103 protein-coding genes and 4 pseudogenes (2 of these 107 cut by a window edge) are annotated in these 112,071 nt (G+C 72.2%); 46 read left to right on the forward strand and 61 right to left on the reverse strand.

The genetic code is table 11. From position 1 onward, the window contains the following. The 3 genes from RV983_RS33450 to RV983_RS33460 all read left to right on the forward strand — a co-directional run. Positions 1–462, forward strand: partial view of a polysaccharide deacetylase family protein gene (locus RV983_RS33450; RefSeq protein ID WP_475989449.1) — the 3' portion only. The gene continues 375 nt to the left of window position 1, outside the view; only the last 462 of its 837 coding nucleotides appear in the window; its start codon lies beyond the left edge, outside the window; the stop codon is at positions 460–462. 129 nt (positions 463–591) lie between these two features. Continuing rightward, a complete protein-coding gene (locus RV983_RS33455) occupies positions 592–921 on the forward strand; it encodes a hypothetical protein (protein WP_475989450.1) in 330 nt (109 codons plus the stop codon). Positions 922–1,021: 100 nt separating this feature from the next. Then, on the forward strand, positions 1,022–2,005 hold the full coding sequence (locus tag RV983_RS33460; RefSeq protein ID WP_475989451.1) for an alpha/beta fold hydrolase: 984 nt from the start codon (positions 1,022–1,024) through the stop codon (positions 2,003–2,005). On the opposite strand, the gene RV983_RS33465 is transcribed toward RV983_RS33460, so the two are convergent. Further along, positions 1,914–2,522: a GAF domain-containing protein gene (locus RV983_RS33465; protein WP_475989452.1), complete on the reverse strand. Its 609-nt coding sequence runs from the start codon at positions 2,520–2,522 to the stop codon at positions 1,914–1,916. The genes RV983_RS33460 and RV983_RS33465 overlap by 92 nt on opposite strands. A 153-nt stretch (positions 2,523–2,675) precedes the next feature. After that, on the reverse strand, positions 2,676–4,046 hold the full coding sequence (locus tag RV983_RS33470; protein WP_475989453.1) for a dihydrolipoyl dehydrogenase family protein: 1,371 nt from the start codon (positions 4,044–4,046) through the stop codon (positions 2,676–2,678). 71 nt (positions 4,047–4,117) lie between these two features. On the opposite strand from RV983_RS33470, the gene RV983_RS33475 reads away from it, so the two are divergent. Then, positions 4,118–5,032, forward strand: coding sequence for a cupin domain-containing protein (locus tag RV983_RS33475; protein WP_475989454.1), 915 nt, complete (start codon positions 4,118–4,120; stop codon positions 5,030–5,032). A 259-nt stretch (positions 5,033–5,291) separates the two neighbouring features. Here the strand turns inward: RV983_RS33475 and RV983_RS33480 are convergent, their stop codons facing one another. Both RV983_RS33480 and RV983_RS33485 read right to left on the reverse strand, forming a co-directional pair. Further along, a complete protein-coding gene (locus RV983_RS33480) occupies positions 5,292–5,537 on the reverse strand; it encodes a DUF2180 family protein (RefSeq protein WP_475989455.1) in 246 nt (81 codons plus the stop codon). Between the two features lie 90 nt (positions 5,538–5,627). Continuing rightward, positions 5,628–6,848, reverse strand: coding sequence for a PucR family transcriptional regulator (locus RV983_RS33485; RefSeq protein ID WP_475989456.1), 1,221 nt, complete (start codon positions 6,846–6,848; stop codon positions 5,628–5,630). Positions 6,849–7,231: 383 nt separating this feature from the next. Between RV983_RS33485 and RV983_RS33490 the strand changes: the two genes are divergently transcribed. Both RV983_RS33490 and RV983_RS33495 read left to right on the forward strand, forming a co-directional pair. After that, complete coding sequence (locus tag RV983_RS33490) at positions 7,232–7,624, forward strand: hypothetical protein (RefSeq protein ID WP_475989457.1); 393 nt, start codon at positions 7,232–7,234, stop codon at positions 7,622–7,624. 26 nt (positions 7,625–7,650) lie between these two features. Next, the gene (locus tag RV983_RS33495) at positions 7,651–8,520 is read left to right on the forward strand and encodes an alpha/beta fold hydrolase (RefSeq protein ID WP_475989458.1); all 870 of its coding nucleotides are present in this window, start codon (positions 7,651–7,653) and stop codon (positions 8,518–8,520) included. Between the two features lie 289 nt (positions 8,521–8,809). On the opposite strand, the gene RV983_RS33500 is transcribed toward RV983_RS33495, so the two are convergent. Together RV983_RS33500 and RV983_RS33505 are read right to left on the reverse strand one after the other, a co-directional pair. Further along, positions 8,810–9,097: a hypothetical protein gene (locus RV983_RS33500; RefSeq protein ID WP_475989459.1), complete on the reverse strand. Its 288-nt coding sequence runs from the start codon at positions 9,095–9,097 to the stop codon at positions 8,810–8,812. 125 nt (positions 9,098–9,222) lie between these two features. After that, positions 9,223–9,861 (reverse strand): SCO6745 family protein, encoded by a 639-nt coding sequence (locus RV983_RS33505; protein ID WP_475989460.1) that lies wholly within the window; start codon positions 9,859–9,861, stop codon positions 9,223–9,225. A gap of 7 nt (positions 9,862–9,868) precedes the next feature. Between RV983_RS33505 and RV983_RS33510 the strand changes: the two genes are divergently transcribed. The 4 genes and pseudogenes from RV983_RS33510 to RV983_RS33525 all read left to right on the forward strand — a co-directional run bounded on the left by RV983_RS33510 (position 9,869) and on the right by RV983_RS33525 (position 16,611). Further along, on the forward strand, positions 9,869–10,027 hold the full coding sequence (locus RV983_RS33510; RefSeq protein WP_475989461.1) for a hypothetical protein: 159 nt from the start codon (positions 9,869–9,871) through the stop codon (positions 10,025–10,027). 247 nt (positions 10,028–10,274) lie between these two features. After that, positions 10,275–13,580 (forward strand): GH92 family glycosyl hydrolase, encoded by a 3,306-nt coding sequence (locus RV983_RS33515; protein WP_475989462.1) that lies wholly within the window; start codon positions 10,275–10,277, stop codon positions 13,578–13,580. A gap of 231 nt (positions 13,581–13,811) precedes the next feature. After that, positions 13,812–14,078, forward strand: a pseudogene (locus RV983_RS33520) (LmrA/YxaF family transcription factor); the annotation flags it as partial. A gap of 589 nt (positions 14,079–14,667) precedes the next feature. Beyond that, complete coding sequence (locus tag RV983_RS33525; protein WP_475989463.1) at positions 14,668–16,611, forward strand: FHA domain-containing protein; 1,944 nt, start codon at positions 14,668–14,670, stop codon at positions 16,609–16,611. Positions 16,612–16,665: 54 nt separating this feature from the next. Here the strand turns inward: RV983_RS33525 and RV983_RS33530 are convergent, their stop codons facing one another. The 8 genes from RV983_RS33530 to RV983_RS33565 all read right to left on the reverse strand — a co-directional run bounded on the left by RV983_RS33530 (position 16,666) and on the right by RV983_RS33565 (position 24,025). Beyond that, the gene (locus RV983_RS33530) at positions 16,666–17,439 is read right to left on the reverse strand and encodes an SDR family NAD(P)-dependent oxidoreductase (RefSeq protein WP_475989464.1); all 774 of its coding nucleotides are present in this window, start codon (positions 17,437–17,439) and stop codon (positions 16,666–16,668) included. Then, positions 17,436–17,981, reverse strand: coding sequence for a cupin domain-containing protein (locus RV983_RS33535; RefSeq protein ID WP_475989465.1), 546 nt, complete (start codon positions 17,979–17,981; stop codon positions 17,436–17,438). The genes RV983_RS33530 and RV983_RS33535 overlap by 4 nt, the downstream gene beginning before the upstream one ends. A 109-nt stretch (positions 17,982–18,090) precedes the next feature. Then, positions 18,091–18,969 (reverse strand): helix-turn-helix domain-containing protein, encoded by an 879-nt coding sequence (locus tag RV983_RS33540; RefSeq protein ID WP_475989466.1) that lies wholly within the window; start codon positions 18,967–18,969, stop codon positions 18,091–18,093. Positions 18,970–19,060: 91 nt separating this feature from the next. Further along, positions 19,061–19,939, reverse strand: coding sequence for an alpha/beta fold hydrolase (locus tag RV983_RS33545; RefSeq protein ID WP_475989467.1), 879 nt, complete (start codon positions 19,937–19,939; stop codon positions 19,061–19,063). A gap of 166 nt (positions 19,940–20,105) precedes the next feature. After that, entirely contained in the window at positions 20,106–20,783 is a 678-nt protein-coding gene (locus RV983_RS33550) for a response regulator (RefSeq protein WP_475989468.1), read from the reverse strand. Then, positions 20,780–22,105, reverse strand: a complete 1,326-nt coding sequence (locus RV983_RS33555; protein ID WP_475989469.1) for a sensor histidine kinase — start codon at positions 22,103–22,105, stop codon at positions 20,780–20,782. The genes RV983_RS33550 and RV983_RS33555 overlap by 4 nt, the downstream gene beginning before the upstream one ends. A gap of 82 nt (positions 22,106–22,187) precedes the next feature. Next, positions 22,188–23,042: an ABC transporter permease gene (locus RV983_RS33560; RefSeq protein ID WP_475989470.1), complete on the reverse strand. Its 855-nt coding sequence runs from the start codon at positions 23,040–23,042 to the stop codon at positions 22,188–22,190. Beyond that, positions 23,039–24,025, reverse strand: a complete 987-nt coding sequence (locus RV983_RS33565; protein WP_475989471.1) for an ABC transporter ATP-binding protein — start codon at positions 24,023–24,025, stop codon at positions 23,039–23,041. Before RV983_RS33565 ends, RV983_RS33560 begins: the two co-directional genes overlap by 4 nt. A 647-nt stretch (positions 24,026–24,672) precedes the next feature. Here RV983_RS33565 and RV983_RS33570 point away from each other — a divergent pair. Beyond that, complete coding sequence (locus RV983_RS33570; RefSeq protein WP_475989472.1) at positions 24,673–25,446, forward strand: hypothetical protein; 774 nt, start codon at positions 24,673–24,675, stop codon at positions 25,444–25,446. A gap of 8 nt (positions 25,447–25,454) precedes the next feature. After that, positions 25,455–26,246, forward strand: coding sequence for an NUDIX hydrolase (locus RV983_RS33575; protein WP_475989473.1), 792 nt, complete (start codon positions 25,455–25,457; stop codon positions 26,244–26,246). Here RV983_RS33575 and RV983_RS33580 read toward each other — a convergent pair. Further along, positions 26,209–26,619 carry an ATP-binding protein gene (locus RV983_RS33580; RefSeq protein ID WP_475990539.1) on the reverse strand — a complete coding sequence of 137 codons (411 nt, stop codon included), beginning with the start codon at positions 26,617–26,619 and terminating at the stop codon, positions 26,209–26,211. The genes RV983_RS33575 and RV983_RS33580 overlap by 38 nt on opposite strands. 221 nt (positions 26,620–26,840) lie before the next feature. Here RV983_RS33580 and RV983_RS33585 point away from each other — a divergent pair, with 221 nt between their 5' ends. Next, the gene (locus RV983_RS33585; protein ID WP_475989474.1) at positions 26,841–27,722 is read left to right on the forward strand and encodes an SDR family oxidoreductase; all 882 of its coding nucleotides are present in this window, start codon (positions 26,841–26,843) and stop codon (positions 27,720–27,722) included. Between the two features lie 67 nt (positions 27,723–27,789). Here RV983_RS33585 and RV983_RS33590 read toward each other — a convergent pair whose 3' ends face one another. Beyond that, positions 27,790–28,251, reverse strand: coding sequence for a DUF5709 domain-containing protein (locus RV983_RS33590; RefSeq protein ID WP_475989475.1), 462 nt, complete (start codon positions 28,249–28,251; stop codon positions 27,790–27,792). Positions 28,252–28,446: 195 nt separating this feature from the next. On the opposite strand from RV983_RS33590, the gene RV983_RS33595 reads away from it, so the two are divergent. Next, positions 28,447–28,857, forward strand: coding sequence for an SsgA family sporulation/cell division regulator (locus RV983_RS33595; RefSeq protein ID WP_475989476.1), 411 nt, complete (start codon positions 28,447–28,449; stop codon positions 28,855–28,857). Here the strand turns inward: RV983_RS33595 and RV983_RS33600 are convergent. Continuing rightward, positions 28,854–29,426 carry a CGNR zinc finger domain-containing protein gene (locus RV983_RS33600; RefSeq protein WP_475989477.1) on the reverse strand — a complete coding sequence of 191 codons (573 nt, stop codon included), beginning with the start codon at positions 29,424–29,426 and terminating at the stop codon, positions 28,854–28,856. The genes RV983_RS33595 and RV983_RS33600 overlap by 4 nt on opposite strands. A 406-nt stretch (positions 29,427–29,832) precedes the next feature. On the opposite strand from RV983_RS33600, the gene RV983_RS33605 reads away from it, so the two are divergent. Then, positions 29,833–31,500, forward strand: a complete 1,668-nt coding sequence (locus RV983_RS33605) for a dolichyl-phosphate-mannose--protein mannosyltransferase (RefSeq protein WP_475989478.1) — start codon at positions 29,833–29,835, stop codon at positions 31,498–31,500. A gap of 271 nt (positions 31,501–31,771) precedes the next feature. On the opposite strand, the gene RV983_RS33610 is transcribed toward RV983_RS33605, so the two are convergent. Next, positions 31,772–31,918 (reverse strand): hypothetical protein, encoded by a 147-nt coding sequence (locus tag RV983_RS33610; RefSeq protein WP_475989479.1) that lies wholly within the window; start codon positions 31,916–31,918, stop codon positions 31,772–31,774. A gap of 331 nt (positions 31,919–32,249) precedes the next feature. Continuing rightward, positions 32,250–32,537 (reverse strand): CPCC family cysteine-rich protein, encoded by a 288-nt coding sequence (locus RV983_RS33615; protein WP_475989480.1) that lies wholly within the window; start codon positions 32,535–32,537, stop codon positions 32,250–32,252. Positions 32,538–33,373: 836 nt separating this feature from the next. Between RV983_RS33615 and RV983_RS33620 the strand changes: the two genes are divergently transcribed. Continuing rightward, complete coding sequence (locus RV983_RS33620; RefSeq protein WP_475989481.1) at positions 33,374–34,177, forward strand: class I SAM-dependent methyltransferase; 804 nt, start codon at positions 33,374–33,376, stop codon at positions 34,175–34,177. Between the two features lie 366 nt (positions 34,178–34,543). Here RV983_RS33620 and RV983_RS33625 read toward each other — a convergent pair. From RV983_RS33625 to RV983_RS33670, 10 genes and pseudogenes are all read right to left on the reverse strand, one after another. Further along, positions 34,544–34,654: pseudogene (locus RV983_RS33625) on the reverse strand (transposase); the annotation flags it as partial. 982 nt (positions 34,655–35,636) lie between these two features. Beyond that, the gene (locus RV983_RS33630; RefSeq protein ID WP_475989482.1) at positions 35,637–36,401 is read right to left on the reverse strand and encodes a hypothetical protein; all 765 of its coding nucleotides are present in this window, start codon (positions 36,399–36,401) and stop codon (positions 35,637–35,639) included. A gap of 155 nt (positions 36,402–36,556) precedes the next feature. Next, the gene (locus tag RV983_RS33635; RefSeq protein WP_475989483.1) at positions 36,557–37,483 is read right to left on the reverse strand and encodes a hypothetical protein; all 927 of its coding nucleotides are present in this window, start codon (positions 37,481–37,483) and stop codon (positions 36,557–36,559) included. 306 nt (positions 37,484–37,789) lie between these two features. Further along, complete coding sequence (locus tag RV983_RS33640) at positions 37,790–38,767, reverse strand: NAD-dependent epimerase/dehydratase family protein (RefSeq protein WP_475989484.1); 978 nt, start codon at positions 38,765–38,767, stop codon at positions 37,790–37,792. After that, positions 38,764–39,201 carry a MerR family transcriptional regulator gene (locus RV983_RS33645; protein ID WP_475989485.1) on the reverse strand — a complete coding sequence of 146 codons (438 nt, stop codon included), beginning with the start codon at positions 39,199–39,201 and terminating at the stop codon, positions 38,764–38,766. The genes RV983_RS33640 and RV983_RS33645 overlap by 4 nt, the downstream gene beginning before the upstream one ends. A 102-nt stretch (positions 39,202–39,303) precedes the next feature. Then, on the reverse strand, positions 39,304–40,587 hold the full coding sequence (locus tag RV983_RS33650; RefSeq protein WP_475989486.1) for a PP2C family protein-serine/threonine phosphatase: 1,284 nt from the start codon (positions 40,585–40,587) through the stop codon (positions 39,304–39,306). A gap of 74 nt (positions 40,588–40,661) precedes the next feature. Beyond that, a complete protein-coding gene (locus RV983_RS33655) occupies positions 40,662–41,939 on the reverse strand; it encodes an FUSC family protein (RefSeq protein WP_475989487.1) in 1,278 nt (425 codons plus the stop codon). 274 nt (positions 41,940–42,213) lie between these two features. Then, positions 42,214–44,052, reverse strand: a complete 1,839-nt coding sequence (locus RV983_RS33660; protein WP_475989488.1) for a S8 family serine peptidase — start codon at positions 44,050–44,052, stop codon at positions 42,214–42,216. 140 nt (positions 44,053–44,192) lie between these two features. Continuing rightward, a complete protein-coding gene (locus tag RV983_RS33665; protein ID WP_475989489.1) occupies positions 44,193–44,729 on the reverse strand; it encodes a hypothetical protein in 537 nt (178 codons plus the stop codon). Positions 44,730–44,892: 163 nt separating this feature from the next. Further along, positions 44,893–45,579, reverse strand: coding sequence for an SDR family oxidoreductase (locus RV983_RS33670; protein ID WP_475989490.1), 687 nt, complete (start codon positions 45,577–45,579; stop codon positions 44,893–44,895). Between the two features lie 171 nt (positions 45,580–45,750). Here RV983_RS33670 and RV983_RS33675 point away from each other — a divergent pair, with 171 nt between their 5' ends. After that, complete coding sequence (locus tag RV983_RS33675) at positions 45,751–46,671, forward strand: ADP-ribosylglycohydrolase family protein (RefSeq protein WP_475989491.1); 921 nt, start codon at positions 45,751–45,753, stop codon at positions 46,669–46,671. A gap of 221 nt (positions 46,672–46,892) precedes the next feature. Here RV983_RS33675 and RV983_RS33680 read toward each other — a convergent pair whose 3' ends face one another. Then, complete coding sequence (locus RV983_RS33680; protein WP_475989492.1) at positions 46,893–50,588, reverse strand: S8 family serine peptidase; 3,696 nt, start codon at positions 50,586–50,588, stop codon at positions 46,893–46,895. 451 nt (positions 50,589–51,039) lie between these two features. Here RV983_RS33680 and RV983_RS33685 point away from each other — a divergent pair, with 451 nt between their 5' ends. Both RV983_RS33685 and RV983_RS33690 read left to right on the forward strand, forming a co-directional pair. Further along, positions 51,040–51,282, forward strand: coding sequence for a hypothetical protein (locus tag RV983_RS33685; protein WP_475989493.1), 243 nt, complete (start codon positions 51,040–51,042; stop codon positions 51,280–51,282). An 81-nt stretch (positions 51,283–51,363) separates the two neighbouring features. Continuing rightward, positions 51,364–52,728 carry a glycoside hydrolase family 26 protein gene (locus RV983_RS33690; RefSeq protein WP_475989494.1) on the forward strand — a complete coding sequence of 455 codons (1,365 nt, stop codon included), beginning with the start codon at positions 51,364–51,366 and terminating at the stop codon, positions 52,726–52,728. Positions 52,729–52,795: 67 nt separating this feature from the next. On the opposite strand, the pseudogene RV983_RS33695 reads toward RV983_RS33690, so the two are convergent. The 3 genes and pseudogenes from RV983_RS33695 to RV983_RS33705 form a co-directional block, all read right to left on the reverse strand. After that, a pseudogene (locus tag RV983_RS33695) lies at positions 52,796–53,089 on the reverse strand (alpha/beta hydrolase); the annotation flags it as partial. A gap of 91 nt (positions 53,090–53,180) precedes the next feature. After that, positions 53,181–54,920 (reverse strand): ubiquinone-dependent pyruvate dehydrogenase, encoded by a 1,740-nt coding sequence (gene poxB, locus RV983_RS33700; RefSeq protein ID WP_475989495.1) that lies wholly within the window; start codon positions 54,918–54,920, stop codon positions 53,181–53,183. Between the two features lie 138 nt (positions 54,921–55,058). Further along, complete coding sequence (locus RV983_RS33705) at positions 55,059–57,551, reverse strand: excinuclease ABC subunit UvrA (protein WP_475989496.1); 2,493 nt, start codon at positions 57,549–57,551, stop codon at positions 55,059–55,061. A gap of 237 nt (positions 57,552–57,788) precedes the next feature. Between RV983_RS33705 and tkt the strand changes: the two genes are divergently transcribed. Further along, entirely contained in the window at positions 57,789–60,020 is a 2,232-nt protein-coding gene (tkt, locus tag RV983_RS33710; RefSeq protein ID WP_475989497.1) for a transketolase, read from the forward strand. 145 nt (positions 60,021–60,165) lie between these two features. Here the strand turns inward: tkt and RV983_RS33715 are convergent, their stop codons facing one another. Both RV983_RS33715 and RV983_RS33720 read right to left on the reverse strand, forming a co-directional pair. Beyond that, positions 60,166–60,552, reverse strand: coding sequence for a TraR/DksA family transcriptional regulator (locus RV983_RS33715; RefSeq protein ID WP_475989498.1), 387 nt, complete (start codon positions 60,550–60,552; stop codon positions 60,166–60,168). A gap of 81 nt (positions 60,553–60,633) precedes the next feature. After that, on the reverse strand, positions 60,634–61,509 hold the full coding sequence (locus tag RV983_RS33720) for a LysR family transcriptional regulator (RefSeq protein ID WP_475989499.1): 876 nt from the start codon (positions 61,507–61,509) through the stop codon (positions 60,634–60,636). Positions 61,510–61,679: 170 nt separating this feature from the next. Between RV983_RS33720 and RV983_RS33725 the strand changes: the two genes are divergently transcribed. Next, complete coding sequence (locus RV983_RS33725; protein ID WP_475989500.1) at positions 61,680–62,537, forward strand: aldo/keto reductase; 858 nt, start codon at positions 61,680–61,682, stop codon at positions 62,535–62,537. A gap of 70 nt (positions 62,538–62,607) precedes the next feature. On the opposite strand, the gene RV983_RS33730 is transcribed toward RV983_RS33725, so the two are convergent. Then, the gene (locus RV983_RS33730; protein ID WP_475989501.1) at positions 62,608–63,375 is read right to left on the reverse strand and encodes an NPP1 family protein; all 768 of its coding nucleotides are present in this window, start codon (positions 63,373–63,375) and stop codon (positions 62,608–62,610) included. A 412-nt stretch (positions 63,376–63,787) separates the two neighbouring features. Between RV983_RS33730 and RV983_RS33735 the strand changes: the two genes are divergently transcribed. After that, positions 63,788–64,066, forward strand: a complete 279-nt coding sequence (locus RV983_RS33735) for a hypothetical protein (protein ID WP_475989502.1) — start codon at positions 63,788–63,790, stop codon at positions 64,064–64,066. 80 nt (positions 64,067–64,146) lie between these two features. Here the strand turns inward: RV983_RS33735 and RV983_RS33740 are convergent, their stop codons facing one another. The 4 genes from RV983_RS33740 to RV983_RS33755 all read right to left on the reverse strand — a co-directional run bounded on the left by RV983_RS33740 (position 64,147) and on the right by RV983_RS33755 (position 68,408). Further along, positions 64,147–65,091: a lactate/malate family dehydrogenase gene (locus RV983_RS33740; protein ID WP_475989503.1), complete on the reverse strand. Its 945-nt coding sequence runs from the start codon at positions 65,089–65,091 to the stop codon at positions 64,147–64,149. Positions 65,092–65,213: 122 nt separating this feature from the next. After that, positions 65,214–66,233: an alcohol dehydrogenase catalytic domain-containing protein gene (locus tag RV983_RS33745; protein ID WP_475989504.1), complete on the reverse strand. Its 1,020-nt coding sequence runs from the start codon at positions 66,231–66,233 to the stop codon at positions 65,214–65,216. A gap of 337 nt (positions 66,234–66,570) precedes the next feature. Next, positions 66,571–67,155: a CGNR zinc finger domain-containing protein gene (locus RV983_RS33750; RefSeq protein ID WP_475989505.1), complete on the reverse strand. Its 585-nt coding sequence runs from the start codon at positions 67,153–67,155 to the stop codon at positions 66,571–66,573. Positions 67,156–67,307: 152 nt separating this feature from the next. Further along, a complete protein-coding gene (locus RV983_RS33755) occupies positions 67,308–68,408 on the reverse strand; it encodes a right-handed parallel beta-helix repeat-containing protein (protein WP_475989506.1) in 1,101 nt (366 codons plus the stop codon). Between the two features lie 338 nt (positions 68,409–68,746). Here RV983_RS33755 and RV983_RS33760 point away from each other — a divergent pair, with 338 nt between their 5' ends. Together RV983_RS33760 and RV983_RS33765 are read left to right on the forward strand one after the other, a co-directional pair. Beyond that, a complete protein-coding gene (locus RV983_RS33760; RefSeq protein ID WP_475989507.1) occupies positions 68,747–69,313 on the forward strand; it encodes a cysteine hydrolase family protein in 567 nt (188 codons plus the stop codon). 211 nt (positions 69,314–69,524) lie between these two features. After that, positions 69,525–70,172: a hypothetical protein gene (locus tag RV983_RS33765; protein ID WP_475989508.1), complete on the forward strand. Its 648-nt coding sequence runs from the start codon at positions 69,525–69,527 to the stop codon at positions 70,170–70,172. Positions 70,173–70,184: 12 nt separating this feature from the next. Here the strand turns inward: RV983_RS33765 and mug are convergent, their stop codons facing one another. Together mug and msrA are read right to left on the reverse strand one after the other, a co-directional pair. After that, on the reverse strand, positions 70,185–70,781 hold the full coding sequence (gene mug, locus RV983_RS33770) for a G/U mismatch-specific DNA glycosylase (protein ID WP_475989509.1): 597 nt from the start codon (positions 70,779–70,781) through the stop codon (positions 70,185–70,187). A 118-nt stretch (positions 70,782–70,899) separates the two neighbouring features. Next, positions 70,900–71,415, reverse strand: coding sequence for a peptide-methionine (S)-S-oxide reductase MsrA (gene msrA, locus RV983_RS33775; protein ID WP_475989510.1), 516 nt, complete (start codon positions 71,413–71,415; stop codon positions 70,900–70,902). 477 nt (positions 71,416–71,892) lie between these two features. Between msrA and RV983_RS33780 the strand changes: the two genes are divergently transcribed. Together RV983_RS33780 and RV983_RS33785 are read left to right on the forward strand one after the other, a co-directional pair. Next, positions 71,893–72,855 (forward strand): RNA polymerase sigma factor, encoded by a 963-nt coding sequence (locus tag RV983_RS33780; protein ID WP_475989511.1) that lies wholly within the window; start codon positions 71,893–71,895, stop codon positions 72,853–72,855. Positions 72,856–72,939: 84 nt separating this feature from the next. Beyond that, positions 72,940–73,830 carry an alpha/beta fold hydrolase gene (locus RV983_RS33785; protein WP_475989512.1) on the forward strand — a complete coding sequence of 297 codons (891 nt, stop codon included), beginning with the start codon at positions 72,940–72,942 and terminating at the stop codon, positions 73,828–73,830. A 49-nt stretch (positions 73,831–73,879) separates the two neighbouring features. Here the strand turns inward: RV983_RS33785 and RV983_RS33790 are convergent, their stop codons facing one another. Further along, on the reverse strand, positions 73,880–74,281 hold the full coding sequence (locus RV983_RS33790) for a VOC family protein (protein ID WP_475989513.1): 402 nt from the start codon (positions 74,279–74,281) through the stop codon (positions 73,880–73,882). A gap of 259 nt (positions 74,282–74,540) precedes the next feature. Here RV983_RS33790 and RV983_RS33795 point away from each other — a divergent pair, with 259 nt between their 5' ends. Next, positions 74,541–75,095 (forward strand): TetR/AcrR family transcriptional regulator, encoded by a 555-nt coding sequence (locus tag RV983_RS33795; RefSeq protein ID WP_475989514.1) that lies wholly within the window; start codon positions 74,541–74,543, stop codon positions 75,093–75,095. A gap of 14 nt (positions 75,096–75,109) precedes the next feature. Here the strand turns inward: RV983_RS33795 and RV983_RS33800 are convergent, their stop codons facing one another. Then, entirely contained in the window at positions 75,110–75,538 is a 429-nt protein-coding gene (locus tag RV983_RS33800; protein WP_475989515.1) for a prolyl oligopeptidase family serine peptidase, read from the reverse strand. Between the two features lie 251 nt (positions 75,539–75,789). Here RV983_RS33800 and RV983_RS33805 point away from each other — a divergent pair, with 251 nt between their 5' ends. Next, positions 75,790–76,632: a prephenate dehydratase gene (locus RV983_RS33805; protein ID WP_475989516.1), complete on the forward strand. Its 843-nt coding sequence runs from the start codon at positions 75,790–75,792 to the stop codon at positions 76,630–76,632. Positions 76,633–76,664: 32 nt separating this feature from the next. On the opposite strand, the gene RV983_RS33810 is transcribed toward RV983_RS33805, so the two are convergent. Next, complete coding sequence (locus RV983_RS33810) at positions 76,665–77,150, reverse strand: SDR family NAD(P)-dependent oxidoreductase (RefSeq protein ID WP_475989517.1); 486 nt, start codon at positions 77,148–77,150, stop codon at positions 76,665–76,667. Between the two features lie 134 nt (positions 77,151–77,284). After that, positions 77,285–77,806: a hypothetical protein gene (locus tag RV983_RS33815; protein ID WP_475989518.1), complete on the reverse strand. Its 522-nt coding sequence runs from the start codon at positions 77,804–77,806 to the stop codon at positions 77,285–77,287. Positions 77,807–78,911: 1,105 nt separating this feature from the next. On the opposite strand from RV983_RS33815, the gene RV983_RS33820 reads away from it, so the two are divergent. Further along, positions 78,912–79,571 (forward strand): hemerythrin domain-containing protein, encoded by a 660-nt coding sequence (locus tag RV983_RS33820; RefSeq protein WP_475989519.1) that lies wholly within the window; start codon positions 78,912–78,914, stop codon positions 79,569–79,571. 55 nt (positions 79,572–79,626) lie between these two features. Here the strand turns inward: RV983_RS33820 and RV983_RS33825 are convergent, their stop codons facing one another. After that, positions 79,627–80,595 carry an amidohydrolase family protein gene (locus RV983_RS33825; protein WP_475989520.1) on the reverse strand — a complete coding sequence of 323 codons (969 nt, stop codon included), beginning with the start codon at positions 80,593–80,595 and terminating at the stop codon, positions 79,627–79,629. Between the two features lie 240 nt (positions 80,596–80,835). On the opposite strand from RV983_RS33825, the gene RV983_RS33830 reads away from it, so the two are divergent. From RV983_RS33830 to RV983_RS33845, 4 genes are all read left to right on the forward strand, one after another. Next, positions 80,836–81,099, forward strand: a complete 264-nt coding sequence (locus RV983_RS33830) for a GlsB/YeaQ/YmgE family stress response membrane protein (protein ID WP_475989521.1) — start codon at positions 80,836–80,838, stop codon at positions 81,097–81,099. A 352-nt stretch (positions 81,100–81,451) separates the two neighbouring features. After that, positions 81,452–82,753 carry a hemolysin family protein gene (locus RV983_RS33835; RefSeq protein WP_475989522.1) on the forward strand — a complete coding sequence of 434 codons (1,302 nt, stop codon included), beginning with the start codon at positions 81,452–81,454 and terminating at the stop codon, positions 82,751–82,753. Beyond that, on the forward strand, positions 82,750–83,778 hold the full coding sequence (locus RV983_RS33840; protein ID WP_475989523.1) for a hemolysin family protein: 1,029 nt from the start codon (positions 82,750–82,752) through the stop codon (positions 83,776–83,778). Before RV983_RS33835 ends, RV983_RS33840 begins: the two co-directional genes overlap by 4 nt. A 183-nt stretch (positions 83,779–83,961) precedes the next feature. Further along, positions 83,962–84,408 (forward strand): nitroreductase family deazaflavin-dependent oxidoreductase, encoded by a 447-nt coding sequence (locus tag RV983_RS33845; protein ID WP_475989524.1) that lies wholly within the window; start codon positions 83,962–83,964, stop codon positions 84,406–84,408. A 758-nt stretch (positions 84,409–85,166) separates the two neighbouring features. On the opposite strand, the gene RV983_RS33850 is transcribed toward RV983_RS33845, so the two are convergent. From RV983_RS33850 to RV983_RS33865, 4 genes are all read right to left on the reverse strand, one after another. Next, a complete protein-coding gene (locus RV983_RS33850) occupies positions 85,167–85,661 on the reverse strand; it encodes an NUDIX domain-containing protein (protein ID WP_475989525.1) in 495 nt (164 codons plus the stop codon). A 48-nt stretch (positions 85,662–85,709) separates the two neighbouring features. Continuing rightward, entirely contained in the window at positions 85,710–86,846 is a 1,137-nt protein-coding gene (locus RV983_RS33855) for a bifunctional class I SAM-dependent methyltransferase/NUDIX hydrolase (protein ID WP_475989526.1), read from the reverse strand. 219 nt (positions 86,847–87,065) lie between these two features. Further along, the gene (locus RV983_RS33860; protein WP_475990540.1) at positions 87,066–87,524 is read right to left on the reverse strand and encodes an ATP-binding cassette domain-containing protein; all 459 of its coding nucleotides are present in this window, start codon (positions 87,522–87,524) and stop codon (positions 87,066–87,068) included. A gap of 781 nt (positions 87,525–88,305) precedes the next feature. Continuing rightward, positions 88,306–89,400, reverse strand: coding sequence for a hypothetical protein (locus tag RV983_RS33865; protein WP_475989527.1), 1,095 nt, complete (start codon positions 89,398–89,400; stop codon positions 88,306–88,308). 264 nt (positions 89,401–89,664) lie between these two features. Between RV983_RS33865 and RV983_RS33870 the strand changes: the two genes are divergently transcribed. The 3 genes from RV983_RS33870 to RV983_RS33880 all read left to right on the forward strand — a co-directional run bounded on the left by RV983_RS33870 (position 89,665) and on the right by RV983_RS33880 (position 92,251). Then, positions 89,665–90,447 carry a DUF899 family protein gene (locus RV983_RS33870; RefSeq protein ID WP_475989528.1) on the forward strand — a complete coding sequence of 261 codons (783 nt, stop codon included), beginning with the start codon at positions 89,665–89,667 and terminating at the stop codon, positions 90,445–90,447. A 156-nt stretch (positions 90,448–90,603) separates the two neighbouring features. Then, positions 90,604–91,683, forward strand: coding sequence for a hypothetical protein (locus RV983_RS33875; RefSeq protein ID WP_475989529.1), 1,080 nt, complete (start codon positions 90,604–90,606; stop codon positions 91,681–91,683). A 121-nt stretch (positions 91,684–91,804) separates the two neighbouring features. After that, positions 91,805–92,251: an MFS transporter gene (locus RV983_RS33880; protein WP_475989530.1), complete on the forward strand. Its 447-nt coding sequence runs from the start codon at positions 91,805–91,807 to the stop codon at positions 92,249–92,251. 266 nt (positions 92,252–92,517) lie between these two features. Here RV983_RS33880 and RV983_RS33885 read toward each other — a convergent pair whose 3' ends face one another. Both RV983_RS33885 and RV983_RS33890 read right to left on the reverse strand, forming a co-directional pair. Next, positions 92,518–93,675: a CapA family protein gene (locus tag RV983_RS33885; RefSeq protein WP_475989531.1), complete on the reverse strand. Its 1,158-nt coding sequence runs from the start codon at positions 93,673–93,675 to the stop codon at positions 92,518–92,520. A gap of 240 nt (positions 93,676–93,915) precedes the next feature. Beyond that, entirely contained in the window at positions 93,916–94,578 is a 663-nt protein-coding gene (locus RV983_RS33890) for a class I SAM-dependent methyltransferase (protein ID WP_475989532.1), read from the reverse strand. Between the two features lie 320 nt (positions 94,579–94,898). Here RV983_RS33890 and RV983_RS33895 point away from each other — a divergent pair, with 320 nt between their 5' ends. Beyond that, positions 94,899–95,108 carry a hypothetical protein gene (locus RV983_RS33895; protein WP_475989533.1) on the forward strand — a complete coding sequence of 70 codons (210 nt, stop codon included), beginning with the start codon at positions 94,899–94,901 and terminating at the stop codon, positions 95,106–95,108. 12 nt (positions 95,109–95,120) lie between these two features. Here the strand turns inward: RV983_RS33895 and RV983_RS33900 are convergent, their stop codons facing one another. After that, a complete protein-coding gene (locus RV983_RS33900) occupies positions 95,121–96,083 on the reverse strand; it encodes a LysR family transcriptional regulator (protein WP_475989534.1) in 963 nt (320 codons plus the stop codon). 134 nt (positions 96,084–96,217) lie between these two features. On the opposite strand from RV983_RS33900, the gene RV983_RS33905 reads away from it, so the two are divergent. From RV983_RS33905 to RV983_RS33915, 3 genes are read left to right on the forward strand one after another with little or no spacing between them, the layout of a single operon-like run. Next, positions 96,218–97,462: an MFS transporter gene (locus tag RV983_RS33905; RefSeq protein WP_475989535.1), complete on the forward strand. Its 1,245-nt coding sequence runs from the start codon at positions 96,218–96,220 to the stop codon at positions 97,460–97,462. 56 nt (positions 97,463–97,518) lie between these two features. Beyond that, on the forward strand, positions 97,519–98,061 hold the full coding sequence (locus RV983_RS33910) for a GNAT family N-acetyltransferase (RefSeq protein WP_475989536.1): 543 nt from the start codon (positions 97,519–97,521) through the stop codon (positions 98,059–98,061). After that, positions 98,048–98,242, forward strand: coding sequence for a hypothetical protein (locus tag RV983_RS33915; protein ID WP_475989537.1), 195 nt, complete (start codon positions 98,048–98,050; stop codon positions 98,240–98,242). Before RV983_RS33910 ends, RV983_RS33915 begins: the two co-directional genes overlap by 14 nt. A gap of 7 nt (positions 98,243–98,249) precedes the next feature. Here the strand turns inward: RV983_RS33915 and RV983_RS33920 are convergent, their stop codons facing one another. Continuing rightward, complete coding sequence (locus tag RV983_RS33920; protein ID WP_475989538.1) at positions 98,250–99,308, reverse strand: helix-turn-helix domain-containing protein; 1,059 nt, start codon at positions 99,306–99,308, stop codon at positions 98,250–98,252. A gap of 757 nt (positions 99,309–100,065) precedes the next feature. Between RV983_RS33920 and RV983_RS33925 the strand changes: the two genes are divergently transcribed. After that, positions 100,066–102,507: an ATP-binding SpoIIE family protein phosphatase gene (locus tag RV983_RS33925; RefSeq protein WP_475989539.1), complete on the forward strand. Its 2,442-nt coding sequence runs from the start codon at positions 100,066–100,068 to the stop codon at positions 102,505–102,507. Between the two features lie 21 nt (positions 102,508–102,528). Here the strand turns inward: RV983_RS33925 and lepB are convergent, their stop codons facing one another. Genes lepB through RV983_RS33940 form a run of 3 tightly spaced genes read right to left on the reverse strand, consistent with a single transcriptional unit; the run spans position 102,529 to position 106,840 of the window. Then, complete coding sequence (gene lepB, locus RV983_RS33930) at positions 102,529–103,281, reverse strand: signal peptidase I (RefSeq protein ID WP_475989540.1); 753 nt, start codon at positions 103,279–103,281, stop codon at positions 102,529–102,531. Between the two features lie 50 nt (positions 103,282–103,331). Beyond that, a complete protein-coding gene (locus tag RV983_RS33935) occupies positions 103,332–106,136 on the reverse strand; it encodes an FtsX-like permease family protein (protein WP_475990541.1) in 2,805 nt (934 codons plus the stop codon). Between the two features lie 5 nt (positions 106,137–106,141). After that, complete coding sequence (locus RV983_RS33940; RefSeq protein WP_475989541.1) at positions 106,142–106,840, reverse strand: ABC transporter ATP-binding protein; 699 nt, start codon at positions 106,838–106,840, stop codon at positions 106,142–106,144. Between the two features lie 69 nt (positions 106,841–106,909). Between RV983_RS33940 and RV983_RS33945 the strand changes: the two genes are divergently transcribed. The 3 genes from RV983_RS33945 (at position 106,910) to RV983_RS33955 (ending at position 109,204) form a co-directional block, all read left to right on the forward strand. Further along, positions 106,910–107,521 (forward strand): PadR family transcriptional regulator, encoded by a 612-nt coding sequence (locus RV983_RS33945; protein ID WP_475989542.1) that lies wholly within the window; start codon positions 106,910–106,912, stop codon positions 107,519–107,521. Between the two features lie 193 nt (positions 107,522–107,714). Continuing rightward, positions 107,715–108,062, forward strand: coding sequence for a helix-turn-helix domain-containing protein (locus RV983_RS33950; RefSeq protein WP_475989543.1), 348 nt, complete (start codon positions 107,715–107,717; stop codon positions 108,060–108,062). Positions 108,063–108,127: 65 nt separating this feature from the next. Further along, positions 108,128–109,204 (forward strand): PP2C family protein-serine/threonine phosphatase, encoded by a 1,077-nt coding sequence (locus RV983_RS33955; protein WP_475989544.1) that lies wholly within the window; start codon positions 108,128–108,130, stop codon positions 109,202–109,204. A gap of 117 nt (positions 109,205–109,321) precedes the next feature. Here the strand turns inward: RV983_RS33955 and RV983_RS33960 are convergent, their stop codons facing one another. Continuing rightward, positions 109,322–110,104, reverse strand: a complete 783-nt coding sequence (locus RV983_RS33960; RefSeq protein ID WP_475989545.1) for an IclR family transcriptional regulator — start codon at positions 110,102–110,104, stop codon at positions 109,322–109,324. A gap of 438 nt (positions 110,105–110,542) precedes the next feature. Between RV983_RS33960 and RV983_RS33965 the strand changes: the two genes are divergently transcribed. Together RV983_RS33965 and RV983_RS33970 are read left to right on the forward strand one after the other, a co-directional pair. Next, entirely contained in the window at positions 110,543–110,776 is a 234-nt protein-coding gene (locus tag RV983_RS33965; RefSeq protein ID WP_475989546.1) for a hypothetical protein, read from the forward strand. Next, positions 110,761–111,111, forward strand: a pseudogene (locus tag RV983_RS33970) (transposase); the annotation flags it as partial. The gene RV983_RS33965 and the pseudogene RV983_RS33970, both read left to right, overlap by 16 nt. Before the next feature lie 81 nt (positions 111,112–111,192). Here RV983_RS33970 and RV983_RS33975 read toward each other — a convergent pair. Together RV983_RS33975 and RV983_RS33980 are read right to left on the reverse strand one after the other, a co-directional pair. Beyond that, positions 111,193–111,315 (reverse strand): hypothetical protein, encoded by a 123-nt coding sequence (locus tag RV983_RS33975; protein ID WP_475989547.1) that lies wholly within the window; start codon positions 111,313–111,315, stop codon positions 111,193–111,195. Between the two features lie 277 nt (positions 111,316–111,592). After that, positions 111,593–112,071: the 3' portion of a maleylpyruvate isomerase family mycothiol-dependent enzyme gene (locus tag RV983_RS33980; RefSeq protein WP_475989548.1), read on the reverse strand. The gene runs 322 nt beyond the window's last position; 479 of the gene's 801 nt are visible here — the last part of the coding sequence; the start codon falls outside the window, past its right edge; its stop codon occupies positions 111,593–111,595.

Here is a 112,071-nt window from a genome sequence, read left to right on the forward strand (position 1 = left end):
GGCCACGAGGTGGCCAGCCACACGTGGGACCACAAGATCCTCACGGACCTCGACGCCGACGGGATACGCGAGGAGTTCAGCCGCCCCGACGACGCCATCGAGCGGCTCACCGGTCACCGTCCCACCCTGGTGCGCCCGCCGCAGGGCCGCACCAACGACACCGTCCAGGGGGTCGCCCGCGAGATGGGGCTCTCCGAGGTGCTGTGGAGCGTCACCGCCAAGGACTTCGCGACCAGCGATTCCGCCCTGATCACCAAGCGCGTCCTGGAGCAGTCCGGCCGCGACGGCATCATCCTGCTCCACGACATGGTCCCCGCCGCCGGTTCCCCCGGCTACCGGGGCACCGTGCCCGCCGTGCCCGGCATCATCGACGAGCTCAAGCGCCGCGGTTACACCTTCGTCACCGTCCCGCAGCTGCTCGCCCCCGGCACCCCGGCTCCCGGCGCCGTCTACCGGCCCTGACCCGCCGGCGAGGCTCCGGATCCGGTGACCGGATCCGAGGGGACCTCGGCCCGATACGGAGGACCGCCGCGGACCGTGCGGAGGCACCGTGGTTCCTTCGGGTGGGATCCCCGTCGGGGAGTGAGGTGGATGGCCGGCAGTGAGGCCGCACCGTACGCCGCCTGTCCGCCCCCGCGGCCCGGGGAGCACGGCGCGCCGTGGCTCGTCGGGCTCCTTCTGCGGCGCCCCCACGACCGGCTGATCCGGGTCTCCTTCCTCGTCACCGGTGACGTCACCGCCGTGCAGGCGGTGTTCCGGGCCCGGCTGCGGGCGTCCCGGCTCGTGGAGTTCGAGCGGTGGCGCGACGCGCTGGTCGACGCCTCCTGGACCGAGGTACGGCGCCTGCGGCGGGATCTCCTCGGGCACGTCGAGCTCACCGGCCCCTTCCCCGGGCCTCCCGACGCGCCGCAATCACCCTGATGCCGCACCGTTTTCACCCGGTCGGACAGCGCGGGCGGGCCCGGCCACGCCACTGCCTGAACGCTGGTGTGCCATAGGCCTCAAGGGAAGCGAGAACGGTATGACGGCATCTCCGGTCCTCGGCTCGCGGCGGCGTGCACGGCGCCCCCACCTCACCGCGGCGGCATGCGCCGCCGTTTTGTGCGCCCTGGCCGCGGCCCCGGCCGCCGCCGACGGCGACACGAGCGGCACCAGGCCCACCGTGGTCCTCATCCACGGGGCGTTCGCCGACGCCTCCAGCTGGAACGGGGTAGCGGAGCGGCTCGAACGCCGCGGCTACACGGTCATGGCGCCCGCCAACCCGCTGCGCGGCCTGTACAACGACGCCACCTACATCTCGTCGGTGCTGGACTCGATCAAGGGTCCCGTCGTGCTGGCCGGCCACTCCTACGGCGGCGCCGTGATCAGCTCGGCCGCTGCCGGTCATTCCCAGGTGAAGGCCCTGGTCTACATCGACGCCCTGATGCCGGACGTGGGCGAGAGCGGCGCGTCGCTGTCCGCCAGGTTCCCCAGCGCCCTCTCCACCGCGACCAGGTCCGTCCCGTACCGGGAGGGCGACGGCCGGAGCGGCACCGACCTCTACCTCAAGCGCGACAAGGTGTACCCGGTCTTCGCCGCCTGCCTGCCGCAGAGCCAGGCCGACCTGCTGGGCGTCACCCAACGGCCCGCGGCCACCACGGCGTTCTCCGAGACGGCCAAGGTCGCGGCCTGGAAGACCATCCCGTCCTGGGCCATGGTCGGCCGCCAGGACATGGCCATCAACCCCGAGCAGGAGCGCTTCCAGGCCCGTCGTGCCCACTCGCACACGGTGGAGATCAACTCCTGCCATGTCTCGCTGATCGCCCACCCCGACGCCGTGACCGACCTGATCCTGCGGGCCGCGACCGCCGCCGCGTCCGGGTCCGCCGGCCCCTCGCTGGCCGCCACCGGTGCCGTCACGCCCCGGCGTGAGCTCACCGGCCTCGGAGGCATCGCCGGCGTGTCCCTGGTGGCCGGTGCGGGTGCCGTCCTCGTCGGCCGCCGCCTGCGCCGCCGCCCCCGCTGAGGAGTGCCCCGGGGGCACGCCCGGCCGGACCCGTCACCGGCCCCTGTCCTCGGGGCCGACCAGCAGGAGGGCGATGTCGTCCCGGCCCTGGTCGGTGCTCCGCGCCTGTGAGGCGCTCGGCCCGGGTGCCGGGCCAGAGCATCTGCAGAGCGCCCCACTTCGTGCCGTCCGTCGCCAGCGGCATGACGATCATGGCTATCTCGTAGGGCAGGGCGTACGCCGTGCGCGCGAACCGCCGCGCGAGTTCGGCGTGGCCGAGCACCCACACCGGGCGCCCCTCCCGGACCGCCGTGGCCACCGGCACGGGGGCGGCCAGCGCGAGGCGGGTCCACGGTCCGACCACGCGGGACGACAGACCGGTCACCACTTCCATGCGCAGCGCCTGCTCCTCGCGGACCAGCAGGAACACGGCGGCCGCGTGCGACCCCGTGGTCCGCACCACCTCGGTGAGTGCCCGGTCCAGCTCGGCAGCGGCGCGTGCGCCGCCGGTCCCGCGGCGCGCCCGCCCATCATCCACCCGCCCCTGGCGGCGAGGCCACGGGCGCTCGTCGTCGGGGAGCGCCGGACCGGCGCGGCCGGGGGTCTCCCATACCGGGACGATATCCCCGCCACCCGCCCGTGGGCATCCGGGGCAGCGGGCCCGGGCGGCCCGGCGCGGGGGTGGGGCCGGTCAGCGGGCGGCGAGGACCTCGTTGAACGCCTCGGTGGAGCTGGGGTGGGTGTAGACGGCGTCGCGCAGTTCGCCTGCGGTGACGCCGTGGCGGATCGCCAGGGCGACGGTGTTGATCAGCTCCTGCGAGTCGACACTGAGCAGTGCCGCGCCGAGGACCTGGTCGGTGGCCGCGTCGATCACGAACTTCATGAGGCCGCGGATCTCGCCGACGATCTTCGCCCGGGGCATCGAGGCGATCTGCGCCACGGGCTTCGCCGCGACGCGCACATCGTGGCCGCGGTCGCGGGCCTCGCGTTCGCCGAGGCCGACCCGGGACAGCGCGGGGGTCGTGAAGACGGTGTACGGGACGGCGACGCGGTCGGCCGTGGTGCGTTCTCCGGAGCCGAGGAGGTGGTCGGCGACGATCCGGCTGTCGTCCAGGGAGATGTAGGTGAACTGCGGGCCGCCGTTGACGTCCCCGACGGCGTAGATGTGCGGGCGGCTCGTGCGCAGGTGCTCGTCGACCTCGATGGCGCCGGAGGGGGTGGTGCGGATCCCCGCGGCTTCGAGTCCGAGCCCTTCGGTGGCGGGCCTGCGCCCGGTGGCGACGAGCACGGCGTCCGCGGCGACGGTGCGTTCCTCGCCGCCGGCCCGGTAGTGCACCGTGGCGTGGCCCGGCCCGTCGGCGACCCGGGTGACCTGGGCCCCCGTGACGAAGGTGACGCCGTCGTCCTGGAGGATCCGCACGACCGCCTCGGCCACGTCGGCGTCCTCACGGGGCATGACCCGCGGTCCGGCTTCGAGCACGGTCACCTCGGAACCGAAGCCCCGGTACATGCCCGCGAATTCCAGCCCCAGGTATCCGGCGCCGAGCACGACCAGGCGGGAGGGGAGAACCGTGCCGCGGACGAGGTCGGTGCTGGTCCGGGTGTACGCGCTGTCGCGCAGGCCGGGGACGTCAGGGAACACCGGTTCCGCGCCGGTGTTGACGACGATCGTCGGAGCGGTGACGACCATGCGGTCGGTGCCCGCGCTCACCTCCACCGACTCCGCGTCGAGGAAGCGTGCGTGGCCCGTGATCACCGTGACCGTGTCGAGGGTGTCGAGCATCTCGAAGTTCTTCGCCCTGAGCAGGGTGGTCAGCGACTCCGTGCCGGCCACGGCCTCGCGGAAGGTGTCCTCGGGCCGGTCGCCGGGGCGGCGCTGCTCCGCCCGGTGGATCAGCGACTTCGTCGGTACGCAGCCGACGTTGATGCAGGTGCCGCCGAACATCTGCGACGACTGCTCGACGACGGCGACGCGCTGCCCGAGGGCGCCCAGCCGTGCGGCGAGGGTCTTGCCGCCCTTACCGAATCCGATGACCAGGAGATCGACGTGCATGGTGTCCATGGCTGCGACCTTGCCGCCTGCGGGGCGAGATGCCAAGCTGAAGAAGTCGCATTTCCTGTCGAGAAAGTCTCATGGACGCTCTGAGCCGCCTGATCCGGCTGGCCCGGTTGCGGGGCAGCGTCGACATCCGCTGTCTGATCGCGGGCCGGTACACGCTGGACAACCCCGTGGAAGGGACCGGCCGGTCGCCGTTCCACCTGCTGCTGAACGGGGAGTGCACCCTGGAACTGCCGGACCGGCGGGTCGAGCTGCGCGCCGGCGACATGGTGCTGCTCCCGCACGGGACGGCGCACCGCATGCGGGTGCGCGGTGCCCGGGACGCCACGGACGTCGAGCGCCGGGACGCCGGCCCGTACGAGCTGCTGGGCAACGAGCCCCCGGGCGAGGACGGGACGGTGGACCTGTTCTGCGGCCACTACGTGTGGGGACCCGGCCCGGGACAGATCCTGATGGGCATGCTGCCGGAGGTCGTCCACGTACCCCTGGGCGCCGCGCCCGGCGGGCCCCTCGGGCCGCTGAGCGCGTTCATGCGGGGCGAGGCGGGCGCGGCGGGGCCGGGAACCGAGGCCATTCTGGACGGGCTGTGCGACGTGCTGCTGACGATGGCGCTGCGCGGGACCCCGGGTCTCGGCGCCGCGGTGTGGCTCGCATCGGCCCATGACGTCGTGCGGACGGTCACCGAGGCGGTGCTCGGCGACCCCGCGGACGACTGGGGCATCGAGCGGCTTGCCGCACTCAACGCGATGTCCCGTGCGACCTTCATCCGGCACTTCGCCCGCGAAACGGGCATGAACGCCGGGGAGTTCGTCACGCGACTGCGCATGCTGCTCGCGGCCGACCTGCTCACCGGCACCGACCGCCCGGTCGGCGCGGTCGCCGCGGACGTCGGATACGGCTCGGTGTCGGCCTTCGGCCGGGCCTTCCGGGTGGCGACCGGCATCACCCCCGCCAAGCTGCGCAGGTCGGCGCGTGAGCGGGAGCACTGAGGCCTGAAGGGAAGCGTCGGGGATCGGTGGTGATCGTCCGCCGGCACGCTGCGCAAGGGCCCCGCCGGACGATCCCGGCCCCGTCGGCGACAGAGCTCTCGACCTCCACGCGCAGTGCGTACCGCGCGGGCGAGCCGGCAGGCTCGATGCGGCGGGTCAGCCGCTCCCGCGTCGGATCGTCGGACACGCTGCAGAGGCCCGGCCCTGGCAGAGGGTTCCCGAGCCGGACCGGGCGGGACCCGTGCGGGCCTGGAGGACGTCAGCTTGGACGCGTCCCGGCGAAGTCGCCGCTGGTGGCGGACGTCTCGGCCGCGCGGCAGGTGATGCAGACGAGCCTGCGCGCCGGAAGGCGGCTCGTGGCGCGCCCCAGGCCGTTCGGCTGGTGGAGGAGCTGCCGGAGCACATGGGCGTGGTCCGCGCAGACGAACAGGTTGCAGTGGCAGCAGATGCCGATTCCCTCGGCGTCCGGACGGGCTTCCTGGAGGCAGTCGTAGCACTTCAACATCGGCTCCGTGGGGGTCTGGGGCGAGGCGACCGGCTGCGGGGATGCGCCTTTGCGGCGGTATGGCGAACGTACGATCCAGAATGGACCGGGTCAAATCCAGGCGGGCCGGTCGTGGCCGCCGCCTTCGAAGGCCCCGGCCTCCACCAAGCCGAGCCCGAGCAGGCTCGCCGACAGGCCGGGCCAGGTGTGCACATCCCAGCCGGTGAGCTCCCGCCAGCGTTCCAGGCGGTATTTCACGGTGTTGGGGTGCAGGTGAAGTGCCCGGCCCGTCGCGGTGAGGGAGAAGCCGCAGTCGGCGAAGCCCCGCACCGTCACGGCGAGGTCGGGATGGGACGCGGCGGGTTCCGCGGCGGCTTCGAGGAGCGGCCTGAGCCGGTCGGCCTGCGGGAGCAGCGCCGCGGTGAGCCAGGTGCTGCCGAACGTCACAACCTCGCCGTCGGCGGCCGCGAGCGCGAGCGCCTCCTGGGCGTCGACGATGCTGGCGGCCGCTCCGGCCAGCCCGTGGCGCACCAGGCCGGTGCCGATCCGCAGGGCTGGGTCGTGGCGGCGCATGGCCTCGATCAGGACGTCGACGGGCATGGACTGCGCGACCGCCACCATGGTCGCGCCACGGTTGGCGCACCGCATGTTGCCCGTGCGGCGCCCGACGCGTCCGCGCAGCTCGGCGAGTTGCTCGTCGGCCCAGGCCGCGGACGGGGCGCACACCGCCTGGAAGGGCCCGGCCGGGTCGAAGCCGAGGGAGTGCGCGAGCCTGGCCACGTCCGTCCCGGCGGGGGACGTGGTGTACAGGGCCTCGAAGAAGCGGTACGTCAGGCCGATTTGGGCCGCTTCCTGGGCCCGGATCGTGTCGTTGTAGGCCTCGGCCGCGGCGCCCGTGGCCTGCTCGACCCAGGTCCACACGGTGCCGACCAGACGCACCAGCTGCCGGCTCAGGTCCCCGCCGCGCTCGTCGGCACGGGTGAGCAGGACGTTCCAGATCTCCCGGTAGCCCACGTGGAAGGCGCCGATGAGTGCTTGCAGCGGCAGGCCCTCGCGGGCGCGGTCGCGTCCCAGGGCGCGGGCGTGGTCGCTTTCCTCGGGAGAGGGGCCGCGCCTGGTGACCAGCCCGGTGAGCAGTCCGGCGAACTGCTCGGTGACGTCCGCCTCGTGCTCGTCGCGCGGCACGATGTGGTAATCCGGGATCTCGGCACGGATATGGTCGACGATGCCCGCGGTCAGCCGGGGCAGTTCGGCCCGGACGGACGCGCACAGATCGGCGAGGGCCCGCCAGTCCTCCCGCACGGGGCCCGAGGGCAGGGATGCAGTCGTCATGGCGGCTCACCGCTCTTTCCGCGAACAGGCGCCTTCCCACCATAAGCCCGCCCACGGCCTTGTTCACGTGCTGTGGCCTGCGCCTTTGCGTATTCCACAGGGTGCCGGCCGCGGAATTCTCGCTTTCGGTGAGCCCCGCGGCCCGGCGACGGAGAAAGCTGGGACGCACTTTCCCTTCCTGCGGAGGCGACGCGGATGGACCGGCACAGCTCACCCACGGTGACCGGCCACCCCCTGGACCGGCACGGCCCCGACCGCCGGGCCGTCCTGGTTCGCCCCGCCGGGTGGGCTCGGGAGGACGGTGCGGCGTGGTCGCGGCCGATGTCCCCGCGGGCGGTATTGGCTGGGCGGGAAGCGACGCGGTGCGACCAAGGAGCGGACTGATGACGACAGCGACGGAGAGCGACCCGGTGGCGGAGTTCCGCCGGCTGAGCGACGGCGACGCCGAGGTACAGGCCCACGGCGGCTACTTCTCCTGCACCTACCTGCTCGACATGGAGCGGCACAGTTTCCTGGTGCGCATGCACCGCGGCCGGGTGGAGGAACTGGTCACGGACCCCGAACCCCTGACGGCGTACGACTTCGCCATCAGGGCGAGCACCGGGACCTGGGGGGAGTTCTGCAAGCCGGTGCCGAAGCCCATGTACCACGGCATCTGGGCGGCGACCTTCCAGCGGGACATGCGCCTCGAGGGCGACCTGCTGGTCCTGATGCAGAACCTGCGCTGCCTGACCCGGCAGCTCGAACTGCTCCGCGTCACCGGGCCGCTGGGCTGACCCGCCACCTGCCGAGAGGACCCCCGATGAGCACTCCGTCCCGCATCTCGCCGGTGACCGGCCATTACGTCACGATCGACGTGGAGGACGTCCAGTACAAGGTGTTCTACCTGGAGAGCGGTCAAGGCCAGCCGCTGGTCTGCCAGCACACCGCCGGATGCCACAACCACCAGTGGATGGGTCTCCTGGAGGACGAGGAGATCACCGCGAACCACCGCGTGATCGCCTACGACCTCGCCCGGCACGGCAAGACCGACCCGCCGCTGAACAAGGAGTGGTGGAAGGAGGAGTACAAACTCTCCGCCGACCACTACGTGGCCTTCATCACCGCCTTCTGCGACGCGCTCGGCCTGGAGGATCCGATCTTCATGGGTTCCTCCTTCGGGGGCAACGTCGCGCTGCAACTGGCCCTGCGCCACCCCGACCGCTTCAAGGCCGTCATCCCGGTCGAGGGGGCGGACTACTCGCCGGGCTTCTACCTCGACTGGTGGCAGCACCCGCACGCCAACGCCGCCCAGGTGTGCGCCAGCGGCGTATGGGACCTGATGGCCCCTCAGTCGCCCGACAAGGACCGGTGGGCGACCTGGTTCTACTACAGCCAGGGCGCGGAGGCGTTCAAGGGCGACCTGTACTTCTACTCCGTCGACCACGACCTGCGCGGCCGGCTGGGGGAGATCGACGGCGAACGCTGCCCGGTGATCATGATGACCGGCGAGTACGACTATCTCACCACGCCCGAGGACGGCGCCCGCACCGCGCAGCGCATCCGCGGGGCGGAGTTCATCGAGATGAAGGAGATCGGGCACTTCCCGATGAGCGAGAACTACCCGCGCTTCGCCGGGTACCTCAAGCAGGCGCTGCGCCGCATCGAGGAGCGCACCGGCGCCTCCCACTGACCGTCCGGGCCGGCCCCCGGACGGCGGATGGGCGGGGCGGGACCGAATTGCGGCGGTCCCGCCCCTCCCGTGCCGGTCCCGGGGCGGCGCTCGTCACAAGGGGCTGACCTCGGTGAACTCCAGGGTCAGGATGCCGTGGGCGACGAAGGGGAGACGGCCGAGCCGGCCCCGACTTTGCGACCCCGTCGACCATGGTCGGCGCCGTGATCCTGTCGCGGGCCGTGGCGGCCGCCGACCCGGAACTCTCCGAACGGATCCTGGCGGCCGCACGGGAGCAAGCGGCGCCGCCTTACGAGGGCGATCGCCGAGGCCGCGTCGTGGCCGACCTCGACGAGCGTGTGCGCCACGACCAGTCCGAGCGGTTGTACCCGGCGCGGCACCGGACCAGGGTGGTGCGGCCGTCCCCCACGGCCGTGGCGGCCGTCCGGGCGAGCCGCGTGACTGTGGCGATCTGCCCGGCCGTGAGGGGTGCGTCCGGGAGTTCGGCGACCACATGCTCGACACGCGGGTCGCGGGGCCCGTGCCCGGGGAGCTCGACCAGGTCGACAAGCACGTCGAACTCGCCGTTCACGACCACCGGGTGAACGGTGCCGTGCCCGTCGGTCCAGGAAGTGGCCGCCCCTCCAGAGGCCGCGCGTGTTCTCGTCCCAGGGCGTCCCTGAGTCGGGGACGCCGCCGGCCCGGCCGCGTCTTCCTGCGGGCTCAAGGTGCTGGTGCGCCCGTGGGGTTGGGGTAGGGGAGCGCCGCGGCACAGGCGTGGGCCGGGGCGGAGAGGACGGCCAGGCGACGGTCGAGGGCGGCCGGGGGGAGTGCGGACCAGGGGCGGGCGGCGGCCAGGTCGGTGGCGGTTTCGAGGAAACGGTGGGCGGCCCGGCCGGCGTCGGTGGCCGAGCCGTCGGTGTCGAGCAGGCCGCGGGCGGTGAGGCGGGTGCGGGCGGCGGTCCACTGGTCGTCGGTCCAGCCGCGGTGGGGCTGGAGTTCGCCGCGCGGCAGGTCGATGCCGGAGCGCAGGACCAGGGCTTCGCAGCCGTCGAAGGCCGCCGCCACCAGGGCGGCGACATGGCCGTCACCGCGGTGTTCGCGGATCAGGGTCGCGTGGTGCCAGAGCTCGTCGATCGGGTCGGCAGGCAACGGCAGTGCCGCGTTGGCGGCGGCCAGGACCCGGCCGGCCATGTCGAGTGCGCCGGTGACCGGCCGCAGCAGGTCCGCCGCCTCCTCGGCCACCGCCTCGTGCCCGGCGATCAGCCGGCGCAGCGCGGCGCCGGCGCCCCGCGCGCGGGCCGCCAACGCCGCTTCCAGCGAAGCCAGTTGCCACACGCCCGGCAGGGCGCGGGCCACCATGCCCGGGGTGAAGGAGAAGAAGGCGGCGGTGACCGGTGCCGGGCCGGCGGGACCCAGTGCCATCGAGGGGGCCCTGGTGATCGCCCGCGCCGAACAGGACGTACGCGCCCTCACGACCGTCGCCGCCGAACTCGCCCCGCTGCTGGACGCCGCCGTCGCCCGCTGAGGGCGTCCCGCCTTCCGTGCGGCGCCGGGTGCATCTCGCCGCACGCGCACCCTTGACACCTGGCGATCAACCGGAGGACCATCCTGTCCGCACCCTGACAACGTTGTCTGACGAGGCGTTGTCAGGACTAAATGAAGGGCAGACAACGATGTCAGACACACCGTCAGGTCGATCTCGCGCGGGGCGGCTCCGGCCGACGCCGCGCTCCCCGCGGCGCCGGACCCCTCGCGGCGCGGCGGTCGCCCTCGTGGCGGCACTCGGTACCGTCCTCTCCCTCGCCGCCGCCGTCCCCGCGACGGCCGCGACGGCCACCTCGGCCCGGGACCAGGTGCGGGACACCGCGGCGTACGTCGACCCGCTGATCGGCTCGACCCACGCGGGCAACACGTACCCCGGCGCCGTGCAGCCCTTCGGCATGCTCGCCTGGAGTCCCCAGAACACCCGGGGCCAGATCCCGACCCCCGCTCCCGGCGGGTACGAGTACGGCGCGACGAAGATCCGCGGTTTCAGCCTCACCCACCTCAACGGTGTCGGCTGTTACGGGGCCAACGGCGACATCCCCGTGATGCCGTACGTCGGCGACGTCGACTCCTCCCCCTCGGCCGACGCCACCGACGCCAAGTACGCCAGCTCGTTCTCCCACGCGGACGAGACGGCGGAGGCGGGCTATTACAAGGTGGGTCTGGCCAGTGGCGCGTCCGCGGAACTGACCACGACCCCTCGTACCGGCTCGGGACGCTTCGGCTTCCCCGCCGACAAGCCCGCGAGCATGCTGTTCCGTACGTCCAACTCCGAGACGGGCAGCGGCGACGCGACCGTGCGGGTGGACAAGGCGGCGCGGACCGTGACCGGCTCGGTCACTGCCGGCAACTTCTGCGGCCCGATGAACACGAACAACGCCCACGACCTCTACACCCTTTACTTCACCGCACACTTCGACCAGCCGTTCGCGAAGGTCGGCACCTGGACCGACACCGCTCTGAACCCGGGATCGACCTCGGCCTCCGGTGGCACCGGTTACGGCACGAACGGCATCCAGGCGGCGGGCAAGGGCTCGGGCGCGTACGTGACGTTCGCTCAGGGCACGACGCAGGTCCAGGCCAAGGTGGCGATCTCGTACGTCAGCGCGGCCAACGCGGAAGCCAACCTCAAGGCCGAGAACCCGCCCCGCAAGACGTTCGCCTCGGTGCGGTCGCAGGCGGAGTCCGCGTGGCGGCACGAGCTGGACAAGGTGAAGGTGAGCGGCGGCTCCGACGCCCAGCGCACCACCTTCTACACCGCGCTGTACCACTCGATGCTGGAACCGACGCTGACCAGCGACGTCGACGGGCGGTACCTCGGCGCGGACCGCAAGCCGCACAAGCTGGCGAAGGGCCAGAAGGCGCAGTACGGCACCTTCTCGGGCTGGGACCAGTACCGCGCACAGGTGCAGTTGATGACCCTGCTCAACCCGAAGGCGGGCAGCGACTACGCCCAGTCCCTCTTCAACTACGCGGGCCAGCGCGACGGCGAGTGGGACCGCTGGCTGCTGGAGAACGGCAAGACCAGTGTGATGTCCGGCGACCCGTCCGCCGCCGCGCTCGCCGGGATTTACGCCTTCGGAGGACGTGACTTCGACGTCAAGGGCGCGCTGCGCTCCCTGATCACCGCGGCGACCGTGCCGACGGCGAACGACTCGGACAGCGCGGGCTGCAACGTGGAGTGTGTCGGGCAGCGCCCGGCGCTCGACAAGTACCTGAAGCTCGGTTACGTACCGGCGGACGGCTGCCACTGCTGGGGCGGCGCGGCCGAGACACTGGAGGACGCGGCGGCCGACCACGGGCTGTCGGAACTGGCCGGAGCCATCGGCGACCGCGCCGACCAGAAGAAGTTCCTGGAGCGTTCGGGCGCCTGGAGGTACGTCTTCGACGCGAACGCGACCCCGCAGGGCGGCTACATGCGGGACAGGAAGGCGGACGGGACCTGGGTCGGCGGTTCGTTCTCCCCGAGCACCGAGAGCGGCTTCGTCGAGGGCACCAGCGCCCAGTACACCTGGATGGTCTACTCGGACGTGGCGGGCCTCGCCCGCGCGATGGGCGGCAACGAGGCCGCGGTGAAGCGGCTGGACGCGTTCTTCCGTACACCGGACGGCGCTTTCGACTTCTCGGCGCAGGACCGCACGCGCTTCGACGCCACCAACGAGCCCGACATCAACGCCCCCTACGTGTACGACTACTTGGGGGCGCCCTGGAAGACCCAGGAAACCGTTCGCGCGGTGCTGGACCAGCTGTGGAGCGACCAGCCCGGCGGCATTCCCGGTAACGACGACGCGGGCACGATGTCGTCCTGGTACGTCTTCTCCGCGCTCGGCATGTACCCGCAGGTGCCCAGCCGGGCCGACCTGGTGCTCTCCGCGCCGCTGTTCCCGCGCGCGGTGATCCGTACCGGACACGGCAAGAAGATCACGGTCAACGCACCGGGCGCCTCGGCGGAGAACCGGTACATACGGGGTCTGCGGACCGACGGCAAGAAGTCCGACAAGCCGTGGGTGCCCGCATCCTTCGTCACGCACGGCGGCACCCTGGACTACACCCTGGGCAGCACACCGGACAAGTCCTGGGGCAGTGCTCCCGCCGACGCCCCGCCGTCCTTCCGCGAGGGCGGGGTGCCGTTCTTCACCGGGACCGCGCCCAGTTCGGTGAAGGTCGAGCCGGGAAGCACGGGGACCGCTTCCCAGGTCAAGGTGCAGACGATCGAGGACACGGCCACCACCGTGCACTGGAAGGCGACACCGCCTCAGGGCATCACCGTGACGCCGTCCGAGGGTGACTTCAAGGTGCCCGGCGGGAGTTCGGGCAGTGAGAAGTTCACCGTCACGGCCGCGGCCGGCACCCGGCCCGGCTTCTACACCGTGCCGGTGACGCTGACCTCGGCGTCCGGCACGCCAGTGCCGAGCACGTCGCTTGCGGTGACCGTCGCCGCGCGGGACAGCGTCATGTGGAACCTCAACAACACCGGCATCTCGGCTGACGACGCCAACCCGCAGGCCAACTTCGACGCCCAGGGGTGGAGTTACTCGGCGAAGGCCCTCGCCGAAGCGGGTGCGAAGCCCGGTGGCACGGTCTCCGCGGGTGGCTTCGACTTCACGTGGCCCGCGGTGAACCCGGGTGACCCGGACAACATCGAGGTGGTGGGCGGTGGCGCGCCGCAGGTCCTCGACCTGTCGGCCGGCTCCCCGGACGCGACAAAGCTGAGCCTGCTGGGCAGCGCCATCAATGGCACGACGACGGGCACGGTGACGCTCACGTACACCGACGGCACGACCCAGGAGGCCTCGATCGGGTTCAGCGACTGGACGCTGGGCGGCGGCACCCAGCAGCCGTCCTTCGGCAACGTCGTGGCGCTCCACACCCCGTACCGCGACAAGTCGGGCAGCGGGGTGGACCGGGTGGGTACCGACGTCTTCGCCACGGCGCCGATCTCCTTGCAGGCGGGCAAGCGGCTGGCGAGCGTGACCCTGCCGGGCGCGACCGACGGCGGCGTCATCCACGTGTTCGCGGTGGCCACGGCCTGATCCCGCGACGGGGGGCGGGGTGGGGACGGCCGCGGCCGTCCCCACCCCGCCCCTTTCGCGCGTGCGCCCGGTTCGGTACGTGCTCCCGGTCCAGGACCGGGAGGCCGAGCCGGGCCAGTCACTCCGGGCGGCGGGCAGTGCCTCCTGCTGGGGGCCGACGCCCCTCGGGGCCGGTGATACGGGCGGCCGGTTCGTGACCGGGGGCGCCGTACCGCCGTCGGTACGGCGCCCCCGGTCGCCGCCGCCACGGTCGACTGCGCCGGCGCCGGCGACTCTGTGCGTGCGGCCGCCGCCGCCTTCGCGACCTGGGCGGGACCGGTCGCCGCGGCCCTGCGCGACCTGGGGGTGCCGGCGGAGCGGGCGGAACCGCTGGCCACCTTGATGATCAGTGCCATCGAGGGGGCCCTGGTGATCGCCCGCGCCGAACAGGACGTACGCGCCCTCACCACGGTCGCCGCCGAACTCGCCCCGCTGCTGGACGCCGCCGCCGCCCGCTGAGGCGCGGGCCTACCGGCGGGATCCCGGACTGGAACGTCGTGGCGAACGTCGGAGCAGAACGCCGGAGTGGAACGCCGGAGCCGGGGCAGACGCTCCCCAGAGCCGCACCGACGACTACCCACCCCCCCGGTCGTCGGTGCGGCTCTTCCGCCTTCGCCACGTGACCGTGGCACCGCCTCCGGTGTGACGACGCCCCACCGGATCCCCGGGAGTCCGGACGTCCTCCGGCGTATCCATGCCGCCCGTACCACACGCCACTTGGCGGAGGCCGGACGACGGGTTCCGGGCACCACCCTTGTCGACTTTCGGACAACTGGGACTTTGATAAGTCGATTTGGCGCCACTTCGGAGGAAACTGGCGCCCAGGGCTGACGGGTGGCGGTGCCGCGGAGGTGGGCAGGACTTCCGCGGTACGGGATGATCAGGGCGGGTCCGGGGGCACGGGAGCCGGTGAACCGATCGGTGGCCTGCGCACGTGGACGCAGTGGACGAGGGGTGGCCGGCTTGTGGCGTGATGCGACGCGCAGCGGTAGGGCGGCCGGTGTTCGCGTTGTTCTCATCGGTACTTTGACGTGGAAATGAGTGACCTATGCCTCCTGAGATTGTTGGGCGTCAAGGCTCTCTGGCCGGGGAGAGGTTCGGCATCGGCGAGAAGCCCCTCACCTTCGGCCGCAAGGGCGAGAACACGGTGGTGATCGCCAGTGTGAGCGCCTCGCGGTTCCACGCGGAGGTGCGTCGCGAGAACCACGGGTTCGTCCTGTACGACCGGGGCAGCAGCAACGGGACGCGGGTCAACGGGGAACGCGTGACCTCACACGTACTGCAGCCCGGCGACCTCATCGCCATCGGTGAGGAGACCTTCTGCTTCGAGGCGGCCGACCCGATGGAGACGATCCTCGATCTCTCCCTCCTGCAGTCGCTGATGGCGCCGGCCGAGCCCGAGGAGCCAGGTCCGGTGCTGAACGTCACGGTGGCGGGCGGCGGTCCGGTGGGCCTGTCGTTCGCCCTGCTGATCGAGCACCTGATGGGGCGCCGGGTCTCCGTCACCGTCTACGACGGCCGCTGGACGCAGGACGGCGACCGGGTCGTGTGGAAGAGCGAGGCGCAGGGCAACGTCCGCCGGCAGCAGGTCGTCACCGTGCAGAGCCGCCAGTACCTGAACCTCCCCGAGGAGGTCCAGGCCCGGCTGTTCACCGAGGGCTCGTACACCGAGATGTGGCCGGCCGGCCCCGACTCCATCCGCGGCTTCAGCCCCCGCAACATACGCATCGCCTACATCGAGGACACCCTGCTCGCCCTCGCCAACGAGAAGCGGGAGCGCATCCGCCTGGTGCCCGCGCGTTTCGACGCGGTCGAGCACCACGGGACGGTCGCCAAGGACCACGTGCTGGCCATCTGCGAGGGCGGCCGCTCCCGCACCCGCGAGTACTTCACCGAGAAGTTCGGCACCGCCGACAAGTCGATCTATTCCCTGGCCGGCGAGCACATCCAGGACGTCGTTCTCGGACTGCGCGTCAAGTCCGGCCTCTCCGACCCGATGACCGTGCTGCTGACCGTCGCGCAGAATCGTTTCCTGCTCAACGCGCTGCGCGGCGAGGGCTTCCTCAACATGCGCCTCACCGACGCCGAGGCCAAGGAGGTCGTCGGCATCGACCCCGTCCGGCAGGTCTTCGAGGAGTGCATCGCCTCCCGCCCCTGCGTGATGGGACGCGACGAGCACGGCGACTTCCACTGCTCCACCCACAGCACCCTCTTCCTGCCCGCGCTCATCCGGGGCTCGGCCCTGTGGAAGCGGGTCAAGGAGGGACTCGCGCTCTTCGGCGTCCCCGAGGACGACCTGAGCGCGGTCACCGCCTTCCGGCTGGACATGGTGCAGCGCCCCCGCTTCACCGCCCGCCTCTACCCGGGCACCTCCTCCACCCCGGGCACCTACGGCTTCCTGCTCGGCGACGCCGCCAACGCCATCCACTTCTGGCCCGGGCGCGGCCTCAACAGCGGCCTGGGCTCGGCCATTTCACTCGCCCGTACGCTCAGTGGCACATGGCGCGGGCGGCCGCTGCGCGACGCCGACTTCGTCCGGCACGAGGCGGCCATGTCGATGCTCCAGTACCGGCACAAGAGCCGCGCGTGGAACGCCATGATCACCACGGATGAGAACGGCGTCAGCCGTGCCATCAAGGAGGTCATCGCCCAGAGCATCGCCGAGTCCGCGGCCCTGGACGGGGAACCGGACCGCGAGTCGGACATCGACGGCCTCATGGAGCAGCTCCGCGCGATCCGCGACCGCCTCGCGCCCCGCATCCCGGGCATGCCCGACGACGAGACCCTGCGGGCGCACCTGGAGACGCTCAGGAGCGAGACCCTGCGCACCCTGATCGACAGCGGACCCTGGGACACGCTGATCGTCGGCGGCGAGGAGGTCGACATCGACATCTTCTACCGCGACGAGCCGTCGGCGTCCCCCGCGACCCCGGCGAAACCCACGACACCCGCGGCGCCCGCCTCGAAGCCGGTCCCGGCCGCCACGGCCTGATGACGGGCCGCCCAGGACCGGTGGTCCTGGGCGGCCCGGCCCCACGCCGGCCGGTCACCATCCGGGGCGCGTGCTGACCCCGCCGTCGACCACGAGGTCGTGGCCGGTGATCCAGGAGGCGGCGGGGGAGGCGAGGAAGACGCAGGCGGCGCCGATGTCCGCCGGGCTGCCGAGGCGGTTCAGGGGCGCGGCCGCGGTCCAGCGGCGCACCCCGTCGGGCCAGTCGCCGGCCAGGCCCGGACGGTCGACCAGGCCGGGGGAGACGGTGTTGACGCGGATGCCCGCGGGTCCGTACTCGCCGGCGGCCGCCCGGGCGAACATGATCAGCGCGGCCTTGGCGGCGCTGTAGTGGGCATGCCCGTGGGCGGGACGGCTGCCCTCGACGGAGGCGATGGCGGTGATCGAACCGCCGCCCTGCCGGGACATGTGCACGGCGGCGGCCTGCACCACCCCGAAGGCCGCGTGGAGGTTCGCGTCGATCACCTCGCGCCAGGCCGCGTCGTCCATCCCGGCGAGTTCCCGCACCGGCTGGACGCCCGCGCAGTGGACGACCGTGTCGAGTCGCCCGCCCCACGCGGCCGCGGCCCCGACGAGGTCGCGGGATTCGTCCGGCCGCGTCAGGTCCGCGCTCAGGGCGTGGGCGCTGCCGCCCGCGGCGGCGATCCCGGCGGCGAGTTCCTCGACGGCGTCGGTCCCGCGGCGGGCGTGGAGTACGACCGCCGCCCCCGCGTCCGCGAGGCTCCGGGCGACCCCCGTCCCGATGCCGCCGCCGGCCCCGGTGACGAGCGCGACCTGTCCGGTGAGGCCGAAGCCGGGGGTGCCCGTCATTTCCGCTCCCTGTGCGTGCCGTCGGTTGCCGCGCTCTGCGGACGGCTCAGGGAGCGGATCAGCGCCGCATGCGCCGGATAACGGGCGGCCAACGCGTCGGGGTCGCCGCCCTCGAAGTCCGCGGCGACGAAGCCGGGCGCCATGGTCGTCCCGCACAGCGACCAGCGTCCGCCGGGCGCGACCCGTGCCGCCATCCACGTACCGGCCGGCACCGTCCACTGCACCCTGCGGTCGGCGTCGTCGCCGAGCAGCAGAACGTGCGAGTGGCCGTCCGGTTCGAGCAGCAGGAGTTCGGCCGGGTCGCCCCGGTAGAAGTGCCACACCTCGTCGGCGGGCAGCCGGTGCGGCGCGGAGGAGCCGTCCCCGTCGGCGCTGAGCAGGAACAGGATCGCGGAGCCCGCCGGGCGGCCCGTTCCGTCCGGCGGCCCGGCCCACGTACGGCGGAACCGGCCGCCCTCGAACGGCAGCGGCTCCAGCCCGTGGCGGGCGGCCACCTCGTCGGCGCTCTCGTCGTCGCTCTCGTTGTCGCGGTGCTGCGGCATCGTCCCCTCGCCCCCTGCCGGTACGGGACCTCGGCTTCCGCCGTCGGTGCCGACCCTATGAGACGGGGGCGCGCTCCGGCCCCCGGCGCGCGCGTGCGGGGAGCCGCGCTCAGGAACCCGTGAAGCGGGGCCGCGGGGCGGGGTCGCCGCTCCAGGAGGCGAGGAGGGCGAGCGCCTGCTCGGAGGGGGAACCGGGCTCGGCGGTGTAGATACCGAGGACCTGTTCCGCGTCCCCGGTGACCGCCAGCGCCTCGTAGTCGAGGGTGAGGTCGCCCACCACCGGGTGATGGAACAGCTTCCTGCCGAAGGTGCGGCGCTCCACGTCGTGGGCGGCCCACCAGGTACGGAAGTCCCGGTCCCGCAAGGAGAGTTCACCGACGAGTTCGGTGAGGCGGGCGTCGTGGGGGTGCTCGCCCGCGTAGAGGTGGAGGGCGGCGACGGTGGTGCGGGCGACGCCCTCCCAGTCCTCGTACAGCGTCCGTGCCTCGTCGTGCAGGAAGATGAACCGCGCCATGTTGCGCTCGCGCTGCGGCAGCGCGTCGAAGTCGGTGTAGAGGGCACGGGCCAGCCGGTTGGTGGCGAGCACGTCGGTGCGGCGCCCCACGACCAGGGCGGGGACCTCCGTCAGCGTGTCGAGGATCCGGTACAGCCCCGGGCGCACCCGCTGCGCGGGTACGGGACGCGGACGGCTCCGCACCGGCTTGGCGATGCTGAACAGGTGGCCGCGCTCGTCGCTGGTCAGGTGCAGCGCGCGGGCGATCGCGTCGAGCACGCTCTCGGAGACGTTGACGGCACGGCCGCGCTCCAGCCGTACGTAGTAGTCGACGCTGACCCCCGCCAGCTGGGCGACCTCCTCGCGGCGCAGTCCCGGCACCCGCCGTGACGTCGGTGCCGGCGTCAGTCCCGCCTGCTCGGGGGAGATCTTCGCCCGCCGGGAGCGCAGGAACTCGCCGAGTCCGCCCCCGCGGGGGTCCGCCTGGTCGTCCATGGACCCCACGCTACGCCGCGCCTCCCGGCCGCCCGGGCGGCAAAGGGGTACTGCCGGACCCCCTTGCGGCATCCCCCGGGCTGCCGCGCCGTCACACCGTTCGGGCGGCGTTGCGCGCGATCGCGGCGGTGACCGACGGCCAGACCGCCTCGGGCAGGTCGTGGCCCATGCCGGGGACGAGGAGGAGCTCGCTGCGGGGGACGGCGGCGGCCGTCGCCTCACCCCCGCTGCGGTCGACCAGGCAGTCGTCCTCGCCGTGGACGACCAGGGTGGGGACGGCGACCGAGCGGAGCGCCGCCGTGCGGTCGGGGGAGGCCAGGATGGCGGCGTACTGGCGGGTGTAGCCCTCGGGACGGTGCGCGCGGTCATGGGCGGCGGTGACGCGTTCGCGGAGCGTGCCCTCCGCGACGGGGTAACCGGGGGAGCCGATCACCTCGGAGCGCCGGACGCCGGCGGCGATGACCCCTTCGCGGTCCAGGGACGCGGCGCCCGGGCCGGGCATGACGGCGCGGGCCCGCTCCGAGGCGCGGCCCACGGACCGGTCCCCCGTGGTGGACATGATCGAGCACAGCGACAGCACACGCCCGGGGTGGTCGATCACCAGCTGCTGGGCGATCATGCCGCCCATCGACGCCCCGACGACGTGTGCGGCGGGGATGCCGAGGGCGCCGAGCAGGTCGGCGGTGTCCTGCGCCATGTCGGCCAGCAGATACGGCACCCCGGAGGTGTCGCCGCGAAGGACCGTGCCGATGTCGGGCACGGCGTGTCCGTCGAGCCCGCTCGACAGGCCGCTGTCGCGGTTGTCGAAGCGGACGACGAAGAAGCCGCGCTCCGCCAGGGCGGTGCAGAACTCCGGGCGCCATGCGGTCATCTGCGCGCCGAGACCCATGACGAGCAGCAGGGCGGGATGCCCCGGGCTGCCGAAGGTGTCGTACTCGATCTCCATCCCGTTGGCTTTCGCACGCGGCATGCGGGGCTCCTCGGTCGGGTCGGTCGGGTCTTCGGTGGACCGCCAGGCTGTGTACCGTCCAGTCGGTACGGTACCGGCCCGGCGGCCCGTGGTGCCGTTCGCCGTGCGACCCGCGGCGGTCCGGCCGGCCCGGCGCCGGAGGAGCACACATGGCGCTCGCGGCCCGTCACTCCCCGGGCTTGGGGTGGGTGAGTCCGAGGTCGTAGGCGAGGATGACGGCCTGGATGCGGTCGCGGGCACCGATCTTCCCCATGACCCGGCCGACATGGGTCTTGACCGTCGACTCGGACAGCACCAGCCGCTCCGCGATCTCGCCGTTGGTCCACCCCCGGCCGACGGCGACCAGGATCTCGTGCTCCCGTTCGGTGAGCGCGCCGAGCCGGGGGTGGGCGCGCATGGCGCGGCCGTCGGGGGCCACGGGCAGATGCCGGGCGTACGCGTCCAGCAGACGCCGGGTCAGCGCCGGGGCGATGACGGCGTCGCCGCGGGCGATGGCGCGGACGCCCGAGAGCAGTTCCTCGGGGCGCGCGTCCTTGAGCAGGAAGCCGCTGGCGCCGGCGCGCAGCGCGGTGTGCGCGTACTCGTCCAGGTCGAAGGTGGTCAGGACGAGGATCCGGGAGCGGCCGCCGGTGGCGACGATGCGGCGGGTCGCCTCGATGCCGTCCATGCCGGGCATCCGCACGTCCATGAGGACCACGTCGGGGCGGAGTTCGGCGGTCAGGCGCACGGCCTCCGCCCCGTGGCCGGCCTCCCCCGCGACGACGGTGTCCGGCGAACTCTCCAGCAGCATCCGGAATCCGTACCGCTGCAACGGCTGGTCGTCGACGACGAGCACCGTGGTCACGGGGCGGCTCCGTCCGGGCCCGGCGCCGGGGTGAGGTCCAAGGCGGCGTGCACGGTCCATCCCGGACCGGGCCCGGGGCCCGCGCTCACGGTGCCGCCGTACAGCGCGGCGCGCTCGGTCATGCCCGCCAGGCCGTGTCCCTCCCCGGGCACCGGGCGTGGCCCGGCCGGGGCTTCGGACGGCCCGCTGTCCTGGACGCGGAGGTGCAGGGCGGTCGCCTCGACGGCGAGCGCGAGGTCGATCCGGGTGCCGGGCCCGGCGTGCTTGATGGCGTTGGTCAGCGCCTCCTGCGCGATGCGGTAGACCGTCAGCTGGATGCCCCGGTCGAGGGAGTCCACCGCGCCGGTGGTGCGGTAGCGGACCTCGGGGCCGGCGGCGCGGATGCGGGCGCACAGGCCGTCGACGTCCGCGATGCCGGGCTGCGGGCTGAGCTCGGGTGCCAGGGTGTGGTCGCGCAGCACGCCGATCATGCGCCGCAGTTCGCCCAGTGCCTGCCGTCCGGTCTCGCCGATCAGCTGCAACGCCTCCTTGCCGCGTTCGGGGGTGCGGTCGGCGGCGTACGCGCCCCCGTCGGCAAGGGTGATCATGACGGACAGGTTGTGGCCGACGATGTCGTGCATCTCGCGCGCCACCCGGGCCCGTTCGGTCGCGGCGGCCAGCCGGGTGCGCTGGTCGCGCTCGATCTCCAGGCGGGTGGCGCGGTCCCGCAGGACGTCGAGCTGGGCCCGCCGGACGCGGACGGCGAGGCCGAGGGCAACGGCCGCCGTCGCGGAACTGCACAGGAAGAACAGCACGTCGCCGACGGAGACGACGGCGGCGACCCGTGCCGCGACGAGCACGAGTGCTCCCGCCGTCACCGCACAGGCCCAGGGCAGGTGCCGCAGCCGCCCGTGCAGCGTCAGGCTGTACAGGGCGACCAGCAGGGCGATGCCGGCGCGCAGCCACACCCCCAGCGACCACTCCAGCACGAAGACCGCGGCGACGACGCCGAACGCCGCGGACGGGGTGCGGCGCCGCCACAGCAGGGGCAGTACGAGTCCCGCCTGCAGCCCGAGGACCAGCGGGACCGGCACGGGCGTGAACGCGGCGGCGAGTCCGGGCGGGGCGTCGCCCGCGTGCACCAGGTCCGCCACTCCGAACAGCAGGAAGACCAGGCCCGCGACGACCGCGTCCAGCGCCCACGGCCTGGCCCGGTCCGCGCGGCGCAGGCGCTGCCCGAGGCGGGTCAGCCGGCCGACCAGGGGATGGCTCCACAACGGGTCCGGGCCGGCCGGGGACAGCGGACGGGGCTCTTCCACGACGCCGCCGCGGATGAGGGTCATGGGGGTCACCTTGCCATGGTGGTCGGGAGGCACGGACGCGGCACCCGGACCGATCCGGGTGCCGCGGGCCGGCTGCGGGTGGTCAGGCGTCGCTCCGCACCAGGCGGTGAGCGGCCGCCGCCAGCGCCAGCAGCGTCCAGCCGAGGAAGACGGCAAGTCCCGTGCCCGGCGCGAGGGTGGCCGCGTCGTGCTGAAGGGCGAACATCGCCTGGCCCGCGTTGCTCGGCAGGTAGGGGCCGATGTCGTCCTGCCAGGAGGCCGGCAGCAGCGACACCAGGCCCGGTACGAGCATCAGCGCGCCCACGAGCACCGATATGCCGCCGGCGACGGAGCGCAGCAAGGCGCCCAGGGCGGTGCCGATCACGGCCACCAGCGCGAGGTACAGGCCCGCGCCGAACAGGCCGCGGACCACGCCCGGATCCGAGAACGTCATGGCCGCCCGGGTGCCCGCGACGATGTCCCTGGCGAAGAAGAAGGCCACGAACGCCCCGGCGGTCCCCACGGTCAGGGCGACCGCGCCGAACACCGCCGCCTTCGACCACAGCACGGGCAGGCGGCGCGGGACCGCCGCCAGCGTGGAACGGATCATGCCCGTCGAGTACTCGCCCGCGGTGACCAGCACACCGAGCACCCCGAGGGCCAGTTGGGCGAAATTCGTGCCGAACAGCGACAGGCTCTCCGCGCTCGCGGCGGCGAAGTCCGGGTCCATGGGGCGGCCGGAGGTGATCCGGGAGCGGTACTGCGCCGCGGCGATCAGACCGAAGGCCACCAGGAACAGCAGGCCGAGGCCGAGGGTGATCCAGGTGGAGCGCAGGGACCACAGCTTCGCCCACTCCGAGCGCAGGACCCGCCGCCCGGTCACCTTGTACGCGGGACGGGCGACGTCCGCGGCGGCCTCCGCCGCTGCGGGCGCGTGATCGGGGGTGAGGGTACTCATGCCGCCCTCCCGGGAAGCTCGGTGGCGTGGGTGGCGTGGGTGGCGGCGGTGGCCGTGCCCGCGGCGGTGGCCGTGCCGGTGCCGCCGTGGTACTCGACGGAGTCCTTGGTCAGGTCCATGAAGGCGTCCTCCAGTGACACGGACGCCGTGGCGAGCGCGAACAGCGCGATCCCGAGCTCGGCGGCCCGCAGGCCGACGTCCCGGGCGGACACGCCGGTCACCTGGAGCTCCGGCGAGCCGGCGCGTCCGGATACCTCGACGCCCGGCCCCGCCAGTGCCTCCCGCAGGCGGGCCGGGTCGGCGGTGGCCACCAGCACGGTGTCGCCGCCGGCCTGCCGCACGAGGTCCCGCACGGTGGTGTCGGCGAGCAGCCGCCCGCGGCCGACGACGATCAGATGGTCGGCGACGAGCGCCATCTCGCTCATGAGGTGCGAGGAGACGAAGACGGTGCGGCCCTCCGCGGCCAGCCCGGTCAGGAGGGTGCGGATCCACAGCACGCCCTCGGGGTCGAGGCCGTTGACCGGTTCGTCGAGCATGATCGTGCCGGGGTCGCCGAGCAGTGCCGCCGCGATGCCCAGGCGCTGGCCCATGCCCAGCGAGAACGCCCCGGCGCGCTTCCGGGCCACCGACCGCAGGCCCGTCAGCTCGATGACCTCCTCGACGCGGCGGCGCGGGATGCCGTGCGTGTACGCCTGGGCCATCAGGTGGTCGAAGGCCGACCGGCCCGGGTGGATCGACCTGGCCTCCAGCAGCGCCCCGACCTCCTGGAGTGGGGCCGCGTGCCCGGCGTACCGGCGCCCGTTGACGGACACGGTGCCGGCGGTGGGGGCGTCCAGGCCGATGACCATGCGCATCGTGGTCGACTTGCCGGCGCCGTTGGGCCCGAGGAAGCCGGTGACGGAACCGGGCCGGACGGTGAAGTCCAGATGGTCCACCGCCGTCCGCTCCCCGTACCGCTTGGTCAGCTGGTGTGCCTCGATCATCGTGCCGCCCTTGCGTCGTGGTGCCGGGCTGTCCGGTGCCTCACCTGCAACGTTAGGTACGCGATCGCGGTGATCCGTGGTACCGCGGTGGTCATTCGGGGGCGGCCCGGTGGTACCGCGGTACTACCGCCACCGGGGCCCCGGCGCGGACCTCAGGGTCACCATGCGGGGCGTGAAACCTCCCGAAGGAAATATTTCCGGCATTCCGCCGTGCTGACCAAGGGACACCGCCTCACTTGTGCGGTCGGAGGTCCCCATGACGAGTTCGGGTCAGACGCGACTCGCGACGAGCCACGGCCGGTCCGTCGCGCCACGGCAACCGGGGTTCAGAGCACTCGGGTCCGGTCTGCGACGGCGGGCCCCCCTCGTCCTCGCCGCGGCCATGCTGATCGCGATCACGCTCTTGGGTCTGCTCGTCCCCCGCGTCCCGTCACGCCCAGTGGCGTGACGCGGCGCGCCGGCGGCGCACGGCCGGGCGCCGCTGTCCACGGGCGGGGACCGCGCCGCGCGGGCCGCCGTGCTGCTGCGACCGCTGCTGCCCGAGCCGCCGGACCACGTGCCGCTCCGGGCGCCCCGGGCCCGCCCCGCGTCCGGAACCGTTGCCCGCGGCTCACCTCCCGCACACCCGCGCGCGTCATACTGCGCGCATGAGACCCCCGGCCCCGCGCCTCACCGGTACCGCGGCCCTGGCCGTACTGATCGCCCTGGCCGGCTGCGACGGCCCGCCGGACACGACGGACCCGCGCCCGCTCCGTACCGTGGCGCCGCTGCCGGACTCCGCGGTGGGGCAGGCCCTGGCCGAGCGTGCCGCGCATCCCTACTCGGCCCGCTTCCGCACGGAAAGGACGCCCGGCTCGACGTCCTCGCCGGTACAGCGGATCGAGGGGACCTTGAACCTCGGCGCCCACACGACCGGCGAGTTCTCCGTGTCGTCCGTGGAACCCGACCGGTACAAGGAGGCGCAGGAAGTGCTGACGCCCACCGGCGCCTGGGTGCGCGAGGTCGACGCCAACGGGCGGACCGTACGCGGCTGGTGGCACGACCCGCTCTCCAAGGCACCGCCGGGCAACCAGATCATGCAGGTCCACGCCGTCGCCCAGCTGCTCGCCCGCCGGCCCGCCAACGCCCATCAGCGGCTCCGCGAGGACGCCGGTGGCCCACCGCTGTACCGGCTCTCCGGCCGGATCGCCACCGCGGCGTTCGAGGACATCGACCCGCGCACCTACGCCATGCTCGTGCCCCGCGAGGACGTCCCGGGGACGAAGGGCGTCTCGTGCACGGCCTGGGTGGACGCCCAAGGACGTGTCACCCGCTTCGAGGAGGACCTCGTCCATCCCGACGGCAGCCGCTACCAGAGCGTCATGACGTTCACCGGCTTCGCCGGGCCGGTGCCGGTCCGGGCTCCCGCGGCCGCCCCGTGACCGGGCCGGTGCGACCGCCCACCGGCGGCGTCGCCCTCGTGGAGGCCCGCCGGATCCGTCTGGTCGAAGTCGGCACCCCGGAGCTGCCGGCGGGCGTGCGGCCGGCCATGGACCGGGCCTGGGACGCGGCCGTCGCGGCGGCGCCGGCCCTCTTCGACGGTCCGGTGGCGGCCTGCGTCGGGCTGGACCGCGACGAGCCGGACTCCCTCGTGCTGTCCTGGGCGAGGACGACGTACCGGCGGCACGTCCTGCGCCGGTTCCCCGGGTCGACCGGCTGGCTCCCGGCGCTGTTCGTCGCCGTACTGCAACCCGACGAGGACGGGCGTCTTCTCGTCGGCCGGATGGCACCCTGGACCGCCACCCTCAGCCGGATGCAACTGCCCGGCGGATCCGCCGAACCCCCCGAGGATTACGAGGCGTTGGACCTGGACGCGCTGCGCCGGCACGCCGCCCGCGAACTGGCCGAGGAGACCGGCGCCGTCCTCCCGCCCGGTGACCTGAAGTTCTGGCTCGTCACTCATGCCGCCAACGGCACGGTCGGCGTCCTGTTCCTCGCCCCGCCACGGCCCGAGGCCGAGCTGCGCGAACGCTTCGCGGCCCTCGTGGCCGCGGAGACCGCGCGGGGTCTGGAGCCGGAGTTCGACCGGATCGTGTTCGTCGGGTCCCCGGCCGACGTGGCCGCCCTCGGCGCCCGCGCGGTGGACTACCTGGAACCGGTCGTCCGCCGCTACGCCGACCGCGCCGCTGAGCCGGTGGACGGACTCAGGAGCGAGGATCCTCCGGCCTGCCCGGCGGGGTGAAGCAGGCCGTCACCGTCTTGCCGTCCCGCCGGGTGTGGGTGTGCCAGTGGTCGGCCACGGCATCGACCAGGGCGAGCCCGCGGCCACCGGTCGCGGTCGCGTCGGCCTGGCGCGGGGCGGGCATCTCGCCGCCGGAGTCGTGGACGCTGACGTGCAGGCACCGGCTGTCCCAGGTGAGCACGAGCTCGGCGTCGCTGCGGGCGTGCACATGGGCGTTGGTGATCAGCTCGGACACCGTGAGCAGGATGTCGTCGACTGTCCCCGGGGCGTCCTCGGTCCACTCCAGCGTGTCCAGGTGCTCGCGGGTCCAGCGCCGGCCCGCGCGTACCCCGCCGGACACGGGGAAGGACCGCGCCCAGCCCACGGCTTTCATCGATGTGTCGGCCACCGCGCGTCTCCCTTCGAAGGCCCGTTTCTCCCGTCTACCCCGCTTTCGCCGCCGCACAAGGCCCGTGGCGGGGCCGTGATGCGGAGCGCGGCCCGGGGGCGGATCGTGGGAGGGGACCGACCGACGACGCCCGCGCGGGCCGTACGGCGCGGGTGACCCGGCCCGGCGGCGAGCCTGGCGGGGACGGCGAGGACGGGGGAGTACCGGTGAAGCAGTCCGTCCTGCAGGACCGTGTGGCCGTGGTGACGGGTGCCGCCCGCGGCCTCGGGGCCGGCCTGGCCAGGGAGCTGGCCCGCCGCGGAGCCCGGATCGCCCTGCTCGGCCGCGAGGAGCAGGCCCTTGCGGCCGTCGCCCGTTCGCTGCCGACCCAGGCCCTGTGCTGGGAGGCCGATGTCACCGACGACGCCACCATGAGCCGTGTCGCCGGCGAAGTGTCGGCCCGCATGGGGGACCCGTCGGTGGTGATCGCGAACGCCGGTATCGCCGAAGGCGGTCCGTTCGTGGAGTCCGACCCCGCCGTGTGGCGGCGTGTCATCGAGGTCAACCTCGTCGGCAGTGCCACCACAGCCCGTGTCTTCCTGCCGTCGCTGCTGCGCACGCGGGGCTACTTCCTCCAGGTCGCGTCACTCGCCTCCATCGGCGCGGCGCCCATGATGAGCGCGTACTGCGCCTCCAAGGCGGGCGTGGAGTCCTTCGCGCAGTCACTGCGGTCCGAAGTCGCCCACGACGGCGTGGCGGTCGGCATCGCGTACCTGAACTGGACGGACACCGACATGATCCGCGACGCGGACGAGCACCCGGTGCTGCGCGAACTGCGCGCCCACATGCCGCCACCGGCACGGAAGGTGTACTCGGTCGAGTCGGTGGCCGTCCGCCTGGCCACCGCGGTGGAGCGCCGCGTCCCGGCGGTCTACGCCCCGCCGTGGCTGCGGGCGGCGCAACCGGTGCGCGCACTGCTGCCGTCGGTCGTCGTGCGGTTCTCGCGCCGGGAGCTGCCGCGGCTGGCCGAACGGACGCCGTTCCGGGCGACCGGTCTGCTGGGTCCCGGCGGTCGTGCCGACATGCCCGGCGACGGCGCCAAGCCCTGAGGGGCGGCCTCCGGTCCCGGCCGGCACCGGAGGCCGTCTCGCCCCGCTCTCACCCCGCCCACCCCGCTCACTCCCAGGGGGTGTCCTCCGGGACGATGTGCACGGCCGCCTCCTCGGCGCCCGCCGCACCGCCGTCGATGCCGACGTCCTCGGCGATGAGGTCGGCATCCGGGTCGTCGCCCGTGTGCGACGCGACGAGGCGTCCCGGCCGCTGCGTCCCGGCCTGCGGGTCGACCGGTTCGCCGTCCCCTCCGGCCAGGTCGCCGATGTCGTCCCCGGGGTAGGCCGTGTCGTCGGGGACCTCCTCGGCAAGGCGCTCGTCGAGGCTCTCCCCGGCACGTTGCTCCGCGGCGGTGACCCCCTTGTCCAGGCCCAGCGGCCGCTCGGGCGGGGAGTAGCCCTCGTCCAGGACGTCGTCGTAGTCGCGTTCGTCGAGCGCGTCCTCGAGGTCGGGGGGCGCCGTGTCGTCCTGCTCCTCGTTGCCGCCGGTGGGCTGGTACACGTCGTCCGCCATCGGGTCGTCGGTCATGACCGCCTCCTCCGCTTTCGCCGGTCTTATCCGTTCCGGGGAGTGGGGCACCTACCCCCCGTGCCGGACGGCACACGCCGTTCCTCCCCATGATCCCCGCGGTTCCTCCATCGCGGTTGCCGGGCGGCGGGGGCAGACGCATTCCATCGTCGTGGTGGACGTCGGCCGGTGCCGGCACGGGAGACGGGGCATCCCATGGAAGCAACGGAATCGATCGTCGAACGGCTGCCCATGCGCCTGAGGGCGGGCCCCGGGCCGACGCTGCAGCTGTCCGTCGAGTGCCGGTACGGCGTCGACGAGCCCTATGCGGTGCGCATGCGCTTCGGCCGGGTCTCCGGTACGGGCGACGCGGTGTGGGTGGTCTCCCGCGAGCTGCTGCTCGCGGGACTGCGCGGACCCTCCGGGGCGGGCGACGTCCACGTCCGCCAGGGGGCCGACGGGGACACCCTGATCGGGCTGGGCGGGGAGTCGGGGACGGCCGTGCTGCGGGTGGAGACGGGGGTGCTGGCCGCGTTCCTGGCGGCCGCCATCGCTCTCGTCCCCCTGGGCGCCGAGTCGGATCGCATCGACTGGGACGCCTGCATCAGCGGCCTGCTGTCGGCCTAGCGCCCGGCGCCGGCCGCGACCGGGTCGCCCGACGCCTTCTTGCGGGCGCGGTAGGCGGCGGCCTTGACCCTGTTGCCGCAGGTCTCCATGGCGCACCACTCGCGCCGCGAGCCGCGGGAGCGGTCGATGTAGACCTGCGTGCACTCGGGCCGGCCGCACTCCTTGAGCAGGGAGCCCTCCGGGCCGCTGAGGATGTCGATGACCTGGCGGGCCAGCGAGGAGAGTGCCTGCCGCGGGGTCGCCTCGACGCGCCGCCCCTCCGCCGTGAGCTGCGGGACCGCGGAGGGCGTACGCGCGTGATCGTTGACGAGGGCGACCGCGGAGGCGTCGCGGTCCTGGCCCAGCAGGCCGGCCCGGACCAGGGTGTACACCGCTTCGCGCAGGCCCGTCGCGGCGTCCAGGTCCGTTTGATCGCACTGGGTGTCGGCGTGCACCATCCCGGACTCACGGAACCAGGCGTCGAGGCTCTCCGGCGTCGTGAGCATCTCGCGGGGTTCCGGGTTGCGGCGGGCACGCAGTGTGCCGACGAAATCGAGAGCCGGAGTCCCGCACGGGAAGGCGTGTACCATGTCACCATTCTGACAGGTGACGCTTCTCCGGGCAAGCACCGTGCGCCGACCGACATCCTCCCGCATCGATCGCTTGACAGGGAACCCGGGTGTGACGCAGCATCGTCACCAGTCCAAATGGTTATGAGAGTGGTCTGTGGGCCGCCCCGAAGCCGCGATCCGCCGTGATCGGCGGTGCGCGGGGAGGCGACACGGCGCCCCTCGTCCGAGGCGCTGTAGCGGCCCGGAGCCCCCACCATCGAAGGAGTCCCCCATGGCCATGCCCCGTACCTTCGCCGCCGTAGTCGTAGGTCTCGTCGCCGTGGCGACGATGATCGGCTGTTTCGCCCAGGTCTGGTGACCCGTCACGCCCCCGGTGCCCGGGGGTGGCGGCGTCCGTGTCGTCCCTGATCCCTACGATGGCCGAGTGACGACGCACACAGCGACACAGACCCACGCCGGCCAGGGCCCTCCCGCAGGCGGGTGGCCCGGCCCCTGGCTGCGGGGGCTGAGGCCGTTCGGCTACGAAGCGCGCCCGTGGACCGACATCCGGGAGCGGCTGGTGCCGCCGTTCGCCGCGCCGCGCGCAGGCTGGCTCGGGCCGCTGCTCGTCGCCGTGTTCGCCGGGGTGCTCCGCTTCTGGAACCTCGGCCGGCCGCACGACGTGGTCTTCGACGAGACGTTCTACGCCAAGGACTCCTGGTCGATGCTCCGGCTGGGCTACGAGGGCACCTGGCCCGACCGCAAGATCGCAGACCCGGACATCCTCGGCCATTCCGCCAACCTGCCGCTCACCGACCCCGGGACGTTCGTCGCGCACCCGCCGATGGGCAAGTGGATGATCGCCCTCGGCGAATGGGGCTTCGGCCTGGACCCGTTCGGCTGGCGCTTCATGTCGGCGCTCGTCGGCACGGTGTCGGTTCTGATGCTGTGCCGAATAGGCCGGCGCCTGTTCCGATCGACGGTCCTGGGCTGCCTCGCGGGCGCTCTCATGGCGGTGGACGGCCTGCACTTCGTGATGAGCCGGGTCGCCCTGCTCGACGTGTTCGTCATGATCTTCGTCCTGGCGGCCTTCGGGTCCCTGCTGATCGACCGCGACCGGGCGCGAGCCCGGTTGGCCGGCGCACTGCCGGTGGACGCCGACGGCTTCGCCGGGCCTGACGCCGCAACAGGGCACCGCACGGGCCTGGGCGCACGCCCGTGGCGGCTCGCGGCGGGCGTCTTCCTCGGCCTCGCCTCCGCCGTCAAGTGGAACGGCCTGTACTTCCTGGCCTTCTTCATGATCCTGACGTTGCTCTGGGACGTCGGCGCCCGCCGCCTGGCCGGGTCCCGCCGCCCCTACGGCGCCGTACTGCGCAGGGACTTCGTCACCTCCGTGCTGTCCCTGCTGCCGGTGGCCGTCGTGACCTACCTGGTGACCTGGACGGGCTGGTTCGCGACCGACGACGGCTACGGACGCCACTGGGCGGACGGCCGCGGCGGCACCTGGTCGTGGATCCCGGCCCCGCTGCGGAGCCTGTGGCACTACGAGCACGCGGTCTACCAGTTCAACGTGGGCCTGCACACCCCGCACCCGTACCAGTCCAACCCCTGGAGCTGGCTCGTCCTCGGCCGCCCCACCTCGTTCTACTACCAGTCCCCGAAGCTCGGCCAGGACGGCTGCAGCGCCGCCGAAGGCTGCTCCCGGGCGATCCTCGCCCTCGGCACCCCCGCGCTGTGGTGGGCGGGCTGTTTCGCACTGGCCTACCTCCTCTACCGCTGGGCCCTGCGCCGCGACTGGCGCGCAGGCGCCGTCCTCTGCGCGGTGGCGGCCGGCTACCTGCCCTGGTTCAACTACCAGAACCGCACGATCTTCACCTTCTACGCCGTCGCCTTCGTCCCGTACCTGTGCCTGGCCGTAGCGATGGCCATGGGCGCGCTCCTGGGCAAACCGGGCGGCACGGACGAACGACGCCGCGTCTGGGGAACGGTCGCCGTAGGCACTCTCGGCCTGCTCATCGTGTGGAACTTCATCTACTTCTTCCCGATCTACACAGGGCAGACGATCCCCTACTCCTCCTGGCACGCCCGAATGTGGCTGGACTCCTGGATCTGACCTGGGACGATCGACTCGCGGCTGCACCAGGCCCGCCTGGTTGCCGTAGGGCATCGTCTGTCGTTGTCCGTGGGCCGTGACCACCCTCGCACGGCCCACAGACGGCCCGGGGAGCCGGGTCGTCCGCCGTGCCGCACCTTCTGATCCGTGGTTCTCCCCACAGAGTGCTCGGTGGTAGCGCAGGTGCTCTTCGTTGACCTCATGAGCGGGGTGCCGGCGGAGATTGCCGATGGGACTGTTGTCGGCGCTCAACCGGGCGGCCCGAGAGCGATCACTCGGCAAGCCGCGTCCACTCGTCAAGCGTGACCTTCACCTGATGGTTGTGTTCGGCATGCCAGAGAACCTCACCCACGACGCGGGCCCTAACAGCCGGCAGTTCCATCTCATGTGGCATCGCCGTGATCTCGGCCAGTGCCACTTCCTCCGGGAACCCGTCGAGACTGATGAAGACGCCGAAGGGCTGGCGTCCGTTGACCTCTCCGGGGACTCGGGAACCGACGGGCAGTGCTGCGACAGTTGCCGTCCAGCCCCCCGAACTGCATCCGGTGTCGGCACTCCGGGACCTGCGGGGAACGCGTACTCGTCCATGGATAGATCTTGGCTCTTCCAGGAACCCGGGACCACCGCCTTACAAGTTCGATCGCGCCGTGCCCCGCGCTGGTGGAACTTTGGCGCCGTGCCGGCTCCGGGTCCAAGGTGGTTCGTGCGCGTCCATCGGCATTCGACGGCGTTGATGTCACTTGGTGATGTCAGAGGGGCGGGTATTCCTCGGGCAGCGGATCCCTGACGAACTGGGTGCAGCGCTCATTGCAGGCGCCCATGGCGTCGAAGTTTCGCCGTGCTGCAGTGAGGCTGAGCCGGCCGTTCGGGCCTCCGCGAATCCGGTCCGCGTCGTGGTCGTCCTGGCCGTCGTCTTCCCAGAAACACACGTCGCAGATCTCGTAGACCCCGCGCTCGCCGAGCGTGACAAAGCCGCAGCAGGGACAACGGTGAGGGCCCTCCTCGGGCTTACCGTACACATTGACGAATGGCTCCACGGCGGCATCTTGCCTGATTCCGGTGCCCACCGCGTGCCCTGGATGTGAACTATGGGCACGGCGGTCGCTGAGGTCTCCCGGCCCGATCAGGATGGCGGTAGAGGGCAAGGAAGGTCATCGACGGCCGTCGCGGTTGCTGTACTTCGCTGCTGTACGGGACCATGAAGTTCAGGCGCAACTGATGATGCGAAGTCTCTGACGCCGGCACTCGCGCGGCGCGCCGGGCCCGCTACTCGTGGCCGCTGACATCACCGACAGATGTCCCGCCGTCGTTCCTGGTAGCGCGGACCCGGTCGACCACAAGTCCCCCGAGTGCAACAAGGAAGCAGACCGCGCCTACTCCGAGACCCAACCGCAGCAGCAGCGGCCGACCACCGCTCAGCGCGCGGGCTCCGAACCAGATCGCTCCGGCCGTGAGCCCCAGACCTTGCAGCCACCATCTATCGCCTTGGGCTTCCGCCACCGCGCTCTCCTCGACCTTGTGCACGACGATCGCATTATGGATCAACCGCGACTTGTCTGAACCACAGCCTCACACGCCCACTCACCCCAGCTTTTACGTCCCGGGATCACCCGTGGCTGTCGCTGGTGGCGGTTGTGGAGCACCAGTTTGGAAGACTGAGGCTGCGGACCGCGCCTCACCTGGGCGGACGCTGACCTGCGGCAACGCGATCCCGTCCCCTTGTTCCCCGTGGCTCCCCGTTCGGCACCGCCTCACCTGGCACGCGTGTGGCACACGCTCATGCGGTGCATCGCCAGCGACGGTCCTGAGTGGATCTACCTTTGCCCCGGCGAGGCCGTCGATAGGGTTGCTGCACCCAGCGAACCTTGAGGTGATGATGACCGAAATACGTGAGCAGCGTGGGGTCTTCGGCGAGGCAGTAGATGCATACGATTCGGCTCGGCCGAGTTACCCGGAGAGCCTCGTCGATGACGTCCTCGGGTACGCGGGGCTCAATGCGTCTCCTGTGCTTGAGGTCGGCGCTGGTACGGGCAAAGCGAGCGTTGCCTTTGCAGAGCGAGGAATCACCTTGACGTGCGTCGAGCCGGACGCGCGGATGGCCGCTGCTCTGAGGGGCCGCTGTGAGCCCTACCCTCGCACAACTGTCGTGGTGAGCGGATTCGAGCAGTGGAGTCCTCCTGATGGGAGGTTCGGTCTGCTTGTTTCGGCGCAAGCTTGGCATTGGATAGATCCGGCTTCGCGATGGACGCTGGCATTCGATGCGTTGCGTCCTGGCGGGGCGATCGCCTTGTTCTGGAATCAGTTCAGCTTGCCGGACACCGTTCTGCTGTCCGCCCTCACTGATGTCCACGCTCGCCACGGCGTCGACGCGTTGGCCTCAGCGACGCTTGGGTCAAACGAGCCTTTGGAAGCGCCATCGCTGCCGGCCTGGCCGTTGTCAGACCTGCAGTCCGATGATCGGTTCCGCGATATCCAGAACCAGACCTACCGGACTAGGTACTCCTTCACCAGCACCCGTTACACAGACCTCCTGGCATCGATCTCGGCCTATCGGATGCTGCCAGAGACTCAGCGCGGGGCGCTCTTCGCGGAGGTCGCTCGGGTGGTCGACGGCCACGAGCGGTCGTTTGAGATCGAAACGAGTACGCATCTCTATCTGGCCCGCACTCGGCGGTAGCTGAAGCGCGCGGGCGTTGGCGCGATCTTTGGCCGGTGGCCTGCCCGGGCTGGGGTCGGGCATGGCCAGGGGGCCGTACGCTGGCCGCGAATCGGGCTGGCTCCTGCCTGCCCGCAACAAGCCCGATCGGCCCCCTGGTCTTGCTCGACGTCGGGTCCCGGACCGGGGAGGTGGCTAAAGATCGTGTCGGCGCCCGCTCCATCCACCGACCTACGTTCCGCGTAATTCAGCGGCCTAGAGTCACGAATTTGAGGTCTGACCTGCATGGACATGGGTGAGGGCACCTGAGAGGCGTCCCTCTGGCGAGCCACTTGTAGTAGCTGGACCGGCTCAGGTCCAAAACCTGACAGAGCCGCTTCACCTCGCCCGGTTGATGCCCAGGTCGGCGGCGATGCACTTGTAGGTCGCCCCTGGTGTGGACTCGTACAGGGCCACGGCATCGGCCTTGAACTCGTCCGAGTAGTCCTTCATCGCCATCGGCGGTCTTCTCGCTTCCTCCGGATCAAGCAGATCCAGTATCAGCGTGTCCACCACTCAGGGGGAGGCGGCCCAGGTCGTACCTTGACCTATAGACCCCCCAGGCCGAGGTTGGCGCCATCGCGAAGATCTTGGAAGCCTTGAGCAATGAGGGCCGCCGGCTCAAGGCAGGCGTGACGAGTCGATGCTTCGGTCGGGTTGTTGGCGCAGCCAAGCCGCTGGTACCCAGCGACAGCGGTCCGGAGTCTCTTGGCAACGGAACGCAGCGTCGCAAAGCCCTCGTGGTGCTCGATCTGCTCCAGAGCAAACGATGCATCCGCCCCTGTAGCTTCTGCTGCGGAGCCGCACTCGGCGGTAAACATCCTCGCTGACGAGGTTGAGCAGGGCGATCCAGCGCCCGTACCGAACCGTGCCTCATTGGGATTGAGGCGGTTCTCCAAGGCCGACTTGACGTGAATGGCAATTGCTGCCTTGGACGACTGGGGGGTCTCCGTCTGGCCTACGGACGCAGCCGGCGGGACAGCGCGGTCCGGGCTCGGCTCAGCGTGGGAGTTACTGCAACCTGCCAGCATCACCAGAGCCGCCGTTCCACTGCAGGCCATCCACATCTGCTGCCGCTTCACTGGGTCCCAATCCTCATCTCGTACGCGTCAGGCGTGATCGTATCCCGGCCTTGACTACGTCCAGTCAAGGTTGCGGGTCAGCATGTGCAGGCGGCTGAGGCACGAGGTCGACGGAGAGACACTGGGGGCTGGCGCACCCCGATCGAGCACGAGCTACTCTCCGAACAAGACACCATCCCCGCCGCCAGTCAGCCCGCAGCTGGAATTCAAACCATGGGGCAGACCGTCGTGCCGGGGCATCACCGGGAGCCCTCCAACGCCGTTGCCGGCGCGGCGGATCGGCGGTAGCCGCCCGTCCTCGCGTCCCCTGTCGGTGTGCTGCTGTGAGGGGGGGCACCTGCTTCCGATCCCGGGCGGTCCTACTCCTCTGAAGCCCGCACCGCTTGGTGGGGCAGCGCGGTTTTTCCGCCGAGGGCGTCGGCCAGGGCCCGGGCCTGGTCCGGCGTGATCCCGAGGGCCAGCGGAATGCGGCGAGGGCTGTACGGCGACGAACACACCGCTATCGGGCTGTCATCGGTCACTGTCCAGTGGGGCTCGTCATCGAGCAAATCCTCGCCCAGGAGGGTCGAGGCCAATTCGGCGGCCGTATCGGATCGCATGCCACAGTGAGACAGCGCTTTGGCCACAGCGTCGCGAGCCTCACCAGGCATGTTGGCGTCGCCGAGCATCGGAAGCAGCAGCAGAAGGCGCTGAGACACATCGGTCAGACCCGCACCGCCGCGGGGTGAGGACGTGGCGAGCGCGACGAGCTCGGTCCAGGACAGCCCGGGGCCGGCTCCCTCCGCGCCGCAGGCGCCGAAGTGGCCGAGCCGTCCCCACTCGGGGTGGCGGACGAAGAAGTCCACGCTGCCCATGTCCTCGAAGTTGGCGTAGACCACGTAGGCCGTATGCCCACCGTCGAAGGGCACCCGTAGGACGGGCCAAGGCAGTGCGGTGTCACCGAGGCGCTCCACCATCTCCTCGTGCAGCGATGTGTCCACCCCGTAGCGTTCGGGATCGTCGCTCGGGTCGCCTATGGTCAGAAAGAGGTGAGCGAGCCAGAAGGCGGGCTCTCGTGCGAGTTCCTCACCCGCCACCAGTTCGCAGTGCTCCGGATACTCGGGGATGTGCAGCGCTACAGCCATGCACGGACCGTACTCGCCGGCTTCGGGACCAGCAGATCAGGCTCGTCCCCCCGCCCCCGGCTCCGGCGCTCCTCACCGATGCCGAATGGGACAGACAGCCCAGGGGGCCGTGAAACCCGCGACGCCTGCGCCGCCCGTGCCGGTGGCGGACGCCGCTAGCGGGGGACCTCTGTCGCCAGCCGCAGGGCCCGGGCGTCGGCGGCGAGGGAGTCGAGGTCGATCTGGCCGTTGCGCCCCGTCGAGGTGACGGTGCCGATGGTGCTCCGGTCGGCCCACACGCAGTAGCCGAGTCTGGCGGTGCCCTTGCCGGTCATCGTGACCACCACACAGTGCATGCGACCTTCGAAGACATCGCTGTCGACCTGCCGCCGCGCGCTGTAGGTGACCTTCACCTCGGTCTTTCCGCCGACCATTGTGGCCAGGTCCTTCTCGGTGTTCTTGCGTTCCGCCTCGCCGAACGCGGTGTCGAGAACCTCGTCGGGGTCGAGGGCGATGTGATCGCGCGCCTGGAAGCCGAAGAAGGACACGTCGCGTCGCTTCTCCGGATCCCGGTAGCTGGTCACGACCGTCGTGGTCTCCGGGATCGACTCGATGAGGTCCTTGAACTCGCCGGTGTCGTCGTTCCAATCGTCCAGGACCTGCTGGATCTCCGGGTCGTCCTCGGCCATCTGCTCCATGCCCCGGAACTCCGCACGGGGCACCAGCTGGTACGTGGCGGCCCACGGCAAGTGCGCGGTGACGGTGTCGTGGGCCCAGGGGCCGGCAGCCGTGAAGGCGCCGACGCCGAAGCCCGCCAGCAGGCCCAGGGCGAGGAAGAGCGCACGGCGGGACTTGGGCGGCTCGGGCACCGGGGCGTCGGTGGGCCGGGGCATCCAGGGAACCTGCGGCGGGGCCCCGGCGGGGGTCGGTGCGGACGCTCCCGCCGCGGCCGCCGGCGCCGTGGCCTCGGAAGCGGCCTTCACCGCGGCCCGGGCAGTCTCCTGCGCCGCCTCGAAGGAGGGCAGTTCGGTCGGCGGCGGGGCGGGATCGCCGCCCGCCGGTGCCGCCTCGGGATCCCTGGTCCCCGTGTGTTCTCCGCCCATGGATGTTCCCTCCCCAGTCACCCCATTGCGTCCGAACATCAGAGCGGCCGCGGCATTGTCGCGTCAACGAGCTTTTATCCCGACCTCAGTGCTTGCTCGCGCTACGCCACGAAAGATCCCCTGGCAGAAAAATGCAGGTGAGCCGTGGGTCTCACCGGCCTTCACCTGTCCACTGCCCGCGTGTCATACGGCGGTTGGCGGGCGCGCACGGGTCACGATCACCAGGCGCATCCGGTCGCGAGCGCCGCGCCGGCCATCGCCCGTGAGCGCGTCATGGGCCATGGGGCGGATCGTGTGAGGAACCCGCTAGCGCTCGGTTCCCAGGAGACCGAGGTCGTGCAGGCTCTCGGCCGACTCCACGATCGTTGTGCTGGTGGGACGTGGACGCCATCCGAGTTCCCTGCGGGCCCGGTCGTTGTGGATGACCGGCCGCGGAAGATCGTCCCCCGGCGCCTCCTGCGTGGGCACGCGAGCCGCCGAAGCGCCGAGCCGCCGGCGCAGGACCTCGGCCACCTCGAGGAAACTCAGCGTCGGGCCGTCGGCGACGGCAAGGAATCGTTTGCCCGCGGCCTCGGGGGCAGCCATCGCCCGGATGTGCAGGTCGGCGACGTCGCGTACGTCGACGACACCGAAGCGGGCGCGGGGAGCGATGCCCATTGTTCCGTCGAGCATCGCCTTGATCAGTTGCAGCGAGGAGCGCAGATCGGTCGTGAGCGTGGGCCCGAGGATGAACGTCGGGTTGACCACGGTCAGTTCGGTGTCTCCGCCGTCGCGTTCCATCAGGTCCCACGCGGCGCGTTCGGCGATCGCCTTGGAACGCGGATAGGGCGCGAGTCCCGGGGTGCCGGGATCGGTCCAGTCCTCTTCCGTGAACTCGGAACCCGGCTTGGGGGTGTAGCCGATCGCCGCGAACGACGAGGTCAGAACGGTGCGCCGAGCGCCCGCGGCCCGCGCGGCCCGCAGCAGCCGCAGCGTGCCGTCGCGGGCGGGGACGATCAATTCGTCGGGATCCTCGGGCTGGACGGCGGGAAACGGCGAGGCGACGTGATGGATCTCCTCGCAGCCGGCCACCGCCTCGGGCCACCCGTCGTCGGCCGTCAGGTCCACGGCGACGATCTCCAAGCCGGCGTCGTCGGCCCCACCCCGGCGCACTGCCGCGCGCAGGTCGGTCTCGCGGGCCGCCGAGCGCACCGCGGCCCGCACGGGGCGTCCGGCCCGGAGCAGCGCCGCGATGATCCACGTCCCCAGATAGCCGGACCCGCCCGTGACCAGAACCCGGCTCATCGAAGCACCCCCAGCCGCCCTGCGGCGTCCACCACACGCTGCGTCGTCTCGGCCTCCGCGGCGATGTCGCCGCGGTCCCGCGTGTCCCACAGCGCCGCCTTCTCGCGCAGGTATTCGAGCCGTGAGTGCTGGGCGGCGATCTCCGCCTCGATGCGCTCGGCGTGGCGGAGCAGCAGATCACGCTGCTCACCCGCCGCGGCCCGGCCGCGCGCCCGATTGGCCTGGTACGTGCGCATGTCCTCGATGCCCACGCCGACCGCGCGCAGACAGGCCAGCGCCTCGAGCACGTCAAGGTCCTCGGGGCGATAACGCCGGTGACCGTTGTGCCGGTCCCGGACGATCGGGCCGACCAGCCCGACGTCCTCGTAGTACCGCAGCGTGGGCTCACTCAGCCCGCTGCGCCGGGACGCGTCCTGGATGCCGAAAGTCGTCATACGGACAGCGTCACAGACCTCAAGCGCTTGAACGCAAACGCCGGGATCCCGGCGACAGCGGAGCCCACCGCCGTACGGCCCGGCCCGCCCCCGTCCGCGCCGTCACAGCCGCACGGTGATCAGGGCGATGTCGTCGGCGCCGCCGTGGCTGAGGCCGAGGCGGCGGAGCACCGTGTCCGCGAGGGGTTCCGCACCGAGGTGGGCCTCCTCGGCGAGGGCGCCGGTCAGGCGGGCCAGACCGACGTCGATGTCCTCGCCGCGGCGCTCGATGAGCCCGTCGGTGTAGAGCACGAGCACATCGCCCGGCGTGTACGTCACGCTCGCCTGCGGCCGTGCCGCATGGGCCGGCCGGGCCCCGAGGGGCGGGTCGGTGGCCTGGTCGAGGAGGACGAAGCTCCCATCGGCCCGTAGCAGGACCGGCGGCGGATGACCGGCGCTGCTGTAGGTGATCCTCCGGCGCGTCCGCGTGATCAGCACGCTCACGGAGGTGGTGGCCAGGGCACCCTCGACGCTGCGGGCGTACTGCCCGAGGATCTCCAGGGCCTGCGCCGGTTCGGGGACGGTACGCATCGCCGCGCTGAGGGCGCTGCGCAGCATGCCCATGACGCTCGCCGCCTGCAGCCCGTGGCCGACGACGTCCCCGACCGCGACGGCGAAGCGGTCGTCGGGCAGGTCGACCACGTCGTACCAGTCCCCGCACACGTTCAGCGAGCCCGCGGCCGGAAGGTAGCGCACGGCGACGTCCTCGTGCTGGGCGAGGTCGGGGGAGTGGAGCATGGCGTCCTGCAGTGTCAGCGCGACCTGGCGTTCCCGGGCGTGCGCCTGGCGCAGCTCCTCGTTGAGCAGTTGCAGTTCGCGGGCGCGCGCGTAGAGCTCGGCCTCCATCACCTGCTCCCGGGCGCTCCGACGCCCGCCCTCCGGCGTGTGGCGGTGGCGGCGGGCCTGCACGAACGCGGTCACGTCCTCCACGCGGTGGATGATCCAGGACACCCTGCCGTCCGGCGCGAGGACCGGGGTGTTGATCGGGCTCCACCAGCGCTCCTCGAACACGCCGGGCCGTGACACCACGGGGATGTCGTACTTCTGCGGCGCCATGGTGTCGGACGTGCGGAAGGCCAGGACCCGCTCCAGCGAGGCGCTGAGGTTGCGCACTCCGTCCGCCTGGGGATCGGCGGGATTGTCGGGGAACGCGTCGAAGAGGTACTGGCCGATCAGGCCGTCGCGGGTCCGCCCGGTCGCCTCCAGGTAGGCCTGATTGACGCCGACGATCATGAGGCCTGGGTCCAGGACCAGGTAGGGGCTCGGTGTTGCCGCGAACAGCGCCGCATAGTCGATGTCCGCCGCCGGCGCCGTCCTCCGGCCGTTGTCCGTGCCTGGCAGGCTCACTCCTCCAATTTATAAGGTGTGCCCCGCCGTCACCTGTCGCACGGCCTTCCCCCGCGGCCCGGCGGGCATCCGCCTCATTCGCGCGGCCACACCCCCCGCTGCAACCGGCGCAGGAGCAGCCCCCCGCCGCGCGGGGCCGGCCGCGGGCCGCCCGCCCCGCCCCGCAGGACGTCACGGATGCGCGACAGCGCGGCGAACCGCTGACGGCGTTCGAGCGTGGCCCGGTCCAGCTCCTCCATCAGGCGCTGGGAGCGGTGTTCCGGGGTCAGCTCGTCCAGGATGCGGTCGACCTCCGCCAGGACGGCCCCGTGCAACTGCCAGGCGTGCGGATGCTCGCGCACCCGGTCCAGCAGCAGCTGGGCGACGTTGTCGCGGCTCGCGCGGGCGGCGCTGAGTTCGGCCGCCAGCCGCTCCTCGGCCTCCTCGGCGTTCCGGCTCACCTGTGTGGTCACCAGGACCGCGAAGCTCACCAGCGCACCGCCGAGGTGGGCGAAGAGCTGCTCCATGACCACCGCCACGTCGCGGGCGAACAGCGGCTCGTCCTTGCCCCGCCGTCTGGCCAGGTCCGTCAGCGACCGCGTCAGGACGCGCAGCACGACCACGCAGATCTCCAGGGTGTCCAGCCCGGTCCGCAGCACTACGCGGGACAGCAGCCCCTCCTTGACCCTTGGGTTGAGACGCAGGCTGTCCTCGGCCCGGCGCAGCGCGATGTCGACCCCGGAGACATCCTGGTCCAGTCGGCGTGCCTCGTGCAGCCGGGCCTCGGCGTGCTCCACGGCGGTGGGCACGTCCAGTTCCTCCGAGACACGCAGCAGCAGGTGCCGCATCCGGCGGGCCAGGTCCTCGATGGACTCGCCTGCGCTGCCGACCCACACCGGCGGGGCGAACAGGAAGTTGAGCAGCAGGCCCACCCCCGCCCCGATCAGCGTCTCCAGCACCCGGTCCCAGGCCTGGTGCGCCAGTTGGGTCACCCCGAGGACCAGCATGGCGCTGATCGCCACCTCGTTGACGAACTCGTCGACCCGTACGAACTGGCCGACCACCAGGGCCGCGAGGACGATGAGGCCGAGGCTCCACCAGGTCAGACCCACCAGCGCGCTGAATCCGACGGCCAGCAGCACCCCCACCACGACGGAGTTCACGCGCCGGATCCCGGTGGTGATCGTCGAGTAGAGGGTGACCTGGACGACGAGCAGCGCGGTGAGGGGCGCGGTGAGCGGCGCGGCCTCGGTGCTGACGCGGAGCGCGATGACATAGGAGATGGTCGCCGCCACGGTGGCGCGCAGCGTCAGCGTGACGACGGGGTCCCTGCCGCGCTTGAGCAGCGCGGCGACAGCTTCACGTGCAGGCATCCTCTGTCCTTGCCCACGCCGTCCGTTCGTACACCCGGCCTGTGCACATGCAGGAGGAATATTCCACGTGGCCGGCGATGGCCACGGCGTGCGAGGTCGGCACGCGCCCTGCGCCGCCTGATCGTGCCCGCTCGGCACCCCCGGCGGCTCAACCGGGGTGGCGTGGAGCGGCTCTTGGGGCGCAACGGACAGCGCCGGGGCGGAGGGCACGCGGCCCCCGCCCCGGCGCGGCCGGGCGGTGTCGGTCGATCGACGTCCGTCGAGTCGGCCGGCGTCAGTTCTGCGAGGCCGGCCCGGACGGCATGTACTCCTGCCCGTCGTAGACCGGGGGCACCGTCGGCAGGCCGAGGGCGATCGGGGCGTCGGGGAGACCGGCGCCCTGGCGCATGGCGTCCGTGCCCGGCACGGGCCTGCTGGCCGTGCGGAGCAGCGCCATGAGGTGGTCGGCGCGTTCCGCGGTCCGGGGGTGCGGGGAGCTGCGCAGCTGGTCGTGGTGGGCGAGCAGCAGCGCCGCCAGACCGGTGAGGTGGGCGGCGGCCAGCGCGGTGCCGTCCGCGACGGAGTAGCCGTTGCCCGGCACCGTCGTGACGATCGCCGCGCCGGGGGCGATCAGGTCGACCCCCGGCCCGACCGGAGTGAAGGGGGCCGGAAAGGGGCCGGGCCACGGCGGCTGGACCGCGGCCACGGGGCTGCCGGGCGGGTAGGTGCCGGTGTGCGCCAGCGCGCCGACCGCGAGCACGGTGGGCAGGGCCGCCAGCGGCGAGATCGCCGCGTTGGTGTCGCCAGCGGGCGCGACGACGGCGATGCCGGCCGCGTGGGCGTCCAGCAGCTTCCACGCCACGAGCTGCGAGGGCTGACCGAACGACAGGTTGATCTGCGCCAGGTCGATGTCGTGGGTGACGCAGCGGTCGATCGCGTCGAGCAGGTCGCTGACCCGGCCGCCCGGGAACAGCTTGAGGGCGTGCAGTTCGGCGTCGGCCGCGATGCCCGTCATACCGGAGCGGTTGTCCGCCGCGGCCACGACCCCGGCGCAGCGCGTGCCGTGCCCGGTCGCGTCGGACTGCCACCCGCCGTCCTCGGCGCCCGGGGTGAAGTCGGCACCGTGCGAGACGGTGTCCTTCAGGTCGGGGTGGTTGGCGTCGATGCCGGAGTCCAGCAGGGCGATGCGGACGCCGTGCCCGCGGTACGTCGGCGGGATCTGGTGCAGGCGCATCGCCTGGGTGCCCCAGCCGATCAGCGGCTGGTCGGGGAAACCCTCGAAGGTGTCCGCCAGCGCCACGACCTCGACCGCCAGCTCGGTGGACTGCGCGGCGTCCTCCAGCAGTTGCGGGCGTCCGGTGCGCGTCGGCCAGTAGCCGCCGGCCGGGCGGACGAACAGGGAGCGAAGCGTGGCGGGGGTGTCGGCGGGCAGCGTCAGCCGCGCGCGCCCGTCGGCACCGGTGACCGCGTACGAGGTCATGCTCTGGCCCGTGGCCCAGACCTCGGCGCCGCCGACGGACTGGCCGTCGCTGCCGGTGACGCGCACGATCAACTGCTGGGGCTCGTCCAGCGTGACGCCGATCGCCGGGTCGGCGGCCGGTGCCGCGAGGGCCGCGGGGGCCGGGGCGGACGGGTACGACAGCGGCTGGTCGGCCTCCACCACGATCTGCGGGTTGGCGGCCAGTGCCTGGGCCCGCTCGTGGGGCATGGCGACGACCGCGACCGCGGGACACATCGGCAGCGGGCCCGCGATGGCCCCGAGCCCGCGGGCCCGCGACGGCCGCACCTGGCGCAGCGGCTCGACGTCCGGGTCCTCCTCCAGCAGCTCGAACAGGGCTGACGCCTCGATCGGCGGCACACCGCCGGGCAGCCAGGAGACGGGCTTCGGCGCGACGAGGTAGCGCCCCCAGCCACTGCGGGTCTGCCGGGTGCTGTCACGCCCAGGGGTCTGCCGGAACGGCTGTCCGGTGCCCCGGTTCTGGTCCTGGTCCTGCTCCTGCCGGGCGTTCGTCTGCCCGCTGGTCTGCGGCTCCCGCGGGCCGCCGGTCTCGGGCGCGGGGCCCGTCTTGCGGCCGCCGTTCCTCGAGCCGCCGGTCCCCTTCGCCGCGGCGCCGTTGCCGTGCTGCTCGCTCATCACTCCGCCTTCACCCTTGTCGCTCCTGCATGTCCACCCTCAACAACCGGCCGTGCGGTCCGGTGCCGGACGCGCCGAGCCGTGGTGACGGCCCCGGCCGGGCGGGAACACCGAGTGTCCCCGCCCGGCCGGGAAGCCGATCAGATGCCCATGGGGGACATCTGCGCGTAGCCGTACTGCGGCTGGCCGTAGTGCTGCTGGCCGTACGCGGCCTGGTTGCCCTGGCCGAACTGGCCGTACTGGCCCTGCTGGCCCTGCTGGCCCTGCTGGCCGAACTGGCCGTACTGGCCCTGCTGGCCCTGGCAGTTCTGCGCAAGAACGGCGTGCACGACGGGGGCGACCCGGCGGGCACACTCGGTCACGACGGCGCTCCAGGCGTGCGGGGGGATCTGGCCCTGGGCCTGGATACCCATCGCGATCTGCGGGTCGATGCGCAGCTGCTCGACGACCGCGGACACGGCGGTGGCGGCGGAACGAAGCGCCACCTCCGTCACCAGGAGCGGCAGCTGCTGCTGACCCTGCCCGTTGCCGTACTGGCCGTACTGCTGGAACGCCCCGTGCTGCTGGCCCCAGGCCTGCTGGCCCTGGCCCTGCTGGGACGCCCACGGCTGCTGCTGGCCGAACTGCTGGGCGTACGGCTGCTGCTGCCCGAACTGCTGGGGGGTGTAGACCGACATCAAACTCCTCCTTGGGAGATGTGTGGGAGAGGGAAAACGCGGCAGCGGAGCGGACGTGGGTCAGGGCCGGTCCGCTGTCATGGGCAGCAAACCATTACGGGATGAAAACCGCTTCTTGTGACATACCGTTATATGCCCGTGTATCCCCCGTTTGGTCCATGCGTCACCCGCGGCTGTCGGCCGTCCGGCTGACGTCAACGGCCCCGGCGCCGCGTTCCCGGCTGTGGCGTCGCGGACGGTGACCGGTCGGAGGGGGAAGGCCCCGGACCTGGAACGGCGTCGGGTGCCCGCCGGGTTCGCCGCGCCCGTCACTGCCCCGGCGGGTGATGTGGTGCGGCAGCGGCGAGGGTGGGCATCGAGGGTGGTGACCTGCCGGGGAGCCCGCGCGGACGGCTCGCGGGGCGTGCGCACCCGGGGGCGAAGGGGCCCTCCGCCTTCGCTGTACCGATGACGGGGTACGTGGCGCATGGGCCGAACGGGGGACACAGCCGGCGGCGACGGTCCCGGCCGCGCGATCACCCGGACCGGCCACCGGGGGTGCACGTCGTAGCGCGCAGGGCGATGGTGGCTGAGGGCTCGCCGCTGTCCATGACAGGTCCCCCCAAGTGGCGTCCGCCGCCTGTCGCGAGCCCCCTTCCATCGCCCCGGGCTGTACGACATTGACGGTGATGCCGCGCGGGCCGAAATCGCGCGCCCAGCCGCGGGCGAGCTGGTCGATCGCCGCGTTGCTCGCCGCGTATTCGGCGACGCCGGGCGTGGGAATGCGGTGGGCGATGCTTCCCACCAGGATGACGCGGCTGCCGTCGGGCAAGAAGCGTGTCGCGGAACGCGTGGTGACCACGGCACCCATCACATGGTCCGGAGGGGTTCACACGGGCGCGCCCGCGTCGCGTGCGTCACCGGCGAGGACATCCGGTCCCGACCCGCCGGGCGGCGGCGGAGCCCCGGGAATCCGTTGGCGTCTGCGGGCGGCCCTCGGTGAGAATGCCGTGGTCCGGCAGTCGTTCGAAGGGTTTTTGTGATGCGCGGTTCGCGGCATGCTCGCGCCAGTCTGGACGGTCTGGTGATGGGCGACGCCTTCGGCGACAGCTGGTTCACGCGCTCAGACGAGTCCCCCGAGGAGGAGTGGGCCGCGCGGGACCTGCGTCCGGAGCCGTGGCTGTGGACGGACGACTCCGCCACCGCTTTCGTGCTGTTCGCGCACCTGACGGCCCATGGTGAGGTCCGGCCGGACGACCTGGCGCGGGAGTTCGCCGCCGAGTACGAGCGGGATCCGGCACGCAAGTACGGCGGGTCCATGCACGGGGTGCTGCGGCGGATCGGCGAGGGCGAGGACTTCAGGGCCGTCACCACGGCGCAGTTCGGCGGGCAGGGCTCCTACGGCAACGGTGCCGCGATGCGGGTCGCCCCCCTGGGTGCGTGGTTCCGGGACGACCTGGCGGCGGCCGGCCGGCAGGCCCGGCTGTCCGCGCTGACCACGCACGCCCACCCCGAGGCGGTGGCCGGTGCCGTGGCCGTGGCGGTGGCCGCCGCGCTGGCGGCCGCGGGGGACGATCAAGGGGCCCCGCCGCGCGCCGAGTTCCTGCGGGAGGTCGCCTCGCATCTGCCCGACAGCGATGTGCGCTCCGGCCTGCTGGTGGCCGCGTACTTCCCCGAGCACACGTCGGTCCGCCACGCGGCGTCCGTGCTGGGCTCGGGCATGCGGATGTCGGGGCCGGACACGGTGCCGTTCGCCCTGTGGGCCGCCGCGGGACACCTGGACGACCTGCCCGAGGCGCTGTGGCAGACGGTCGCCGGGTGGGGCGACCGCGACACCACGTGTGCCATCGCCGGGGGCGTCGTCGCGGCCCGCACCGGAACCTCGGGTCTCCCGGCCGCCTGGCTCGAGGCGAGGGAGGACATTCCCGCCTGGAGCCGATGGGTCCCCGCGACTGTCGCGTAGACGAGGCCGCCGGGCCCGGGCACGGCGTGCGGATTCGCCGCGAGGAGTGCGTTCCGCGCGCAGGTGACAGCGCAAGGCGGGCCGGCAGATACGGACGGGGGAGCGCGCATCTGCCGACCCGCCGTCACGGTACCGCTCGGGGTCGGCCGCCGTACGGGCGTCGACCAAGTACGCCTGAATACAGGCGACTTGGCGTTCGGACGCCCGTACGGGCGAGGCCGTCAGCGCAGACCGAAGGCGCGGATCACCGACTGGGTGACGGTGTTGCCGGCCGAGTCGCGGGCGGTGGCCCGCAGTGAGACGAAGCCGGCGTGCTTCGGCGGCGCCACCGCGTAGCGGCCGTCATGGGCACGGTCCGCCTTCCGCCATGTGCGCCCGTCGTCGTAGGAGAACTCCACGGTGACGGGGGCGATGGTTCCCGCGCCCGCCGCACCTGGCAGGTGCGCGGCGGAGACGGCGACCTCGGCGTGCCGGGCGGCCCGGCCGTCGGGGTCCGTGGCGATCGCGTAGTCGAGCTGGATCAGCGGCAGGACGGCGGACTCGTCCCCGGCGGGGGCGGCGGAGTCGAAGCCCCACTCGGTGTGCGTGGTGGCGGAGTACGGGCTCACCGAGGCGTCCCGGCTGCCGTCCAGCACCAGGCGGTACGGCAGCCGGCCGGTGCCCGGGGCGTCGGCCGCGACCGTGGTGTACGAGCCCACCGCCAGGCGGGTGCTGCCCTGGTAGAGGGTGAGGGACTGCCGCATGCGGTCGTAGTCCATCGACATGCCGACGTGATCGGAGCCGCCCCACGCGGGCACGTCGAGGTTGAGCCGGCTCCCGCTGCGAGTGGGCAGTTTGTAGTTGTCGTTCAGGTGCGGCCGCTCGACGGGTTTGAACCACTCCTGCGTGTGCGAGCTGCCGGGCCGGTAGGTGGTGCGCGGCTCGATCTCGTAGATCAGGCCGTCGACGTACGCCTCCTGGCCCCAGGAGTTGCCGCTGCCGGTGGAGACCCAGTCCACGCGGTGGCTGGTCATGTCCTCCCGCATGGTCAGGCCGATGCCCCAGTTCGAGTACTCGGGCCAGTCGTAGCGCCACTCGCCGCCGCCCGGCGACGGGTCGGGACTGTCGAAGGCGACGTCGACGCGGGCCAGGTTCTTCGAGGAACCCTTGACGACCAGGTCGGCCGGGACGCGGTTGTGCCACGTCCACATCAGGTCGTACACATAGGGGCTGTTGGGCTGGGAGTCCACCGTGAGCACGGCGCCTCGCCCGGACGCCTGGCGCAGCAGCCGCTCGCCCTCGTCCGTGCTCAGCAGCGCCACGTCGAGGCCTGCGGGCGTCTGCCAGTCGGGGCTGTAGCTGCGGAGCCGGCGGCCGGGTTCGTTGTTGACGACGAGCAGCAGCCTGGCACCGGCCTTCGTCGCGGCCGCCGCCTGCTCGGCGTCGCCGACGGCGTCGTCACGGCGTACGACCACCGCCTTGCCGCGCGCGTCGATCCTCGCCCAGTCGGCGGCCGCGCCGTTCCCCGCCGCGACCAGCGGGAGCCGGTAGTGCCCCTTGGCCAGCGGGGTGACCCCGTCCTGCCGCAGGACGTCGGTGAAGGCGCCGGCGGCGGTGGAGACGGCGAGCACCGGCTGCTCCTTGCGCCAGCGGGCGCCGAGCCAGAAGTCGCCGTGCTTGACGTCGTGGGTGGTCGGCTGGGCCCAGAGGCTGTCGTAGCTGGTCTGGGTCTCCATGTAGTCGCGCCAAGTGCCGCCGCCCATCGAGCGGTTGTACTCCAGGCGCTGGTATGTCGTCTCGGTCGACCGCGGAGTCGTCATGTCGACGCGGCGGAGCTTGCGCGCGTCCATCGTCACCGTGGTGTCGTGGTCCATGACGACCTCGGGGTCGCCCAGCAGTGCCATGCCCATCGAGTGCGGGCCGTGCACGCCTTCCACGGCCTTGAACGACAGCACCGAGTACACGTCGTCGGGCAGGTAGGTCGTCAGCACGCCGGACTCGTCGACGATCCAGAACTCGGGGCCGAACTCACCGGACCTGAGCAGTTCGACGACGCCGGACATCGGGTTTCCATGACCGTCCTTGAGGACCACGGTCAGCTTGTGCGCCGCGTCGCCGAGGGACACCGCGGTGTGCGCGGCGACGGCTCCGGAAGCGTCGGCCGCCAGGATCTGACCCGTCCAGTGGCCGTTGCCCGAGGCCTTGGACGCGTCGATGGTGAGCGTCACCTCTGCGGTGCCGTGTGCCGGGACGACGACCTGAGAGGCCGAGAGCCGGAACAGGCCCGCCGGGGCGTTCGGGGCCTGCACCGAAAGGCCGAGCGTGACGGCGGAGCCACCGGTGTTGGTGTACGTCACCGGGCGCTGCACCGCGCCGGTGCCGCCCTGCGCCACCTGGCCGGCGAACGCGGTCGCCGAGGCGAAGACGCCCGCACGCAGCGCGGCGGGCACGTCGACCCGGCCGCTGCCGGCCTGGAAGGCGTCGTACTGCGGGGTCTGCTTCGAGCTGCTGACCAGGAGGTCCTTGAGCTGGGCGCCGGTGAGACCGGGCCGCGCGGCGGCGAGCAGGGCCGCGGCTCCGGCGACGTGCGGGGTGGCCATCGAGGTACCGCTCAGCGTCTGGTAGCTGCCCTCGCCCTCGGTGGCGTACTGCGAACGTGCGGCGAGCACGTCCACGCCGGGGGCGGTGATCTCCGGCTTGAGGCCGCCGTCGCCGACCCGCGGGCCCTGGCTGGAGAACCACGCGAGGGCGTCGGAGGAGTCCACCGCGCCCACGGTCAACGCGGCGTCCGCCGCGCCGGGCGCGCTGATCGTGTCGGGCGCGCCGGAGTTGCCGGCGGCGATGACGAACAGGGCGCCGGTCCGGGCGCTCAGGCGGTTCACCGCCTCACTCATCGGGTCCGTGCCGTCCGACGGGGTGTCGCTGCCCAGGCTCATGCTGACGACGTCGGCGTGCTGGTCGACCGCGGCCCACTCCATCCCGGCCAGCACCCAGGAGTCCTGGCCCTGGCCCGAGTCGGACAGCACCTTGCCGATGTGGAGCGACGCCCCGGGGGCGACACCCCGCTCCTTGCCGCCCGAGGCCGCTCCGGTGCCGGCGATGGTGGACGCCACGTGCGTTCCGTGGCCGTTGCGGTCGGTGACGGACTCATCGGGGACGAAGCTGTCGGTGGCGGCTATGCGCCCGCCGAAGTCGGGGTGTTCGGCGTCGATGCCGGTGTCCAGGACGGCGACGTCCACGCCCTGCCCGGTGTTCCCGCCCGCCCACGCGGTGGGTGCGCCGATCTGGGCGGTGGTGTCGGCGAGGTCCGCCTTCACGACGCCGTCCAGCCAGATACGGGCGATGCCGGCGCCGAAGGCCGGCCCACCGCTCTTGGCCGCCGACCTCGCACCGTTCGCGGGCGCCGCGGTGACGGCCTTCCAGAAGTCGGCCGAGCGATCGCGGTCCTCGGTCAGGGCGGCACCCTGCACGCTGCTGAGGTCCCTGACGCGGGCCGCGCCGGTGGGCGCGGTGGCGCGCAGGCCCGCGGTGGGCGTGGTGTACGAGACGATCAGCGGCAGCCGGTCGCGGTGGGCGTCGTCGTACCCGTCGGCGACCAGTTCGCTGACGTTGAACAGGCGGCGGTCGAGCGTGCCGGCCGCCACGTAGGGCAGCGCGGCCTCGGGGAAGACGTACAGGTCGCCACCGGACTCCATGACGTGCGCCTCGGCGGGACCGCCCGCCGCGGAGCGCACGTCGACCGTGCCGCCCCTGCCGGAAGCCTGACGGGTCGTGACCACGTCGCCGGTGATCAGCGTGACGGAGTGGGTGCCGGGCGGCACGTTGTTCTGGGCCGTGGTGGCGGGGGTATCAGGGGACGCGGTGGCGGGGTGTGCCAGCGACAGAACGGCGGCGCCGGCGACGGCGAGCACGCTCCAGCGTCTCGGTGATGATCTCAAGGTGCGTTCCTTGCGGTTCTCCAGGGGGGGCCGGTAGCCCCTCCGGCATGTCGAGACCACCCGGTGGGGAGGCACCGCATCCTGGCGCGAAACCCCGGCGCAGGGGGCAGCCCTTGCGTGGTGATCTTTCCCACCCGCACAACGGCGTCGAACAGGTTTACGCCCGTCGAACCCCCATGAAAGAGCGCGGACTTGGGCCGCGAGGGGGTGGCCGGGACGGGGCGTCCGGCCCCGTGTCTCCCTGCGCGGACGGGGAGTTCGCACACGCAGTTCCGCGGCCGCGGCTTCCGGGCCCGGGACTCCCAGGGCATAGGTGTGGCTGTACCTGCCGGCGCGGGAGGCCGGGGAGTTCCCGGGGCGCGCCGCGTGACGGGAGGAGGCGCGCCAGGACTGGCAGATCCAGGTCGTCGCCGGATGCACGGGCTGTGTATCCGCGTCCCTGGACCGGCACTTGGACAGCGGCGCCGACCGCGTGCCCATCGTGCTCGCCCTGTCGCGACGCGCTCGGGAACGGCTGCTGGGCTGGACGCCCGCGATCCCCGGGGACGTCGTGAACGGCACCGGCACCGGCGGTGAGGGGCCGGTGTTCACGGGTGATCTCGGCATCGGCCCGATGCCGGCGTTCGCCGACGTGTTCATCGCCCTCCTGCGCGGCGAACGGCGCTCGGACCCGGCATCGACGTGGGCGCGCTGACGGCCGGGCGGAGGGCCGGGGCGGCCCGGCACCCCCCGGGCGTAGGCTGGTGAAGATCCGTCCCTTATCCGAGGTTGAATCTTGCGCAGACGTACGTTCGTGGCCGCCCTCGGCGCGACAGCCGCCGCGTCCGTCGTCCCGGGAGTGCTGCGCCCCGCCGAGCCGGTCATCGCACCCACGCTGACGGCCCGGGACCGGGCCGCGTCGACGAACGCGCGGTCGGTGTACGACCACCTGGTGTCGCTGGAGAACGCCGCGCGCTCCGGGACCCACCCGATGACGATCATCGGGCAGCACATCGAGACCCAGCAGGAGCTCTACAACGCGAGCTACGGGGACACGGGCGGCACGACGTTCTCCGGTTACTACTACAAAAAGGCGCGGGACCTCACGGGCAAGCTCTCCGGCTTCGTCGAGATCGACCTCGGGCCCGGGTACGGCGCGACCGGCTGGGGGACATACGGGGACCGTTCCTACAACCGGCCACTGGGGCTGCCGACGGGACGGCAGCAGTGGCGGTACGCGGACGACGCCGTCGACCTCGCCTTCGGTGTGTGGAAGGGTCTGCCACGCCCGGCGGACGGGACCTACAACCCGGACGGGGCCGTGGCCCGGCACGACGGGGGTACCGCGACCCTCACCAACGGCGGCGCGGCTTCCGGGATCGTGGGCATGAGCTTCCACCAGCCGTACCCCGGTTCCCCGCGGAAGTCCTGGAGCAGCGTCCTCACCCAGGCCGAGGGGCGGCACCCTGGCGGTGACGTGTCCTATCCGGTGGCCACGCTCACCACCGACCAGGCATGGTTCGACCGCGTGGTCGACTGGGAGTCGGACACCCCGGAGTACCGGGCGCTCCTCGCCGACCTGGGCTTCCTCGCGGCCGCGCTCTCGTACTTCGCCGCATGGGACGTTCCCGTACTGCTGCGGCCGTACCACGAGATGAACAGCGGCTGGTCCTGGTGGGGAGGGCGGACCCCGGCCTCCTACCGGAAGCTGTGGCGGATCACGTACGACTACCTGGTGAGGACGAGGGGCCTGCACCATCTGATCTTCGTCTGGGCGCCGAACGCCTGGAACCCGAGGGGGAGCGACGTGCCGTGGGACCACTACCCCGGTGACGCCCTCGTCGACATCGTCGCCGTCGACGACTACCGCTTTGCCGACTCGGACCTCACGAACGTGTACCACAAGGGGCTGGCCCGCTACGCGAAGCCGCGGATGCTCGCGGAGACGTACAACGTGCCGATCACGGCGGGGGGTTCGAACGCCCTGACCCGCAGCCCGTGGGTGATATGGAGCACTTGGGGCTCCGCGCTGACCAGGACGCAGTACAACAGCACCGCGGACGTGAAGGCGACCTACTCCGCCACGGACCAGGTGTACACGGGTGGTTCGGGCACCGGGTTCGGGCAGAACTTCGCCTGGGACTCGATCCACGCCCACTGACCGACGGCCCCGGGCGCGGGCGGCCATGGCCGGTCATGGCCGGTCCCCACGCCGTCACGCGCGGTCGCCGGGCCAGTAACTCGCGGAGCGCCTTCACGACCTCTCCCGAGGCCTCCTCGGCCATGAAGTGGCCGCAGCCAACCGTCAGATGACGCAGATCGGCTGCTGACGCGGCCCACAGCGCGGCGGCGTCGAAGCCGAGGGCGGCGCCCCAGTCCTGCTGGAACACGGTCACCGGCCTCTCCAGTCCGTGGCCGGCCTCGCGGTCGGCCCTTTCGTGCGCGACGTCGATCCCGGCCGAGGCGCGGTAGCCCGCGACGATGGAGGGGACGGCCCTGCGTGACGCCGTGAGGTAGGCGGCGGCGCACGCCGGCGCGCCCACGACCGCCTCCTCCCCGCCGCCGGTGAACGCGCCGGTGCCGGTGGAGGCCTCTTCGCCCTCGGGCCCGTCTCTAGCCGATCCTCAGTTCGCGGAGGTTGGTCCTGGCGAGCTCCACGATCTCGTCGGCGCGGCCGGACAGGATCGTGCGGGTGGCGAAGAGGGTGAACCCCTTGAGCTGCTCGAGGGTGATCTTGGGCGGCATGGACAGCTCGTGGCGGGCCGTCCGCGCGTCGATCACAGCGGGTCCGTCGTGCGCGAAGGCCGCGGCCAGGGCGTCGCCGAGCTGGTCGGCGCGGTCGACGCGGGCACCGAAGAGGCCGGCCGCGCGGGCGATGCCGGCGAGGTCGGCGTCGGCGAGCCCGGTGCCGTAGTTGACGATGCCGGCGGCCTTCATCTCCAGTTCCACGAAGGCGAGGGCGCTGTTGTTGAAGACGACGGCCTTGACCGGCAGGTCCAGTTGGCGCAGGGTGATCAGCTCGCCGAGGAGCATCGTCAGACCGCCGTCCCCGCAGAAGGCGACGACCTGGCGGCCGGGGTGGGACGCCTGGATGCCGATCGCGTGCGGGAGGGCGTTGGCCATGGAGCCGTGGTTGAACGAGCCGACGAGCCGGCGCTGCCCGTTCATCGTCAGGTAGCGGGCCGCCCAGACCGTGGGGGTGCCGACGTCCGCCGTGAAGACCGTGTCATGGCCCGCGATCCGGTCCACGGCGGCCGCGACGTGCTGCGGATGCATGGGCCCGTCCGCCGAACCGCCCTCGGCGAGGTGGCCGAGGTGGGCGCGTACGTCGCGGTAGTGGCCGGTCATCCGGTCCGCGAAGGAGCGGTCGCTCCTGGGCCGGAGCAGTGGCAGCAGGGCGGCGGCGGTGTCCTTGACGGTGCCGACGAGAGGCACGTCCACCTCGGTGCGCCGCCCGATGTGCTCCCCGCGCACGTCGACCTGGACGACCGGCACGCCGGCGCCCGGGTAGAACTGCCGGTACGGGAAGTCGGTGCCGAGCATGAGCAGCGCGTCGCAGTGCTCCATCGCGCGGTAGCCGGAGCTGTAGCCGATGAGGCCGGTCAGCCCGACGTTGTAGGGGTTGCCGTACTCCAGGTACTCCTTGCCGCGCAGCGAGTGCACCATGGGCGCCTTGAGCGCGTCGGCCAGCGCGACCGCCTCGTCGTGGGCGTCCCGGCAGCCGGCGCCTCCCAGGATCGCGGGCCGGTCCGCCGCGTTGAGCACCTCGGCGGCGCGCCCCAGGGCCGCGTCGTCGGGGCGTACGTGCGAGTGCGTGCCGATCACCGGGCGCGGGGCTCCCGGCAGGGAGCCGTCGGCGAGGAAGAGCTCACCGGGGACGACGAGGACCGCGACGCCTTCGCGCTCCAGCGCGGTGCGCATCGCGATGCGCAGCAGCCGGGGCACCTGCTCGGGCGTGGAGGCCATCTCGCAGTAGACGCTGCACTCACGGAACAGATCCTGCGGGTGGGTCTCCTGGAAGTACCCGCCGCCGATCTCGGCGCGCGGGATCTGTGCGGCGATCGCCAGTACCGGGACGCGGCTGCGCTGCGCGTCGAACAGGCCGTTGATCAGGTGCAGATTGCCCGGTCCGCAGCTTCCGGCGGCCACCGCGAGCCGGCCGGTGACGCCCGCCTCGCCCGCGGCGGCGAAGGCGGCGGCCTCCTCGTGGCGCACGTGCGCCCAGTCGACGGAGCTGTTGCGGCGCAGTGCGTCGGTGAACCCGTTGAGGGAGTCCCCCGGCAGGCCGTAGACGCGCCGCACCCCGGAGGCCGCCAGGGTGGTGACCATGATGTCCGCGACGGTGGTACCCATGCCGGTCCTCCAAGGGGGTCGGCGGACGTCGGGGTCGCCCGCGGGACACCGGGACATTCTGTGCCATGTCGGATCATGTGCAGGTATGCGACACGGTGCCGCGCAACGCCGTCCACAGACCCCGCCGCCCCGTGCGCCTCAGCCCGTGATCCGGCGCGCCAGGTACGCCGCCGTCCGGCTCCCGGCCGCCTTCGCCACCTCCGCCGGCCGTCCTGCGGCGACGACGCGGCCGCCCGCGGCACCGCCACCGGGGCCCAGGTCGACCACCCAGTCGGCGCCCGCGACCACACCCATCTCGTGCTCGACCACGAACACGGAGTGGCCCGCGTCGACGAGTCCGTGCAACTGCCGCATCAGCAGCTCCACATCGGCGGGGTGCAGCCCCGTCGTGGGCTCGTCCAGCAGGTAGACGGTGTGACCGCGGCGGCCGCGCTGCAACTCCGAGGCGAGCTTGATGCGCTGCGCCTCGCCACCCGACAGCTCGGTCGCGGGCTGCCCCAGCCGCAGGTAGCCCAGGCCGACCTCGCGCAGGGTGCGCAGGCTGCGCGCCACCGGGGGGACGTCGGCGAAGAACTCCGCCGCCGTGTCGACGGTCATGCCCAGGACCTCGGCGACGTTCCGCCCCCGGTAGCGGACCTCCAGCGTCTCCTGGTTGTAGCGGTCCCCGTGGCAGACCGGGCAGGGCGCGTACGTGCCGGGCAGGAAGAGCAGTTCCACGGCGACGAAGCCCTCGCCCTGGCAGGTCTCGCAGCGCCCGCCGGCGACGTTGAACGAGAAGCGGCCCGCCCTCCAGCCGCGCCGCCGCGCGTCCTCGGTGCCCACGAAGAGCTTGCGCACGGCGTCGAACAGCCCCGTGTAGGTGGCCAGGTTGGAGCGCGGGGTGCGGCCGATCGGCTTCTGGTCGACCTGCACCAGGCGGTCCACCGCCTCCATGCCGTGGGCCGTGACGCCGGTGACGGGATCGGCGGGAGCGCCCTCCGCCTCGTCGTCATCGTCGCCCTTGTCCTCCGCGGCGCCTCCGCCCGGGCCCAGGTGCTCGGTCAGGACCGCGCCGAGCACGCCGACCAGCGTCGATTTGCCCGACCCCGACACCCCCGTGATCGCCGTGAACACCCCCAGGGGCAGCGCCACGTCCAGACCGCGCAGATTGTGCCGGGTGACGCCGTCCAGGCGCAGCCACGCCGCGGGCTCGCGCGGCGTGCGCCCGGCCGCCGCGTCGGGGCCGTCCGCGAACAGGAAACGGCGGGTCGCGGACTCCTCGACGGACGCCAGAGTCTCCACCGGTCCGCTGTGCAGGACCCGGCCGCCGTGCTCGCCGGCCAGCGGCCCGACGTCGACGATCCAGTCCGCGCGGCGCACCACGTCCATGTCGTGCTCGACGACGTACACGGTGTTCCCCGCCTCGCGCAGCCGCACCAGCACCGTCAGCAGGGCTTCGGTGTCCACCGGGTGCAGACCGGCCGACGGTTCGTCCAGGACGTACACGACACCGAACAGGCCCGATCTCAACTGCGTGGCGAGGCGCAGTCGTTGCAGTTCGCCGGGAGACAGCGTGGGGGTCGTCCGGTCCAGGCTCAGATAGCCCAGGCCGAGTTCCGTGATCACCTCCACGCGGGCCACGAGATCGGCGCACAGGGTCGTGGCGATCTGCCGCCCGGGACCTTCGGGAAGGTCGTCCACCCGGCCGCGTGCCGCGGGCCGCAGCGCCTCGGCGAGGCCCGCCAGCGGCAGGGCGTTGAGCTCGGCGATGGTCCGTCCGGCGAAGGTGACGGCCAGCGACTCGGGGCGCAGCCGGCTGCCCCCGCAGGCCGGGCACACCGAACTCTCCAGGAAGCGTTCCGCGCGGGCCCGCAGCGTCTGGCTCCTGGAGTCGGCGAACGTGTGCATCACGTACCGCCGGGCGCTCTGGAAGGTGCCCTGGTACGGACGCTGGATACGGCCCGCCTCGCGCACCGGATGCACCGTCACCACGGGCTGCTCGTCGGTGAACAGGAGCCAGTCCCGGTCCGCGCGCGGCAGGTCGCGCCAGGGCCGGTCGACGTCGTGGCCCAGGGTGCGCGTCACGTCCAGCAGGTTCTTGCCGTGCCAGGCGCCCGGCCAGGCGGCGATCGCGCCCTCCCGGATGCTCAGCGACGGGTCCGGCACCATCAGTTCCTCGGTGGCCCGGTGCACGCGGCCCAGGCCGTGGCAGACCGGGCAGGCACCTGCCGCGGTGTTGGGGGAGAAGGCGTCGGAGTCCACCTCCGGCGCGCCCTCGGGATAGCGGCCCGCGCGGGAGAAGAGCATCCGCAGCGTGTTCGACAGCGTGGTCACGGTGCCGACATAGGAGCGCGAGGTCGCCGAGCCGCGCCGCTGCTCCAGTGCGACGGCCGGCGGCAGCCCCAGGATGTCGTCGACCGCCGGGGCGCCCACCTGGTGGATCAGCCGCCGGGCGTACGGGGCGACCGACTCGAAGTAGCGCCGCTGCGCCTCCGCGTAGATCGTGCCGAAGGCCAGCGAGGACTTGCCGGAACCGGAGACCCCGGTGAAGACGGCCAGGACGTCGCGGGGGATGTCCACGTCGACGTTCCGCAGGTTGTGCTCACGGGCGCCGCGCACACGGATGTACGGGTCGTGGGCCGTGCTGTCCATGCCCCTCCGGGGATCTCGTCCGGCGCTGTCCGGCTGCTCGCGACCCCCAGTGTGCGCCCGCGGCCGCCCGCCCGCAGACCGGTGCCAGTGGGAACACGCGGTCGCGCGAGCAGTGATCCTCACGTCATATGGAGGGAGCCGACGTTTCGGCCGCGATGCGGGGGTACGCGTCGTCCAGGTGGCGGCGGTGCGCAGCGCCGCCCGCGCGGGTCCGTCAGTGAGCGAGGGAGTGATGGTATGACCAGCCGGCAGTCCGAGGGAACGGTCTTCGAGCGGGACCGGGACCTGCCCGCCCCGGTGGCGGCAGAGGCGGGGTGGGACGCGACGGACGTACGGGCGGTCGACACGATCCGGGTGCTCGCCGCGGACGCGGTGCAGAAGGTGGGCAACGGCCACCCCGGCACGGCCATGAGCCTGGCCCCGCTGGCCTATCTGCTCTTCCAGCGGATCATGCGCCACGACCCCGCCGACGACCAGTGGCTCGGCCGGGACCGGTTCGTGCTGTCGTGCGGGCACTCCAGCCTGACCCTCTACATCCAGCTGTACCTGTCCGGCTACGGGCTCGAGCTCTCCGACCTGGAGGCGTACCGGACCTGGGGCTCGGCGACCCCCGGCCACCCGGAGCACCGGCACACCCGGGGCGTGGAGATCACCACCGGCCCCCTGGGCCAGGGCCTGGCCAGCGCCGTCGGCATGGCGATGGGCGCCCGCCGCGAGCGCGGGCTGCTGGACCCCGACGCGGCCCCCGGCACCAGCCCGTTCGATCACCACGTGTACGTGATCGCCTCGGACGGCGACATCATGGAGGGCGTCACCTCCGAGGCCAGTTCGCTCGCCGGCCATCAGCGGCTCGGCAACCTCGTGGTCTTCTACGACTCCAACCGGATCTCCATCGAGGACGACACCAACGTCTCCTTCAGCGAGGACGTGGCCGCCCGCTACGCCGCGTACGGATGGCATGTCCAGACCGTCGACTGGATCCGGACCGGCGAGGACGTCGCATACGTCGAGGATGTCGACGCGCTGCTCGCGGCCGTCGGCGCGGCGCAGCAGGAGACAGGGCGCCCGTCACTGATCGTGCTGCGCACCGTCATCGGCTGGCCGGCGCCCACCAAGCAGAACTCGGGCAAGGCACACGGCTCCGCCCTGGGCGACGAGGAGGTCGCGGCCACCAAGAAGGTCCTGGGCTTCGACCCCGTCCGGGACTTCGTGGTCGAGGACGCCGTCCTGGAGCGGGCCCGGGCGGTCCGCGAGCGCGGCCGCGAGGAGCACGCGCGGTGGGAGGAGCGCTTCGAGGCCTGGCGCGCGGCCAACCCGGACAACGACCGCCTGCTGGGCAGGCTGCGGGCCGAGGAGTTCCCGAAGGGGTGGGCCGACGCGATCCCGGAGTTCCCGGCCGACGAGAAGGGCATGGCGACCCGCAAGGCGTCCGGGAAGGTGCTCACCGCGCTCGCCGGGGTGCTGCCCGAGCTGTGGGGAGGTTCGGCCGACCTCGCCGGGAGCAACAACACCACGATGGAGGGGGAGCCCTCGTTCCTGCCTCCCGAGCACCAGACCGATATGTGGAAGGGCGGCCCCTACGGCCGCACCCTGCACTTCGGCATCCGCGAGCACGCCATGGGCGCGATCCTCAACGGCATCGCCCTGCAGAGCCTCACCCGCCCCTACGGCGGCACCTTCCTGACCTTCAGCGACTACATGCGCCCGGCCGTGCGGCTGGCCGCCCTGATGAAGCTGCCCACGATCTACGTGTGGACCCACGACTCCATCGGCCTGGGCGAGGACGGTCCCACGCACCAGCCCGTCGAGCACCTGGCCGCGCTGCGCGCCATCCCCGGCCTCGACGTGGTGCGGCCCGCCGACGCCAACGAGACGGCCGTGTGCTGGCGCACCGTCCTGGAGCACAAGGACCGGCCGGCGGCCCTGATCCTCACGCGGCAGAACCTCCCCGTCCTGGACCGCGGTTCCGGCGGGGGATTCGCCCCGGCACGCGGCGCCGCCAGGGGCGGCTACGTCCTGGCCGAACGGGGACCGGGACCGGAACCGGAGATCATCCTGGTGGCCACCGGCTCCGAGGTGCAGATCGCGCTGGAGGCGTGCGGACTGCTGGCCGCCGAGGGCCGCACCGTGCGGGTGGTGTCGATGCCGTGCAGGGAGTGGTTCTCCGCCCAGGACCGGGCGTACCAGGACGAGGTTTTGCCGCCGGCCGTCCGGGCGCGGGTGAGCGTCGAGGCCGCGGTCGGCCAGGGCTGGCGTGAGGTCGTGGGCGACGCGGGGCGGATCGTGAGCCTGGAGCACTTCGGGGCCTCGGCCGACTACAAGCGGATCTACCAGGAGTTCGGGATCACGCCCGAGGCCGTCGCCGAGGCCGCGCGGAAGAGCGCCGACGACACGCGGCGTCCCGCCCGCCCCGGCGGCGTCCAGCACACCGCGGCGCCGGCCGGGGGCGGGACCGCCGACCGCGGCTGATCTGCGCGGGGCAGGCCGCCCTCCCTGAGCTCGCCCAGCCGGCGCCGTCATGCGGTCCGAAGGCCGCACACCGGCCGGGCGGGCTCTGCCAGCCTACGTCGGCGCTGGTGAGGACGGCGTGTCGCAGGCGTCCCCGCCCCGCACCTCAGCGCCCGGCGGACGCCGCGCAGTCGATGCAGTGCCGGACGAGGGGCAGGGCCAGGACGCGTTCCCGGTCGATCGGCCGGCCGCAGGAGGCGCAGATTCCGTAGTCGCCGCCGTCGAGCCGGCCCAGTGCCTCGCCGGCCAGGTGCAGCTCCTCACGGGCGTGTTCCGCGCGGTCGGCGATTCCCTGGGACCGCGTCGTCCGCTCGGCCTCGTCGGCGGCGTCCAGAACGCAGTCGTCGGAGAGCGCCGCGTGGTCGCGTGCGGCGTCCGCGAGACCGGCCCGGGCGGCGCCGGCCGCGGCGGTGAGCACTTCGCGTACGTGCTGGCGGTCCTCGGCGGTCACGGCCGGCGGGCCGGAACCCCCTTGTGCTTCCGGAGGGACCATGGGTGGCTCCGTCCTCGTCTCCGCGAGCGGGTCAGGGCGGGTCAGGGCGGTTCAGGGGAGTTCAGGGGAGTTCAGGGGAGTTCAGGGAAGGTACGACAGCAGGGTGCGGGCCGCCGGGCTGACCCGGTCCTCCTTGGGCAGGGCTGCCGAGACCTCCCACTGGTGGTCCTCGGCGCCCACCAGGTCGACGGTGCACAGGCCCGCCGCGTGTTCCTTGCGGGCGATCGGCAGCGGCACGACGGCGATGCCGAGCCCGTGGTGCACCAGGTCGATCAGGCTGTGCACGTCGTTGACCTCCAGGGCCACCCGGCGGTGCACGAGGTTGGCCGCGAACGCCCGGTCGCTCAGGCCGCGCGCTCCCCAGTCGGGGTGGAAGTCCACGAACACCTCGCCGCCCAACTCGTCCCAGGCCACCTTCCCCGCTGTGGCCAGCGGGTGATCCGGGTGGCAGAGCACCACCATCGGGGCGCGTGTCAGCGGCTGGAAGCGGACGCCCTCCGGGGCCTCCCCGCACAGGGCGGTGAACGCCACATCGAGCCGGCCCGTGGTGATGTCCTGGACCAGCGCCGCGGAACCGGCCTGCCGCAGCCGGATCTCCACACCGGGATGCCGCGAGCGGAAGCGGGCGAGCAGGGCGGGAAGGTCCACTCCCGCCACGCACTGCTCGGTCCCGATCGTGAGAACGCCGCGCATCAGGCCCTGCACCGCGTCCACCGCCTCCCTGGCGGCGCGCACGCTGGACAGAGCGCGGGAGGCCTCGGCGAGCAGCGCCTCGCCCGCTGCGGTCAGTTCCACACTGCGGGTGCTGCGTACGAACAGCGGTGCGCCCAGCTCCTGCTCCAGGGCGCGCACCGAAGCGGACAGACCCGACTGGGAGATCATCAGCCGTTCGGCGGCGCGGGTGAAGTGGTGTTCCTCCGCCACCGCGACGAAGTGCTCGAGATGCCGTAGCTCCATGATTCAGAAGCGTAACTCCTGAATGTGTTCGTTTTCTCCTGTTGGACGTGTGGGCCGGGATGCGGTCAGGCTGTGAGGGTGCCGGCCCGGCCGCGGATCACCTCCGGTCGTGCCGGCACGACCAGCCGGGCATCCCGGCTGGGACGCACGTCGAAAGAGGTCACGGACACATGCAGACTCGCCGCATCGGTGACATCGAGGTCAGCGCGATCGGCCTGGGCGGGATGCCCATGTCGATCGAGGGGCGGCCGGACGAGGCACGGTCCATCGACACCATCCACGCGGCGCTCGACGCCGGCGTGACGCTGATCGACACCGCGGACGCGTACCACCTCCACGCCGACGAGGTCGGCCACAACGAGACGCTCATCGCCAAGGCCCTGACCTCGCACGGCCGCGGCTCCGAGGTGCTGGTCGCCACCAAGGGCGGTCACCTGCGCCCCGGCGACGGCAGCTGGACGCAGGACGGTTCGCCCGCGCACATCAAGCAGGCGTGCGAGGACTCCCTGCGCCGCCTGGGTGTGGAGGCGATCGGGCTGTACCAGTTCCACCGCCCCGACCCGAAGGTGCCCTACGCCGACTCGGTCGGCGCGGTGCGCGACCTGCTCGACGAGGGCAAGATCCGCATGGCCGGCATCTCCAACGCGAACCCGGAGCAGATCCGGCTGGCGAACGAGATCCTCGGCGGCCGGCTGGTCTCGGTGCAGAACCAGTTCTCCCCGGCCTTCCGCTCCAGCGAGCCTGAGCTGCGCCTGTGCGACGAGCTCGGGATCGCGTTCCTGCCCTGGAGCCCGCTCGGCGGCATCGCCCAGGCCCGCGAACTGGGTTCCGCCTACGCGCGGTTCGCCCAGGTCGCCGAGGCGCACGGCGTCAGCCCGCAGCGCGTGTGCCTCGCCTGGATGCTCGCCAAGTCCCCGGTCGTGGTCCCGATCCCGGGGTCCAGCCGGCCGGAGACCATCCGCGACTCGGTGGCCGCCGCCGAACTCGTCCTGACCGCCGAGGAGTTCGCCGCACTCGACGTGGTGTGACCCCCGTGGTGAGGGGCCGGGGACGGGACGGCGGCCGGTGTGAGCGCCCTTCCGTCCCCGGCGTTCGTCATCAGGCGTTGGGGTCGAACGGCACACCGGCCGGTACGGCCTTGGCGAGGTGCGCGTTGAAGTTGCCGTCCTTCAGTCCGAAGACGGCGCTGCCGAAGTCGTACGCGCTGAGCTTGTCGCGCAGGCCCGCGGGGTAGCCGTTCCAGCCGACGAGGGTCGGGTACTGCCAGGTGTGGTAGTGGTTCTCCGGCGGCTCGTCGTTGGTGTTGGCGAGCCGGAAGCAGTGGGTGCCGACGCCGTCCTTGTGGTAGACGACCTTGGGGTGGGTCCCGTCCCAGCGGACCTGGTCGGCGCTGTAGACATTGAAGTTGCCGTGCGCGGATGTGGCCACGTACTTCGCCTGGTTGTCCTGCACCCAGACGACGACGTGCTCCCAGTCGTTGCGGTGTCCGCCGAGGCTGATGCCCGGGATGGCCTGGTCCTTCTCGAAGTAGAGACCGTAAATGATCGCGCACCAGCCGTTGTTGCACTTGTAGCGCGAGTAGCCGTTGGTGTTGTCGAGGTCCGCGGCGTCGCGGCAGTTGCCGTTGAGGGCGCCGGTCGGGTTGAGGCCCGGGTTGATCGTGCCGTCGCGGCCGATGGCGGGCGAGGAGTAGCAGCCGTCAGTGTCGTAGTCGAAGGCGGGCTCGAAGCTCTGCTCGAAGCTGTCCGCGTTGGCGGGGAGGGCGGGGGGCGGGGCGGCGAAAGCCACGCCCGGCAGGGCGAGCACCAGCGCGGCGGCGCCGCCGAAGACGACGGAGACTCTGCGGATCCGGGGGCTGTTCTTCACTGCGTCCTCCTGATCGGCCGCGGCGGGGGGAGCGCGGCCCGATTGACATGCCCGGATCAGCTTTGTCGAACCGTGTTGACGCATCGAGAGTTGCCAGGTGTCACCGTGATGAAGGGTCAGCCAATAGCCGGGACGCCCGCCATGACCTGCCGTGCGTCACCCGGCGACCACGGGTGTGTCACCGTACGGAACGCTTGCGCCCAAGGCGGGACGCCGGCACCGGCCGCTCACTAGGCTGCGGCAGCCGGATGCCGTGGGGGCGTCGGCGGGAGGGGGAGTCATGAAGTACGCAGTGTCCGCAGCCCTGTTGCTGCTATTGGTCACCGGCTGTGGGGGCAATGGGGGGTCCGAAACGGCGGACGCGCCGTCATCCGGCGCATCACGGGCGGGTGACGGCGCGCCGGACAGCGGAGTGTCCAAGGCCCCGGAGAAGGACGGGAATCCGGTCGACAGCGCGGCGTTCTGCGCGTTCCTCAAGGACGTGGAGCCGGACATCAAGGGCGTCGGATCGGACGTCGGCGCGCAGGCGCAGCTGGCCATCGCCCTGGCCGGATGGGTCGGCGAGCACCCCGATCAGAAGCCGCGGACGGCCTCGGACCTCGACGACGCGGCACAGCAAGGCTGCCCGGAACTCAGGGAGTCGGTCGTGGGCGCCACCGGTTCCGGCAGCTTCGAGGAGGCGCTCGGCTGACGCTCTTACGGATGACCGCGGGGCCCTCCGGACGGAGGGCCCCGCGGTCACTTCTCCGAGTGGCGCGGCAGCGCGGGCGGTTACAGCAGGCTGAGCGCCCGGTCGGCAGCCTTGCGGAGGACGGCGGCGCTGAGGATCAGCTCGTCCCGCTCCTGGTCGTCCATGGCGGGCTCGAACGCCTCGCGCACCCCTTCGGCACCCAGCACCGCCACGAGCGAGAGCGTCGTGCCGTACGCGGGGGAGTGCGCGGCGACGGGGAGGACCGCGCCCTCGTCGCGCAGCACCGCCTCGACGAGGCGCGCGGAGACCGCGCCGATGCCGTACTGGCTGGCGCCCGTGCCCTCGATGATGGTGATGTTCGCGTACCGGATGGCGTCCTCGATCCGCGCGCGTGCGTCCGCCACCGAGGTGCCGGACCGCCGCAGCATCTCCGCGACGGGGATCCCGCCGGCCGTGGCCGAGGACCACAGCAGCACCTCCGAGGTGCCGTGCTCGCCGACGACCATCGCCTGCACGTCGGCCGGTTTCACCCGCAGCCGGTCGGCGAGGTGGACGCGGAAGCGGAGGCTGTCGATGAGGGTGCCCGTGGAGAAGACGCGGTCGTGCCCGGCGAGCCGGCGTGTCACCTCGGCGAGGGGTTCGGGCGGGTCGGTGACGACCATGAGGACCGCGTCCGGCGCCGCGGCGACGACCTGCGGCACGACGTCGGCGAACACCTTGGTGTTGGTGTCCAGCAGTCGCAGCCGCCCCTCCGGGTCGGAGCGGTCGGTCGCACCGCCGCCGCGTTCGTTCACCCCCGCCGTGATCGCCACGAGGGCGGCGCCGGAGAGGTCCGGGTAGCCTCCCGCGCGCACCCGCACGGTGGGGGAGAGCGGCGCGGCGTAGCGCAGGTCGGCCACGACGCCGTCCGCCCGTCGGGTGTCGCGGTCGATGAGGACGATCTCGCGGCACATGCCGCCCCGCTCGACCAGGCAGAGCGCGGTGGCGGCTCCCACGGAGCCCGCTCCGACGATGCCGACCTTCATGGGGACCAGTCCTTGTCTGCGGGGAGTCAACGGATCCAGGTCCAGCATCATCGCCGCCACGGGCCCGCGCATCCGGTGGGCCGCCCGGCGTGTGGGCCGGGCGGCGGTGCCGTGGCCGTCCGTCAGCCGCGCGTGTCCAGGACGACGCGGAAGCGGGCGCGGCCGGACATCATGTGCGCGAAGGCCTTGGGTGCCTCCGACAGGGGCATGACCTCGTTCATCGACCGGATCTCCTGGCGAAGGGCGAAGCTCAGGTTGTCCTCGTTCTCGATCGACGAGCCGGTCAGGCTGCCGGTGACGGTGCGGGTGCCGAAGATCATCGCGACCGGGTCGACGGGGACGGGCTCGCTGCCCGCGCCCACGATGATCAGGCGGCCGCGCGATGACAGGCCGCCCACCAGCGGGCCCATGGAGGCGCTGTCGGACGCCGTGGCGATGATCGCGGCGGCTCCGCCGAGGGCCTGCAGGGCCTGGGCCGGGTCCGTGGCGAGGCTGTCGATGTAGTGCTCCGCGCCCAGCTCCGCCGCGAGCGGGGCCTTCTCCGCGCCGCGGGCGATGGCGGCGACCCGGTAGCCGAGGCTGCGCGCGTACTGCACGCCGAGGTGGCCGAGGCCGCCGATGCCCTGCACCGCGACCAGGTCCCCGGGCCGGGCGCCGGTCTGCTGGAGCGCCTTGAAGACGGTCAGGCCGGCGCACAGCAGCGGGGCGGCGTCGGTCGAGGACAGGCCGTCCGGGATGCGCACGAGACCGCTGGCCCGGGCGTACGCGACCTCGGCGTAGCCGCCGTCCGTCGTCGTGCCGGTCGTGGGCTGGGCGGCGCAGTTGACGAAGTCGCCCCGGCGGCAGGAGTCGCACGTGTGGCAGGGGCCGCTGAGGAAGCCGACGCCGACCCGGTCGCCGGCCTGCCAGGCGGTGACGCCCGCGCCGACGGCGTCGATCACGCCGACGATCTCGTGGCCGGGGACGATCGGCACGGAGGGGTCCGGCCGCAGCGCCCCCACGACGGCGAGGTTGTCGGAGTGGCAGACACCGCAGGCCTCCACGCGCAGGCGGACCTGCCCGGGCAGCGGTTCTGTCAACTCCCGCTCGACGAGGGCGAAGTCGCCGGATCCGGACACCTGGACGGCTCGATACACGGACATGTTCTTCCTTACGGGTGGGGGGCGGGGCGTGGTAGGAGGGGCGCGGTGGGGTCACGGCGCCTGAGAGCCGGTCGTCGCGCGGGAGTCCTGCTCCTGCCGGACCGGACCGGCGGGGGCGCCGTTTCCGGTCCGGCTGAAGTGACTCATGGGGATGCGCTCCAGCCTTGTCGTTGCGTAAGCGTCTTACGGCTCTTGATGCTTACGACGCTAACACGGCGAAGCGAGGGGCGTAAAGGTCTATATGGAATAGCCCATGTTCCATCAAGCGCGGGAGCCAGGAGCGGCCGGGCGCGGCGCGCGGGGGAGCGGGGTGGTGGAGCCGGACCGGGACCTGCGGTCAGTGACCGCTGTCGCCCGCCGTGGCCGATGTGCTGCTGCGCGCCCGGTACGCGGCGACATTGGCGCGGTTCCCGCACACCTCGTACGAGTGCCAGCGCCGCGTGCGGCTGCGGCTGGTGTCGTAGAACACCTCGCGGCAGATCTCGCTGGCGCACAGGCGCAGCCGCGACCACGTGCCGGCGTCGACGAGTTCGGCGACGGCCAGAGTGATCCGGCCGACCACGGGGTCGCCGGAGGTCTGCCGCATGGAGACGGCGCCGGGGGTGGAGAAGTCCTGCTGGAAGGTGACGGAGGACACGCGCCCGGAGAAGGCCGCCCAGTCGCCGCCGGAGTCGTCGGGATCGTCGTGCTCGGTCAGGGCGAGCAGGTGGTCGCGCACCGCGCGGACCAGTTCCACGCGCCGCGCCGGGGGGGCGTCGTCCTCCTGCCCGAAGGGGCGCAGCACGGTCGCGGCGGACCCGGGTGTGTCGAGCTTGTCGGGCATGCCGGCGTAGGGGCGCGAGTTCAGCAGGTCGACCAGGGCGGCGGCGGTCCCGGGCACGGAGTCTTCCCGGGTGGCGGCGCGCGGCGTCCTGGTCGGCATGGCGCCAGGGTACACCGACATGGACATTACCGGCGATGCCCTTACGGGGCGGATGGCGACGGCGCGCGCCCCGTCACCGCGGGGTCGCGCGCCGTCCGTGTTCCGCTGTTTCGGGCCGTGGCCGCCGGCCGTGCCGCCGGAGCGGTCGCGGGTCAGTGCATCGCCTGCAGTTCCCGCGGCTCGGTGGTCTCGGACTGGTTGTCGGCGAAGGTGTTGCCGGTCCCCGCCGTGTCGCGGTTGGCCAGGTCGGCCGGCTGGTTGCCGCGCACGACGTTGTCGTGGATGGCGTTGCCGGTGTTGGCCTTGCCCACCACGCTCTTGAAGAGCACGATGCCTCCGGACATGGGCGACTTGCCGGTGTTCCCGCGCACGTCGTTGTCGGTCACGACGGTCTTCTCCACGCCGGTGAGCAGGATGCCGGTGCCCTGGATGAAGGGGAGGCGGGCGCTTGCCGCGCAGTACTTGTTGTTCTTGGTGACGGTGTTGTGGCTGACGGTAAGAGCGCCGCCGCGCGGCACCCCCTCGTCGCCCACCACGAAGATGCCGCCGCAGTTGGCGCCGATCCGGTTCTTCTCGACGGAGAGATTGCGGACCCGGCGCAGTGTGAGACCGAACCGGTTCCCGTTGAGGGTGTTGTCCTTCACGAGCGCGCCCTTGGTGTCGAGGGCGCCGCCCTCGGTGTTCATGGAGTTGGCGAGGAAGATCCCGGACTCGCCGTTGTTCGTCGCGGTGTTGCCGGTGAACTGCCCGCGGACGGACTTCTCGAGCAGGATGCCCTGCTGCTTGTTGTCCCGGGAGGTCACCTTCACCACCTCGAGGCCGTCGGCCAGTGTCGCGTGGACGCCGTTGGTCTTGAAGCCGGTCACCGTCAGCGACTCCAGCCGCACGTCGGTGGCCTTCTTGTGCGTCGTGCCGGTGACGCAGATGCCCTCGCCGGCCTTGGCGCAGGCGTTCTCCTTGCCGTTCTTGCTCGGCATGATCACGGTGGCCGTGCCGGCGCCGCGCAGCGTCAGCCGCGGCGTGGAGATCTGCACGCTCCCGTTGTAGGTGCCCGCCTCGATGTCGATGACGTCCCCGGGCGCCGCGTGATCCACCGCCGACTGGATCGATTCCCCCGGATGGACGGTGTGGGCGCTCACCTTCTGCATGGCGCTGCTGCTTTCGGTGCTGCTTCCGCAGCCGACCGCGCCCACGGCGAGCGTCGCCGCGGTCGCCGTGACCACGACGGCTCGGTGAGACCGAGGATGCTTCATGACGCGTACCTGCTTTCCGCTGACCTGGGTGAGCCGTCGAAAAGAGACGCTATGGAGGGTTATGAACCCCCGCCACTGGAGAGGGTCCGGGCAGTACCGGTAGCCGGATCGGGTCGCCTCCGGTCCCGGGGCGGATCGCGACCGGCCCCCGGGGCCTCGCGGACCGCGCCGCGCACCGGGCAGTCGCTCCGTCAAGGGGCGGCAGCGGGTGCCGATTTGCCCTCCGCGCCGATCGCGCGCGGTCGCGGGCTCCAGGCGCGCGATCCGGGGTCGTTGTCAGTGGCCCGTCCTAGTGTGAGGGGCGACACAGGTCCGCGACGAGAAACCGAGGTCCCCTCATGACGACCCTGCCCGATCGGCCGAACAGCGCGCTCCTCGTCATCGACGTCCAGAACGGCGTGGTGGACGGTTCGCACCGGCGCGACGAGGTGATCGCCAACATCAACACCCTGGTCGGCACGGCGCGCTCGCAGGACGTGCCCGTCATCTGGGTGCAGCACTCGGACGACGGCCTGAAGCGGGACAGCGAGGCGTGGCAGTACGTGCCGGAACTCGTCCGCGCGGAGGCCGAGCCCCTCGTCCACAAGAGGTACGGCGACTCCTTCGAGGAGACGGAGCTTGAGGCACTGCTCGCCGAGCGCGGGGTCGGCCGGCTCGTCGTCACCGGTGCCCAGACCGACGCCTGCATCCGCTCGACCCTCCACGGCGGCCTCGTCCGCGGGTACGACGTGACCCTGGTCGGCGACGCGCACACCACGGAGGACCTCTCCGCCTACGGAGCACCCACCCCGGAGCAGGTCGTCGCGCACACCAACCTCTACTGGAAGTGGCAGAGCGCCCCCGGCCGCCGTGGTGGGACGGTCGACACGGCGGACGTCAGCTTCGCGGCGGTGGACGAGGACTGAGCGCCGCGGGTGAGAGGCCGCGCGGGGTCCCCGCGCGGCTTCTCCGCCCTGCGGGGCGGGAACGGCACTCCGTGCGCCGCCCGTGTGCTTCCGATGCGCGCTTTCAATTCGGCCGAAACCAGATGGCCGATTCGGTACGTCTGTAGGTTCACCTGCGCGGGGCAAGGTGCCGGGCGGGGACGTACGACGAAAGCTTGGGGGGATCGCATCGATGGTGAACACCCGTATCCGTGACCGCGGTCGAGCGCGGACCGGAACGCCGGGCGGCAGGCGCCGGAGGGCGCTGCTCGGGGCGCCCGTGGCGCCCGTGGCGGCGCTGCTGGTCCTCGCGCTCGCGGGATGCCAGGACCCGGGGTCGGACGCCGGCGACAAGGCGAGTGCGCCCGCCGGGAGTGCCACCGCCGGGGGCGCGGCGGCCCCGGGCACGTCGCAGTCGGACGGGCAGTCGTCCGCGCCCGCGTCGTCCTCGGCCACTTCCTCGGCCACCTCGGCGGCGGACAACCCGTGTGCGCTGGTGAACCAGACGGAGGCCGACCAGCTCGCGGGCATGTCGCTGGGGCCCGGAAAGGTCATCGCGGACACCTGCACCTACACCGCGCCGCCCAGCGGCCCGACCGGGCAGGTCGAGGTGTTCGCGGGGGAGTCCGGCGCCAACTACTACGACGCCGAGCACCAGATCCACGGCGACAGGCTGAAGCCGCTCAAGGACGTCGGCGACGAGGCGTACCTGGAGGACGGGTCCGTCTTCCTCCGCGTGGGCGAGGAGTGGGTCTCGATCCGGCTGGTGCGCACCGAGGACTCCCAGCAGAACGACAGGCCGCTGACGGACCTGGCGCGTACGGTCGCCACCCGCCTCTGACCGGCACGTTCCTCACATGGCGTCGACCGGGATGCCGGACCGGTCCGGCATCCCGGTCGCCACGCGCAGGCGGGTGAACTCCCGGGCCAGCGCGGCGGGCGGGTAATGGGCGTTCAGCCCGCTGGGGTTGGGCAGCACCCAGATCCGTGTCCCGCCGATCGTCTCCTCCTGGGGGCCCACCACCGCGTCGGGCACGCCGAATGCCGCGCGGTAACCGGTGACGCCCAGCAGCGCCAGCCACACCGGGCGGCGGGCGCGCACCCGGCGGCGCAGCGTCCGTCCGCCGGCCACCAGCTCGGCCTTGGACAGCTCCGCCGCCCGGACGGTCGGCCGGCGCACGATGCACGTGATGCCGATGCCGTACCGCAGCAGTTCGGAGTCCTCCTGGCCGGTGAGCCGCCTCGGGGTGAAGCCGGCCCGGTGCAGCGCCGGCCACAGCCGGCTGCCCGGGGTGGCGAAATGGTGCCCCGCCCTGGCCGAGGACAGGCCGGGGTTGATGCCCACGAGCAGCAGCGGCAGGTCGTCGGCGATCAGGTCCGACAGCCGGCCCGCTCCAGCCGGTGCCCCGGGTGCCCCGGGTGCCGCGGTGGTGGCGGGTGTGTCCGTCATCCGTCCTCCTCGTGCTCGTCGTCGTGCCGGTACGCGTGGCGCAGGACCGTACGGGAACGGCCCCGCCCCCGAAGGGGAAGGGCCGTGGCCGCCGGGATGCCGCGCCGTCCTACCGGGGTCAGTCCCGGGCGCGGGCCGGAAGCTTCCAGTTCGGGCGCGGGAAGTGGCAGGTGTAACCCTCGGGGTAGCGCTCCAGGTAGTCCTGGTGCTCGGGCTCGGCCTCCCAGAACGGGCCCACGGGCTCGACCTCGGTGACGACCTTGCCCGGCCACAGCCCGGACGCCTCGACGTCCGCGATCGTGTCCTCGGCGACCCGCTTCTGCTCGTCGTCGGTGTAGTAGATCGCCGACCGGTAGCTCACACCGATGTCGTTGCCCTGGCGGTTCTTCGTCGTCGGGTCGTGGATCTGGAAGAAGAACTCCAGGAGTGCCCGGTAGTCGGTCCCCGCGGGGTCATAGGTGATCTCGATGGCCTCGGCGTGCGTGCCGTGGTTGCGGTAGGTGGCGTTGGGCACGTCGCCGCCGGTGTATCCGACCCGCGTCGAAATCACGCCGGGCAGCTTCCGGATCAAGTCCTGCATGCCCCAGAAACAGCCGCCCGCCAGGATGGCCTTGTTGTTCGTCGGCGCGGTCATGGTCGGTCCTTCCCTCTCGTCGTGTCCGTTTCCCGCTACGCGGTCAACGGCGCGCGGCCGCCGGGGATTCCCGTCGTGCCTGTGCGCGCTCTCCTCGCCGCCGGCCGCCGGCCGCCGGTCACGGGTCCCGGCCCGCCGCCGGTCGTCTCCCAGTATTCGCCCTCGCGGGCCGCGCAGGCGACGGCAGGGTCCCCGGCACCGGGCAAGCAGCGCCGTGTTCGTCACCCTGCGCGCAGGGTGACGAACACGGGCGTGGGGGGAGGATCTCCCCGATCTCCTGCCGCGCGGGGCGTGTTACCGTCGATGGCCGCGGTGCAGCACCCGGCGGTGCCCCGCGGCCCGCGCCCTTCCCCGGTTCCCGGGACGCGTGCGCGAGTGGTTCCCCGACGCGGACCCGGCGTGGTGACCTTGGTGTGAGAGATGCCTGTGGGACGGAAGTCATGACACATTCCGCCCCCGGGTACAGGAAGGTACGGCATGTGGCGTGACCCCTCCCCGGTGGCTGACCCCGGCGGCGACGTGGCCCTGACCCGTGCCGCACAAGCCGGTGACGTCGTGGCGCTCGGGCTGCTGCTGGAGGCCCACCAGCCCCGCATGCGCGCGGTCGCGCTCAGCATCCTGGGCCCCGGGGCCGACGCCGACGACGCCGTCCAGAACGCGGCGCTGACCGCCCTGCGCCGGATCGGCGACGTGCGCGACCCGGAGGCCGTGGGCTCGTGGCTGCGCATGATCGTGCGCAACGCCTGCCGGAGTTTCCTGCGCACGTCCCCGCACACCGTGCCCCTCGACGACCTCACCCGTATCGCCGCGGGCCCCGGCCCCGAGGAGGTCCTGGAGCGCCACGCGCTGCGCGACTGGGTCTGGGAGGCGATGGAGGAACTGTCCCCGACGCTGCGCGTACCGCTGGTCCTGCGGCATTTCAGCTCGCGTGTCACCTCCTACGAGGAGATCGCCCGGGCCTGCGCGGTGCCTGTGGGCACGATCCGCAGCCGGCTCAGCCAGGGCCGGGCCAAGCTCGCCGAGGCGCTGGCCGCGACGGCGGCCGGCGCCCACAGCGACGCCGCGCGGCGCACGTCGGCCAGTTGGGAAGAGGCCCACGACACGCTGGCGGCCGCCGAGCGCGGCGACTTCGGCAAGGTGCTCGCCGAGCGGTGGAGTCCCGGCGCCGCGCTGATGCGGGGCGGCACCCGGCTGGGCGGCACGGACGCACTCCTGCTCGGGATGGAGTGCGACCTGATCGCCGGGGTCCGGCAGCGGCCCGTCCACGTGGCCGCCGGCAAGGGGCTCACCGTCTGGGAGATGGACCTGATCAATCCCCCGGACAACCCTGACCACTGCCCGCCCGCGGTGGCCTGGATCATGACGCTCGACGCCGGCCGGGTGGAGCGCTTGAGCCTCTACCACCAGGCGCGGGTGCCGCTTCCGGCCACCGCGGCGTGACCGAGGTCACGTCGCCGCGATCGAACTCGTTCCTCCCGTCCGCGTCCTGTCGGTGTCCCCGCCCCTTCACCGATGGGAACCGCGATGAACGCACCTACCGCCGCTCAGCCTGCGCCCGGCACTCACACGATCACCGTGAACGGTGTCGACCAGCGTTACCACGTACACGGCACCGGCCCGGTGTGCATCGCGCACTCGGGCGGGCCCGGCATCTCGTGGGAGTACCTGCGGATGCCCGAGCTGGAGCGGCACCTCACGATGGTCTACGTCGAACCGGTCGGCACCGGGGGCTCCGGCCGTCTGCCCTCGCACCCGCACGGCTACACGCGCGAGCTCTACAGCCGGTACCTCGACGCCGTCATCGACGACCTCGGTGTGCCCACGGTTCACCTGCTGGGCCACTCCCACGGCGGCTTCGTCGCGCAGTACCACGCACTGCACCGGCCCGGCCGGATCGCCGGGATCGTCCTGTACGACAGTGCGCCCGTCACCGGTCCCGAGCACGGCGCCGAGGCGATGCGCAAGGTCGAGGAGTTCGCCGCCCGGCACGCGGAGAACCCCGGTCTGCCGGGGGTCCTCAACGCGTTGCAGTCGGTGTCCTCCATGGCGAGTGACGAGGACGTGGTGGCCGCGATACAGGGGTTGCTGCCCGCGTACTTCGCCGACTACTGGGGCAGGGAGAGCGAGTTCGCCCCGCTGCGGGAATCGGTCACCGGGTGGTACATCTCGGGCCTGGACGCCGACCTCTCCCCGGACCTGATCGACGACCGCGGGTCACTGGGTTCGCTGACGGTGCCGGCGCTGGTCGTCGTCGGGCGGTACGACGTGATCTGCGGTGTGCGGTGGGCGGAGGAACTGCGGAAGCTGATCCCCGGCGCCGAGCTGCTGATCCTGGAGGACAGCGGGCACTTCGGGCACATGGAGCAGCCCGGGGAGTTCGCGGCCGCCGTCGCGGCCTTCGTCACGCGCGGCTGAGCCGGAGCCCTGCGGGCGGCCCGGCCGGGCCGCCCGCAGGGCGCGTTGGTCAGGCGCCGTCCACCTGCTCGTGACTGCCGTAGGGGCGGGTGATGATCTCCATGCCGTGCCCCGCGGGGTCCAGGAAGTACAGGCCGCGGCCGCCGTGGTGGTGGTTGATCTCGCCCGGCTGCTTCAGGCGCGGATCCGCGTAGTACGTGAGGCCGCCCTCCTTGATGCGGGCGAAGGCGGCGTCGAACTCCTCGTCGGGGACGAGGAAGGCGTAGTGCTGCATGACGATCGACTCCGCGGGCAGGGTGGCGAAGTCGAGGGTGACCCCGTTGCTCGTGGCGACCGGGACGAACGGCCCCCACTCGGCGCCGACTTCGAGGCCCAGGATGTGGGCGAGGAAAGCGGCGGACTCCCGGTTGTCCCGGGCGTGGACGATGGTGTGGTTCAACTCGACGGGCATGTGTGGAATGCCTCCGTGGGCAATCTCACGGGCACCTCCATGCCTCACCCGGCCGGTGACCGGCACGCGATGCCGTACGTCGAGCCTAGCGCCCACCGCGCGGGGGAGGGGCCCGATGCCGGGCCGGGACTCCGCCGGGACGGATAGATGTCGAGTACCATTGAACGAGCGGCCGGGTGACGGCCGGTCCGTGCGGGGGCAGAACCACCGGCCGGCCATGCGGTGGTTCACCGGAGGCGGAACAAGAGGGGGACCGGACATGAGCAGGGTCTCGCAGGCCGAGGCACGGGCCAACAGGGAGCGCGTGGTCGAGGCCGCCTCGCGGCTGTTCCGCCAGCGGGGTGTGGCGAACGTCAGTGTCGTGGACGTCATGCGGGCGGTCGGTCTGACCCAGGGCGGCTTCTACAAGCAGTTCGCCTCCAAGGACGCTCTGGTCGCGGAGGCCGAGGCCAAGGGCTTTGGGGGCATGCTCCAGCACCTGGCGGAACTGGACGCGGACTCCGGCGGCCACGATGCGGCCGTCTCCGCCCTGTGCGACACGTACCTCTCCAGCGACCACCGCGACGCCCTCGGTACCGGGTGCCCGGCGGCCGGCTTCGGCGGCGACGTCGCACGGGAACCCGAGTGGCGCCCCGCCTACGCGGCGGGCGTCCGCGACATGGCCGACTGGATCGCTCCCGGAAAGGCGGGGATGGCGGCCCTGGCCACGCTCGTGGGAGGCATCCTCCTCTCCCGGGCGACCGCGGGATCCCCCCTCTCCGAGGAGATCCTCCAGGCCGTGCGCGAGGCCACGACGCAGGCGACGCGCCAATAGCGAGCCGGCGGCCGTCACCGCACGGCGGTGCGGGCCGCCCGCCCCGGGCCCTCGGCTCCCGACGGCGTGCATCCGAAAACGCTTCCGTACAGGGACAGTTCCGCCTCGAGCGAGCTGACCATGGTGTCCTGCCGCCGGACGCCGTGGCCCTCCCCCTCGAAGACGATGGGGGAGTACGGGACGGACCGTGCCTCCATGCCGCGCAGGAACGCCGCGCTCCGGCCGGGCGGGCAGATGACGTCGTCCGCGCCATGGAGGAGGACGAACGGGACGGTCACCTCGGCCGTGCGGAAAGCCGGGGAACGCTCCTCGTAGTGCTCGGGCACCGACTCCGCCGGCCCGACCGTCGAGCCGGGCTTCAGCGCGACCGACCTGCACGGTCCGAGCGGCGAAGGCATCCAGAGCCCCGAGGAGGGCGCCGAGGCGATCGTGATGCTCGCCACGATCGCCCAGGACGGCCCCACCGGCACTTTCACCGACCGCACCGGGCCGTTGCCCTGGTGATCTCCCGCCCCGGCGGGCCCCGGCCGGTGTGCCGCCTGGGCCCGCCGGAGACGGTCCGTCCGCACGCTTTCGCAGGTGATCCCAGTAACATGCCTGGAGTGGGTCCGAGCGGCGCATGCCCGTGCCGGTCCCGTACGCACCGCCGACCGACGGTCGCGGCCAGCCCCGAGCCGGAGATAGCGACACGCACATGGTGACCATCGCCTACCAGGGAGAACCGGGGTCGAACTCGGCCGCCGCGGCCCGTGACCTGTACCCCGGAAGCCGCGACCTGCCCTGCACGACCTTCGAGCAGGCCCTTGAGGCGGTGACGCTGGGCACCGCGGACTTCGCGGTGATCCCCATGGACAACTCCGCCGCCGGCCGCGTCGCCGACGTCCACCACCTGCTGCCGGACTCCGGCCTGTCGATCATCGCCGAGTACTTCCTGCCCATCCGCTTCGACCTGATGGGCGTTCCCGGCGGGTCGCTGGAGGACGTGGAGTGCGTCCGCAGCCACGTGCACGCCCTGGGCCAGTGCCGGAAGATCATCCGCGAGGGCGGCTGGCAGACCCAGGTGAGCGACGACACGGCCGGCGCCGCCCGCGAGATCGCCGAGCTCGGCGACGCACGGCACGCGGCGCTCGCCCCGCCCGGCGCCGCCGCCCTCTACGGGCTGAAGGTGCTGCGGGGCGGCGTCGAGGACACCCACGACAACACCACCCGCTTCGTCGTCCTGTCCCGGGAGGCGCAGCTCCCGGCGGTCACCGGCGAGCCGATGATGACCAGTCTCTTCTTCTCCGTGCGCAACATCCCGAGCGCGCTGTACAAGGCCCTGGGCGGCTTCTCCAGCAACGCCGTGAACATCACCAAGATCGAGAGCTACCAGGTCGGCGCCGGTCTCGCGGCCAGCCGCTTCTACATCGAGATCGAGGGCCACCCGGACGAGAGCAGGGTCGCCCTGGCCCTGGAGGAGCTGCGCTTCTTCTCCTCCGAGGTGCGCTTCATGGGGGTGTACCCGGGGCACCCCCACCGCGCCGCCGAAGGCGCCTGACCGCTCACGCGTGCCGCGGGCCCCGTCGCTCCTCACCGAGGAGGGACGGGGCCCGCGGTGTACCCCTGACCGGCGTAGCGCCTCGCCCGCTGCGACAGCGAGATCAGCGGAGCGAGCGCGAGCCGGGCCTCGTCGTAGGCCTTCCAGGTCTCGTACTCCGGCAGAGAGGGGATCGTCACCGGTTCGCCCGCGTCGAGACCGGCGAGTGCGGCTCGGGCGGAGTCCCGCGGGGACATGACCGCCTCCTTGGGCAGCTGGCGCAGCGCGATGTCCGAACCGTCCCAGATCGCAGTCTCCAGCACGCCCGGGACCACGACCCGCACCCGCGCCGGGCAGTCGGCGAACTCCTGCGCCGGTGCCTGGGTGAACGCGATCACGTGCGCCTCGGCCGCGCCGTACACCGCGGCGACCGGCGGGGTGTTCAGCGCGAACGCGGACGAGATGTTGACGATCGAGCCCGCGCCGCGCCCGGCGAAGGTCTTCGCCGGGGCCGCCGCGATCCGGGTGGCGGAGGTCACATCGCAGCGTGATCAGCGACTCCAGCCGGTCCGGGTCCGCCGTGGGCAGGGGGCCGAACAGCGCGCTGCCGGCGTTGTTGACCAGGACGTCGATCTCCGCGTCAGAGGCCGGCCGGCACCGTGCAGAGGGCCGGTCAGGAAGCCGCTCGGTAGAGGCCGCGCCCCGTGCGCCGCACCCGGGAGGCGCCGACAAGCCGGTCCAGCGTGCTGCGCACCGCGTTGATGCTGCCCGTGTTCGTGTCGCGGCCCAGAGCGGCGGCGACGTCGCGTGCGCGCACCTCGGTCCCGCCGATGGTGGCCAGGTACTCCAGGATCTGCTCGGTCAGCCTGCCGTAGTTGCCCTGTGCGGCCCCGGCGCCGGGCCGGTCCTCCGGAAAGGTCACGGACGCGGCCTCGGCCGTCGCCGCCGGCTCGCCGGCAGCGGCAGGGAACCGCTGCCCCTCGTCGACGGAGTCATCGGTGACCCCGTCGAGGGGAACGGTGGGCATCAGCTTCTGGAGCGCGCCCAGGGCCCTGCGTACAGAGCCGAGGTGGGCGACGACGGCGGCCAACTCCCGCTCCAGGCCGTAGCGTTGCGCCTCGAGGCGCTGGAGTTCGTCCTGGAGCGCCCGAGCGGTGGCCTCGATGTCACGAGCAGTGTGCGTGATGAAGACCATGCGCCCTCCATCCCCGGCCCCGGGCTCCGGCGTGGTGTCGTACGGGCCGAACGTCCCCGTCGCCGCATCCTCGAGGGGCGCGCGTAAGGTACGTGACACATCGGCCCGCCTGATAGACAGATTAGTACGGCGCGCGGTGACACCGTCACCGTCCATGCCACGGCGTTTCGGCCGAGTACGGCGGGCCGCACAGTCGTGCAGAGCCCGTCCTGATGGGCGCCCGGAGCACATCACACGGTCCATCGTGACACGGTGTATTCCTGGGCGCGCGTCGCATGACGGTGCTGGGTCGATGGTCCTGGAATGCCCTCTTCGTCGGGGCGCCGGCGCGAAGACAGTGTTTGCGAGACGTTTTGGTTTGCTACGGTGTCACTCGCGTCGGTCGGGCAGACCGACGGAATCACATCACCGTTGTGGCGGTGATCCTCGCGGCGGTCCCCTGTGGACGGGCCGCACAGAAGACTCCCGGTGTGGATCTGTGGGGAGACCTGCGCCGGGAATACGGGAGCGCCCCGTGCGGAGCCTGTCGGGGGTCTCGGCACGGGGCGCTCCCCCATGTCGGCGCGGCCACCTGCGGCGCGATCCAGGGAACGCGAGTCCCAGGAACACCGGGGTACTGCCTGGCAGGCCTTCCTTCCGCGAGAGTCGATGACGAAGGACGCCGCGTTCGCGCCACGCCCGCGAACCAGCGGAAAGGGCAGGCCGGAGCACCGGTCGCGGCCCTTCGTTCCGGGATGTGGACAGCGGTCCGCTCCCCGTGACATGGGGAGCTATAGTGCGCAATGTTTGGTATAGAATTCAACTTCTACCACTGTTCTTGCGGCTCGGGCTGCCCGTGCGACGCGGCGTTTTCGGCCCCGGAGTGGTTCTCGGCCGCCGGGAGTCGGAGCCGAGCGGCCGCTCCCTACTGCTCCACTAGTGCCCCACATGGCGTGACAGTGGACTTCCCGCCATCGAGACACGGAAGCCCGCAGCCGATCATTCGCCGGTCCCTGCGGTTGCGCACGTGGGCTGCCACCAGGTCAGTGGGCCCGTGGCCGGTACCGACGGCAGCGGCCCGCGACCACCGAAAGAGGAACCAGTGCGTTCGACCACCGACGAACCCATGGCCGATGTGCGAGACATGTACATGACCCACACCATGATCCGCCGTGAATTCGGTCTGCTCCCGCAGCTCGTGCGGGACGTGACGCCGCACGACACCAAGCGCTCCGAAGTCGTCGGCGCCCACGCCGAATTCGTCTGCAGGATCCTGCACTTCCACCACGAGGGCGAGGACCTGATCCTGTGGCCGCTGCTCCAGGAGCGGGGCCGGGAGGAGGCCGAGGCCATCGTGCCGATGATGGAGGAGCAGCACCACGCCATCGACGCCGCGAACACCGAAGCGCTCCGCCTGCTCCCCAAGTGGCGGTCCACCGCGCGCGGCGGCCATGACCTCGCCGAGGTGTTCGACCGGCTGCTCGCCGCGCTGCTCGAGCACATGACGATGGAGGAGCACCGGATCCTTCCCCTGGCCGAGAAGTACGTCACCGCGGCCGAGTGGCGGCAGCTCGGTGAGCACGGCATGGGCGAGATGCCGAGGAGCGTGCTGCCCCTCGCCTTCGGCATGGCGATGTACGAGGGGGACCCCGAGGTGATCAAGGCGGTTCTCGCCGGTGCCCCCGGGCCCGCCCGGCTGATCATGCCGTTCCTCGCGCCGCGGCTGTACGCCAAGCACGCCATGCGGGTCCACGGCACCGCCACCCCGCCGGGCGTCTTCCGCTGACCCGCGGCCCGTCCGGGGACCGGGCCCGCGTCGTTCCTGACGGACCGGCAGGCGGTCATCCGGTCAGACGGGGGAACAGACTGCGGGCGTTGCCCGAGGTCATCATGTGCTTCCCGGTGGCGTCGAGCGCGTCCGTGGCGGCCAGCGCGGCGGCCAAGGCCTTGACGGCCGGTGCGGAGGTGAACGGATAGTCGCTGCCGTACACCAGCCTGTCGGGGGCGACGAGAGCGAGCAGCGCCGGCAGCGCGCGGGGCAGGGCGGCGCCCGCCACGTCGTAGTGCAGCCCGCGCAGGGTCGCCACGACGTCGACGTCGGTCCCGGACATCCGCGCGAACGTGGCGATCCGGTCCGCCGTCACCGGAAGCGCCGCTCCCGCGTGCGGCACGACGAACCGGATGCCCGGATACCGCTCGAGCACGCGCCGCAGGACGAGTGCGGCGACCGCGCGTGTCGTGTCGAAGAGGAACTCGGCCATCGGACGCGGGAATCCGAGGGCGGTCCGCTCACCGCACGCGGGGGACGTCGGGTGCAGGAGCACCACGGTCCCGCGGCTGTGCAACTCCGCCATCAAGGGCTCGAAGTGGCTGTCCCCGAGATACACCCCGTCATAGTGGGTCAGCAGGATCACTCCGTCCGCGCCGAGCACGTCCAGGGCGTGCCCCAGTTCCGCCAGCGCGGCCCGGACGTCGGGCAGCGGAAGCGACGCCAGCAGGCCGAACCGCCGCGGATGCTCCCCGACGACGGCCGCGCCCTCCGTGTTGACGGTGCGGGCCAGCGCAGCGCGGGCGGTCGTGTCCCCGAGCGACACACCGGGGGAGGAGACGGACAGCACCGCGGTCGCGACACCGGTCTCGTCCATCAGCGCAAGGGCCCCCTCCGGACTCCACTCGGGGATCGCGGGCATCCCGTCGGGGTGCGCGTGCCCGGCGTCGGTCAGCGCCCTGCGGTAGGACGGGGTGATGTAGTGGGCGTGGACGTCGATCGCCCCGCCGAGCCCGGCGAAGTCCTGTGCGGCGGCGGCCATGGCGCTCCTCGGTACGGATCGGCTGATCGGGCCGGCCGGTCGCATCGGTCCGATCGGACCGATCACAACACCACCTCCGCCGACGCCGCGGCACATCGTCCGTGTCGCCCTGGGCTCCGCCCGGAAGGCCCACGGCACAACCCCGCGCGAACTGTTACCCGGACTGCCCGAAGTCGTCGGCATGCGGGGGGCGATCGGGGGCACATGACGGGCGACGAGCTTGTTCACAGGGAGGCGGCCATGGAGATCTCGGGCATCATCAGTGCCATCATCATCGGCGTGATCATCGGCATTCTGGGACGTCTGCTGGTCCCGGGACGTCAGCACATCGGCGTGATCTGGACCATTCTGATCGGCATCGTCGCGGCGCTGATCGGCTCGGCCATCGCGGCCGGCGTGGGCGTCGCCGACACCAAGGGCGTCGACTGGGTCGAGTGGCTCATCCAGATAGCGCTGGCCGCGGTGGGCGTCGCCGCCCTGGACCGTGCGAAGGCGCCTCGCTGATCTTCGTCTCCGGACACGGCACACACAGGCCCGGGCCACTTGGCCCGGGCCTCTGTGTCACTCCCGCCGCTTCCCCCCCGCTGCCGCGGTGCCCGAAGCCGTCGGGGGGAACGGAATCTGAACTGCGCTGCCGGGCCGGGGAGTTCCCGGGCGGGGCGAACGGGTGGCCAGAGCCCGGCCGGCGGCTCAGGGTGGCCGCTACCGGGTACCTTTGCCCGTCCTTTACCCTGGTGGAGACGTCACCGTTCCGAGCCCGAGAAGGAGCCGCGGTTCCCGCGATGGACCACCCTCCCAGTACCGACCGTGTCATCCCCCCTGAGATCCGCCGAAGCGGGGGAGCGGGGGTGACACGGTGACCGAAGTCCTCCTCCTGCTGCTGGCGCTGCTGCTGACCCTGGCGTGTGCGGTGTTCGTCGCGGCGGAGTTCTCGCTGACCACGGTCGAGCGCGGCGAGCTGGAGCGGGCCGCGGCCGCCGGCGAGCGCGGCGCAGGCGGCGCGCTCGAGGCGGTACGCCGGCTGACCCTCCAGCTGTCCGGTGCGCAGCTGGGCATCACCGTGACGTCGCTGGTCATCGGCATGCTCGCCGAGCCGTCCCTCGCCGTCCTGCTGACCGGCCCGCTGCGGGCCATGGGCCTGCCCGGGGGCGCGGCCTCCTCGCTGGCGACCGTGCTCGGCGTGGGCCTGTCCACGATCGTGCTGATGGTGATCGGCGAGCTCGTGCCGAAGAACTGGGCGATCTCCCGCCCCCTGGCCGTCGCCAAGACCGTGGCCGGTCCGCAGCGCGGCTTCACCGCCGTCTTCGGCCCGTTCATCCGGCACCTCAACGAGGCGGCGAACCGCCTTGTGCGCCGCTTCGGTCTCGAACCCGCCGAGGAACTGGCCTCCGCCCGCACCCCCGAAGAGCTGATGGCGCTGGCCCGTCACTCGGCGGCCGCGGGCCTGCTGGAACCGGACTCCGCGGAGCTGTTCGTGCGCACCCTGCACTTGAGCGCGCTGACCGCGGAGAACGTCATGACCCCGCGTGTGGACGTACGGGCCCTGGAGGCCCGCGCCACCGCCGCCGACGCCGCGAACCTCACCCTGGCCACCGGTCTGTCCCGCTTCCCGGTCTACCGGGACAGCATCGACGAGGTCGTCGGCACCGTGCACATCCGCGACGTCCTCGCCCTCCCCGCCGCCGCACGGGGCCGCACACCCGTCACCGCCCTGGCCACCGCGCCGCTGCTGGTGCCCGACAGCCTGCCCGTCGACCGCCTCCTGGAACGCCTGCGCAGCCGGCGCACCATGGCGGTGGTCATCGACGAGTACGGCGGCACGGCCGGCGTCGTCACCGTGGAGGACGTCGTGGAGGAGGTCGTGGGCGACGTCCGCGACGAGCACGACCCGCACGAAAGCCCCGACCTGGCACCCTCCGGCGACGGCGCCTGGGAGGCCGACGGCAACGTCCGTATCGACCAGCTCGCCGAGATCGGCCTCACCGTCGCCGACGGCCCCTACGAGACCGTGGCCGGACTGATGGCCACTTCACTCGGCCGCATACCCGCCCGCGGCGACCAGACGGAGGTCGACGGCTGGCGCATCAGCGTCCTCAGCGTCGACCACCACGTGGCCGAGCGGGTCCGTGTCGCGCGCATTCCGGAGGACGTCCGATGACCGTACTGCAACTCGCCATCGGCGCCCTGACCCTGCTGACCAACGCCTTCTTCGTGGGCGGCGAGTTCGCCCTGATCTCGGTGCGGCGCAGCCAGGTCGAGCCGCGTGCCGAGGCCGGTGACAAGCGGGCCCGCACCGTCGTGTGGGGCCTGGAGCACCTGTCCGCGCTCCTGGCCACGGCCCAGCTGGGCATCACCGTCTCCTCGCTGGTCCTGGGCGCGGTCGCGGAGCCCGCCATCGCGCATCTGCTGGAGCCCGGCTTCGAGGCCGCACACGTCCCGCACGGGCTCGTCCATCCGATCGCGTTCGTGATCGCCCTCGCCGCGGCCACGTACCTGCACATGCTCTTCGGCGAGATGGTCCCCAAGAACGTCGCGCTGGCCGCTCCCGAGCGCGCCGCGCTGCTCCTCGGGCCGCCGCTGGTCGGCCTGACCCGTGCGCTGCGGCCGGTGATCTTCGGCATCAACGCCTTCGCCAACACACTGCTGAGACTGCTGCGCGTCGAGCCGCGGAACGAGGTCACCGCCGCCTTCACCGACGACGAACTCGCCCGTCTGGTGCAGGACTCCAACGCCGCCGGGCTGCTCGACGCCTCCGGTACCGAACGGCTGCGCGACGCCCTGGAACTCGGCACGCGGCCGGTCGGCGACATCCTCGTGCCCGCCGGCCGCATGGTCACCGTCGATGCCGCGGTCACCCCGGACGGACTGGAACGGCTGGCGGCCGCCTCCGGCTACTCCCGCCTGCCGGTCACCGGGCCCGACGGCGACGCCCTGGGCTTCCTGCACATCAAGGACACCCTCGGCGTCACCGACCGCGACCGGCCCTTCCCCCGTGCCGCGATCCGGCCCGTCATCCGGCTGCGGTCCACAACACCGCTGGACGACACCCTCAGCGCCCTGCGTTCTGCCGGCACCCACCTCGCCGCCGTGACCGACGCGGACGGCACGCTCCTCGGCTACGTGACCATGGAGGACGTCCTGGAGGAACTCGTCGGCCCCGCGGCTCCGGCGCCCGCGGGCTGAGGAGCCCGACCGGAGTGCGGGCGCGACCGGGGCCGGATCGTGCCCGCCGCCGCGGTGCCGTCCTGCCGCCGTCCGGCTGACCGGCGGCACGAACGGCGTGTGGCGGCGGGTTCGACGGGGAATGCGCGGAGCGGCTCATGGTGTTGGTGGGTCGACAGTGACATACGGAGAATGGAGAACGGCGTGCCTTTGGTGGGTGAGTACCAGCCGAGCCCGGAGCAGTGGGTCCGCGATCAGGTCGAGTTGTACGAGGGTTCCGACGGTGCCGAGGGGACGACGCTCCGCGGCAGGCCCGTGATCATCCTGACGACGCTCGGCGCGAAGTCAGGCAAGATCCGCAAGACCCCGTTGATGCGCGTGGAGCACGACGGACGCTATGCCGTCGTGGCGTCGCAGGGCGGCGCCCCGAAGCACCCGGTGTGGTACCACAACCTGATGGCCGACCCCCGGGCCGAGCTCCAGGACGGACCGCTGCGCCAGGACATGACGGCGCGGGAGGTCACGGGCCAGGAGAAGGCGGAGTGGTGGGAGCGCGCGATCGGGGCGTGGCCCGACTACGCGGAGTACCAGACGAAGACCGACCGTGAGATCCCGGTCTTCGTCCTGGAACCGGCGACGAAGTCGCACTGAGCCCACGGCCCGGCGCGTACCCGTGCCTGCCACGGGTACGCGCCGGGTACGCAGCGGCCCTGGCTCCGGCGTGATGGGGCCAGGACCGTCTTCCTCCCCGCGCCGTCACCTGCGGGTACTGCCGTCCGCGCCGCGTCGCGCGGGTGCCTCGCGGCGCGTCCGCCGCCGGACCGCGGCATCGGCGGTCAGTGTCTTGCCGTCCACACCCCGGACAAATGGCGGTCGTTCGTGGCAGACTTCCCGCGCCGCCGCGCTGCGCTCGCGGCCGACCGGATACCGATCGACGCGTGACTGTCGGGCGCGTATCTGGCGGGTGCGGTGCGGACGACCGCCTGCGCATGATGTGAAGGCGACAGAAGAGACGCATCGGAGGAAGCGCCGTATGACCGACGGGGCCAGCCCCGCTCCCCACGCCGATCCCGCTCTGGCCCGCGACTGCACCCACTGTCGCGGATGGGGAACCATCATCACCGACCTGGGCCGCCACGAACTGTGCCCGCACTGCCAGCACGTACCGGTGTCCCGGCCGTCCGACGCGTCGCCCCAGGGCGGCGCCCGCCGCGCATCCCCGGCCGGACCTGTCTCCAGGACGTAGCCGACCGGGCAGCGTCACGGATTCACCGCTGCGCCCGCAAGCACCCACCGGGGCTGCGGGCGCGGCGCGTCCGTACCGGCTCCTCGGTCGCCGCGATGCGTGCCTGCGTCGGGAGGGGCCGCATCAGGCGATGCGCGATGTCCCCGGCGCGGAACGACGCACATCAGGACCCGGTCTGTTCGAGGTAGCAGGGGATGCCGTCCCGACGTGCCCGGACGACGGCGGCCAGATGCCGGAAGGCGGCGTCGGTCATCTCCCTCCGCCACTCCTCCAACGACCGCACACGGACCTCGATGTGCTCGGCCGGATCCAGCACGATGCCGGCGATCTGCTCCTCGGTGAGCCTGCCGCCGTCGAAGATGAACCCGATCTTGTGGGCGGGCCAGTCGGGGCGCGGCATCAGGAAATGGATGCCCAGCAGGCGTGGTGTCCGCGCGATCTCCAGCCCGGTCTCCTCCAGGCCCTCGCGGACCGCGCACTCCCAGGGGGTCTCGCCCGGGTCCATGTTGCCGCCGGGCCACTGCCACGTCGTCCGGTTCCGGACGGAGCGCAGCTGGATCGGCCGGTCCTCCTGGTCGGTGACGAAGAAGCAGCCGTACACCGTGGCTTTGGGGAGTTGGGCAACGTACTGCACCGGCGGGAGCCAGGTTCCGCTCACGTCTGCTCCTGGAGGGTAGGGCCTGCCGCGTCGTGGGCGACGGCACGATCAGGCGGTCGGCAGTTCGGCGTCGCGTGCAGGCGAAGCCATCTGCTCGCGCAGCCGCGCGGCCTCGGCGGGTTCTTTGGGCACCGGCGGGGGAGTGGCGGCCAGCGCGTAGGAGCGGACGGCCGGGAGCCCGGGCAGCACGCCGGGCCAGACCGCGTTCAGAACCTGGGCGGACGGAGCGAAAAGGGGGCCGATGCCGGCCAGGGCGTGGAGGTCGTGCCATTCCCAGCGCAGGAACCGGTGCGGTTCCGGCAGGGCGAGCGTGCCCTCCCAGCCGGTCACGCGGACGACGGCGGTGACGCGGCGTACATCCTCCACGTCGTCGTGGAGGAACGTCAGCAAGTACGCGTTCTCCTCGCGCGCGAGAAGCGCGGTCTCCTCCGCCAGTTCCCGTACGGCCGCGGCAGACGCGGACTCCCTCGTCTCGATCCGGCCCCCGGGCAGCTCCCACATGCCCCGAGTCGAACGCCCCAGGAGCACCCGACCGGCATCGTCGGTGACCACCGCCGCGGCGCCGAACACGGTCTGCGGGCCTGGCCGGCCCTTCTCCACCGCGCTGAACGACCCGGTCGGGCCCCGCAGTACGAGCACCGCCAGCGCCCCGGCGTCGTGCCGCCGGGCCTCCTCGAAGCCCTCCGCGAGCAGCGCCAGCTCGTCCTCGTCCAGCGCGATGTGACGCCGCTCCGCGGGGGTGCGTTCCGCGACCGGGGTGATGACCACGAGGACACCGCCCACCCTCAGGCGGGCCGCCAGACGGCGCAGCACACGGGTCCGATCGCGGATGAAGGCGACGGCCAGCCGCACGGTGATCAGGTCGTAGTCCTCAGCCAGGCCGGCCAGGCCGCCGCGCTCGACGTCCAGGCACAACCAGCGCACCGCGTCCACCCCGGCGTGTTCCGCCCGGGCCCGGGCGAGGGCGCCCTCGGCGAAGTCGGCCGCATCGACGCGGTAGCCCAGCGAGCCCAGGAACACGGCGAGTTCGCCGGTGCCGCAGCCCATGTCCAGCGCTCGCCCGCCGTCCGCCGGGGCCAGGGCCGGGGCATGCTCGACGAGCAGGCGTTTCTCCTCGTTCCCCAGAGACCTGAAACCACGGCCGCTGTCGTAGTGCTGGGACCACTGGGCCCGGGTGTACTCCACGGATCGCTCCTCGAAGGTCGAAGTGAACGCGCTTCCCGCGGCGCGCGGCGCCCCATGACCGCCGCCGTTCCGCGGCCCCCCACCGGCGCGGGGCCCGGAGGGCGCGCGGTGCCTTACCGCAGCTCGACGGGCCCGTATGGCGCGGCTTTCACGGTCTGTCGCCGATCGACAGGAGCGACCGGTGGGCCGGATCCGGGGAGTTGACGCCGCGAGGGTCCGTCATGGCGTCACCTTCTCGGGGGGCACCGCAGCGGCGCGGGGCTGGTAGCCGCCGGCCTGGAGGGTGAACATGCCGGCGTAGACGCCGCCGACGGTCATGAGTTCGTCGTGGGAGCCGGACTCGACGATGCGACCGGCGTCGAAGACGTAGATCTGGTCGCAGTCGACGACGCTGGCGAGCCGGTGCGAGATGAGCACGGTGATCTGGTCCTCGCGCAGCCGTCCGCGCAACACCGCCTCGTACACCGCGTGTTCTGAGGGCGGGTCCATGCTGGCCGTCGGCTCGTCCAGGAGCAGCAGCGGGGCCTTCTTGTACAGGCCGCGGCCCACCGCGACTTTCGCCCACTGCCCGCCGGACAGCTCCTGGCCGCCCTTGAACCGCTTGGACAGCAGTGTGTGCCATTGGCGGGGCAGGTCGGCGATGACGGTGTCGGCGCCGGAGGCGCGTGAGGCGTCCAGCGCTCATGGCGGCGGATGCGAGCTGGCAGACGACGACCGTCGTGGTGGCGGCGCGGTCGGCCTGCCAGGCGAGCCGCCCGATCAGAGCGGTGATCTTCGGCAGCCGGACGAGGACCTGGCGCACGCTGGCGCCGGCGGCGGCGCCGTCGTGCACCGACCAGTACCCTCCAGCTCCTCGGTCATGTCGCCGTCGTGGTCGCCGCCCTGCCCGCCGGTGGCTGTCGTGGATGCGGACGGCAGGGGGAGCGGGTCGGTCCGCGGTCCCGGGACGTGTCCGGCTGCCGCCTCGGTGGGCCCGCTCATGCCGCCCACCCCGTATCCGCCCGTGCCGGCCCGAGGGCGTGCGCGCCCGCGGCCGGCTGCCGCCGCTGTTCGAATCCTGAGGGCTGAGACGCGGGGGCGGGTACGGGATGCATGGCGTCCTCCATCGGGGCGGCGATGTGGCACTGGTGCTCTAAAAACGCGCCGGATCGGGTCCCGTTACGGCTGCTCCCGGGGGCAGTTCCTGAACGTATGTTCCGGTGGGGCCGCTCGGGGGTGAGGTCCGCGGCACGCGGTTCCCAAACTCGTTCGATTGGGGGACACCCCCTCCCCGAGCGATTGCCGCCACGGCTGCGGCGGCCGTCCGCGCACGACTGGACGGGGTGTGGCCGAGGTCTCGGCCACACCCCTACGGCCGGCGGCACACCGCGAGGCCCACGGCCGGACGGGAGGCCGAACGGCCGGGAGGGGGGCCACGGCTCGTGGGGCTCAGATGGCCACCGTGCACGCGCCGTACCCCTCAGGCCGTTTCGCCGTAGCGCTCCCCCGCGTACGCCCGCAGAACAGGGACGACGGCCGCCGCGCCGCCGGGCAGGCGGTCCAGCCGGACCAGGGCGTGGGCCCTGTGGCCGTCGACGAGGTAGCCGTGCGGGAGATTCGCACCCGCGCCCGGCAGGGGCCACACCACGAGCCAGGGCTGCGGCTCCCTGAGCGAGGCGACGCGGCGGCTGACCGTGACGGCCGAGATCTGTGTCCAGGCGAAGTACTGCTCGGCCTCGGTGACCTCGCGCATGCCGATTCCGGTGGGGCCGATCCGCAGCCGCAGCGGCTTGCGCCAGCGGTGGTAGGAGCGGCCGGCGAGGAGCCAGAGGGCCAAGGCGCCCAGCAGACAGAAGGTCTTGAGGAGTTCGAGGCCCGGGGTGTCGCGCACCAGCTCCCCGAGCGAGCAAGTGAGAGCGGCGGCCGCCGTCGCCCAGACCAGGGTCCAGGTGCCGGCCCGCCGGCTGCCGATGAAGACCTGTTCCCCGCCCGGTACGTTCCGTTCGGGCCCGGACACGGTCACCGGGATCGGCGGGCGCATCGTCCGCGGAGCCGTCTCGAAGAGGGCGCCGGCGTGCTCGATGAGGGCGGTCGTCAGCGCTGTGACGCCCTGGTCCAGGTCCTCGCAGTCCACGACGGTGTAGCGGGTCCTGCCGTCCCCGGTGCGGTCCGCCTTCCGGGGGAGCGTCACGTCCGGTGCCGGCCACAGTGTCAGCCGCGGCTTGGGCGGTGTGGTGCTGTCGTCGGTGACCGGGTCGTGCAGCAGGGCGACCGCGTCGATCTGTTCCCAGGCGAGCTCCGCGTCGTGCAGCGCGATCCCGAATCCGTCGATCCGCAGCCGGAACGGCCGTCTCGCCTTGCGCAGGTCGTGACGCCCGGCGACGGTCGCCAACGCGGACAGGAACAAAATCATCAGCGGTATCGCGACGTTGTCGCCTCTGTCACCACCGGCAGTCGCATCGCCGTTCATGATGCCCGCGACCATCCACGCCAGGGCGGCCGCCGACACGGCGGCCCCCGACGCGAACAGCCGCCGCCCGCGTCGTCCGAGTGTCCCCTCCACACTGAATTCCATTGCCCCGTCCCCCCGTTGGCAGCCCACCCGGCATCCATGATGCGGCTCTGCCGGCCCGGTTCCCGTCCTCGCCGACGCGCTGGTTGCCCAACCGTGACGCCCACGGGACACCACCGTCGCGGGGGCCGCTCCGCGGGTCCGCCGACGGGGTTCGTGCAGTTTCGGCCGAGAGTGTCCCCGGTGCGATGAGTTCCGGGAGGGAGGCGAGTCTCTTGTGATGACCGGCGCGGGACGCTGCCCGCACGAGACACCACGGAGGACACCATGACGACCATGCCGAGTGACCCGGCCACCGCCCTTCCCGGCCGCCCGCCGGTCGTGGACCTGGCCACCTGGCAGGCCGCGCGCGACGAGCTGCTGGTCCGGGAGAAGGCCCACACCCACGAGGGCGACGCCATCGCCGCGGCCCGCCGCGGGCTGCCGATGGTGGAGTTCGACGGGACGGCCGAGGTCGTCGGAGCCGACGGCCCCGTACCGTTCCTGGACCTGTTCCAGGGACGCGACGAACTCGTGGTCTACAAGCACATGTGGCACGACGGCGCGCCGCACCAGGGGCAGTGCGAGGGCTGCACCACCACGGCCTGGCACCTGAAGGACGCCGTCTACCTCAACGCGCGCGGCGTCTCGTACGCCGTCTTGACCACGGGCCGGTGGGACGAGGTGGCGCCCTACGTCGGGTTCATGGGCTACACCCAGCCCTGGTACTCGGTGCGCGACGTGGACGCGCCCGTGGGCGGCCCGATGGGGTACCTCACCTGTTTCCTGCGGGACGGGGACCGGGTGTTCCTCACGTACTCCACGACGGGCCGTGGCAATGAGCGGGTGAGTGGGTCCCTCGGCCTGCTCGACATGACGCCCTACGGCCGTGGTGAGACGTGGGAGGACAACCCCGAGGGCTGGCCCGAGGGGAACAACGCGTGCTGGACCTGGCGTTCGGACGCGGACGGGAAGGCCACCTGGGGCCCGACGAGCCGCCCCGTGCCGCAGTGGGCCCGGCCCGGCGCGACCCCCGTGGAGACCCTCGGCCGGCTCGGTCACCACCACTGAGGCGCCCTGGCGCAGGCGGATTGCCGGGCCGCCTGCGCCAGGAGCCGGCCGCCGCTGACGGGTCGACCAGGCTCCTTTGCCGCGCGGGCGGCGTACTCCGCGGATTCCGGCGACCTGGGCATGATGATGCCGACAGCGCGCGGCTAAGGTGTGCCCGTGATCTTCAAGAGGAAGCCGGGCGCCTCCGGCCTCGCCGCTGTGGTGTCCGAGCTGGAGCAGGGCGTTGCCGTCCGCGACGGTGCCCGCACCGAGCGTGCCTTCATGGCCACGATGAACGCGCTGCAGTCGGCGAAGGACGCTGAACGCGTCCTGGCCGGGCCCCGGTTGGCGGCGCTGCTGCCGGCTTTCCCGCCTACTGGACCGCGTCCGATGCTGGCGACGGCAGCCGGCTTCTGCGTCGAGAGCGGGGCCGATCCGGTGGTCTGCGCGGAGCCGATCCTCAGCGGTGTCCATCAGGACCTGCGCGATGCGAGGGAGTTCGCCCGCCGGTGGACCGCCACCGGTCAGGCCGAGGACGAACTGCCGCAGCCGGACGTGAAGATCATCGACGACGCTCTGCTGACCCGCCTGGGCGGCGACGAACTCGAAGCCACGAGGCTCGCATTGGCCTGGTGCTCGGTCGAGGAGTGGCAGCCGCCCGCGCTGGCCGTGCTCTGCCGGAGCGCCGAGACGCGCCGCCGGCACGGGTCCGCGCTGCTCCCCGCCTGCCGCGATGTCGCGGCCCTGAAGCGGCACGACCTCAAGTGCCTGGCCTATGCGCTGGCCGTCCTGGACGACGAGCCTCTGCTGGTGCTGCACAAGCCGACCGGGACCGGCTTCGAGGTCCGCATCGGGGGTATCGGGGACAACTTCCAGTTGCACACGCTGCTCGCCCACGTCCTGATCGGCGGTGGCCACGTGCGGGGCACAGCGCCTTCGGCGGAGAGCGTCCGCCTCGCCACGGACCCCCGGCCCGGCCGGGGACGCACCGAGACCGTCGCGACCGGCGCCTTCGAACTCCTCGCCCCGGACGGTGAGCGGATCTGGAACGAGGGCCTGCCCGACGACGTCCCGGTGGTGGAGGGACGCCGCCTGCTCGTGCTGGACGAGCCGATGTACCAGCGCAGTTGGAACGCCGACCGGTTCTTCCCGCTGCTCCCGGGAGCAGCCGAGCTGACCCGCGTCCTGCCCGCGGACGAGGCACGGACCTGGTTCGCCCGCACCTCGTTCGGCACCGGGACCTCCCGGACGTCCTGACCGGGCGGGAACGGCCGGGCGGGAACGGCCGGGCCGCCGCCACGGCCGAGTTCGAGCCGACCGCACGCATCCCGGCTACCGTCGGGAGGGCCTCGACGGTGGTCCGGCCACAAGGCACGGCATGATCACCCGGGTGGACGTTGACAATGAGGTGCTGGACCGGCCCCCCACCCGCTGGGGCGTGTTCGCCCGGCGCGACTTTCGCATGCTGTGGCTGGGGGAGACCGTCAGCGCGCTGGGCAACAGTGTCAGCGCGGTAGCTCTCCCACTGATCGCGGTGGTGGGGTTGGGCGCCAGTTCCACTGCCGTGGGTGTGCTCGCCGGCGCGGTCTGGATCCCGTGGCTGCTGGTGGGTCTGCCGATGGGTGCCTGGGTGGACCGGATACGCAAACGCCCCCTGATGGTGGCGTGCGACCTGGTGGCCGCCGCGGCGCTGGTGAGTATTCCGCTGGCGGCGTGGCTCGATGCGCTCACCTTTCGGTACTTGCTCGTCGTCGCGGTGATCTGCGGCACCGCGGCGGTGTGCTTCAACACCGCCTGCTCGGCCGGGTCGCGGCGACGGCCATGATGACCAACCACAGCACCATCCCGCTCGGATCCCTGCTCGGCGGCCTGCTCGGAGACGCGGTCGGGTACCGACCGGCCATGTGGATCATGACCGGCATCGTTGCGCCTTGCTGGCTCATCCTCGCCATGAGCCCGATACGGCGTGAACGTGACCTTCCGACGCGCCCGGAGCAGCCATGGTGACTGCCGGGCACTCCGCTCCCCCTCCAGCCACCGACCCCATTCGGCCGGGATGCTGCGCAGGGCCTCGGCAGGCGTCGGGGAGCACTACTGGGGGGCGGGCGTCAGCCCCGTGCACTGGCGCAGCTGCTCGTAGCGGGTGCTGATGCGCCGCTCCGCCGCGCTGGTCTGCGGTTCCGGTACGCCGTGTCCGTCCACGAGCGCGGGCGTGAAGGCGGCCGCGGTCACCGCGCCGTGCGTCACGGTCAGGGTCGTCACGCCGGTCTCGTCGGAGTGCGGGTAGGGGGAGGATCCGTACCAGAGGAAGTTGCCGAGGCCGTAGGCGACGTAGGTCGGCCCGAGCATGCCGGAGCCGAGCATGACGTGGGCGTGGGTGCCGACCACGGCCGTGGCGCCGGCGGCGGACAACTGCGCGGCGATGGACCGTTGCTCGGGCCCGGGACAACTCTGCCCCTCGGTGCCCCAGTGCAGGTAGACCACGACGACGTCGGCCCGCGCCCGCGCGGCGCGCACGGCGTTCACGAGTCGCGCCGGGTCCAGGGCCGAGGCGATTCCCGGTCTCCCGGGACCCGCCCGGAATTGGGCGTTGGTGAGGTCTTGGATCTGGCTCGCGGCGAGCACGGCGAGGCGCACACCGTTGACCTTGGTGATGTACGGCCGGTAGGCCTCGGTGTCGTTCGCGCCGATACCTACGACGGGTATCGGTGAGGTGTGTGCGGCGGCGATGCTGTCGGCAAGACCCTGGGGACCGTAGTCGACGGCGTGGTTGTTGGCCATGGTGACCGCGTCGATGCCCGAGCGGCGCAGTGCGTCCAGTGCCTGCGGCGGTGTCCGGAAGTGGTACAGCTTCGGCTCCGGTGTCCCGCGGGTGGTGATCGCCGACTCCAGGTTGACCATGGCGAAGTCGGCGGCCGACAGGAACGGGGACAGCGGGCCGAGGGCGGGATCGACCCCCAGCCGTACCGCTGTGCGCTGCGTGAAGTGCACGTCGCCGGCGAAGGCGAGGGTGACCGTGCCGGCGGGTTCGCGGTGTCGGGCGGAGGCTGTGGTGGAAGGGGAGGCGGCCGGTGCCGACGCTTTGGTGTGCGCCGGGGCATCGGCGTCGGTGGGAGCACCGTTGTGCCCGGACACCAGGTACGCGGCCGCCGCGGCTGTCACGACGACCACTGCGGCGCCCAGCGCGGTCTGTCTGCGGCGCCGCTGCCGGCTGCGGAGGGCGGCATGGCGCGAGTGCGGTTCACGCATCGGACAACTGTACGATCGATTCGTTCGGGACGGTCCGGGGAATCTCCGGTGTCAGGCGTGACGAGGTGCGTTCGCGCGCCGAACGCCGCACCGCTCCCGGGGGCAGCGGCCGCCGCCGATGGCGGGCGTCATGGACCTCATGGCTGGACAGGACACCCAGGCTGCGGTCGGAATGAGATCGCCACGGGCGCATGTGGTTGCGATACGGCAACGACTCCGCGGTGGAGCGCCGGCAGCCGGTCAGGAGGTCCCCACCGGGGCCTTCCGGGCGAGCAGGTGGACCTCACGGAACTGGCGCCGGTCGGTGGGCTGCGGCTCACGAACCATGCGGGCCACCTCGGTCAATCCGGACCGGCGCAGCAGCGCGGCCAGGTGATCCGGCCACCAGCGATAGGCCGGAGCGACCGCGTGGTCGAAGAGCTGCGTCGGCTGGGACCCGTCATCGGCGGCCGAGAAACCCAGCAGAAGATGGCCGCCCGGGGCCAGCACGCGGTGGAACTCCGAGAGGACGGCGGCGAGTTCTCGCGGCGGAGTGTGGATGATGGACCAGCGTGAGAGCACGCCGTCCAGCGCGCCCTCGCCGACGTTCACAGCTGTCATCGAGCCCACGTCGAACCGCAGACCAGGATGGGCCTGTCGCGCCAACGCGATCATCTCGGACGAGGCATCGACGCCGAACGCGGCAAGTCCCAACTCGCCCAGATGGGCGGTGACATGACCGGGACCGCACCCCAGGTCGGCGACCTGGCCGTCGCCGCTCGCGCGTACGGCCTCGGCGAAGGCACTGAGCATGGCCCGGTCCAGTGGCCGGTCACGCAGTTCGTCGCTGAACCGTTCCGTATACAGGGCGGCCACGGCGTCGTAGGCCTCGCGGGTGGCGCTGAGGGTGTCGGCATCGGCCATGGTCGCGACCTTAGTCCCCGAGGCCGTGGCGAGAGAGGACAAGCGCGACTCCGGGGGTTCGCGATGGAATTCCGTGCTGTGGCGGATCCGGACGGCGACCGAGGAGGGCCGGCGGCCGGAGCGCTGCCGCCGCACCGGGAACTGCGCATCGTGCGAGGTGCGTCGGTAGGGGCATGAGAGAGCGTGGAGAACCCACGGGCGCCGTGGGCTGCCTCGTGGCGGCTGTCAGTGCGTGTGTCGGGTTCGGGGTCTGGCTTCAGGGCGCCCGTCCGGCTCTTCGGGGAAGTTTCGAAGGCCAACGGGACTGGAGCCTGCTGTATGTGGAACTGCCTTTCATGCTGCTCGGAGTGCCGGCGGTCACGCTGGCGGTCTGGGCGGCGGCGCGTGGTGTGCTCGGTCGCGGTGCCGGGACGAGTGCGCGGGCCGCGCTGCCGGGCGGGGCGGCCGCGGTCACGCTGGTGGCACTGACATGGGTGTGCCTCGCGTGGCTGAACATCCGGGTCGACGCGTTCCTCCAGGGCGATGCGTGACCGCGGCGGCGTTCAGCGCGGGAGTACCCAGCCCGGTCTCCAGGTCCCGGGGGCGTCGTGGCCGCCGGCCGCGGTGGCCAGGTGGGCGCGGAGGGTGGCCAGCGCCGGGTGGGGGTTGTCCCGGTGCCAGAGGAGGGAGTGCGGGTAGACGGGCGTCGGATCGGTCACCGGGATGCGGCGCAGGCCGTGGCCGGCGGGCCAGCCCGTGGGGGTTCCCCCCAGCGGTAGCCGGGGGAGCATGTGCGCGCCGATGAAGGTGGCCAGTGCGGGGGTGTCGGCGACGGTGTCGAGGAGCGCGTCGGAGCCGAAGTTGGGGCCGGTCGCCTCGATGGTCAGGCCGAACTCGGCGACGAGGTCGTCGTAGTAGGCGGCCCACTCGGTACCGGGCACGATGCCGGGCATCCAGATCCGGTGCCCGGCGAGCCGGGCGACGGTCACCGACCGTGCGCCCGCCAGTGCGTGGGCGGGGCCGGTCAGGAGGTCGAGAGGCTCGTCGAGCACCCGCACGGACTCGATGTCCTCGGGGAGGGGCCGGCCGGGCGCGGCGACGGCGCGGAAGGACGCGTCGATCTCACCGGACCGGATGGCGGCGATGGCCGTCTCGATGTCGAACAGCATCACCACGTCGAGCTCGATCTCGGGCTGCGCGCGGTGGAAGCCGCGCATCAGGCCCGACGCCGCGCCGCGTGAGGCGATGATGTCGACGCGCAGCGGGCGGCGGCCCGCGCGCACGGACGCGACCGCGCGCTCGGCCAGGCGCAGCAGCTCGCGCGCGTGGGGGAGGAACGCCTGCCCGTCGATGGTGAGCTCGACACCCCGCGCGGTGCGGGTGAACAGCCGCACGCCGAGGTCGCGCTCCAGCGCGGCGATGCGCTTGGAGACGGCCTGCTGGGTGACCGCGAGCTCGGCGGCGGCCTCCTGGAACTGCCCCGCGTCGGCGGCGGCGACGAAGGTCCGGACGGTGTCGAGGTCCATGCCGACACCCTATGGCCACAACCATTGGTTGTGGTTGCTGCTCCCGCGGTTGTTTGATCCCCGGGTACGGCGTTCGCTTTGATGCTTGCGATCACGGACCGGTCGTGCGGGGTGAGTGGCGGAGGGCGTCGGGCATGAGGAGCGGGCATCGGCTCGGGCGGCAGTTCGGGTGGCTGTGGGGCGCGTACGGGACCAGCGCGCTCGGCACGTGGCTCGCCTTCGGCGCGTTCCCGCTGATCGCCGTCCAGGTACTGCACGCGGGACCGGCCGAGGTCGCCGCGCTCGCGTCCGTGGGTGCCGCGGTGGGCGCCGCCGTGGCGGTGCCGCTCGGCCCGTGGGTGGAGTTCCGCCGCAAGCGGCCGGTGCTGATCGCGGCGGATCTGGTGCGATGTGCGGCCCTGCTGACGATCCCCGCCGCGTTCGCGCTCGGCGTGCTCACGTTCCTTCAGCTCCTGCTGGTGTCGGTCGTCGTCGCCGCGGCCGACATCAGCTTCCGCGCCGCCTCCGGTGCGTACCTGAAGACGCTGCTGCCGGCCCAGGACCTGCTCGTCGCCAACAGCCGGTTCGAGTCCACGGCCTGGACGACCACGATCATCGGGCCTCCGCTGGGCGGCGCCGCGATCGGCTTCCTCGGTCCGATGGCGACGGTGGTGGCCGACGCGGCCAGCTACCTGCTCTCCGCCCTGGGCATCCGCGCGACGGGCGGGCACGAACCGCGGCCCGAGCGGCAGGCAAACACGCGGATGCGGGCGCGTGACCTGCTCGACGGCTGGCGGTACATCCTCGCCGACGCGACGCTGCGCCCCCTGTTCTTCAACACCGCTGTCTTCAACGGTCTGGTGATGGCCACTCAGCCGCTGCTCGCCGTTCTGATGCTCGGCCGACTCGGGTTCGCGCCGTGGCAGTACGGCCTCGCCTTCGCCGCGCCCTCGATCGGCGGCCTGCTCGGCTCGCGGCTGGCCCGGCCGCTCGTCACCCGGTTCGGGCAGCACCAAGTGCTGGTCGCGTCCGGGGCGTTGCGCGTTCTCTGGCCCGTCGGGCTGGCCTTTTTGGGGCCGGGCACCGGAGGGCTGCTGCTGGTGATCGGGGTCGAACTCGGGCTCATCTTCTGCTGCGGGGTCTTCAACCCCGTCTGCGCCACCTACCGCCTCGAACGCACCGCGGCCGACCGGGTCGCCCGCACACTGTCGGCCTGGGCGGTGACGACAAAGGCCTCGACCGCGCTGCTGACCGCTGTCTGGGGCGTGCTGGGCGGCCTGCTCGGGCCGCGAACGGCCGTCGGCCTGGCCGGTGTGCTCCTGCTGGTAACCCCCCTGCTGCTCCCGCGCCGGACGGCAGGGCGTCTCGCCGCGCCGGAGCCGGAGCCGAGCCGGACCTGATCCGCGGGCCGTCGCGGGGCCACGTACGCTCGTGCGTCTCGTGATTCCATTCCGGCATGACCATCGAGTACTCCGCAGGGCGGGGCGGCGAGCGGGACCCCGCGGTACGGCCCAGGACCGAGGACGACGTCGAAGAGTGCGTACGCGTCCTCGCGCGGGTGCACCAGCGTGACGGTTACCCGGTCAACTGGCCGGACCGGCCGAGCGACTGGGTCACACGGGCCTCCGCGCTGGGGGCCTGGGTCGCGGTACTCGACGGTCGCCTCGCCGGTCACGTCGGCCTCTCCCGCAGTACGGAGGGAGACGCGGCCCCCGCGCTGTGGGGTGACCGGAACGGTGCCGGCCCGCAGAAGACCGCGGTGCTGAGCCGGCTGTTCGTCGATCCGGGGGCCAGGGGGCACGGGATCGGCACGCTGCTGATCGGCCGGGCCGTGGCGGAGGCCCGGCTGCTCGGTCTGCATCCGGTGCTCGACGTCGTGGCCTCCGACACGGCGGCGGTCGCGTTGTACGAGCGCCTCGGGTGGGAGTTGCTGTCCGTGGTGGAGCAGGAGTGGGGCCCCAGGCAGACGGTGGCCATCCGGTGCTATGCCGCGGGGTGACGGGCGGGAGATCGGTGCCGGTGCCGGCGACGAGGGTGACGCGGTCGGTCAGGGTGTTGCGGGTGCCGACCACCTGCTCACCGAGGTGCCCGACGCCGCATACGCGGCGACGGTGCTCGCCGCGCGGGCCGGCCGCCACGCGCTCGGCAGGGTCGACCGCTGCCGCCCGCGCTCGGCCTGACGTTCCGTCAGCGGAGGGCGGCGACGTCTTGGACCGCGCCGGCCTGCGGGAGGCCGGCCTGACGCCACTCCGCGGGTGACGCGCCGTAGACCGACCGGAAGGTACGGCTGAAGTGCGCGTGGCTCGCGAAGCCCCAGCGGTGCGCGATGGCCGCCACGGTCTGCCCCAGGAGTTCGGGGCGTACGAGGTCCCTGCGGCAGGCCTCGAGCCTGAGGCGCTGGATCCACCGGCCGACGGTCATGGGCTCGCCTTGGAAGAGCTGGTACAGATAGCGGACGGAGATGTGGTGCGCCGCCGCGACGGCGGCAGGGGAGAGCGACGGGTCGTTGAGGTGGGCGCGGATGTAGGTGCGCAGGCGCAGCAGCAGGGCCGCCTCCACGGCGGGTGTGGCCTCCTCCTGGACGTTCCCCTCCAGGGCGACCAACGCCGTCAGCACGTCGACGATCCCCTGCCTGAGGAACTCCTTCGGGGCCGGCGCGCAGATGCAGTGGTCCGTGATCGTGACGAGCCCGTTCACGTACGACGCGAGGATTCCGCTGATTCCCTGGCCGGGGGAGTAGGCCCGGCCGGTGACCAGGCGCAGTGCCGAGTCGGGGAGATCCACCAGTTCGCGCGGCACGGTGGCGACGTGCTGGCGCACCGGGCCGGCGAAGTCCAGGACATAGGGCCTGCGGGTGTCGAGGATGACGAGCTCGCCGGCGGCCACCGGGGTTTCCCGGCCGTCCTGGGTCGCGACGCCGGCTCCTGTCCTTTGCAGGCTCACGACCAGTGAGTCGTCGCCGTCCGCGGCGATGAGCGGCGCTGTCCGCGCCATCCGTTGCGGGCTTGCCTCGAGGGAGCCGACCTGGACGCCCGCGACGCATGCCCGCCGTATGGCGCCATGGATCTTGGTCTCTGCCCGTGTGCGGACCTCCAACTGGATGAACGCCCTGCGTATGGCGTCCGTCCAGTACTCGGTCCTTTCCTCGGGCGGCTGGATGTCCGTAGAGAATGCCTGGATCACGGTGTCCTCGCGATGGGCCAGGAGGCAGTGGGTTCCTGGGGCCTGCGCAGCGCGTCCGCGCATCACACGCCATGGGAAAACCCCTTACTCTGCCACCGTAAGGTCCTGGCGTGGCCACGGGCGGCCTGCCGGCCGAGGGTGCGGGACACCCGCAGGGATGCGACGCGGAGACTGCGGGAAACCCAGGAAACCGCCCTGTGAGGTCGTCCGGCCGGCGACGGGACCCCAGTGCCGTTCCACCCCTTCTGACGACCTCCGCGATCCGCCCGCGGTCGGATGTGATCGGCGAGAAGGCCGTGAGCCGTACGACGGCTCCGCGGCAGGCGGGTCCCTCAGGCGCGACGGGCCGCGGCGTGGGACGCGTACCGGCCGGCGTCCCGGAGTGGGGACGACCAGCCGGACGGGGAGCCGGGCCGTCGCCGCGACGGCCGTGACGACCTCTGCTGCGCGGGTCGTTCGACGCTGCCGCCGACGCGCTGTCTCCCGGGAGGGCACTGACGGGCTGATGACCGAGACGCGCTTTTGCCTGTGAGCGCGCGGTCCTTTGCTCCTCAACGCAACGCCCGGCCAGTGGCGTGGAAAGCGTCCGCGCCACCGTCCGCGCAGGTGCAGACTGTAATTCGATTCTCAGTCCTTTCTGTCGACGCAGACGGAATGGGGGACCGCATCGGAGTTGCCGGGCAGTCTCGGCAGCGCGCACCGGGCAGCGCCCGCTGCACCGCGGCACACCCGTGACCTCCTGCGCATGTCCGCAAGCAGATTCGGCGAGCACACCTACGCCCTGGCTTGTCGAGGATCCACATCAGTCAGGAATCATCCGATGACAGCACGCAAAGGGCGGATCACCGCCGCAACTTGGGGGGTCTCGGAGGTCGTCGGCACACCGATCGCGATGATCGGTGCGGACGGCACGGTGTCGGGGTGGGCCGGGTCCGCCCGGCACCTTCTCGGCTACTCCGCGGGGGAGGCGGTGGGTCGATCCGCCGCGACCATGGTGGCGTCGGCCGGGCACTGGGCGACGGCCCGCGCGCTGGCCCGGCGCTCCTGCCCACCGGGAGCGTGGGCCGGCCCGGTCGAGGTTCGCCACCTCGACGGACGCGCACTCGAAGTGGGGCTGCGCCTCTCGCGGTTGTCCGGGCCGGAGGACGACCCCCGCTGGCTCGTCTCGGCCACCCGCGTGGACGGGGCGGTGGACCCGCCGGCGATGACCGCACTCCCGTTGTCGTCGCTCCTGGGCAGTGCACCGGTGGCGATCTGTATCCGTGACACGACATTGCGCTGCGCCTGGGTGAACGACACCGCGGAAGCCCTGGACGGCATAGCCCCCGCGGCGCGGTTCGGCCGGCGGTTGTCGGAAGTGCGGCCCAGCGCCGAATCCGACGCGCTGGAGACGGTGATGAGGAAGGTGCTGGACAGCGGGACCCCGGCGCTCGACCTCGAGTACCCGCAGTGGCTCTCGGCAGGCGGCGCCTGCGGCCCCTTCGAGGGCTCCTACTTCCGCCTCGACGGTGCCGACGGCAGCGCAGTGGGTGTGTGCTCCATGTGGGTGGTCGTCGCCGACAGGGACCGGGCCCGCGAACGCCGGGCGATCCTGAGCGACGCCGACAGCCGTATCGGGACGACCTTGGACGTCGCGCGGACCGGGCAGGAGCTGACCGGCCTCGCGGTGCCGGCCCTGGCCGACTTCGCGATCGTCGACCTGGCGGACTGGGGCCTCCTCGGCCCGGATGCGCTGCTCCACCCGGCCTCGGTGGACGGGCCGGTCCCCGTGTTCCGTCGCGTGGCCCTGACGTCGATCCACCAGGGACTCGCGGAGCCCTTGTGGACACCGGGGGAGGTGATCCTCGCGCCTCCCGACTCGACCTACGGCGGGGTCCTGTCCACCGGGAAACCGGCGAGGACAGTCCTGCGGCCCTCCCGCCTCGATCCGGGAGACCCCTGGGCCGAGAAGATCCGCAAATACGGGATCCATGCCTTCATGGCGGTGCCGATACGAGCGCGCGGCGAGGTGCTGGGCGTGGCGGCCTTCGCCCGGTCGCGGAATCCGGCGCCGTTCGAGGAGGGCGATCTGCTCCTGGCCCAGGAGCTTGTGGCCCGGGCCGCGCCGAGTCTGGAGAACGCCGGCCGCTACTCCCGCGAGCGTGCGGTCGCCCTGGCCCTGCAACGCAACCTGCTCCCCCACCGTCCGACCGGCGGATCCGCCGTCGAGGTGGCCTCGCGTTATCTGCCCGCCGACATCGTCGCGGGCGTCGGCGGTGACTGGTTCGACGTGATCCCGCTGTCCGGTGCCAGGGTGGCGCTGGTGGTGGGGGATGTGGCAGGGCACGGCATCGAAGCCGCCGCGACCATGGGCAGACTCCGCACCGCGGTGCGGGCCCTCGCCTACCTGGACCTGCTGCCCGACGAGCTGCTCACCCATCTCGACGACCTGATCACCCGCATCACCCAGGAGCATGACAACGTCCAGGGATCCTCGGCCCAAGTCCTCTGGGCCACCTGCCTGTACATGGTCTACGACCCCGTCACACGACGGTGCACGATGGCACGAGCCGGTCACCCGCCCCCCGCGATCATCGACCCCCAGGGCCGCATCACCTTCCCGGACCTGCCCCCCGGAACGCCCCTCGGGGCAGGGGAGTCCTCGTTCGAAGCGGTGGAGCTGGAAGTGCCCGAGGACAGCGTGCTCGCCCTCTACACCGACGGCCTGGTCGAGTCCCGGACCCGGGACATCGACGCCGGGATGGACCGCCTCAGGACGGTCCTGGCGCAGCGCGGCCGCTCACTGGAGAATCAGTGCTCCGACGTCGTCGACGCGCTGTCGGCACAGCCGCCGGACGACGACGTCACGTTGCTCCTGGCCCAGACGCGCGTACTGAGCCCTCACCAAGTCGTCTCCTGGGACCTCCCCCCCAAGCCCGCCGCGGTGAGCAGCGCACGGTCCCTGACCGCCCGGCAGCTGACTCGATGGGGGCTGGAGGATCTGGTGGCGTCCACGGAACTCATCGTCAGTGAACTGGTCACCAACGCCATACGCCACGGGAAGGGACCCGTCGGTCTGCGCCTGATCCGCGACCGGGTCATGACCTGCGAGGTCTCCGACACCAGCAACAGTCTTCCGCGGCTGCGCCACGCCCGCCCCACCGACGAGGGCGGCCGCGGCCTGCTCCTCGTCAACCGGCTCTCCCGACGACGTGGTACCCGCTACACGCGGGGGGAGGGGAAGATCGTGTGGGCCGAGCAGGAAGTGACACCCGGCACATGACGTGCGCCGGGCCGCCGGGCCTCACGGCTGGTCGAAGGTGGCGGGCACCGGGAGCGTGGACCACCGTGGCACCGGCCAGGCGACGACGAAGGCCCGGCCGATGACATTGTCCACGGGCACGAAGGGGCCGCCCGGGTCCTGGAGGTGGGCCCGGGAGTCCCGGGAGCCGTTGCGGTGGTCGCCCATCACCCACAGATGGTCCTTCGGGACCTTGACGGTGCCGACGGGGAAATCGTCGCACGGCGTGGCGCCGGGGTAGATGTAGGGCTCGTCCAGGGATTTCCCGTTGACCGCCACGGGTTTGCCGCTCTCGCACGTCACGGTGTCGCCGCCGACCGCGATCACGCGCTTGATGAGGTCCCGCTCGTTGGCCGAGGGCATCAGACCGACGAAGGCCAGGGCCTTGGTGAGCGCGTTCGGGCCGCTGCCGCTCTGCTGCGCCGGCTGGTCGTCCAGCCAGCCACCGGGATCCCGGAAGACCACGACCTCGCCACGCTCGGGCTCCGCGCCGAACCACGGGGTGAACTTGTCGACCAGGACCCGGTCGCCGACCTGAAGGGTGTTCTCCATCGAACCCGAGGGGATGGAGAAGGCCTGCACGAAGAACGTCTTGATCCCCAGGGCCAGGACCAGCGCCACCACGATCAGGATCGGCAGCTCCTGCCACCAGGGGCGCTGCTTGCGTACCCTGGGCGGCCGCTTCCGGCGCGCCGCCCCCAGGGCGCCGTCTTCGGTCCCCTCGGTGTCGGTCCGGTCGTTTTCCCCGACCGTCATGGCCGCTCCTTCGTGCTGGCTGACAAGTGATGGTCCCGCGTCACGGCTGGTCAGTCGGCCGCAAGGAGGTGGGCAGGGGCGATGCGGGAGTGGGCGCGGATGGGGAAGGCGAGGGCGGCGCTGACGAGGGTGATGGCGGCGAGGGTGGCGAGGAGAGCGGCGCCGGCCACCGTGAGCAGGTGGCCTTCCAGCACGCCCCGGCCGAGGGCCACCACCGCGGCGAGCCCGGCGACCGCGCCGGTGAGTCCGCCGAGAAGGGCGAGAAGGATGCCTTCGTAGATGGTGAGGCGGGCGAGTTCGCGGGTGGTCCATCCGGTGGCGCGCAGGACGGCGAGGTCGGAGGCGCGTTCGCGCTGGGACAGGACGAGGACGTCGACGGCGCCGGCGGCGCCGAGCAGCAGGGACAGGGCGACACTGAGGTAGTCGGCGGTGCGTGCCTGGGCCACCACGGCGTTGCCGAGCAGGGAGCCTGCGACCTCGCCGCGGAAGGCGAGGGTGAGGGCGAGCAGGACGGTGAAGGCGGCGACGCCGAGCGCGAGTCCGGCCGCGCCGAGCAGGGTGCGCCCGCGGACCCGCAGGAGGTTGCGTGCGGCCAGGCCGAGGAGGGTGCGGACGGGCGCGGCCCGGCCGCCGGCTGTGACGGGGGGTCTGATGGCGTCCAGGGGGCGCAGCCGGGTGGCCCGCCACGCGGGCACCGCGCCGGCGGTGACCGCGAGGAGCAGAGCGACGGGCAGCACGAGGGCGGCCTTGACTGCCGCGTCGGGGAGTCCGAGCAGGGTGCCGAGCAGGAACGCGAGGAGCGAGCCCGCGGCACCCGCGGCGAGGCCGATGACGGAGAGTTCGCCGAGGATCAGCCGGAGGATGTCCGGTGAGGTCCAGCCGACGCAGCGCAGGGTGCCGATCTCGGTGCGGCGGGAGCGGACGGAGGCGAGTGCGGCCTGCGCGAGGAAGAGCCCGCAGACCACCAGGACCAGGACGAAGAGGATGGCGCTCTTGGTGTCGACGGCCTTGAGGATGTGCAGCGCCACGCCCTTGGCGGTCCAGTACTCGCGGACGTTGACGCCGGACAGGGCGATGGTCTGGGGCGCGGGGGAGCTGCCGATGGTGATGTCGACCTGGAGACCGGGGAATGCGGTGCGGATGTGTCCGGCCACGGCGTTGACGCGCGCTTGGGAGGCGGGGTCGACTCCGGTGACTCCGGTCACGCGGATGCGGACGGCACTGACCGGTGCCTTGTCCTGGATGCCCGGCAGTCGGCGGCTCTTGGTGAGGGTGGTGATCGAGTCGATGGTGGTGAGCATAGTGGGCGGTGCTGTGAGGTAGCCGCCGAGGTTGCGGTCGGGTGCGAGCGGCCGGTCGTGCAGCGCGGTCCGCGCTGCCTTGTCGGCGCCGGTGACCTGCGGGGAGCGGTAGGTCTCCAGGGGCACCTGCGACAGCGAGGAGAAGCCGGGCAGCCGGGCGGCGTCGTAACGCCCGACCGGGACCAGGAAGGGGACCGGGGTCCGCCCGAAGTCCTCGCGTTCGCAGGTCAGGGTGCCCCAGCAGAAGGTGCCGGGGTGGCTGGTGACCTTGCGGAACTGGGTACCGGTGTTCTCCTCCGGGACGAGGTCGATGAACTGCCGGTCCTCGTTGGTCCGCCAGAGTTCGGGCGACTGGCCGGCACGGGGCCGGGGTGCCAGGCCCTCCGCCGTGCGGCGGTAGTCGACCGGACCGACCGTCCAGTAGCTGGGCGTCAACGCCAAGGGGGGAAGCACGACCTCCTTGGGGAACCCCTTCTCGATCTCGGCGGAGACGTGTCCGACAGGTGTCCCGTGCAGGCTGTTGACGAAGTCGTGGGCGGCGGGGCTGCCGAGTTTCGCGGGCAGGGCGGCCGGGTCGCCGATCTGGAGGCGTTCGACGCGGGCGTCGAGGGTGCCGGCGGTCAGTGTCCGGTCGTTGAGCACGACCGGGACCTTCCAGTAGGGCTTGTCCGACCAGTCCTCCTTGCGGTTCCAGACCGGCTTGTCCTGTGCGGTGAGCATGCGGCCGGAAGTGATCGCCTTGCCCAGGCCGACGAGTCGGTTCTCGGCGGTGGGGTCCACCGCCGACAGGAGCACCGGATAGGACACCGGGAATTCGACCGTCGCCTTGTCGTGGCCCGTCCGGCACGTCAGCCACGCGTTCATGTCGGGGTCGAACGGCGACTCCTCACGGCGGTCCTCCCGGATGAAAACGGGTTCCAGCGGCTCGTAACCCCCGTCGTCGGCACGTTGTACGTGCATGTCGGTCTTGTTGTAGTTGTAGTACCAGCAGACCGAGTACGCGCCGTGCCCGGTTTCCTCCTGGACGAGGTCGCCCGGAGACCACTCATGCGGAAGTTTTCTGGGCTGCCTGATCGGGTTGTGGCTGAGGTAAAGGTACTGGTCGGCGCTTCGGTAGTGGTTCAGGCCGGTGGTCAGGGTCGGCCGGATCCGCAGCATCTGGGCGGGTGCGTCGGTGTCGAGGAAGCCGGAGACGTCGATCTTCATGGTGCCCTGCACCATGAGGTAGCCGAGATTGGCGACCGGCGCGGCGATCTGCACGCCGGGCATGTCCTTGATCGCGTCGTACTGGTCCAGGGTGATGCCGCCGAAGATCCCGGACAGGAAGTTGGCCTCGACCAGGCCGTCGGCCCGCTCCACGGCGCTCTGACTGCCGTGGGGGCGGACCAGGACGTCGTAGGCGGAGCGGGCGTTCTTGCGGACGGTGTCGGTGGTGCGGGCCTGACTGGTCGTCACCGTCGACGTCAGCAGGGTGAAGCTGGTGGCGGCCACCAGGATGCCGGCGGCGAGCGCCAGCGCGCGGCCGCGGTGCCGCCGCAACTGGGAGAGGATCATGGCTATCACGGACGCAGACCTCCGAGCCGGTCCAGTACGTCGGCGGCCGGTGTCACCTGTTCGTCGGAGGTGATCTTGCCGTCCTGGAGCCGCACGATCCGGTCGCAGTTCGCGGCCACCTCGGCGTCGTGGGTGGCGATCAGCATCGTGGTGCCGTACTGCTCGCTGAGCGACAGCAGCAGGTCGATGATCTCCCGTCCGGTGGCACTGTCGAGATTGCCCGTCGGCTCGTCCGCGAGCAGCAGTCCCGGACGGTTGATCAACGCCCGGGCCACCGCCACCCGTTGCTGCTGACCGCCGGACAACTGCGAGGGGAGCGCGTCGGCACGATGCGCCAGGCCGACGGCGTCCAGCAGTTCCATGGCGCGGGCCCGCCGGTCGAAGTCGACCCGGCGTGGCAGTACCGGCACCAGGACGTTGTCCAGGGCGGTCAGTGCGGGCAGCAAATGGAAGCGCTGGAAGACGAATCCGATCCGGCGGCGGTGCGCGTCCAGCCGGGCCGGGGTGAGTTCGACTCCGTCGACCTCCACCGTGCCGGAGTCCGGCCGGTCCATACCGCCGATCACATGCAGCACGGTGGACTTACCCGCGCCCGACGGGCCGGTCAGCGCGACCGACACACCGTCGGCGATCACCAAGTCGACACCGTCCAGCGCGGTGATCCCCGGATAGCTGCGGGTCACCCCCCGCAAGGTCACACCCATGAACCCCTCCCACCCTCATGCATTGCCACAATGCAGCGGTACATTGTCACAATACATAGGGGGTGTAAAATGCCACTGCATCACGCGGTGCTCGCGTTGCTGTCCGAAGGTCCCAGCCACGGCTACGAACTCAAGAGCCGCTTCGAGCAGGCCATCGGCCCACAGTGGGGCGGCCTCAACATCGGCCACCTCTACCAGATCCTCGACCGCCTCGTCCGCGACGGGCACGTCACGCGGTCCCAAATCGCCCAGACCGACCGCCCCGACAAGACGCGCTACCACCTCACCCCCAGCGGCCAGGACGAGTTGACCTCCTGGGCCACCACCGCATGGACCCGCACCGGCGGCTTCCGTGACGAACTGTTCCTGAAACTCCTCGGCGCGGCCTCCCTCGGCCCCGAGGCACTGGACACCCTCGTCACGGCCCAGCGGCAGACCTACCTCTCCGAACTCGCCGGACTCACACGCCTGCGCCGCACCCACACCGACGATCCCCTCGTGGCCCTGCTCATCGACGCCGCCATCACGCACACCAAGGCCGACCTCGAACTCGTCGACAACGCCGCCCACCGGCTCACACCACTCATCAACGCCCGCCCGGCCGCCGGCGCTGACGCATCTCCGTCACGTAGTGCCGAGAGCACCGCGCAAGGCGGACGAAACAACTCATTGCCCGCATGAGTACTTTCCTCATGTCATGCAACGCTTTCTGGTACGGATCATGGTGAGGAGGTGACGTTCTCGATCCCTCCGGACGCCGGGCGTCCAGGATCGGAACCGCCCTCCTGACGCAGGGAGCAAGCATCATCCGATGCAGCCCATGGTGTAGACGGCCGACGTAGGCAGCCCTCCGGCGCTGGGTCGTGGTGAGGACATGCTCAACATGCTCGGTCAGCGGGCGCTGACGGGGCAGGAGCCCGTCGTGCTCACCCCGCAGGAGCTGGAGATCGCCCATCTCGCGGCGTCCGGCCTGACCAGCGAGCAGATCGCCGTGCGGCTCTACCGCTCCCCACGCACCGTGGGGGGCCACCTGGGCAGGATCTTCCCCGAACTCGCGATCACCTCCCGCGCGGCACTCCGCGACGCCCTGCTCGATCTCGACAGGCCCTGGCCGCACACGTCGACGGCCGATGCCGCCACGCAGGATCGTCCTCGGCGGTCCGGAGGACTGCACGGACGGGCAAGGGACCGTGCGCCACGGAGCAAGGGGCGAAACCGGTAGCGCACTTACGGTCGGCAGTGGCCCACCCTCAGTGGACCTGCGACGACTGTGAAGGAGTGACGCCGATGACGGGCAAGGACGAGTTCGACCAGGAGCGGGGCGACGGGCAGCCGGGTCACCATTTGGCTGTGGCGGGGATCCTGGGGGCCCTGGCCGTCTGCGGGGTGAGTGCGCTGTGCGCGATCCTGCCACTGCATCATCCGAGCTTCGCGTGCGGCATCGCGCCGGTGGTCACCGCCGGGGCGGTGGCACTGGTGCTGGCGCGCCTGAAGAACCGATACCGTTCCCGTGCGACGCGGGCTCGTGCGGTGTCCGACACCGTCCAGCGGGTCCTGTTGCGGCCGCTTCCGAGGCGTATCGGTGCTCTGGGCATCGCGTCCGTCTACCGTGCGTGCGGTGGGCGGGACGAGGTCGGCGGCGACCTGTACGCGGTCGCCCGGACGGCCGGTGCGACTCGGCTGATCATCGGTGACGTGTGCGGCAAGGGCCTGCCCACGTTCGAGGACGTCGCCGCCGTGCTCGGGGCCTTCCGCGAATGGGCCCCGCGCGCCGACACGTTGACCGATCTCTCGGGGCGCCTGGAGGAGAGCTTCCTGCGCCACCTGGCGGAGACCGACGACGGCCCCCGCGCCAGGGAGGAACGCTTTGTGACGGCTCTCCTCCTGGAAGTCCCGGACGGCGAACGGCAGGTCCGCCTGGTCAACCGCGGCCATCCGCCGCCGGTGCGGGCTCACGGAGGTTCCGTCGCCCTCGTCTCGGGCTGCTGCTCGCCTCCGCTGGGCCTGCACGGTCTTCAGGACGTCGGCGCCATCGAGGAGTGCTTCGAGCTGGCCTCAGGGGACGCGCTGTTGCTCTACACCGATGGTCTGATCGAGGCCCGCGACGCCGCCGGGCGCTGCTATCCGCTGCTGGAGCGCGCGACGGCATGGGAGTGGGTCCGGCAGAGCACGGCCCGTCATGTGTGCCTGCCTGATGCGCTCTCGGAGATTCTCCAGGATCTTGTCGCTCATGCCGGGGCGCTCCCGGAGGACGACCTCGCGATGGTCGCACTGACGCGGGTCGATAAACCGGACGGCGCCGCGCTCGCCCGGCCGGCCGGCGGTGCCTGCCGCGGCGGGACGGGGCAGTTGCAGACGGACTGACCGGCCACCGACCTGGTGGTGGGGGGTGAGCCGGCGTCCTGCGGGGATGTTCCCTCCCGCAGGACGCCGGCCTGCGGCCCCGGACGGGCGACCGCCGGCCGGGCCTGGTGGACGGATTCACCCCGACCATCGGCTCGTCGCCAGGAAGCGCGATATGTCCAGTGCGCAGTCCGTCACTTGCCTGGCGAGTTCCTCCACCCGGTCGGGGGTCAATCTCTGCGTGGGCCCTCCGAGCGCGACCGCAGCCGTCACGGTGCCATCCATGGCGTAGACAGGGGCGGCCACAGCGCTCGTGCCCAACTCCTGCTCTTCGCAGGCCAATGTCCAGCCCCGCAGCCTCGCCTCGTGCAGTTCCTTGTGCAGGGCCATCGGCTGGACGACCGTTCTTCGTGTGAAGGCGGTCAGTCCCTCGTCCAGTACGAGCCGGAGGGCATGCGGTTCATAGGCCATGAAGACCTTGCCGGCCGCACTGCCGCACAGGGGCCTCACCTGGCCGACGTAGCCGTGCGGAGTGAGCGGGTGCGTGGAATTCGCCCACACCACCGTGACAAGAGTGACGTGCCGGCGGATGCTGAGGGCGCAGCATTCGCCGGTCCTGTCCCGGAGGGCCGCTACCGCCGGCCTGGCCGCTGTCATGAGGTCCGAGGCCACGTCTGCCGACGCCGACCACCGGATCACCCGCAGACCGACACTGAAGAAGACACCCTCGTGCTGGAGCACGTTCTCCTCGACCAGTGCGTGCAGGATCCCGCTCAGTGTCGATGACGGCATGCCGGTCATACGGACGATCTCCGAGGTATGCAGGCAGGGAGTGTCGACGGAAAAGCAGTCCAGAATTCTTGACGCCTCCCGGAGGATGTGTGGAGTGCCTTTGAGTGCGGTTGTCTGATGGATTGCCATGTTCGCAGCCTCCGTATGCGGTGTCGCCGGTATCGAGGTGCTGACCGTGATAGACTCGTGTATGGTTCAAGTAGCCAAGGTAATTGCTGTGTTTAATGAATCGGGTTGAGCTGAGCGAGGTGCCGCTCAAGGCCTGCCGCTCGTGAAGGGCGCCGCAAGGCAGCCCGTATTTCGGCCCGATGCGGTGTGCTCCGCCTTATCTTGGGAGTCGTCAAAACCGACGGCCGGCCTATCTTCATGTTGCCCATCGGTCTTCCGCGTCTACCCTGCGGAAAGCCCTGTGGGCTTGTTTTCTTTGGTGCTGTTCAGCCGTGCCATTCCGGCTGGGCACAGCGCACGGAGAGGCAAGGGGCGGTGCACGGTGAGGCAAGGAAGTCGGCAGGAATCGCACCTACGGTGGGGGCGTGTGCCCGGAACCACCGTGAAGGAGCGACGCCGATGCCGGATACGGAAGAAATGGAAGAGGCGTGGGACGACGAGCGGCCGTGCGGTCGTCCGGCTGTCCTGGGTGCCCTGGCCGTCTGCGCGGTGTGCGCACTGTGCGTGATCCCGGGCGGCACCCACTGCGCCACACCGCTGGTCACCGCGGGAGCGGTGGCCGTGGTGATGACGCGTCTTGGGGCCCTGGCCGGTGCTGTGATGGCGTTGAGTAGGCGATGGCGGATCTGGTGACGCGACTGGTACCCGACGAGTTGTGGGTACTTTTCCGGCAAGTCGTGCCGCCGACCGAGGTGGAGCGCTCGCAGGGCGGGGGCCGGCGGCGGACGGAAGACCGTGAGGCTCTGGCCGCCGTCGTCTTCGTGGCCACGTCCGGGTGCACATGGCGGCAGCTTCCGCCGGTGTTCGGCCCGGCCTGGCCCACGGTCTACCGACGTTTCGCCCAGTGGAGCCGGGACCGGGTCTGGGCGCGACTCCACGAGGTCATCCTCGACGAGCCCGGTACCCGGCCCGAACTCGACTGGCCGCGCTTTGCGATCGACTCCGTCGGAGTCCGGGCGGCGGAAGGGGGCCGCTCACGGACCGGAATCCGTGGTGACAGGCCACCGCCGTCCGCACCCGGCGACGTCCGGGTTCGGTGACCCGGTGTGTCAGGGGCCGACGCGAAAGGGCGTGACCGTGCCGTGGACCTGCCTGGCGTGGGCGGCTTTGACCACGGCCGGGTCGCCCTCGTACATCGCCATCCCGATGACGAGCGGCAGGTCCTTCTTCACCGTGCCGGCGTCACTCTGTCAACGGTTCCGGCTGCACCGCATGGGTCGAACAACCCTGGTGTGCGTGGGGTGCCCGGGTCGTCTGCCGCTGCCGCTGCCGCGCTGTCGGGAAGACGCCGGCCGCATGCCGGCGGACCGTGCGACCTGCTGCCTCACTGCGTCGTGGAGGGCCGGGAAGCCCGAGGCATGCGTGAACCGGGAGGAGCGCCGATCGGCGGCCCTGACACGACGGCGGGAGGCGATGTCCTCGGGCGTCCGGAGTGACGTATCGTCAGTTCTAGGCGTCCGGGTCCCATTCCACGAGCAGGTCGAGGATGCGTCGGTCGCCCTCGAGCTTGAGGGCGTCCAGCGGAATCCGGCCGTACATGGCCAGGACCAGCTCATGGGCCGTGCCCCAGGCGGAGACGCCGGCCGAGTCCGGGTGTTCGCCGGCAGCGGTGGCGGACGTGGCGCCGGGCGTGGGGATACGGGCGGTCTGCGCCCCGTCCGCGGAGAGCCGGAGGCGCCAGGAGCGGCCCTCGGTGGCGTGGTAGTCGACGGTGGCGGGCTCGTGCGGCCAGGGGGCCGTCGTGGCGCAGCAGGTGGACAGGAACTCGTCGACACCGTCGAGTGCCACCTCGTCCGGCAGCGGCTTGGGGGCCCCCAGGGTGAGCTGGGCGTCGTAGGTGTGCACCGCGAACTGCTGGAGCTGGTGCCGGGCGACCGCACCGCAGGTCTGCGGCGACTGCGAGTCACCCCACCACGTCCAGCAGCCGC

It is taken from the genome of Streptomyces sp. RLA123, assembly GCF_056270165.1.

Excerpts from the sequence above, each read along its gene's own strand:
- RV983_RS33555 (WP_475989469.1), bottom strand. The coding sequence starts at position 22,105 with ATGACCCTCATCCGCGGCGGCGTCGTGGAAGAGCCCCGTCCGCTGTCC.
- RV983_RS33490 (WP_475989457.1), top strand. The coding sequence starts at position 7,232 with ATGACGACAGCGACGGAGAGCGACCCGGTGGCGGAGTTCCGCCGGCTG.
- RV983_RS33565 (WP_475989471.1), bottom strand. The coding sequence starts at position 24,025 with ATGATCGAGGCACACCAGCTGACCAAGCGGTACGGGGAGCGGACGGCG.
- RV983_RS33955 (WP_475989544.1), top strand. The coding sequence starts at position 108,128 with ATGACGGGCAAGGACGAGTTCGACCAGGAGCGGGGCGACGGGCAGCCG.
- RV983_RS33830 (WP_475989521.1), top strand. The coding sequence starts at position 80,836 with ATGGAGATCTCGGGCATCATCAGTGCCATCATCATCGGCGTGATCATC.
- RV983_RS33790 (WP_475989513.1), bottom strand. The coding sequence starts at position 74,281 with ATGCCCGTCGAGTTGAACCACACCATCGTCCACGCCCGGGACAACCGG.
- RV983_RS33905 (WP_475989535.1), top strand. The coding sequence starts at position 96,218 with ATGAGGAGCGGGCATCGGCTCGGGCGGCAGTTCGGGTGGCTGTGGGGC.
- RV983_RS33725 (WP_475989500.1), top strand. The coding sequence starts at position 61,680 with ATGCAGACTCGCCGCATCGGTGACATCGAGGTCAGCGCGATCGGCCTG.
- tkt (WP_475989497.1), top strand. The coding sequence starts at position 57,789 with ATGACCAGCCGGCAGTCCGAGGGAACGGTCTTCGAGCGGGACCGGGAC.
- RV983_RS33880 (WP_475989530.1), top strand. The coding sequence starts at position 91,805 with ATGATCACCCGGGTGGACGTTGACAATGAGGTGCTGGACCGGCCCCCC.
- poxB (WP_475989495.1), bottom strand. The coding sequence starts at position 54,920 with ATGGGTACCACCGTCGCGGACATCATGGTCACCACCCTGGCGGCCTCC.
- RV983_RS33480 (WP_475989455.1), bottom strand. The coding sequence starts at position 5,537 with ATGTTGAAGTGCTACGACTGCCTCCAGGAAGCCCGTCCGGACGCCGAG.
- RV983_RS33720 (WP_475989499.1), bottom strand. The coding sequence starts at position 61,509 with ATGGAGCTACGGCATCTCGAGCACTTCGTCGCGGTGGCGGAGGAACAC.
- RV983_RS33805 (WP_475989516.1), top strand. The coding sequence starts at position 75,790 with ATGGTGACCATCGCCTACCAGGGAGAACCGGGGTCGAACTCGGCCGCC.
- RV983_RS33570 (WP_475989472.1), top strand. The coding sequence starts at position 24,673 with ATGAGACCCCCGGCCCCGCGCCTCACCGGTACCGCGGCCCTGGCCGTA.
- RV983_RS33475 (WP_475989454.1), top strand. The coding sequence starts at position 4,118 with ATGGACGCTCTGAGCCGCCTGATCCGGCTGGCCCGGTTGCGGGGCAGC.
- RV983_RS33935 (WP_475990541.1), bottom strand. The coding sequence starts at position 106,136 with ATGATCCTCTCCCAGTTGCGGCGGCACCGCGGCCGCGCGCTGGCGCTC.
- RV983_RS33505 (WP_475989460.1), bottom strand. The coding sequence starts at position 9,861 with ATGGTGGCCCGCGCCCTGCCGGGCGTGTGGCAACTGGCTTCGCTGGAA.
- RV983_RS33815 (WP_475989518.1), bottom strand. The coding sequence starts at position 77,806 with ATGGTCTTCATCACGCACACTGCTCGTGACATCGAGGCCACCGCTCGG.
- RV983_RS33780 (WP_475989511.1), top strand. The coding sequence starts at position 71,893 with ATGTGGCGTGACCCCTCCCCGGTGGCTGACCCCGGCGGCGACGTGGCC.
- RV983_RS33540 (WP_475989466.1), bottom strand. The coding sequence starts at position 18,969 with ATGGACGACCAGGCGGACCCCCGCGGGGGCGGACTCGGCGAGTTCCTG.
- RV983_RS33785 (WP_475989512.1), top strand. The coding sequence starts at position 72,940 with ATGAACGCACCTACCGCCGCTCAGCCTGCGCCCGGCACTCACACGATC.
- RV983_RS33825 (WP_475989520.1), bottom strand. The coding sequence starts at position 80,595 with ATGGCCGCCGCCGCACAGGACTTCGCCGGGCTCGGCGGGGCGATCGAC.
- RV983_RS33920 (WP_475989538.1), bottom strand. The coding sequence starts at position 99,308 with ATGCGCGGACGCGCTGCGCAGGCCCCAGGAACCCACTGCCTCCTGGCC.
- RV983_RS33620 (WP_475989481.1), top strand. The coding sequence starts at position 33,374 with ATGATGACCGAAATACGTGAGCAGCGTGGGGTCTTCGGCGAGGCAGTA.
- RV983_RS33900 (WP_475989534.1), bottom strand. The coding sequence starts at position 96,083 with ATGGACCTCGACACCGTCCGGACCTTCGTCGCCGCCGCCGACGCGGGG.
- RV983_RS33545 (WP_475989467.1), bottom strand. The coding sequence starts at position 19,939 with ATGCCGCGTGCGAAAGCCAACGGGATGGAGATCGAGTACGACACCTTC.
- RV983_RS33890 (WP_475989532.1), bottom strand. The coding sequence starts at position 94,578 with ATGGCCGATGCCGACACCCTCAGCGCCACCCGCGAGGCCTACGACGCC.
- RV983_RS33460 (WP_475989451.1), top strand. The coding sequence starts at position 1,022 with ATGACGGCATCTCCGGTCCTCGGCTCGCGGCGGCGTGCACGGCGCCCC.
- RV983_RS33865 (WP_475989527.1), bottom strand. The coding sequence starts at position 89,400 with ATGGAATTCAGTGTGGAGGGGACACTCGGACGACGCGGGCGGCGGCTG.
- RV983_RS33595 (WP_475989476.1), top strand. The coding sequence starts at position 28,447 with ATGGAAGCAACGGAATCGATCGTCGAACGGCTGCCCATGCGCCTGAGG.
- RV983_RS33715 (WP_475989498.1), bottom strand. The coding sequence starts at position 60,552 with ATGGTCCCTCCGGAAGCACAAGGGGGTTCCGGCCCGCCGGCCGTGACC.
- RV983_RS33645 (WP_475989485.1), bottom strand. The coding sequence starts at position 39,201 with ATGACGACTTTCGGCATCCAGGACGCGTCCCGGCGCAGCGGGCTGAGT.
- RV983_RS33560 (WP_475989470.1), bottom strand. The coding sequence starts at position 23,042 with ATGAGTACCCTCACCCCCGATCACGCGCCCGCAGCGGCGGAGGCCGCC.
- RV983_RS33940 (WP_475989541.1), bottom strand. The coding sequence starts at position 106,840 with ATGGGTGTGACCTTGCGGGGGGTGACCCGCAGCTATCCGGGGATCACC.
- RV983_RS33675 (WP_475989491.1), top strand. The coding sequence starts at position 45,751 with ATGCGCGGTTCGCGGCATGCTCGCGCCAGTCTGGACGGTCTGGTGATG.
- RV983_RS33485 (WP_475989456.1), bottom strand. The coding sequence starts at position 6,848 with ATGACGACTGCATCCCTGCCCTCGGGCCCCGTGCGGGAGGACTGGCGG.
- RV983_RS33885 (WP_475989531.1), bottom strand. The coding sequence starts at position 93,675 with ATGCGTGAACCGCACTCGCGCCATGCCGCCCTCCGCAGCCGGCAGCGG.
- RV983_RS33965 (WP_475989546.1), top strand. The coding sequence starts at position 110,543 with ATGCCGGATACGGAAGAAATGGAAGAGGCGTGGGACGACGAGCGGCCG.
- RV983_RS33910 (WP_475989536.1), top strand. The coding sequence starts at position 97,519 with ATGACCATCGAGTACTCCGCAGGGCGGGGCGGCGAGCGGGACCCCGCG.
- RV983_RS33750 (WP_475989505.1), bottom strand. The coding sequence starts at position 67,155 with ATGCCGACCAGGACGCCGCGCGCCGCCACCCGGGAAGACTCCGTGCCC.
- mug (WP_475989509.1), bottom strand. The coding sequence starts at position 70,781 with ATGACGGACACACCCGCCACCACCGCGGCACCCGGGGCACCCGGGGCA.
- RV983_RS33915 (WP_475989537.1), top strand. The coding sequence starts at position 98,048 with ATGCCGCGGGGTGACGGGCGGGAGATCGGTGCCGGTGCCGGCGACGAG.
- RV983_RS33670 (WP_475989490.1), bottom strand. The coding sequence starts at position 45,579 with ATGGGTGCCGTGGTCACCACGCGTTCCGCGACACGCTTCTTGCCCGAC.
- RV983_RS33950 (WP_475989543.1), top strand. The coding sequence starts at position 107,715 with ATGCTCAACATGCTCGGTCAGCGGGCGCTGACGGGGCAGGAGCCCGTC.
- RV983_RS33495 (WP_475989458.1), top strand. The coding sequence starts at position 7,651 with ATGAGCACTCCGTCCCGCATCTCGCCGGTGACCGGCCATTACGTCACG.
- RV983_RS33960 (WP_475989545.1), bottom strand. The coding sequence starts at position 110,104 with ATGGCAATCCATCAGACAACCGCACTCAAAGGCACTCCACACATCCTC.
- RV983_RS33765 (WP_475989508.1), top strand. The coding sequence starts at position 69,525 with ATGGTGAACACCCGTATCCGTGACCGCGGTCGAGCGCGGACCGGAACG.
- RV983_RS33745 (WP_475989504.1), bottom strand. The coding sequence starts at position 66,233 with ATGTCCGTGTATCGAGCCGTCCAGGTGTCCGGATCCGGCGACTTCGCC.
- lepB (WP_475989540.1), bottom strand. The coding sequence starts at position 103,281 with ATGACGGTCGGGGAAAACGACCGGACCGACACCGAGGGGACCGAAGAC.
- RV983_RS33795 (WP_475989514.1), top strand. The coding sequence starts at position 74,541 with ATGAGCAGGGTCTCGCAGGCCGAGGCACGGGCCAACAGGGAGCGCGTG.
- RV983_RS33580 (WP_475990539.1), bottom strand. The coding sequence starts at position 26,619 with ATGAAAGCCGTGGGCTGGGCGCGGTCCTTCCCCGTGTCCGGCGGGGTA.
- RV983_RS33655 (WP_475989487.1), bottom strand. The coding sequence starts at position 41,939 with ATGCCTGCACGTGAAGCTGTCGCCGCGCTGCTCAAGCGCGGCAGGGAC.
- RV983_RS33525 (WP_475989463.1), top strand. The coding sequence starts at position 14,668 with ATGCCTCCTGAGATTGTTGGGCGTCAAGGCTCTCTGGCCGGGGAGAGG.
- RV983_RS33530 (WP_475989464.1), bottom strand. The coding sequence starts at position 17,439 with ATGACGGGCACCCCCGGCTTCGGCCTCACCGGACAGGTCGCGCTCGTC.
- RV983_RS33755 (WP_475989506.1), bottom strand. The coding sequence starts at position 68,408 with ATGAAGCATCCTCGGTCTCACCGAGCCGTCGTGGTCACGGCGACCGCG.
- RV983_RS33660 (WP_475989488.1), bottom strand. The coding sequence starts at position 44,052 with ATGAGCGAGCAGCACGGCAACGGCGCCGCGGCGAAGGGGACCGGCGGC.
- RV983_RS33535 (WP_475989465.1), bottom strand. The coding sequence starts at position 17,981 with ATGCCGCAGCACCGCGACAACGAGAGCGACGACGAGAGCGCCGACGAG.
- RV983_RS33820 (WP_475989519.1), top strand. The coding sequence starts at position 78,912 with ATGGCCGATGTGCGAGACATGTACATGACCCACACCATGATCCGCCGT.
- RV983_RS33590 (WP_475989475.1), bottom strand. The coding sequence starts at position 28,251 with ATGACCGACGACCCGATGGCGGACGACGTGTACCAGCCCACCGGCGGC.
- RV983_RS33870 (WP_475989528.1), top strand. The coding sequence starts at position 89,665 with ATGACGACCATGCCGAGTGACCCGGCCACCGCCCTTCCCGGCCGCCCG.
- RV983_RS33470 (WP_475989453.1), bottom strand. The coding sequence starts at position 4,046 with ATGGACACCATGCACGTCGATCTCCTGGTCATCGGATTCGGTAAGGGC.
- RV983_RS33640 (WP_475989484.1), bottom strand. The coding sequence starts at position 38,767 with ATGAGCCGGGTTCTGGTCACGGGCGGGTCCGGCTATCTGGGGACGTGG.
- RV983_RS33635 (WP_475989483.1), bottom strand. The coding sequence starts at position 37,483 with ATGGGCGGAGAACACACGGGGACCAGGGATCCCGAGGCGGCACCGGCG.
- RV983_RS33925 (WP_475989539.1), top strand. The coding sequence starts at position 100,066 with ATGACAGCACGCAAAGGGCGGATCACCGCCGCAACTTGGGGGGTCTCG.
- RV983_RS33760 (WP_475989507.1), top strand. The coding sequence starts at position 68,747 with ATGACGACCCTGCCCGATCGGCCGAACAGCGCGCTCCTCGTCATCGAC.
- RV983_RS33705 (WP_475989496.1), bottom strand. The coding sequence starts at position 57,551 with ATGGACAGCACGGCCCACGACCCGTACATCCGTGTGCGCGGCGCCCGT.
- RV983_RS33945 (WP_475989542.1), top strand. The coding sequence starts at position 106,910 with ATGCCACTGCATCACGCGGTGCTCGCGTTGCTGTCCGAAGGTCCCAGC.
- RV983_RS33600 (WP_475989477.1), bottom strand. The coding sequence starts at position 29,426 with ATGGTACACGCCTTCCCGTGCGGGACTCCGGCTCTCGATTTCGTCGGC.
- RV983_RS33455 (WP_475989450.1), top strand. The coding sequence starts at position 592 with ATGGCCGGCAGTGAGGCCGCACCGTACGCCGCCTGTCCGCCCCCGCGG.
- msrA (WP_475989510.1), bottom strand. The coding sequence starts at position 71,415 with ATGACCGCGCCGACGAACAACAAGGCCATCCTGGCGGGCGGCTGTTTC.
- RV983_RS33740 (WP_475989503.1), bottom strand. The coding sequence starts at position 65,091 with ATGAAGGTCGGCATCGTCGGAGCGGGCTCCGTGGGAGCCGCCACCGCG.
- RV983_RS33665 (WP_475989489.1), bottom strand. The coding sequence starts at position 44,729 with ATGTCGGTCTACACCCCCCAGCAGTTCGGGCAGCAGCAGCCGTACGCC.
- RV983_RS33840 (WP_475989523.1), top strand. The coding sequence starts at position 82,750 with ATGACCGTACTGCAACTCGCCATCGGCGCCCTGACCCTGCTGACCAAC.
- RV983_RS33630 (WP_475989482.1), bottom strand. The coding sequence starts at position 36,401 with ATGGCTGTAGCGCTGCACATCCCCGAGTATCCGGAGCACTGCGAACTG.